Origin of the sequence: Thermomonas mangrovi (genome assembly GCF_028201335.1) — a bacterium.
In the GTDB taxonomy this organism is placed as follows: Bacteria; Pseudomonadota; Gammaproteobacteria; order Xanthomonadales; family Xanthomonadaceae; genus Thermomonas; species Thermomonas mangrovi.
Genome location: NZ_JAPEVV010000001.1, coordinates 564,041 through 674,095, shown reverse-complemented (window position 1 = coordinate 674,095; position 110,055 = coordinate 564,041). Strand labels below are relative to the sequence as shown.

Genomic DNA, 110,055 nt, shown 5'->3' with positions numbered 1-110,055 from the left:
GGCCGTTGCGGGTGGAGCAGGGCGGCGAAGTGCTGGTGCCCGGCGACGGCCAGGACCCGATCCAGGTGATCGATGGCCGCGACCTCGGCGAGTGGATGATCCGCCTTGCGGAAGCCGGCACCACCGGGACCTTCAATGCGGTGGGCCCCGGCTATCCGCTGCTGATGGACGCGATGCTCTACGGTTGCCAGGCGGTCAGCGGCAAGGCGATCCAGCCGGTGCATGTCACGCCCGCGTTCCTCGAACAGGAAAAAGTGGACCTGCCGATCTGGGTCCCGCGCACCGGCAGCCCGTACTCCGGCTACGGGCAGGTGAGCAGCGCCCGTGCGGTGGCCGCAGGCCTGACCTACCGGCCGCTGGCCACCACCATCGAGGACCTGCTGGCCTGGTTCCATGGGCTGCCCGCGGATCGCCAGGCCAAGCCGCGCGCCGGCATCGACCGTGCGCGCGAAACCGAACTGCTGGCGAAGTGGAAGGCCCGCGCCACCGGTTGACGCCGTGGCGACGCGGGCCTGCTAGGCTCGCAGGCCGCTGATCGGAGGACGCGCGATGGCGACCGGATGGGCCGGCGATGGCGCCGTGCAGGACCAGATCGATGCCACCGTGAAGGACGGCATCCAGCGTGCGCGCAGCCGGCTGCCGAGCGGCCCCGGCCTGTCGCATTGCGAGGAATGCGAGGCGGCGATCCCCGAAGCGCGCCGCCGCGCGATTCCCGGCGTGCGGGTGTGCGTGGCTTGCCAGGAAGCGCGTGACCGCGACGCGGCCTTCTGCGGCTACAACCGCCGCGGCAGCAAGGACAGCCAACTGCGCTGAACCCCGCAACGCAAGACGCCCGGCACTGGGCCGGGCGTCGCGTGGGTGCTGCTTCGAATCGACTCAGTGCAGGCTGAAGCCGAGGATCGCGCCGATCACCGCCGGCAGGATCACGCCGATGTCGCTGCGGCGGTCGTAGTAGCCGTACTGGTAGCGGCCGTAGTACGCGTCGCGATACCCGCGCTCGAAGCCCTGGCGGAAGTAGTAGCGGTAGGTGTCGCGGTTGACGTAGTAGCCGCCGTACCCGTAGCTGCCGTCGATCCACGCGTAGCTGCCGCGATAGTCGAAGCGCCAGCCGTCCATGCTGTCGGCGCGACCGGCCCGGAAGCCTTCCTGGTATCCGTCGCGCACGGCCTGCTGCAGCAGGTTCGCCCCGTAGCGATTGGTGTAGTACCAGCTGCCGCCGTAGCCGTAGCGGATGTTCGCCGGGGTGTAGTAGTACGGATCGTTGTAGTAGTCGCTGCGATAGTTGTTCCAGCGCGCCTGTTGCGCCAGCCAGCGGCGGTAGTAGTCCTGCTGGTAGCGGTACTGCGCATTGCGGCGCTGGCGCTCGAGTTCGCGCGAACGCTGTTCGTAGGCGGCGCGACGCGAGGCCTCCTGGCGCTGCCAGTCGTGGGCGCGCTGGCGATCCTGCTCGTAGCGGCGGCGTTGGTCGTCGCGGTCGACGCGGCCGGGTTCGCCCGGTCGTGCGCCGTGGCGATCACCGCGATCGGCCTGCCAGTCGCCACGACGCTCGTCGCGGACGGCATCGCGCGCCTCCTCGCGGGCGCGGGCTTCGCGGATCGCGCGTTCGGAGGCGCTTGCCTGCTCGCGTTCGCGGCGCTCCAGCGCCTGGCGCTCGCCGGCATCGCGACGGCGCTGTTCCTCGACGCGCGCGCCCATGTCGTCGCGCCTGCGGGCCTGCTCCGCGTCTTGCGCGCGGCGTGCCTCGATGCGCTCAGGCGCGGCATCGCGAGACTGCCATTCCCGCCCCCGTTGCGCGTCGCGTTGGGCCGAATCGCGCGCTGCAGCGCCTTCGCGTTGCCGAGCCTGCGCCTGCAAGTCCATGGCATCACGGCGCTGGGCGTGGCGTTGTTGGGCTGCATCGCCCCAGTGTTCGTGGCGGGGCGCGTCGGCCCGAGACCTGGCTTCCTGCTGGCGCGGGCCTTCGTTGCGCGCCTGCGGCTTCGGTTGTCCGTCCTCGTCGCGCTGCTGCCGGCGCGCATCGCGGCGTTCGTGGCGATCCTGCTCGTCCTGCTGCTGCGCGAAAGCCGGGGCGATGCTGCCCAATGCGAGCAGGCCGCCGAGCAGGGCCGTGGTCAAGGTGCGGGTGGCGGGAAGGCGGGTCATGCGTTTGTCTCCAATCGGCGCGAACCCTTCGCACCGGACGGGCGCAGTTAGCGGCTGCCGGGATGAATCGATGCTGAGGTTTCCCGCGCCGGGACCGCAAGGTGAAATTCCTGCTAGCGGCCATTCAGATTCCCGCCGGGGATGCAAGGGCTGGCTGACCGGTGGCCAAACCACGCGCCTCCAGGCGTCAACGCATGGATCAGCCGCGGGTTGTTGCGAGGGCGCAATCCGCGCGCAAGGAGCCCCGCTGATGAAGACCACCGCTTTGCTGCTTGGCACCCTCCTGGCCATCGGTGCCGCAGGCGCCAGCCAGGCCCGCGATGTCCGCCACGACCGCGACCACAACCCGCCCGGCAGGGCAGGCGGACCCGGTACCAACTGGGAAAACCCGCCGGGTTGGCGCGGTGGGCCGGGTGCGTCGCCCGACTATCGCTACTGGCGCCACAAGGGCGAGCGCCATCGCTTCGACCGCGTCGCCGGCGGCTACTACTTCAGCCGCGGCTATGGCTATTGGCATCCCGCGCATGGCTTCTGGAACCAGGCGCGCCGTTGCTGGCTGGACAACGACAACAATCCGCCGGGTCGTCCCGGCGGCCGCGGGACCAACTGGGAGAATCCGCCAGGCTGGCGGGGCGGGCCGGGCGCTTCGCCGGATCGCTACGGGCGCTGCCGCTAAGCCACGATCGTCGAAGCCCGGCCTCGCCGGGCTTCGCGTGCAGCGTGGGCGCTGCCTTCAGGGCGAGGCTGGCCCCGGGTTGCGGGTCCACACCTTGTTGGCGATCTTCCATTCGCCATCGACCTTCAGCAGCACGAAGTAGTCGGTGAAGCTGCCGCTCGGATAGGCAAGGGTGACGCGGGCCATCGCCGCATCGCCGTTGACATCGACCTGGTCGATCGAACGCCGCCGCTGCGCCTCGTCCGGCGCCGGCGAGCCCTTGAAGCCGGCGATGTACTCGTCCGCGGTCCGCGACAGGAACCTGCCGTCGCGGATGCCCTCGACATGCGCGGTCGGCAGGAAAGCTTGTCGCATGTAACCGGCGTCGCCGGTGGCGTGGCCTTGCAGGTAGGCCTCCAGCGGCTTGCGCACCGCGGCTTCTTCGGTGGCCTGTTGCGCGGAGGCGGGGGGCGCCGGGCCAAGCCAGGCCAAGCCCAGCAGTGCGGCAATCGCGAACCCTTGCATGGCGGGATCCTCATGGATGGTTCGCCGAGGCTACGCGACGATGGCGGCGTCTTGATGTGACCAAAGACAGGGTCGACCGACGGACCTGCGTGCGACAGTGCGCGCCTGCCCACCCGGGATCCACGGCATGCCTTTCCTCCGCCATTCGCTTTTCCTCGTGCTTGCCGCAGCCAGCGGGGCCGCGACGGCAGGCCAGCCGGCCCTGACCCCCACCACGGCCGCCAGTGGCCTGCCGCTTGCCCCGGAGCAGGCGGCGGTGACGTTCGACCGGGCCGAGTTGTCCTTCCGCGTCGACCCGTCGCGCAAGTCGCTGGAAGGCGATGCCACGCTGAGGTTCATCGCGCGCGACGTGCTGCAGCGGCTGGTGGTGGACCTCGATCGCAATTACCGCATCGACCTGGTCGAGATCGATGGCCGGGCCATCGACGCGGGCCACTGGCGCAATCCGGAGGGGCGGATGAGCGTGGACCTGCCGGCGCCGCTGCCCGCGGGCGGCGGCGCCACGCTGCGCATCCGCTATACCGGCAGCCCGCACGTGGCGACCCGCGCGCCCTGGGATGGCGGCTTCGTCTGGGCCACCGCGCCGACCGGGGAACCGTGGATCGCGACGGCGGTGCAGGGCGAGGGCTGCGACCTGCTGTGGCCCTGCATCGACCACCCCCGCGGCGAACCGCGCGAGGTGGTCCAGCACGTGACTGTCCCGAGCCCACTGGTCGCGCCCGGCAATGGCGTCGCCGAGGGTATGGAGGAGCACACGGACGCGTCCGGCAAGCGCTGGCGCACCTACCACTGGCGGGCGAAGCAACCGAACACCTACGCGATCGCGCTGGACGTCGGGCCGTATGCCCTGCTGCAGGCCGACTACCGTTCGCGCCATGGCAACACCATCCCGCTGCGCTTCTGGCACCTCGCCGGCAACGCCGACAAGGCGCGCGGCCTGTTCGCCGAGTTCGCCCCGATGCTGGACTTCTTCGAGGAGGTGATCGGCCCGTATCCGTTCGCCGACGAGAAGATGGGCGTGGTCGAGACCCCGCACCTGGGCATGGAGCACCAGACCATCAATGCCTACGGCAACGACTACCGGAAGTCGGAGGCCGGCTACGACTGGCTGCTGCAGCACGAGTTCGCGCACGAATGGTTCGGCAACCAGCTCACCAACGTGGACTGGGACGACATGTGGCTGCACGAGGGCTTCGGCACTTACATGCAGCCGTTGTACCTGCAGTGGCTGCGCGGCGACATGGAGTACATGGCGGCGTTGATGAAGATGCGCGCGTCGCTGCTCAACAAGTACCCGATCGTCTCCGGTCGCAGCATGACCGAGGAGGCCGTCTACGACGCGGCGCACGGCCCCGGCAACGACATCTACTACAAGGCCGCCCTGATGCTGCATACGCTGCGCGGGCTGGTCGGGGACGAGGCTTTCTTCCGCAGCATCCGCGAGCTGGTGTACGGCACCGACGCGCCGCGCCCCGGCGGTTTCAAGCCGCGCCATGCCTCCACCGCGGACTACGTCGCCATCGTCGACCGCGTGGCCGGCCGCGACCTCGGCTGGTTCTTCGACGTCTACCTGCGCTCCGCCGCGTTGCCGGAACTGGTCGCCCGCCGCGAGGGCGACAGCCTCGCCCTGCGCTGGCAGACCGAGGGCGGCAAGCCGTTCCCGATGCCGGTGCAGGTGCGCGTGGGCGCGACGGTGGTGGACGTGTCGATGACCGGCGGAAGCGGGCGCATCGCGCTGCCCGCGGGCGCCAGCTACACCTTGGACCCGCATTCGCGCGTGCTGCGCGCGTTGCCGCACATCGTCGAGTTCCAGCAGGACACCGCGGCGCGCGCCAAGGCCGCCGCCGACAAGGCCAAGGCCGAGGCGGCGAAGCAGTGATGGCCTAGCGCGCGCCCTGCAGCCATCGCACCGCGCCGCGGCCGGCGCGCAGGCCGCTGGCGAAGCAGGCGGTGAGCAGGTAGCCGCCGGTCGGCGCTTCCCAGTCGAGCATCTCGCCCGCGCAGAAGATGCCCTGCTGGGGCAGGCCGGGGCGTGGGCGCAGCATCAGCGCATCGTCCAGTGCCTCCAGGCGCACGCCGCCGGCGGTGGAGATCGCTTCGGCCAGCGGACGCGGGCGCAGCAGGCGCAGTGGCAGGCGCTTGAGCGTGCTCGCCACCCGGTCCATGTCCTGCAGCGCGGGCTTGTCCAGCACCTCGTGCAGCAGCGCGACCTTGGCGGCGTCCAGGCCGGCCTGCCGACGCAGGTGCTCGCCCAGGCTGCGTCCGCCGCGTGGCTTGGCCAGGTCGCGGCCCAGGCGTTCGAGGTCGCGGCCCGGCACCAGGTCGAGTTGCAGCGGCGCCTCGCCGTCGCGGGCGATGCCGTCGCGCAGGTCGGCGGCGATGGCGTACACCAGGCTGCCCTCGATGCCGGTCGCGGTCAGCACGCACTCGCCCTGCAGCGTGCGCAGGTTGCCGTCGAGGTCACGCCAGTGCGCGACCACCGGCTTCAGCGGTGCGCCGGCATGCCGCGTGGCGAGGAAGTCGCTCCAGCCGATGTCGAAGCCGCAGTTCGCCGGTCGCAGGGGGGCGACCTCGATGCCCTGCGCCGAGAGGGTGTCGACCCATGCGCCATCCGAGCCCAGCTCCGGCCAGCTGCCACCGCCGAGCGCCAGCACCACGGCATCGGTCTTGCACGTGGCCTCGCCATCGGGCGTGGCGAAACGCAGCGCGCCGTCGCCCTCCCAACCCAGCCAGCAGTGGTGGACGTGGAAGCGGACGCCAGCATCGCGCAATCGCCGGACCCAGCCGCGCAGCAGCGGCGCCGCCTTGCGATCCAGCGGGAACACCCGGCCGGAACTGCCGACGTAGGTCTCGACGCCAAGCCCGCGCGCCCACGCGCGCAGGGCATCGGCATCGAAGTCGTCCAGCCACCCGCCGACGGCGGCCCCGCGCTCGCGGTAGCGCGCATCGAAGCCGGGGCGCGGCTCGGAATGGGTCAGGTTGAGGCCGCCCTTGCCGGCGATCAGGAACTTGCGCCCCAACGAGCCCTTGGCTTCGAACAGGTCCACCTCCAGCCCGGCCGCGCGCGCGACCTCCGCGGCCATCAGGCCGGCGGGGCCGCCGCCGACGATGGCCAGGCGCGGGGTAGCGGAGACGTGGGGCGCGTGCATCGCACCATGATCCCATGCGCGGCCCACGCGGTCGGTGGACCGTACAATGCGGCGATGACGTGGACCGCCATCACCCGCGAGGTCAGCCCGGCGCTGGCCGACGGCGAGCGCAGCTTCGTGCCGCGCGTGCCGATCGACCTTGGCCGTGCGCGCGACCAGCATGCGACCTACTGCGCCGCGCTGGAGTCCCTCGGTTGCGAGGTGATCCGGCTGCCGGCGGAACCGGGGTTGCCGGACTCGGTGTTCGTGGAGGACGTGGCCCTGGCCTTCGATGAGCTCGCGGTGGCCACCAGGCCGGGCGCGGTGTCGCGCCGCGACGAGGGCGCGGCCGTGGTCGGCGCATTGGCGCGATACCGCCCGATGGCGCGGATCGACGCCCCGGGCACCCTCGACGGCGGGGACGTGTTGCGGATCGGCAAGCGCGTGCTGGTCGGCGATTCCGCGCGCAGCAACGCGGCCGGGCGGGAGCAGTTGCGCGCCTTGCTGGCGCCTTTCGGCTACACCGTGGAAGGCGTCGCCCTGCGCGATTGCCTGCACTTGAAGTCCGCCGCGACCGAGGTCGCCGATGGCGCCGTGCTGGTCAATCCCGACTGGGTGGACGTGGCCTGCTTCGCCGGCTGCACGGTGATCGAGGTCGACCCGCACGAGCCCCATGCGGCCAACGCGCTGCGGATCGGCGACGCGCTGCTGTTCCCGGACCAGTTCCCAGGCACCCAGGGGCGGCTTGCCGCGCACGGGATCCGCGGCCTCGCGCTCGACCTGTACGAGCTGCAGAAGGCCGAGGGTGCGGTCACCTGCTGCAGCATCGTGTTCCGCACCCGCCCGTGATCCTCAACATCGCCGCCTACCTGTTCGTCGCCATCGACGATGCCGATGCGCTCGCGGATCGCCTGCGCGTGCGCGCCGAGGGCGATGGGCTGCGCGGCAGCATGCTGGTCACGCCGGAGGGGCTGAACCTGTTCCTGGCCGGGACGGAAGCGTCGTTGCGCGGCTTCCTCGACTGGCTGCGCGAAGACCCGCGCTTCGCGGCGCTGCATGCCAAGGAAAGCTGGAGCGAGGCGATCCCGTTCGCGAAGCTGAAGGTGAAGCGCAAGCACGAGATCATCGCGTTCCGGCGCGAACACGCATCGCCGCTGGAAGCCGGGCAGCGCGCACCCGCGGTGGATCCGCCGACGCTGGCGCGCTGGATCGCGCAGGGCCATGACGATGCCGGCCGCCGCCTGGTCCTGCTGGACACCCGCAACCGCGAGGAAGTCGGCTTCGGCACGTTCCAGGACGCGCTCACCCTGCCGATCGACAATTTCACCGAGCTGCCGGCCGCGCTGGCGCCGCATCGCGATGCGCTCCGCGATGCCACCGTGGTCAGCTTCTGCACCGGTGGCATCCGCTGCGAGAAGGCTGCGCTGTGGCTGCGCCACGACGGCATGGACAACCTGCTGCAACTGGAGGGCGGCATCCTCGGCTACTTCGAGCAGGTGGGCGGTCTCGGTTACGACGGTCGTTGCTTCGTGTTCGACGCGCGCGTCGCGCTCGATCCGCGACTGGCGCCGCTGGCCGACGGCGCGGCGGTCGCCTAAGCTGCGCGGCCCTGCAATGGACGTGGCGGCATGAGCTGGATCGGGATCGTGGTGCTGGTGATCGCGGTGTATGCCGCGTTCAAGGTGGTCGGCGCCCTGTTCAAGATGGCCTTGTGGATCGGCATCCTGCTGTTCGCCTGGTGGTACTTCGGACCGCGCCTGGGCGTGCCGTTCCCGTTCTGAGCGGTGTCAGGCCGCCATCGCGCTGCCTGCCGCGTGGCCGCTCGCCCAGGCCCACTGGAAGTTGTAGCCGCCCAGCCAGCCGGTGACATCGACCACCTCGCCGACGAAATACAGCCCGGGCACGTGCCGGGACATCATCGTGGCCGAGGACAGGCCATCGGTCTCCACGCCGCCCAGGGTGACCTCCGCGGTCCGGTAACCCTCGGTACCGCTGGCGACGAGCGGCCAGTCCTGCAGCTGGCCGCAGATCGCCTGCAGCTCGCGCGGGGTGTACTGCCGCATCGGTTTGCTCGCGATCCAGTGCTCGCACAGGCGCTGGGCGAAGCGCTTGGGCATCACCTCGGCCAGCAGCGTCTTCAGCTCCGCATCGCGGCGGCCGGCCTGCCACTCGCGCAGCTGTGCCTCGACGTCGATGCCGGGCAGCAGGTCCAGGCGCAGGTCGTCCCCGGGTTGCCAGAAGTTCGAGATCTGCAGGATCGACGGCCCGCTGATCCCGCGGTGGGTGACCAGCATGAAATTGCGGAAGCGGACGCCATTGCAGCGTGCTTCCACCCGCAGCGAGACCCCGGCGAGGTCCTGCAGGCGTTCGGCATGCGTGCCGGTGAGGGTCAGCGGCACCAGGCCGGCGCGCGTGGGCAGCACCGCGTGGCCGAACTGCCGGGCCAGCGCGTAGCCGAAGCCGCTGGCGCCCATGCTCGGGATCGACAGCCCGCCGCTGGCGACCACCAGCGCCGGCGCGACGAAGCGTCCCTGCGACGCGTGCAGGCGGAAACGCCCGTCGTCGAGGTGCTCAGCGCGTTCGATGCTGCAATGCGTGCGCACCTCCACGCCGGCGGCCGCGCATTCGGCCAGCAGCATCGCCACCACCTGCTTGCTGGAGTCGTCGCAGAACAACTGCCCGAGTTCCTTCTCGTGGTAGGCGATGCGGTGGCGTTCGACCAGTTCGATGAAATGCCAAGGCGTGTAGCGCGCCAGCGCCGACTTGCAGAAGTGCGGGTTCGCCGACAGGTAGTGGGCTGGCGTGGTGCCGGTATTGGTGAAGTTGCAGCGCCCTCCGCCGGACATCAGGATCTTCTTGCCGACCTTGTTGGCATGGTCGACCACCAGCACGCGCAGTCCGCGCTGGCCGGCCGTGATCGCCGCCATCAGGCCCGCGGCGCCGGCGCCGATGACGATGGCGTCGTGGGTGGGTCCGCTCATGCCCACTCGCGCGAGGGCAGGGTATGGCGGCGTTCGGGTCGCCCGACCAGGTCGAGGAAGTTGTTGAACACCGCCTCCGCGTGACCTTGCATGGTCGCGATGTGCCGGCGGGTCAGCGTGCGGATCGCCTCTTCGTCCTGCGCGAGGCCGGAGTTCGCCAGTTCCTCGCGGTAGAGCGGGTTCGCCAGCCAGCGTTCGACCAGCCGCTGGTCCATCTCGAGGTGGAACTGGAAGCCGTAGGCGTTGTCGCCGTGGCGGAACGCCTGCTGCGGGCAGTCCGGGCTGCTGGCGAGGTGGACGGCGTCGCGCGGGATGTCGAAGCGGCAGCCATGCCACTGGAACACCGGCGTCTCGGCGGGCAAGGGCGCGAGCACGGGGTCGGCCTCGCCCTGCGCGGTCTTGCGCAGCGGGTACCAGCCGATCTCCGGCACCGGGTTGCGCGACACCGGCGCGCCCAGCACGTGCGCCAGCAGTTGCGCGCCGAGGCAGATCCCGAGCACCGGCTTGCCCTGGCCCAGCATGCGTTCGATCGCACGCATCTCGTTCGCCAGGTGCGGGCGGCGCGGATGGTCCTCGACGTTCATCGGGCCGCCCAGCACCACCAGCCCGGGGTAGCGGTCCACGTTGAGCTGCGCATCCGGGTGCCGCTCGAAGTTCTTGAAGCGGATCCGGTGCCCGCGCCGCCGGATCAGCGGATCCAGCGTGCCCAGGGGCTCGGCGGCGACATGCTGGAAGACGAGGAGGCGCGGCATCGCCGGATCATGCCAAAGGCGCGCCTGGCGCCGCCAATGGCCGCGGGGAATGCGCTTATCGCGGGCCGCGCGGCTTGAACCCGCCGGGCTTGAAACCGCCCGGCTTGCGCGGGCCGCCTGGCTTGTCGCCGCGCGGCGGGCCGAAGCTGCGCTTGCGCTTCGGCGCGTCGATGTCCTCGGCGCTCGCTTCCTTCATCCGCAGCGGCTTGCTCGCCACGCGCACGTTCTGCATGTGCTGCAGCAGCTCCGGCGGCATGCCGTCCGGCAGGTCCACCAGGGTGTAGTCGTCGCGGATGTCGATGCGGCCGATGAAGCGGCTCTCGAGGTCGGCCTCGTTGGCGATCGCACCGACGATGTGGCCGGGCTGCGCGCCATGGTGGTAGCCCACCTCGATGCGGAAGGTCTTCATCGGCACGCTGGGCGCATCCGGGTCGCGCGGGGTGCGCTCGCGCTTCGGGCGCTCGGCGCGCTCCGGGCGCGGCGCTTGCTCGCGCGGCTCGAACGCGCGTTCGGGGACCGCGGGCTGCGGCAGCAGCAACGGGGTCTTGCCTTGCACCAGCTTGGCCAGCGCGGCGGCGATCTCCACCGCCGGCACGTTCTTCTCGCGCTCGTAGCGCTCGACCAGGTCGCGGAACACCGAGAGGTCGTCGCTGGCCAGCGCGGCCTCGATCTTGTCCAGGAACTTGGCGACCCGGCGTTCGTTCACCGCGTCGACGCTGGGCAGGTTCATCTGCTCGATCTTCTGGCGCGTGGCGCGCTCGATCGCACCGAGCATGCCGCGCTCGCGCGGCGCCACGAACAGGATCGCCTCACCCTTGCGCCCGGCGCGGCCGGTGCGGCCGATGCGGTGCACGTAGCTCTCGGTGTCGTAGGGGATGTCGTAGTTCAGCACGTGGCTGATCCGCTCCACGTCCAGCCCGCGGGCGGCCACGTCGGTGGCCACCAGTACGTCCAGTTGGCCTTCCTTGAGGCGCTGGATGGTGCGCTCGCGGGTCTTCTGCTCGACGTCGCCGTTGATCGCCGCCGCGCTGAAGCCGCGCGCGGCCAGTTTCTCGGCCAGTTCGTCGGTGCCCAGCTTGGTGCGCGCGAAGATGATCATCGCGTCGAACGGCTCGGCTTCCATGATCCGGGTCAGGGCGTCGAGCTTGTTCACCCCGCTGACCATCCAGAAGCGCTGGCGGATGTTCTCGGCGGTGGTGGTCTGCGCCTTGATCGCGATCTCGACCGGGTCCTTCAGGTAGGTCTGGGCGATGCGCTTGATCTGCGCCGGCATCGTCGCCGAGAACAGCGCGACCTGGCGGGTCTCGGGGGTCTTCTTCAGCACCGCCTCGACGTCGTCGATGAAGCCCATCCGCAGCATCTCGTCGGCTTCGTCCAGCACCAGCATGCGCAGGTGCGAGAGGTCCAGCGAGCCGCGCTCGAGGTGGTCGATCACCCGGCCTGGGGTGCCGACCACGACGTGCACGCCGCGCTTGAGCGCGCCCAGCTGCGGCATGTAGCTCTGGCCGCCGTAGATCGGCAGCACGTGGAAGCCGGGGATGTGGTGGGCGTACTTCTGGAAGGCCTCGGCGACCTGGATCGCCAGTTCGCGGGTCGGCGCCAGCACCAGCACCTGCGGCTTGCCCGGGGCGGGGTCCAGCCGCGCCAGCGCGGGCAGGGCGAACGCCGCGGTCTTGCCGGTGCCGGTCTGCGCCTGGCCGAGCAGGTCGCGGCCGCCGAGCAGCGGCGGGATGGTCTGCGCCTGGATCGGGCTGGGCGATTCGTAGCCGACTTCGCGCAGCGCTTGCAGCAGCGTCTCGGGCAGGCCGAGGTCGGAGAACAGGACGGACGGGGTGTCGGCGCTCATGGGGCCAGTGGCGTGATCGCCGGCGGGAACAGGGCACACAGTGTACGCGCCGGCCGTGGAGCACGGGCTCCACGCGGCCCGGCGGCTACCATGGCCGCATGCATGCCCCGGTTTTCGACAACGCCTTCCTGCGCGCGCTCCCGGGCGATCCGGAGCCGCGCAACTTCGTCCGCCAGGTGGAGGGCGCCGCATGGTCCGCGGTCGCGCCGACCCCGGTGGCCGCGCCGCGGCTGCTGGCGCATTCGCGCGAGGTGGCGGCGGAGCTGGGCTTCGGCGAGGACGACCTGGCCTCGCCGGCGTTCGCCGCGGTGTTCGGCGGCAACGCGCTGCTGCCGGGCATGCAGCCGTACGCCACCAACTACGGCGGGCACCAGTTCGGCCACTGGGCGCGCCAGCTCGGCGACGGGCGGGCCATCAGCCTCGGCGAGGCGGTGCTGGCCGACGGCCGGCGTCGCGAGCTGCAGCTCAAGGGCGCCGGGCCGACGCCGTATTCTCGCGGGGCCGATGGCCGCGCGGTGCTGCGCTCCTCGATCCGCGAATTCCTGTGCAGCGAGGCCATGCACCACCTCGGCATCCCGACCACGCGGGCACTGAGCCTGGTCGGCACCGGCGAGGGCGTGCTGCGCGACGTGCTCTACGATGGACGTCCGGAACTGGAGTCGGGGGCGATCGTGTGCCGCGTCGCGCCCTCGTTCCTGCGCTTCGGCCACTTCGAGCTGCCGGCGATGCGCGGCGACGCCGGCCTGCTGCGCCAGCTGGCCGACTTCTGCATCGCCCGCGACTTCCCGTCCTTGGCGGGGCAGGGCGAGGCGCTGTACGCCGACTGGTTCGCCGAGGTCTGCACGCGCACCGCGCGGCTGGTGGCGGCATGGATGCGGGTGGGCTTCGTGCATGGCGTGCTCAACACCGACAACATGTCGATCCTCGGGTTGACCATCGACTACGGCCCGTACGGCTGGATCGAACCCTACGATCCCGACTGGACGCCGAACACCACCGATGCCGCGGGTCGCCGCTACCGCTTCGGCTGGCAGCCGCGCGTCGCCTACTGGAACCTCGGCCAGCTCGCGCGCGCGCTGTCGCCGCTGTTCGCCGACCCGGCGCCGCTGCAGGACGGGCTGGCGAGGTTCGCCGAGGCCTATACGGACGCCGACCGCGACACCACCGCGCGCAAGCTGGGCCTGGCGGAATGCCGCGACGACGACGTTGCCCGCATGCGCGAGCTGCATGCGTTGCTGCAGGCGCACGAGGTGGACATGACCCGGTTCTTCCGCGCCCTGGCCGAGGTCGATGCCGACGCCCCTTCGCTGCAGCCGCTCGAATCCGCGTTCTACGACCCTGCCAAGCGGGCCGCCGGCGCGGCGGCATTCGCAGATTGGCTGTCGCGCCATGCGGTGCGGCTGCGCGACGATCCGCTGCCGGCCCCGGCGCGCCGCGCGCGCATGGACGCGGCCAATCCACGTTACGTGCTGCGCAACTGGCTGGCCCAGGAGGCGATCGACCGCGCGCATGCCGGCGACCTCGGCGGCGTCGAGACCCTGCTCGAGGTGATGCGCCGCCCGTACGAGGACCAGCCCGGGCGCGCGCACTACGCCGGCCTGCGGCCGGAGTGGGCGAGGGACAAGGTGGGGTGTTCGATGCTGTCCTGCAGTTCGTAGCACCCGGGACCGAACCTGCCGTGCCCCGCATCGTGGATGCGAAGTGCCCGAACTGGGTTCCGCGGGGCGCCCGCCTTACAATCCGCGGATGCCGCTCATTTCCCTGCAGGGCGTCGACTTCAGCGTCGGCGGCCCCTTGTTGCTCGACCATGTCGACCTTGCCATCGAACCCGGCGAACGCATCGCCCTGATCGGCCGCAACGGCGCCGGCAAGTCGACCCTGCTCAAGCTGCTGTCCGGCGAACTCAAGGCCGACGACGGCGAGGTGCGGGTGGAAGGCGGCCGGCGCATCGCCCGGCTGGAGCAGGAAGTCCCGCAGGACGCGGTGGGCAGCGTGTTCGACGTGGTTGCCGCGGGGCTGGGCGACCTCGGCGCGTTGCTTGCCGACTACCACCACCTGATCCATGCCGAGGCCATCGACGCGGATGCGCTGGCCGCGGTGCAGGCGCGCATCGAGGTGGTCGACGGCTGGGCGCTGGACCGGCGCGTGCTGGACACGCTGGAGCGCCTGCAGCTGGATGGCGATGCCGACTTCGCGCGCCTGTCGGGCGGGATGAAGCGGCGGGTGCTGCTGGCGCGCGCGCTGGTGTCGCAGCCCGACCTGCTGCTGCTGGACGAGCCGACCAACCACCTTGACATCGCCGCGATCGACTGGCTGGAAGGCTTCCTCAAGCAGTGGACGTCGGTCGGCGGTACGGCGCTGGTGTTCATCACCCACGACCGCCGCTTCCTGCGCGCCCTCGCCACCCGCATCGTGGAAATCGATCGCGGCCGGGTCACCAGCTGGCCCGGCGACTGGGAGAACTACCTGCGCCGCAAGGAAGAACGGGCCAACGCCGAGGCGCAGGAGAACGCCCGCTTCGACAAACTGCTGGCGCAGGAGGAAGCCTGGATCCGGCAGGGGATCAAGGCCCGGCGCACCCGCGACGAAGGCCGCGTGCGCCGGCTGAAGGCGATGCGGGTGGCGCGCGCGGAGCGCCGCGAGCAGGCCGGCAACGTGAAGATGGCCACGGCGCAGGCCGGCGAATCCGGCAAGAAGGTGATCGAAGCGCGCCACGTCGACTTCGCCCATGGCGACAACCGCCTCGTCCGCGATTTCAGCATCACGATCCTGCGCGGCGACCGCATCGGCCTGGTCGGGCCGAATGGCAGCGGCAAGACCACCCTGCTGAAGCTGCTGCTGGGCGAGCTGGCGCCGCAGGGCGGCGAGGTGAGGCAGGGCACCCAGCTGCAGGTGGCCTACTTCGACCAGTACCGGGCGACCCTGCGCGAGGACTGGAACGCCATCGAGAACGTCGCCGAGGGCCGCGAGAGCGTGACCGTGGGGGGCAAGCAGAAGCACGTCATCGGTTACCTGCAGGACTTCCTGTTCACCCCGGAACGCGCCCGCGCGCCGATCACCCGCCTGTCCGGCGGCGAGCGCAACCGCCTCCTGCTGGCGCGGCTGTTCGCCCAGCCGTCCAACCTGCTGGTGATGGACGAGCCGACCAACGACCTCGACGTCGAGACCCTGGAATTGCTTGAAGAGCTGCTGGCCGACTACCCGGGCACGCTGCTGCTGGTCAGCCACGACCGCGATTTCCTCGACAACGTGGTGACGTCCACCCTGGTGATGGAGGGCGACGGGCGCATCGGCGAATACGTCGGGGGGTACAGCGACTGGCTGCGGCAGCGGCCGGCGACCCCGGTTCCGACGCCGAAGCCGGAGGCGCCGGAGCCACCCAAGGCCCATGCGGTGGCCGCGCCGCCTGCCCGGGTGAAATTGAGCTACAAGGAGGCCCGGGAACTGGAGCAGTTGCCGCAGCGGATCGAGGCGCTGGAGGCGCAGGTCGCCGGCTTCACCGCGCGCATGGGCGAGGCCGGCTATTTCCAGCGCGAGGCCGCCGCGATCGCCGCCGACAACGCCGCGCTGGCGTCCGCGCAGGCGGAACTGGACGCGGCCTACGGGCGCTGGGAGCAGCTCGAAGGCGGTTGAGCCGGCCCCGGATGGCCGCGATTCCGCCCGGGCGATGCCGCCGGGTATGGCCGCGAAACGCCCGGGCCGGCTACACTATTGCGGATAAGAAGAGCGAGGCACACGCGTGCTGGCCGAATACCTGCCCACCCTCCTGTTTCTGGTCGTCGCGACCGGCATCGGCATCGCCCTCATCATCGTGGGCAACCTGCTGGGCACCAAGCGGCCGGACGCCGAAAAGCTGTCGCCCTACGAGTGCGGCTTCAACGCGTTCGAGGACGCACGCATGCAGTTCGACGTGCGCTACTACCTGGTCGCGATCCTGTTCATCGTGTTCGACCTCGAGATCGCGTTCGTCTTCCCGTGGGCGCTGGTGTTCCGCGAGCTCGGGGTGTTCGGCCTGGTCGAGATGGGCGTGTTCCTCGCCCTGCTGCTGATCGGGTTCATCTACGTCTGGAAGCGCGGCGCGCTGGAGTGGGAATGAGCAACATCGTCCAGAACATCCTGGAAGCCGCCAGCAACCCGCTGCCCGAGGGGCGGCTGGACGACATCCTGCGCCCGGACGGCGACAACCCGCTGCTGCAGCACGGCTTCGTGACCACCAGCCTGGACGCGCTGTGGAACTGGGCGCGCACCGGCTCGATGTGGCCGATGACCTTCGGCCTGGCCTGTTGCGCGGTGGAGATGATGCAGGCCGGCGCGGCGCGCCTGGACCTGGACCGCTACGGCGTGGTGTTCCGCCCGTCGCCGCGCCAGTCCGACGTGATGATCGTGGCCGGCACCCTGTGCAACAAGATGGCGCCGGCGCTGCGCAAGGTCTACGACCAGATGCCCGACCCCAAGTGGGTGATCTCGATGGGCAGCTGCGCCAACGGCGGCGGCTACTACCACTATTCGTACTCGGTGGTCCGCGGTTGCGACCGGGTGGTGCCGGTGGACGTGTACGTCCCGGGCTGCCCGCCGACCGCGGAAGCGCTGGTCTACGGCATCCTGCAGCTGCAGAAGAAGATCCGCCGCATGGAACAGAACCCGTTCACCGGCGGCCCCCGCGTGGAGGGCGCCCGCGCATGACCGCGTTCCCGGCAGAGCTGGCCGCCCGCTTCGGCGAGGCCGCCGTGCACGTCGCGCAGCCGCGCGGCGAGGTGACCCTGGTCGTGCCGGCCGCCGACTGGCTGGCCGCGTGCCAGGCGGTCCGCGACGAGTTCGGCTTCGACACCTTCATCGACCTGTGCGGGGTGGACTACCTCGGCTACGGCACCGATGAGTGGGATACCGACGGCGTCTCCGCCGAAGGCTTCAGCCGCGGCGTCGAGGGCAAGGGCCCGGGCCGCTTCAAGTGGGGCGAGCAACCCAGCCACCAGGTCGCGCAGCCGGGCACCGATGCGCCGGACACGGCCAGCGGGCGCCGCTACGGCGTGGTCCTGCACCTGCTGTCGATCGCCCGCAACCTGCGCCTGCGCGTGCGCTGCATGGCGGCGGACGACGGGATGCCGATGGTCGCCTCGGTGACCGGCCTGTGGGCCGGCGCCAACTGGTTCGAGCGCGAGGCGTTCGACCTGTTCGGCATCGTGTTCGAGGGGCATCCCGACCTGCGCCGGATCCTCACCGACTACGGCTTCGTCGGGCATCCGTTCCGCAAGGACTTCCCGCTGATCGGCAATGTCGAGGTCCGCTACGACGCCGACCGCAAGCGCGTGGTGTACGAACCCGTGACCAGCGTCGAGCCGCGCGTCGGCGTGCCGCGCGTGGTCCGCGACGACGCCCGCTACGCGACCGCCGAGGGCGAACGCGGCGGCAAGATCCTCGACCGGGAGGCGCGTCGATGAGCGTCGTGCAAGGCAGCGAGGGCTTCGCCAGCAATGGCGCCGAGGCCGCGCAGGAAATCCGCAACTACACGCTGAACTTCGGTCCCCAGCACCCGGCCGCGCACGGCGTGCTGCGCCTGATCCTGGAGATGGACGGCGAGATCGTGCGCCGCGCCGACCCGCACATCGGCCTGCTGCACCGCGGGACCGAGAAGCTGGCCGAGTCCAAGCCGTTCAACCAGTCGATCGGCTACATGGATCGCCTGGACTACGTGTCGATGATGTGCAACGAGCACGCCTACGTGCGCGCCATCGAGACGCTGATGGGGATCGAGGCGCCGGAACGGGCGCAGTGGATCCGCACCATGTTCGACGAGGTCACCCGCATCCTGAACCATCTCATGTGGGTGGGCTCGAACGCGCTCGACCTCGGCGCGATGGCGGTGTTCCTGTACGCCTTCCGCGAGCGCGAGGAGCTGATGGACTGCTACGAGGCGGTCAGCGGCGCGCGCATGCACGCGGCCTACTACCGCCCGGGCGGCGTCTACCGCGACCTCCCGTCGCGGATGCCGATGTACAAGGAATCGCCGTGGCGCAAGGGCGCCAAGCTGAAGCGCTTCAACGAATGGCGCGAAGGCTCGCTGCTCGACTACCTGGAGCACTTCTGCGAGGACTTCCCGAAGCGTGTCGACGAGTACGAGACCCTGCTCACCGACAACCGCATCTGGAAGCAGCGCACGGTCGGCATCGGCGTGGTCAGCCCGGAGCAGGCCATGGCCTGGGGCATGAGCGGCCCGATGCTGCGCGGCTCCGGCATCGCCTGGGACCTGCGCAAGAAGCAGCCCTACGCGAAGTACGCGGAGGTCGACTTCGACATCCCGCTGGGCAGCCACGGCGACTGCTACGACCGCTACCTGGTGCGAATCGCGGAGATGCGCGAATCCACCCGGATCATCAAGCAGTGCGTGGCGTGGCTGAAGGCCAACCCCGGCCCGGTGATGCTGGACAACTACAAGGTGGCGCCGCCTTCGCGCGAAGCGATGAAGGACGACATGGAAGCCCTCATCCACCACTTCAAGCTGTTTTCCGAGGGGTACTGCGTGCCCGCCGGCGAGACCTACGCCGCGGTCGAGGCGCCCAAGGGCGAGTTCGGCTGCTACCTGGTCAGCGACGGCGCCAACAAGCCGTTCCGCGTGCACCTGCGCGCGCCCGGCTTCGCCCACCTGTCCTCGATGGACGAAATCGTCAAGGGCCACATGCTGGCCGACGTCGTCGCGATGATCGGCACCTACGACATCGTGTTCGGCGAAGTGGACCGATAAGAGAACCAGATGAAAGCGACCGGCAATTTCGAGGCGTGCCGCAACGTGGACCCGATGGTGGCGCTGTCGGACGCGACCCGCGCGCACATCGACCACTGGCTGTCCAAGTTCCCGCCCGACCGCAAGCGCTCGGCGGTGCTGCAGGGCCTGCACGCGGCGCAGGAGCAGAACGGCGGCTGGCTCAGCGACGAGCTGATCTCCGCGGTGGCGAAGTACCTGGACCTGCCGCCGGTGTGGGCCTACGAGGTCGCGACGTTCTATTCGATGTTCGAGACCGAGCAAGTCGGCCGCAACAACGTGGCGTTCTGCACCAACATCAGCTGCTGGCTCAACGGCGCCGAGGACCTGGTCGCCCATGCCGAGCGCAAGCTGGGCTGCAAGCTCGGCGAATCCACCGCCGACGGCCGCATCTACCTCAAGCGCGAGGAGGAGTGCGTCGCCGCGTGCTGCGGCGCGCCGGTGGTCGTGGTCAACGGGCACTACCACGAGAAGCTCGACGCGGCGAAGGTCGACGCACTGCTGGACGGGCTCAAGTAATGGGCGGGCACAGCCACTACGCGGAGGGCTACGGCCCGGTGGGCCCGGCGCCGAAGGAGCACCAGGCGGTCTACACGACGCTGCACTTCGACAAGCCGTGGTCGTACGAGAACTACCTGAAGACCGGCGGCTACCAGGCGCTGCGCCGGATCCTCGCCGAGAAGATCCCGCCCGCCGACGTGATCGAGATGGTCAAGCAGTCGGGCCTGCGCGGCCGCGGCGGCGCGGGCTTCCCGACCGGCCTGAAGTGGAGCTTCATGCCCAAGGGTCCGGGCCAGAAGTACATCCTGTGCAACTCGGACGAGTCCGAGCCGGGCACCGCCAAGGACCGCGACATCCTGCGCTACAACCCGCACGCGGTGATCGAGGGCATGGCGATCGCCTGCTACGCCACCGGCAGCACCGTGGCCTACAACTACCTGCGCGGCGAGTTCCACCACGAACCGTTCGAGCACCTCGAGGAGGCCACCGCCGAGGCCTACAAGCACGGCTGGCTGGGCAAGGACATCCTCGGCTCGGGCGTCGACATCGACCTGTATAACGCGCTGGGCGCGGGCGCCTACATCTGCGGCGAGGAAACCGCGCTGATGGAGTCGCTGGAGGGCAAGAAGGGCCAGCCGCGCTACAAGCCGCCGTTCCCGGCCAACTTCGGCCTGTACGGCAAGCCGACCACGATCAACAACACCGAGACCTACGCCTCGGTGCCGGCCATCGTGCGCAACGGGCCCGAGTGGTTCATGGAACTGGGCAAGCCCAACAACGGCGGCTGCAAGATCTTTTCGGTCTCCGGCCACGTCGCCAACCCGGGCAACCACGAGATCCGCCTCGGCACGCCGTTCGCGGAGTTGCTGGAGCTGTGCGGCGGCATGCGCAACGGCCACCGGATCAAGGGCGTCATCCCGGGCGGTTCGTCGATGCCGGTGCTGCCGGGCGACGTGATGATGGGCCTCACCATGGACTACGACGCGATCCAGAAGGCCGGTTCCGGCCTCGGCTCGGGCGCGGTCATCGTGATGGACGAGACCACCTGCATGGTCCGCGCCTGCCGCCGCATCTCGCGCTTCTACTGGAAGGAAAGCTGCGGCCAGTGCACCCCGTGCCGCGAAGGCACCGGCTGGATGCACCGCATGCTCGACCGCATCTGCAACTTCGAGGCCACCTTGGACGACCTGCAGATGCTGCGCGCCGCCGCCGGGCAGATCGAGGGCCACACCATCTGCGCCTTCGGCGAGGCCGCCGCATGGCCGGTGCAGGGCTTCCTGCGCCATTTCTGGCACGAATTCGAATACGCCATCGTGAACAAGCGCTTCTACGTCGACGACGAGCGCGCCGGCACGCTGGCCAAGGCCGACAAGGTGGCCGCGTGAGCGCACAGCCCGTCAACCCGAACCTGCCGCCCGACCACGTCACCGTCTTCATCGACGGGCAGGAGCTCGCCGCGCCGAAGGGCGCGATGATCATCCATGCCGCGGACAAGGCCGGCATCCCGATCCCGCGCTTCTGCTACCACGAGAAGCTGCCGATCGCGGCGAACTGCCGCATGTGCCTGGTCGACACCGAAGTCGGCGGGCGTGCGGCGCCGAAGCCGTCGCCGGCCTGCGCCACCCCGGTGATGGACGGCATGAAGGTCTTCACCCGCAACGACAAGGCGCTGAAGGCCCAGCGCAACGTCATGGAATTCCTGCTGATCAACCATCCGCTGGACTGCCCGATCTGCGATCAGGGCGGCGAGTGCGAGTTGCAGGACCTGTCGCTGGGCTACGGCCGTTCGGTCAGCCGCTTCGTCGAGCGCAAGCGCGTGGTGGCCGACGAGGACCTCGGTCCGCTGGTCGCCACCGAGATGACCCGCTGCATCCAGTGCACGCGCTGCGTGCGCTTCACCGCGGACATCGCCGGCACCTACGAGCTGGGCGGCATGCAGCGCGGCGAGAACCTGCAGATCGGCACCTACGACGGCAAGCCACTGACCACCGAGCTGTCCGGCAACGTGATCGACGTGTGCCCGGTCGGCGCGCTGACCAACAAGGTATTCCGTTTCCGTGCCCGCCCGTGGGAGCTCACCGCGCGGCCGTCGCTGGGCTACCACGACGCGCTGGGCAGCAACCTGTTCCACCACGTGCGCCGCGGCGAGATCCTGCGCAGCGTGCCGCGCGACAACGAAGCGGTGAACGAGTGCTGGCTCTCGGACCGCGACCGCTACGCGCATGAAGGCCTGTACGCCGCCGACCGCGCGGGCGTGCCGCTGCTGCGCGACGGCGACCCGGCGGTCGACGACGGCTGGCGCGAGGCGAGCTGGGAAGAAGCGCTGGCGAAGGCCGCGAAGATCCTGCGCGACAACGCCGCCGACGCGCTCGGCGTGCTGGTCCATCCGGCCACCTCGAACGAGGAGGGCGCGCTGCTCGCACGCATCGCCGGTGCGCTCGGCAGCGGCAACCTCGACCATCGCATCGCCCAGGCCGACCTGTCCGACGGCGCGATCGCCGAGGCCTTCGCGATGCCGGTCGCCGAGATCGAGCAGGCCGACGCCATCGTCATCGTCGGCTCCAACCTGCGCCACGAAGTCCCGTTGCTGCACCAGCGCGTGCGCAAGGCGGCCAAGCGCGGCGCGCGCGTGTACATCGTCAACCCGGTCGATTTCGACGTCGCCTTCGCGGTGGCCGGCAAGCGCATCGCGCCGCCGTCGCGTCTGGCCGACGCGCTCGCCGGGCTGGACATCGGCGAGGCCGCGCATGCCGCGGTGATCGTCGGCGCGGTCGCGGAGAGCGGCCCGCATGCGGCGGCGATCCGCAAGGCTGCGGCCGAGTTCGCCACCGCGCGCAATGCCCGCCTGTGCCGCATCCCGCAGGGCGCCAATGCCCTCGGCCTGGCGCGCCACGGCGTGTTGCCGGCCTCGCGGGATGCGCAGGCGATGCTGCGCGACCCGCGCAGCGCGTACGTCCTGTACGGCATCGAACCCGGCCTCGACTTCGCCGACCAGCGGCTGGCGCTGAAGGCGCTGGGCGATGCGCAGGTGGTGGCGTTCAGCCAGTTCGCCTGCGCGTCCACCCGCCGGGTCGCCGACGTGATCCTGCCGATCGGCGCGCTGCCCGAGGTCGACGCCACCCTGACCAACCTCGAGGGCCGCGACCAGGTCGCATCCGCCGCCGGCAAGTTGCCGGGCCAGGCGCGTCCCGGTTGGCGCGTGCTGCGTGCGCTTGCCGGCGAGCTTGCGCTGCCGGGCTTCGACTTCGTCGACCTCGACGGCCTGCGCGCGGGCATCGCGCCGGTCGCCGTGGACGTCGCGCGTGGCGCTGCGGTCGCCACCGCCGGCACCGGCCTCGACCTCGTGGTCTCGCAGGCGATCTACCGCGGCGATGCGGTGGTGCGTCGCGCGGCCGCGCTGCAGGCGCACCCGCTGTCGACCGGGCCGCGATTGATGCTGCACCCGGCCGATGCGGCTGCGGCCGGGCTGGCCGCCGGCGACATGGCGAAGGTGGGCAACGGCATCGGCCACGCGACCCTGCCGGTCGAACTCGACGACCGCGTCGCCACCGGCAGCGCATGGGTCGAGGCCGGCCACGGCGCCACCGCGCCGCTGGCGGCGTCGGCCAAGGTGGAGGTCGCCCGCGCATGAACGCCCCGAATGCATTGACGTCGTTCTGGCTGGAGCTGGTCGCGCCCCTGCGCGATGGCCTGCTGGGCTTCGGCGAGATCGGCCTGCTGGTATGGATCGTGCTGAAGATCCTGGCCATCGCGGTGCCGGTGATCCTGGCCGTGGCCTTCTACGTGGTCTGGGAACGCAAGCTGATCGGCTGGATGCACGTCCGCCACGGGCCGATGTACGTGGGCAAGGGCCTGTTCCAGGCTTTCGCGGACGTGTTCAAGCTGCTGTTCAAGGAAGTCGTGCAGCCGAGTTCGGCGCATCCGTTCCTGTACCGGCTCGCCCCGTTGATCACCCTGGTGCCGGCGTTCGCGGCCTGGGCGGTGGTGCCCTTCGATGCGCAGCTGGTGCTGTCCAATGCCAACGCCGGCCTGCTGTACCTGCTGGCGATGACCTCGCTGGGCGTGTACGGGATCATCCTCGCGGGCTGGGCCTCGAACTCGAAGTACGCCTTCCTTGGCGCGATGCGCGCCGCGGCGCAGGTGGTGAGCTACGAGATCGCGATGGGCTTCGCCCTGGTCGGCGTGCTGATCGCCTCGGGGAGCCTGAACCTGACCCAGATCGTGCAGGCCCAGGCCGGCGACGCCGGCGTGTTCGAATGGTTCTGGCTGCCGCTGCTGCCGCTGTTCCTCGTGTATTTCATCTCCGGCGTGGCCGAGACCAACCGCGCGCCGTTCGACGTGGTCGAGGGCGAATCCGAGATCGTGGCCGGGCACATGGTCGAGTACTCGGGTTCGCAGTTCGCGCTGTTCTTCCTCGCCGAATACGCCAACATGATCCTGGTCAGCTTCCTGACCGCGATCTTCTTCGTCGGCGGCTGGCTGTCGCCGATCCCGGCCGCATGGATTCCGGACGTGCCGGTGCTGTCGACGCTCCTCGGCGACGGCTGGTGGTGGCTGTTCGCCAAGGTGTTCTTCTTCGCCAGCTGCTTCATCTGGTTCCGCGCCAGCTTCCCGCGCTACCGCTACGACCAGATCATGCGGCTGGGCTGGAAGGTCTTCATCCCGATCACCATCGCCTGGATCTGCGCGACCGCGCTGCTGGTCTATTTCGGCGTCTTCCAGGCGGGGCAGTGAGGCCATGAGCAAGATCACGTCCTATTTCAAGAGCCTGCTGCTGCTCGAGCTGATGGGCGGCCTGTGGCTGACCCTGAAGTACCTGTTCCGCCCGAAGTACACCCTGATGTACCCGATGGAGAAGACCCCGCAGTCGCCGCGCTTCCGCGGCGTGCATGCGCTGCGTCGCTATCCGAACGGCGAGGAGCGCTGCATCGCATGCAAGCTGTGCGAGGCGGTGTGCCCGGCGCTGGCGATCACCATCGATTCCGAACCGCGCGCGGACGGCACCCGCCGCACCACGCGCTACGACATCGACCTGTTCAAGTGCATCTTCTGCGGCTTCTGCGAGGAGTCCTGCCCGGTGGACTCGATCGTCGAGACCCACGTGCACGAGTACCACTTCGACCGGCGCGGGCAGAACGTGCTGACCAAGCCGCAACTGCTGGCCATCGGCGACCGCCTCGAGGCGGAGATCGCCGAGCGCCGCGCCGCCGACGCACCGTTCCGGTGAGCCGGGCTGGCTGAGGACGACCCACGCATGACACTCGATTTCCCGACCCTTGCCTTCCTCGCCTTCGCCGCCACCGCGGCGGCTTCGGCGCTGGCGACGATCACCGCGCGCAACCCGGTGCACGCCGCGCTGTGGCTGGTGCTCACGTTCTTCTCGGTGGCCTGCACCTGGATCGTGGGCGGCGCCGAATTCCTCGGCATCGCGCTGGTGCTGGTCTACGTCGGCGCGGTGATGGTGCTGTTCCTGTTCGTGGTGATGATGCTGGACGTGGACCTGGCGCCGTTGCGCGAGGGCTACGTGCGCTACCTGCCGGTCGGGCTGGTGGTCGCGGTAGTCATGCTGGTGCAGATCCTCGTCCTGATCGGCGTGCGCGCCGCCGCCGAGGTGCCGCTGGCCGACAACGCCGCCGTGGCGGCCGACGTGCCGAACACGACCTGGCTGGCGCGGGCGCTGTTCACCGACTTCATGCTGCCGTTCGAAGTGGCCGCGGTGATCCTGACCGTGGCGGTGATCGCCGCGGTGATGCTGACCCTGCGCCGGCGCCCGGGTGCCCGCCACCAGGATCCGTCTGCCCAGGCGCGCGTGCGCGCCGCCGACCGCCTGCGCATGGTGCGCATGCCGGCCGAGGTGCCGCCGGCCAAGCCCGCGGGCGAAGGGGAGGGCGCGTGATGGGCAACCTGTTCTCGGCGCTGACCCTGGGTCATTACCTCGCGCTGGGCGCGCTGCTGTTCTGCATCAGCGTCGCCGGCATCTTCCTGAACCGGAAGAACGTGATCATGCTGCTGATGTCGCTGGAGCTGATGCTGCTCTCGGTGAACATCAACTTCGTCGCGTTCTCGCGCTCGCTGGGCGACGCGGCCGGCCAGGTGTTCGTGTTCTTCATCCTGACCGTGGCCGCCGCGGAGGCCGCCATCGGCCTCGCGATCCTGGTCACCCTGTTCCGCAACCGCCGCACCATCGACGTGGCGGACATCGACACCCTGAAGGGCTGAGGCATGGTGATTTCCAAGACCCACCTGCTGCTGGTCGTGTTGCTGCCCCTGCTGGGCAGCATCATCGCCGGCCTGTTCGGGCGCAAGGTCGGCCGGGCCGGCGCGCACACCGCCACCATCCTCGGCGTGGCGGCGAGCTTCGCTCTGTCGGCGCATGTCATGTGGCAGCTGCTGCAAGGCGCGGCGCCGTTCAACGAGAACGTCTACACCTTCTTCCAGGTGGGCGGGATCGACGCGCACGTCGGCTTCATGGTCGACAAGCTGACCGCGATGATGATGGTCGTGGTGACCTTCGTGTCGCTGCTGGTGCACGTCTACACCATCGGCTACATGGCCGAGGACGGCGGCTACCAGCGCTTCTTCAGCTACATCTCGCTGTTCACCTTCTCGATGCTCATGCTGGTCATGAGCAACAACTTCCTGCAGCTGTTCTTCGGCTGGGAAGCGGTGGGCCTGGTGTCGTACCTGCTGATCGGCTTCTGGTTCAAGCGGCCCAGCGCGATCTTCGCCAACCTCAAGGCCTTCCTGGTCAACCGCGTGGGCGACTTCGGCTTCCTGCTCGGCATCGCCGGCGTGCTGTACTGGATCGGCACGCTGGACTACGCCACCGCCTTCGCCAACGCGCCGACCATCCGCGACGCCACCGTCTCGCCATGGGCTGGGCTGGAGTGGTCGGTGCCGACGGTGATCTGCATCAGCCTGTTCATCGGCGCGATGGGCAAGTCCGCGCAAGTGCCGCTGCACGTCTGGCTGCCCGACTCGATGGAAGGCCCGACCCCGATCTCAGCGCTGATCCACGCGGCGACGATGGTGACCGCGGGCATCTTCATGGTGGCGCGGATGTCGCCGCTGTTCGAGATGTCGCCGGCCGCGCTGAACTTCATCCTGTTCATCGGCGCGACCACGGCGTTCTGGACCGGCCTGATCGGCATGGTGCAGAACGACATCAAGCGCGTGGTGGCGTATTCCACGCTGTCGCAGCTGGGCTACATGACGGTGGCGCTGGGCGTGTCGGCTTACTCGGCGGCCGTGTTCCACCTGATGACCCACGCGTTCTTCAAGGCCCTGCTGTTCCTTGGCGCGGGCTCAGTGATCATGGGCATGCACCACGAGCAGGACATGCGCCGGATGGGCGGGCTGCGCAAGTACATGCCGATCACCCACCTCACAATGTGGGTCGGCACGCTTGCCCTGGTCGGCACGCCGTTCTTCAGCGGCTTCTACTCGAAGGACACCATCATCGAAGCCGCAGCCCACCACGCCGGCGAACACGCGGGCAGCCTGGTGGCGCAGTATGCGAATTTCGCGGTCCTGCTCGGGGCGTTCGTCACCAGCTTCTACAGCTTCCGCCTGCTCTACCTCACGTTCTTCGGCGAGGAGCGCTTCCGCGACACGCATGCCCACGGGCACGACGCGCATACGCATGACGACCACCACCACGACGACCACGGCCATCACGGCGCGCACGAGCCGCACGAGTCCCCGTGGGTCGTGACCCTGCCGCTGGTGCTGCTGGCGATCCCGTCGATCGCGATCGGTTTCCTCACCGTCGGCCCGATGCTGTTCGGCACCGACATGCTTGGTCACGAGAAGCAGCTGCCGTTCTTCCTTGGCGCCATCGAGGTCCTGAAGCAGCACGACGTCGTCGCGGCGATTGCCGCCGAGTTCCACGGCCCGGTGGCGTTCGCGCTGCATGGCTTCAAGGCGCCGGCGTTCTGGCTAGCGCTGATGGGCTTCCTGCTGGCGACCCTGCTCTACCTGGTCATGCCGGAATGGCGGGTGCGCATCAAGCGCGCGATGGCGCTGCCGATCCGCGTGCTGGAGAAGAAGTACTGGATGGACGACCTGTGGATCGGCGGCCTGGCCGGCGGCGGCGTCGGCCTCGGCAAGCTGTTCCGCAAGGTCGACACGGGCCTGATCGACGGCGTCGCGGTCAACGGCAGCGCCGGCGCGGTAGGGCTGGTCGCCGCGCTGGTCCGCAAGCTGCAGTCCGGCTACCTGTACCACTACGCCTTCGCCATGATCCTGGGCCTGGTCGCGCTGCTCGCGCTGGCCAACCACTACTGGCTGTGAGCCCGACGATTTCAGGATGGAAACCGCAAGCGTGACCCACTGGCCCCTGCTCAGCCTGCTCGTCTGGCTGCCGATCCTCGGCGGCGTGTTCACCCTGATGGCGGGCAACGCGCGCCCGCAGGCCGCGCGCTGGATCGCGCTGGCCTTCGCGCTGGCGACCTTCGCCTGCAGCATCCCGCTGTTCACCGGCTTCGAGCTGGCGAACCCGGCGATGCAGTTCGTCGAACAACGCGCCTGGCTGCCGGCCTACGACATCCAGTACCACCTCGGCGCGGACGGCATCTCGCTGGCGTTGATCGGCCTGACCACGCTGACCACGGTGCTCGTGCTCATCGGCGCGTGGGGTTCCGTCGACAAGCGGGTCAGCCAGTACTACGCGGCCTTCATGATCCTCGAAGGCCTGATGATCGGCGTGTTCTCTGCGCTCGACGCGATCCTGTTCTACGTGTTCTTCGAGGGCATGCTGATCCCGATGTTCATCATCATCGGCGTCTGGGGCGGCCCCCGCCGGGTGTACGCATCGGTCAAGTTCTTCCTGTACACCTTCCTCGGCTCCGTGTTCATGCTGGTCGGGCTGATCTACCTGTACCTCAAGGGCGGCAGCTGGCAGTTGGCCGACATGGCCGCGCAGCCGCTGACCCTGGTCGAGCAGACCTGGCTGTTCTTCGCCTTCCTGGTCGCGTTCGCGGTCAAGGTGCCGATGTTCCCGGTGCACACCTGGCTGCCTGACGCGCACGTCGAGGCGCCGACCGGCGGCTCGGTGATCCTGGCGGCGATCATGCTCAAGATCGGCGGCTACGGCTTCCTGCGCTTCGTCCTGCCGATCGTCCCTGACGCCGGCCACGAATACGCCTGGCTGGTGATCGCGCTGTCGCTGGTCGCCGTGGTGTACGTCGGCCTGGTGGCGCTGGTGCAGGAGGACATGAAGAAGCTGATCGCCTATTCCTCCGTCTCGCACATGGGCTTCGTGACCCTCGGCACCTTCATCGCCTTCGCGCTGGTGCGCGATGCCGGCAACGTCGATGGCGCGCGCCTCGGCCTGCAGGGCGCGATGGTGCAGATGGTCAGCCACGGCTTCATCTCCGGCGCGATGTTCTCCAGCGTCGGCGTGCTCTACGACCGCATGCACAGCCGCATGATCAAGGACTACGGCGGCGTCGCCAACGCGATGCCGTGGTTCGCGATGTTCTGGGTGCTGTTCGCGATGGCCAATTCCGGCCTGCCCGGTACGAGCGGCTTCGTCGGCGAGTTCATGGTGATCCTGGCCGCCTTCCAGCAGAACCCGCTGGTCGCGTTCGCCGCGGCGTTCACCCTGATCATCGGCGCCGGCTACACCCTGTGGCTGACCAAGCGGGTGATCTGGGGCGAGACCGGCAACGCCCACGTGGCGGAGCTGGAGGACATCAACCTGCGCGAATGGATCGTGCTCGGCGTGTTCGCCATCGGCGTGCTGCTGTTGGGCGTGTGGCCGAAGCCGCTGACCGACCTGATGGAGCCCTCCATCGCGCAACTGGCGGGCCAGCTCGCCGCGACCAAGCTGTAAGGTGCCGCCCGCCATGACGCAGACCATGCCCACCCTTGCCGACCTGCTGCCGCTGCTGCCCGAGCTGGTGCTGGCAGGCGCCGCGTTCGCGCTGCTGTTGCTGGACCTGTTCCTCAACGACCGGCAGCGCGTGCTCACCCACGTGCTCGCGGTGGCCACGCTGGCGCTGGTCGGCGTCCTGGTCGCCACCGGCTGGGGCGGGCAGGGCACGGTGCTCTCCGGCATGTTCGTGCGCGACAACATGGCCGACGTGCTGAAGACCGGGATCTGCCTGGTGTCGGCGGTGGCGCTGGTCTATGGCTGGCCGTTCCTGCGCGAGCGCGGGCTGTACAAGGGCGAAGTCTCGGTGCTGGTGATGTTCGCGGTGCTGGGCATGATGCTGCTGGTCTCCGCGGGCAGCCTGGTCATGGTCTACCTTGGCCTGGAGATGCTGGCGCTGTGCTCGTACGCGCTGGTCGCGATCGATCGCGACAGCCCGCGGGCCTCCGAGGCGGCGATGAAGTACTTCGTGCTCGGCGCGCTGGCCTCCGGCATGCTGCTGTACGGCATGTCGCTGGTGTACGGCGCCACCGGCAGCATCGACCTCGCGACCATCGCCGCCAACGCCACCACCGTGGCCCAGCCGGCGATGCTGCTGACCGGCGTCGCCTTCATGGTCGCCGGCATCGCGTTCAAGTTCGGCGCGGCGCCGTTCCACATGTGGCTGCCCGACGTCTACCAGGGCGCGCCCACGCCGATCACGCTGTTCATCGGCTCGGCCCCCAAGCTCGCCGCCTTCGCGATGGCGATCCGCCTGCTCGAGGTCGGCGCGGGTCCGCTCGGCGACCAATGGCGTCCGCTGCTCGCCGGCCTCGCCGCGCTGTCGCTGGCGATCGGCAACCTGGCCGCGCTGGTGCAGACCAACCTCAAGCGCATGCTGGCGTATTCCACCGTGTCGCACGTCGGTTTCCTGTTCCTCGGCCTGGCCGCGGGCGGGCAGTCGGGCTATGCCGCCGCGATGTTCTACGCGCTGAGCTACGCGATCATGTCGGCCGCCGCGTTCGGCGCGATCGTGGTGCTGTCGCGCCGCGGCTTCGAAGCCGAGCGCATCGAGGACTTCAAGGGCCTCAACGCGCGCGACCCCTGGACCGCCGGGCTGGTGCTGTGCGTGATGGCCTCGCTGGCCGGCGTGCCGCCGTTCCTCGGCTTCTGGTCCAAGCTCGCGGTACTGCGTGCCGCGGTCGAGGCGGGCCAGCTGTGGCTCGCGATCGTCGCCATCGTGTTCGCCGTGGTCGGCGCGTTCTACTACCTGCGGGTGATCAAGGCGATGTACTTTGACGAGCCGTCGGGCGAGCCGGTAACCCCGCGCGAGGACCACGTGGTGCGCGTCGTGTTCGGCGTCAACGCGCTCGGGCTGCTCGCGCTGGGCCTGCTGTGGAGCCCGCTGATGGCATGGTGCCAGCGCGCCTTCGCCTGATCGCGGGCTGAAGTACGCGCGCATCGGGAGGCTTGCAAAAAACCGCGGGCCTCTCCATAATTCCGCTTCTGCTGCGGGGTGGAGCAGTCTGGCAGCTCGTCGGGCTCATAACCCGAAGGTCGCAGGTTCAAATCCTGCCCCCGCTACCATCGATAGATGCGATCCGGCGATCTCGGCAACGAGGTCGCCGTTTTCGTTTCTGAGGGTCGCCTCGCCGATCAAGGCGCGCAGCGCCTCGCGTGCCGCTGGCACCTGCCGCGCACGGTCCGCCAGTGTGTCGGCGATGCGGCGCAACCTGTCGCGCACGTCCGGCATGATCCTGGCCGGCTGCTGGGTCGCACGCTGCGCGGCGATCACGTCGGCCTCAGCGGCCTCCAGTGCAGCCTTCGTGCTGGGCGTGATGATGCCGGCCCGGATCGCGTTCAGCAGGTTGTCGCGCTCGGACTGCGCCTTCGCCAGCTTCCGGCGCGCGTCGTCACCTGAGCCCGCCTGCGCCTTCATGTGCCTGGCGATGGCCTGCTGCCACGCCTTCATCGCCTCGTCGGTCAGCAGCGCATCACGCACGCCGGCAACCATCGCCGCATCGGCATCGCGCGCCTTGACCCGGATCCGGTTCGTGCAGGTGCCGCGGTTCTTCGCCGTGCTGCATCCGTAGCTGTGGGCGTCGACCATGGTGATGGGGCCGCCGCACTGTCCGCAGCGCAGCAGGCCGGCCAGCAGCGAGCGTGGCGCCCGGCCACGGTTGCCAGCCGCATGTCCGCGGCGCTTCATCGCGGCCTGCACAGCGTCCCAGGTACGCGCGTCCACGATGGCCAGATCTGGGTGCTCGACGGTCACCCATTCCGACGACGGCCGCTCCCGGCGAATCCTGCGCCCTGTGTCCGGGTGCTTGATCCACTGGCTGCGGTTCCATACCTGCCGGCCGACGTAGATCGGGTTGGCGAGGATGCCGATGCCTCGCTTCGTGTCGCCGTAGATGGCCGACACCGCCCATGTGCTGCCGCGTGGTGACGGCACGCCCTCCGCATTCAGCGCGACCGCAATCGCCCGGGCCGACTGCCCGGAGAGGTAGTCGGCGAACACCCGCCGCACCACGGCCGCCTGTTCGTCGCGGATGGCCCGCTGGCCGCGCTCGGTGACGCGGTAGCCGTAGGGCAGGCCGCCGGCCGATGCGCCGGCCAGAGCGCGCCCAGCAAGCCCGCGGTGGGTCTTGTCCCGCAGGTCGTCGAGGTAGAGCTCTCCCATCAGGCCGCGCAAGCCGACCTCTGCCTTGTGCCCCTTCCGGCCCGTGTCCAGGCCATCGCTAACCCCGATCACGCGCACGCCGGCGAACCGCAGTCGCTTCACCGCCTGCTGCGCCTCCACGCTGTCGCGGCTCAGGCGGGACAGGTCATCCACGACGATCACGTCGAAGCGGGTGGCATCCGACAGCAGCCGCAGGTAGCCCGGGCGATCGTTCCGCGCGCCGGACATGGCGGCATCGGTGTAGGCGACAGGCTCCGGCCAGCCAGCGCGCACGCAGTAGGCGCGGCAGTTCCGCAGCTGGTCGTCCAGCGACGCATCGCGCTGCTGGTCGGAGCTGTAGCGGGCGTAGGCGGCGACACGCATGGCGCGGACTATGCGGCCTTCGCCGGCTGGTCGGTAGCGGGGTGATCCGAACGCTCGTCGCCGGGATCATTGGCCGCAGCGGTCTGCACGCTCAGATAGTCCGCGACCTCGGCGCAGGCCAGTGCGTCGATCAGGGCCAGCAGACCGGCGTTCACGGCGACACCATGAACACCCGGCGCCACCACCGGCGGCCGTTCGTCTTCGCCCACAGCGCGGCATAGGCCTCGCGCATGCTCTGCAGCTGGGCGTCCATGTGCTCGATCGCCATCCGCTGGTCGGCGATGGTGGTCGCTGCCTTTGCCAGCGCATCGCGCAGCAGATCCTTGCGCGGCTGTTTCATCCGGCGCGGCTCTCTGGGGAATAGCTGCTGGGCGGTCACGCGGCGGCCTTCAGCGGCTCTGCCTCAGCGTCGAGGTTCGCTTCCGCCAGTGCGCGCAGCGGCGGCGGGCTCACGCTGTTGCCCACCATGGCCACGCTGCGGCTCACGCTGATGGCGCGGCCGTCGGCGGTGCGGTCGATGATGTAGTCGGGGGGGAAGCCCTGGGCCGCGTAGAGTTCGTGCGGCTTCAGCATCCGCAGGCCGATGTCGACGATGACATGCGGCACGCCGCGCACGTGGACGGTCACCAGCGCGAGGCGGTCGCGGGTGGTGATGGTGTCCAGCGGCTCGCGCGGGTCGATGGCCTGGCCGGTGCCGTAATACTTGATCAGGAACGCAGCGACGCGCAGGGCGCCGGCTTCGTGCTCGGGCGACAGCGTGGCCAGTTCGCCGGTGACCAGCCGTTGCTGGGCGGCGCTTGTGGTGATTGTCGACAGCGGGTCGGTTGCCGCACGCGCCGGCGCCGGATTCCCGTTAGGACCGCCGCCGTAGGCCTGTTCGAGGAACGCCGTCACCACGCCCAGCGCATGCGGCGCGCCTGCCGGCCTTGCCGCGCCTGCGCCGCTGGTGATCGTCGGCAGCGGATCGGTGATAGCGGCGCCGTCGCTGTTGCCGCGGAACTTGACCAGGCTGGCGGTGGCCAGTGCGTGCTTCACGCCGCCGGCGACCACGGTGCCCAGCGGCTGGCCGATGTCGAGCGAGCGCGGTTCCTGCCCATCGCGCTCGCCGTAGCCGGTCTGCACCAGCGTGGCGGCAGCCAGCGCGAAGTGGCCGCCCTTCACCCCGGCGCATTGGGTGCGCAGCGGTTCGTCTGCGCGCCAGCTGCGGGCATTGCTGCTGTTGGCGTGCTCGGTGATCACCGGGGCGGCGTCGCCCACGATGAACGGCTCCGCGGCATCCAGCACGTAACGCTTCAACCCGCGCGCGATGCGGCGCAGCGTGGCGTCCGCCAGTGGGCGCTTGCGGTCGAAGATGGACGGGCTGGGGATGCGCCAGTCGATGCAGTCGGCGGCCGGCACGTGCGGACACGCAGCGCCCGGGCCGTGGGTTGGCGCGGGCCACTGGATGGGCTGGCCATCGCAGCGGGCGACCAGGAACAGGCGCTCGCGGCTGGTGCCGGCGCCGTAGTCGCAGGCCTTTAGGCGACGCCATTCCACGGCGTAGCCAAGGCGGTGCAGTGCGCCGACGAAGTGGCGCCACGTGCGCCCGGCGTGGCGCTTGTCGGGGATGAGGAACTGCTGGTCGATGGCGACGCGCTCGCCCGGCGCGGCCACGCTGCCGTCCAGCTTGACCACGCGGCTGGTGGCCCTGTCGCGCTTGGCGACCAGCGGGCCCCACTTCAGGATTTCCTTGACGTTCTCCAGGCTGATGATGCGCGGGCGGACGGTGCCGGCCCAGCGCAGCACGACCCACGACAGCGAGCGGGTGGCGCGGCTGCGCGGCTGGCCGCCCTTGGCCTGGCTGAAATGCGTGCAGTCGGGGCTGGCATGCAGCCAGCCGACCGGCTTGCCGCCGCACTCGATGCGCGGGTCCGCTTCCCAGACGTCCTGGCACAGGTGCGTGGTCAGCGGGTGGTTGGCGGCGTGCATGCTGACCGCCCACGGGTTGTGGTTGACCGCGATGTCGACGGGCCGGCCGAGCGCCTGCTCCAGCCCGGTGCTGGCACCGCCGCCGCCGGCGAACAGGTCCACCACGATCTCGCCCGGGCGCAGCTGCGAACGCTGCGGCATCGGGAAATTGAACGAACAATTGCCATCAGCCATTACGCAGCCCTCGCCTGATTCCACACTGCAGGCAGCACCTGCGGGCGCTTACCGGTGCGGGCCATCCATTCCTCGACCGTCTCGACGCGAGGCGCCGGAGGCTTCAGCGGCGCGTCGAGCAACTTGGCCGGCTCTGCCAACGCATGCGAGTGCGCCATGATGCGTTGCGCTTGCGTTCGCTTCGCGGCGGCCGGCGTCACTTTCCTGACCTTCGGCAGTGCCGATTTGGCTTCGAGCGCCCTGCGTGCTGCGGCCTGCACGTTCCTGGCCTCCTCGCGTTCCCTGCGGCGCTGCGCTTCCTCGGCGATGCGCTGTTCGCGCATGGCGGCTCGTTCCGCCCGATATTCCGCAACTGGCCTCGCGCCTCGCCGGCGGCGCTTGCGTTCTTCGCATGCCCGCTTCGTCTGCAGCTTCTCCTCCTGCGTCTTGCGCGGGCCGGTTGTCGCCTCGCGCGCCAGCGAGTAGTGGAAGCTGTGCCCGGATCCGGTTCGGCTCAACATGCCGGCGCGCAGCATGTTGCCGATGGTGTGGCAGACCGGCAGGGCATCGAGCCCCAGCGCCTCGGCAATCTCGCCGGGCGCATAGCCGCGGTCTTTCCCGCGCAGGAAGTCTCGGATTCGCTGCCCTCTGCTGATCGGCTTCACTTCCCCGCCTCCCGCTTCGCCTCGTCCTGCATCTCGCGCAGGCAGGGCAGCACGCTCAGTCCTACCAGCGGATCGTCCTTCGCCTTCTCGGCCTGGCTCACAGCCCATTGCATGGCGGCCAGCTTGTCGTTCGGATGCATCACATCGCCTCCAGCAGCTCGCGCGATGCCTGGTCGAGATCCATGTCCGCCAGCCACTCGATCACCTTCGAGTCATGGACACGGAAGTGCAGGGCGAGCACGTCGATGATTTCCCGATCCATCGGCCTCGAAGCCGTGGGCGCCTTGTGCGTCCGTGCCGGTGCCGCGGATACAGGCGTATTCGCAGCAGGCTGCGCAACGACAGGGGCGGGTGCCGGTGCCGGTGCTGGCGCAGGCGGTGGGGCTTCCGCGCGCTCGCTTTCGCGCCGCTCGCGCTCGAGTCGGTCGGCTTCTTCCATCCGGATCCGCTCGCGTTCGGCTTCCAGCCGTTCGGCCTCGCGCCGCTGGTGTTCGGCGATGCGACCCTTCACCACGCCGTCGACAACGTCGGGCGTCAGCCTGGCGCACAGCTGCACCGCGTCGGCGAACAGGTGCCGATGCTCGGCATGCTGGTCGAGCACGGAAATGCAGGCCCGGATGCGCTCGGCGCTCTGACTGGCCTCGATCTTCTCGGCAGCGACCGCGGCATCCACCGCGTCGCGCATGGCCTTGATCGAGCGCATGCCCTTGATGGCGGCGCCGATGGTCAGCTGCAGGGTCTGCGGCGGCTGGAATGCGTGCGCGCCCAGCGTGGCATTGATCGCGTCGTAATGCGCCCGGACCGCCGCACAGCCCGCGGCCACGATCTCGGCCTTGATCGATTCCTTGCGGGCCTTCACCAGCTTGTCCAGCGCGAGCCGCGCCTGTCGGATGGATTCGCTCACGCTATCGGCGGTTCGCATGACCGCCTCGACGTCGGCCATCTGCGCGAGGGCGGCGTCCTTGGCGGCCTTGATCCGCGACTCGGCCTCGGCGCAGGCCTTGACCGCGGTGTCGGCATCGGCGAAGTCCTGGTCGGTCTGCAGGCTGTCCGGCTTCGGCAGGCGGGCGAGGAACGCCTCGGCACCGGCGCGGAACGAGTCCAGGTTCGACGCCAGCACCCGACCCTCGACTCGCAGGGTCAGCAGCCCGAACCCTTCCACGTGGGCACCGGTGGCCGGCGGCAACACTTCCGGCTCGGGCTGGTATGCGGCCACGTCATCGTCGAACTGCGCCCAGCCAGCCCTCAGCCGGTGGATGGCGTCGAACAACTCGTCGCGGTGCACGTGCAGGATGGCCGTGCCTTCCTCGGTGCCATCGCCGCACAGGTATAGGCACATGTCTGCTGAGGTGCAGACGGCGAATTGCTGCACCACCTGCCATTGATCGGCCTCAGGAAGGATGCCAGCGCGCACCTGCGCCATCTTCTCGGCGTTCGGTTGCTTCGCCTCGATGAAGGTGTCCTCGGACATCGTGACGCCGTCGAAGCTGGCGCCGAGATAGCCGTCGTCGCTGACCGCCGTCACCGGATACAGGTCTTCGCCGATGATCTTCTCAGCCAGCGCACGCAGCGCCGGCTCGACCTGGTGACCCTTGTCGAACACTCGCTGCGTCGCCGCGTCGATCTCGCGCTCGATGCCGGTGGCCTTGCGGCGGATCAGTTCGGCGCGGGTGACGTAGGGCGAGGCGCCCATCATCGCCGGCGCTTCGCTGGCGTTGCGGACGGTGCGGCGGTGGGCCAGCCATTCGGGGCTGCCCTGCTGGAGGTTGAGGATCTTCATTCTGCGGACTCCTTCTTTGCCTCGGCACCGGCCACGAGCGAAGCGAACTGCGTCATCACGGGGACGGCCTTGACGAAAGCGTCATAGCCTTCTTTCATCTGTAGCGAGGCAGCGAGGATGGCTGACCTGAAATCGAAGCCCTCATCGATGGGAAAGTCGGTGCCGGCCTTCAGCTTTTCGAGTTCGTCACCATCGCGATAGCCGGCCTTGTCCATGACCTTGCGAAGCTCGCTGACACTGATTTCGCAGATGTAGGTCTTCCCCTTCGGATAGGGGCCTTCAGACACTCCAAGGATCCTCACGGCTGCGCCTCCTGGCCGGCGGCGCCAGCCTCGTCCGCATCATCCCGCGGCGGGTTGCGGATCTCGTCCAGCTGCTCGGCCGTGAACGTCGCCTTCGACTGCAGCATCGCGATCAGTTCGTCGGCGGACTTCTTGCCGGAGGCGATCAAGTCCCACCACTTCGGCAGGTTTCGCGCGAACTCGTCGGCCCGGTAAGCGGGCAGCTCGGGACGCGCGGCCGACTGCGCCACGACGGTGGCCTCGCCGTCGATGATCGCCTTGCCCTCCATTTCCTCGGCCGTCGGCTGCGATCCGATCTCGGGGAATGCCATGCGCAGCGCCTGGGCCTGCGCGCACTTCGCGATCTGGCCGCGCACGCGCTTCATCCACATGGCGTTCGGCGACTGGTCCTTGTCCTTGCCGCCCTTGATGGCGTAGTTCTCGACCCAGTATTCCTTCGCCGTGAACTCGGCGATGTGCCCGTTCGGCAGCTGGCGGTACACGGTGACCTTGCACCACTCGGGGAAGGTGACCTGCACCGCGCCCACCTGTTCGGTGACCATCGGGCCGAACTCGGGCTCGCTCATGCCGGCGAACTGGCCGCTGCGCGACGCCTGCACGCGGTACAGGCCAATGCCCGGCATCACCACGTCGCGCATGCTGCGGCTGTTGCTGTCCCACATCGGCACGATGTGCACAGGCTTCTGCATCGGGTCGAGACCGGCGGCGGCGCAGTAGTCCAGCACCAGGCTGATGCTGGCGTCAGACGCGCCCGGGTAGATGCTCGACTTCAGCGCCGACCACACTGCCGCCTGATGCTCGGCCGTGGACAACGCATTGCCGGTGCGCGGGATGGTGGCGACATTGGATCCGGACATGACGTTTCCTCGAATTGCGGACGCACCTCGGTCAAAGAGGGGCGCGGGTTGGTGTGATTGCCGGCTTTGGTGAACCCGGCCGGCGCGGGCGGTAGCGGGCGAGGGGAGGCGCCCGCGGGGGTAGGTCAGACCGGCTTCAACTTGGACGCGACCGGCCAGTAGATCGTCGGCTTCGCGCGCCCGGACTTGCCGTTCGCGACCTCGACGAGGTAACTCGTTTCAGCGCGATCCCAGCCGCCACCGAAGGCCGACCGATGCGTCCCAGCGCGCACGCGCTTCTTGATCTCAGATGCAGCGGTCTCGCCGCTCTTGTGGCCGCCATCGATCACGGCGATGACCTTGCCGGTCTTGATGCGCGTATGGCCGCCAGCCTGACTGGTCCAGGTAACCAAATCGCCCGCCTTGAACGTGCTCATGCCGCAGCCCCCTGCGCGCCGTCCGCATCGTTCGCGGCATCGCCGGTCACGTCCTCGCCGGCTTCCGGCCGCGACGGCGGCGTCAGCGACAGCACCACGTCCTCGCGCACGTACAGGCGCGTCAGCTCGGCGGCTTCTTCCTCGTCGATCACCGCCGACAGAGTGAACACCAGCTCGGCGCTGCCGCCCTCGATGGACTTCGCCGTGATCTTCTTCAGCTCGGCATCGGCCAGCACCAGCGGCTCGGTCTCGCCGTCGCCGATCTCGAACTCGTACCCCGGGAACTTCTGCGCCAGGCGCACCGGTTCCATCAGGGGGAACTTGACCGCGGTCAGCAGCGCCGGGTCGATCAGGTCGGGCTGTTCGCCGCTGCCCGGCTGGCGGAACAGCGCCTCGTGCAATCCGCGCTCGATGTCGTTCAGGGTCAGACCGGCCACGTTGGCGGTCAGCTTCAGGTCGGCGGCGAGCTCGCGTTCGTCGCCGTGGCGCTCGATCCGCAGGTTGACGTTCGACAGGGACGCATTGTGCTGGTGCAGGGAAAGCATGCTGGGCTCCGGGATTAGGGAAGGGCGGACGACACCACCATCACGATGCCGATCAGGCCCATGACGGCGAACAGGAAGGCGCGGAGCATCCGGCGGGTATGCCTGGACTCACGCATGCGCTGGGACGGCTTCAGCTCGCGCGATCGCGTCGGGTCGCAACGGTCGAATGAGTCGATCAGGAACGGCACGATGGCCGGGGCCGGCTTGCGGCGGAGGATGTCGCGGAACAGGGCGGCGTTCATGGCTGCGGCATCCGCAGGCAGTAGACGAACACCAGCCAGAAGGCGGTCATCACGGCATAGCCGGCGACGCTGCGGAGGCGGTTCACGAGAACACCCCCATGCGAGACAGCGTCAGCGCAGCCAGCGCGATGCCAAGGGCCAGCCACAGGGCCGGGTGCGCGTTGAGCGGGCGGTAGGCGCTCATGCGGCCTCCGGCGGGGTGTGGTCGCCACCGCGGCGCTGCGAACGCGCACGCTCCCGGGCCTCGCGCTCGCGCTTCATGCGCGCAGCCTCCAGGCTGGTCACGTTCGCGGTGTCGGCGCCGGCCAGACCCATGCGTTCCATGTCGGATTGCAGGCGGCTGAAGATCGGGCAGATGACGGCGTTCATGCGGAACCCTCCGCGAACGCGCTGATCGCCGCGTTCGCATCTGACCTACTGCGTCCGCGGCTGATCCACCAGGACTTCCATTCCGCGGGCGTCCTCTTGAGCTCGAACACCCACCATCCGAGCGACGTTTCTGCATCGTTGAGCGTGTCGTTCACGGCCTTGAACGCTTCGCTCCACTTCGTGTCCTCGAACTTCTTCCTGTCGCCATCGAGCTCAGGAAGCTGGAGCGGGAAGTCAGACGGTGCGCGGAAGCAATTCAGGTCGGCAGACCAGCGCATGCGGGTCTGCAGGGGTGCGGCGGAGATGGCACTCATGCCGCCACCCCCATCGCCGCCGCGATCTCGCTCTGGTTGCCGGCCAGCAGGCCGTTCGTGAACCGCACCATGTCGAATCCGCGCGCCGGCATGCGGGCCGCAGCGATCCGCCGCTCGGCAGCCGCCAGCGACTTCAGCGGACGCGGATCACGCGGGGCAGGGAAGCGCCAGGCGTTCGCCAGCAGCAGGATGCCGCCATCCGACAGGTATCCCAGCGCATCGCGCCAGTCGAGGTTCACCGGCGCGTAGACCGGCCACCGGCCGCTGCGGCTCAGGCTGCTCTGGCGATCCCACCGGGCGTTCGGGCCGATGCTGCGGCGGTACGCACCCCATGCGCGGCGGTAGGCGGTGCGGGCGTTCTGCTGTTCCATCCGTCTTCCCCTTCGGGGCCCCGGAGTGGGGCGACGGATAGAAGTATCCCGAACGGGATTGAAGTATGCAATACGGAACGGGATAGAAAAATCCAGTTCCCGACGAACGGTCAGGCACTGGACACGAAAAAGCCCGCCGAAGCGGGCTTGCGCATTCGCGCCATCAGCGCGGCATCTCGTCCAGAGCGATCAACCTGAGAGAGTCATTTCCGACAGGCTCAACAACGCACCTGAACGTGGATAGTCGCATAGCGCCGAAGCCGTTCTTGGCCCGAACGCGGGCCAATACGGTCACTCTGCCGTCATCCGCCGTCGTCGTCGGCCATTCGCTTGTCAGGCCAAACTCGGCACTGCCTGGGTCATGGAGCATTCGCTTCAGTGCAATGAGGCAGCCGCCGCGTGCAGACGGCAGGAAGTCACTCCGGCGCTTCAGCTCGGCCTCTTTCGCTGCCGCTACAGCTGCTTTCATGGCCTCCACACGGCGCGCTTCCTTCTGCGTCGGCGTAAGAGTGGCCTCGCGCCGAGCATTTGCATCCGCGATGATTCGCTCGTTTTCGGCGAACTTCTCCTCTGCGGACTGCCCGCATGCGGTAAGCATCGCCAGTATGAGGATTTGAAGTGTGTTTCGAATTCGCATGCCGATGTCACCTTAAGCGATCCAGTTGCAGACCATCCCGCGTACAAGTCCGCGCTCAACAAATGGAACCCCTTCAAGCACGCACTCAACTCCAGACTCGACCGTGGCCAGCAGGGCAGTCAGTTGTTCATCAGCAAGGCATTCCATGATGCCGTTGACAGGCATCGTCTCTTGCCGAATAAGCCACCAGAGCCCGTGCATCGCAGCCATGTCCCTGATTCGGGCATAGATCGCATCGCGCTGCAACGCGCTCATGCCTTCTGAAGCTTCATCCCCTACCACCACCAGCCTGCGCTTGCGACTGGTCTTGATCCCCATGGACGCCGCAATCTGCTCTGCTAGCGCCAGCGCCTCGCTTTGACTTACTGCCATGTCTACCTCCGCTGCCGAATAGCTGCGGTCACCTCCCGTAGGCCATCCGCGACGCCAATTTCTTCGCCTGGCTTACGGCTTCCGACCCACTGGATCGCTTCCGACAGAACCTGCACGAATGTTTCGTCGTCCATCGGGTCGATGGAGGCATCACGCGCAAGCTGCGCGATCCTGACCGCGGTCGAAAGCATGTCCGGGGCTAGTGTCACCGGTTGAGACTGCCCGGTGCCTGCGTGAGCAGATAGATCCACGCCAGTGAGACGGTCGACCGTCTCACTGAAGTACTTCGCGAGCTTCCTCACCTTTTCGGCGTTGGCCTTCTGAATGCCGCTGGCCTTGTCCGGGTTCATGTACCGCTGCAGCCAAGACTGGCCGACGCCGGATTCCTCGCCGACCTGCTTCACTGATCGCCGGCCACGGAGGTGGTCAATGTTCGCGCGCGTGTAATCCATGCCCGGATCGTGCCGGGTACCGTTCGTCGGAGCGAATCCCGAAACGGATTGCATGTAAATCCCGAACGGGATAGCCTCCACGGCCATGACTCCTTCAGAAGCCATTGTTGCCCTCATCGCTAAGGGCATGTCCGAGACCGCCATTGGCCAGGCCGTCGGTGCTCGCCAGTCCACGATCAACCGGATCAAGCGCGGGGACATGGTCCCGAATTGGGAGACCGGCAAGGCGCTGGTCGACCTCGCGACCCAGCCCGCAGCCAACGACGACACCGTCGAGGCGGCCTGAGATGGACGGCTTCTGGGCTAGGTATTTCGCTGCGACTGCTTCGCAAGAACGCGTGTTAACAGAGCGGCGTATGCGGAAAGCTGCTGCCCGACGTGCGGTGGCGCAGCTTCTGACGCGCCTCGGAGTTCCCCAATGAAATCGCCCAAGTCGAGCACTTCGGCGCGATGCAATGCGGTGGCCAGCGCAGTGATTGCCGCCATCGAAAACTGGTCTGCCATGTCGGTTCTCCGGGTAGGTGAGGGTGGTCAGCTCCCCCAAGCCTACTCGGAGGCCGGCTCCATTTCGCACTGAATCCACGGCTCGCTGCCTTCTGGGTGGCGGCCTTCTTTATGGCCCTCGCTCGAAAGGAAACGCGAGGAAACATCGGGAAACGTTAGGGGACACTTTTTCATGCGGCAGCGATCATTCCCGTGGATGCAAAGCCTGCAGGCGCCTGTGAACGCGCCGCAGCATGTCGTCGCGCAGTGCGCCAGCTATGCCCAGGCGGCCCGCGTGGCACTGGCCATGAAACCGGGCGGCCCGTGGACGGACGCATGGCTGGCGGAGCGCCTGAACGTCAGCAAGGGCTACCTGTCGCGCGTCCTGAGCGGCCAGCAGCCGTTCCCGCGGTGGATGCTGCAGCCGGTCAGCTTCGCCACCGGCACGCGCCTGTTGCAGCAGTACGACGACCTGCAGCGTGCCCTGCGCATCACTGACGCACCGACCGAGCGCGACATCGTGCATCGGCTCGCTGCAATGGCGAGGGCAGCATGAGCACCGATGCCCGTCTCAGCACCGGCCTGCCGGCGCACCCCAAGACGAAGAAGCTGATCCGCAGGGTAGGTGAGGGCGGGGCGTGGGCACTCGTCTGCCTGATCCTGTGGGCGCGTGCAAATCGCCCAGATGGTGACTTCGAGGGCATGACCTCTGAGGACATCGAGCTCGCCGTCGACTGGCGTGGCGAGGCCGATGCGCTGGTCTCCGCGCTGGTCTCCGTCGGGTTTCTTGACGGCGAGGAAGGCGCCTATCGGCTGCACGACTGGACCGATCACCAGCCCTGGTCGAACGGATCAGAACTGCGCTCCCTGAAGGCGAAATGGAACGCCGTGAAGCGGCATCACGGCCCGGCTGAGGCAGACCGGCAGGTTCCGGAATATGCGGCGATTCGTGCTACTAGCATCGAAAACGGTGCTACTAGCATGAAATCCGATGCTAGTAGCAGTGCTACAGCAATGCTCAGCAGCAATGCTGATAGCACGAAAATCGATGCTCCGTCTCCGTCTCCGTCTCCGTCTCCGTCTCCAAAAGCAAAAGCGGAAGAACTCTTGTCCCCGCCAAAGGCCGGGGACTCGCCATCACCCCCTGCTGACCTGCCTTCCCGCAAGGCCGCCAGGATGGGGCAGATCGCGGCTGAGGCTCAGGAGGCCTACAACCGGATCCTCGCCAAGCCGAACGGCCTGCTGACCGCCTGCACGGTCCTGAACAAGCCGCGGCTGAAGGCGGTCGAGAAGTGCATCCCCACGGCGAAGCTGCTGTGCAAGGCGATGTACGGCAGCGAGCGCGTCGTCCCGCAGTTCTGGGAGGACTACTTCACCGAGGCCGCCGGAGACGACTTCCACGCCGGCCGCGGGCCGTACCGCCCGCCGCACGAGAACTGGCGCCCCGACTTCGAGTTCCTGCTGCGCGAGGACGTGATGGCGAAGCTGTTCGACCGCGCGCAGTCTGCTGACGCCGGCGGGGTGGCAGCGTGAACGCGCCGCTTCGTGTCGCTCCGCAGTCGATCGAGGCCGAGCAGGCGGTGCTGGGCGGGCTGATGCTGGCGGCTTGTGGCGGCCTGCACCCGCAGGCGCGGGCATGGTCGGACGTCGCCGACATCGTGGTCGAGGGCGACTTCTACCGCCGGGATCACCAGCTGATCTTCCGCGCGATCAAGGAACGCCAGGCGCAGCAGAAGCCGTGCGACCCGATCGTGCTGGGCGAATGGTTCGAGGCGAACGGGATGGCCGAGCAGATCGCCGGCGCGGCGTACCTCGGTGACCTGTGCAACAACACCGCCAGCGCGGCGAACATCCGGGCCTACGCCGAGATCGTGGCCGATAAGGCGCGACTGCGGAAGCTGATCGACATCGGCACCGTCCTGGTGAACGACGGCTTCGACCCGAAGGGCCGAGACACCATCGAGCTGATCGGCCAGGCGCAATCGCGGGTCGCGGGTCTGCTGGATTCAGAGCCGTGCGAGCTGGAGCCCGTGGCGCCGATCATGGATCGGGTGTTTGAACACCTGTCCGAACGCAGTCGATTCGACGGCGGCATCGATGGGCTGACCACGGGCCTCGACGACTTCGACCAGCTGACCAACGGTCTGCACGGCGGCCAGCTGATCGTGGTCGCGGCGCGGCCGAAGATGGGCAAGACCACGCTCGCTCAGAATATCGCCGAGCATGTGGCGATCCAGAAGCAGAAGGCCGTCGCCGTCTTCAGTTTCGAGATGCGGCCCGAGGAATTGGGCGACCGCATGCTGGCGAGTCAGGGCGACATTGACGCGGATCGCATCCGTCGCGGCAACCTGGACGACCACGATTGGGCGAACGCCAGCGCGGCGATCAAGCGCATGCGGACGGCGCGGATATTTGTCAGTCGGCCGAAGCGGGCGCGGGTGGAGCATGTGTGCGCGCAGGCGCGTCGCCAGAATGCGAAGGCGCGGCTCGGCCTGGTGGTGATCGACTACCTGCAGCTGATGGAGACCGGAAGCGACAACCGCGCGCAGGGGATCGGCGACATCACGAGGGCGCTGAAGCTGCTGGCGGTCGAGCTGGACGTGCCCGTGGTGCTGCTGTCGCAGCTGAACCGCGATCTCGAGAAGCGCGACAACAAGCGCCCACTGCCGTCCGACCTGCGCGACTCGGGGTCGATCGAGCAGGACGCCGACGTGGTGGTGTTCGTCTACCGCGACGAGGTCTACAACCGCGACAGCCGCTATGCCGGCACCGCCGAGTTGATCGTCGCGCTGCAACGCAATGGCCCGCCGGGAGACTGCCGGGTGCTGTACCGCGGCGACCGCTTCCGCTTCGAGAACCTGCCGGTCGGATGGGAACCGCGCGATCCGCCTCATAAGACCGAAGGCCCGGGCAAGTCGCGCGGCATGCGGAAGAAGGCTGGCGGGCAGGACGCCGCCGCGGGTGGTGACGCATGACCGCGCAGACGAAGGCTCAGAAGGCCCGCGCGAAGCTGCGCAGCCGCGACATCCGCATGACCGTGATGCGGGTGGTGATGCCGGATACCGGCGAGATGATCGGCGCGCTGGTGCCGGATCACCCCATCGACCGTCGCTCGATGAAGGAACGCCGGCTGCACGTCGGCAAGTCCGTGCGGGCGACGCTGCGGGAGGATCGGAACCCGGGCTTCTGGCGTAAGGCGCACGTGCTGGGCGGATGGCTGGCCGACAACGTCGAGGAGTTCGCGGGCCTGGACATGCACACCGCGCTGAAGCGGCTGCAGGAACGCAGCGGCATCGGTTGCGAGTCCGTCGAATACGACCTGCCAGGCATCGGCAAGCTGACCCGCACCGAGGCGCAGTCCCTGAACTTCAGCGACATGGACGAGGGCGAGTTCGCCGCGCTGTGGGATGGCGGGAATGGTGAAGGCGGATGGATCGGATGGCTGCGCGCCAATGTGTTCGGCGGGCTATCCGAGGAAGCGCGGCTGGACGTCGAGGCGATCGTCCAGAAGCCGGAGCAGGGCGCATGAGCGCGCTCGACGATCAGGTCGGCGGCGACCACTACCGGACGTGCGCTATCCAGCCAGTGCAGTTCATCGAGGCAAACCGCCTGCAATTCCTGGAGGGCTGCGTGGTGAAGCGCGTCGCCCGCCACGATAAGCCAACCGGCAAGGGGCGGCAGGACATCGAGAAGGCCATCCACGAGCTGCGGTTGCTGCTGGAGCTGCGATACGGGGTGCAGGCATGAAGCGCGGCCGTTCCACGGGGAACCAGACCGTCGAGGAGGCGGCGTGGATCCGCGACGTCAAGAAGATCGGCTGCCTGTGCTGCATGGCGAAGGGGTATCGCTGGGACGAGGACGGTCCGCTGGCGGAAGCGCACCACCTGCTGTCCGGCGGCATCCGCCGCGGCCACCTGTTCACCGTGGGCCTGTGCGCCTGGCACCACCGCGGCGTGAAGGCTGTCGACGGATGGAGCATCCCGATGCACCGCCGGAAGCTGGGGCCGTCGCTGATGGATGGAAGCGTGACGTTCCGCGCGGCGTTCGGCGACGACGAATCGCTGCTGGGGTGGCAGCGCGAACTGGTGAAGGCACATCGGAGGGCTGCGGCATGAGCGCGCTGCGCGTGACATTCGGCGTCGATCCCGGCCTGTCCGGGGCCATCGCGACGCTGCTGGACGGCGATCCCGGCCCGATGCTGGACATGCCGATCTTCCACAACGGCACGGCGAACGAGGTCGATGCAGTGGCGCTTGCGCGGTTCGTGCGAGAGGTTCGCGGCGCCCACCCTGGCGCCCACGTGTCGGCCTGCATCGAGCGGGTACGGGCGATGCCGAGCACCGGTCCGAACCGCCGCACGATGGGCGCACAGTCGTCGTTCAACTTCGGCGACGGATTCGGCGCGGTGAAGACTGTGTTCCGGGTGCTGGGCCTGCAGCCTGTGCTGGTCGAGGCGCAGACGTGGAAGCGCCGCATGGGCCTGACCGGTGGCGAGAAGGACGACGCACGCCAGCTGGCCATCGCGCGGTTCCCGTGCGTGGCCGAACAGCTGAAGCGGAAGAAGGACATCGGCCGCGCCGACGCGCTGCTGATCGCCCTGCACCACGACAGCGAAACGATGGGGCGGGTGGCCGCGTGACGCTGAACCCGGACAACCTGAGCCGGCCCGAGGCATCGGTCGACGCGCTGCTGAAGGCGCGATACCGCGCCGCGCTGCTGAAGGCGCGATACCGCGCCGCGCTGCGCAAGCGCGGCCTGTGCGCGTTCTGCACATGTCGGGAGGTCACGCTCGGGATCTCGCACTGCCGGCAGCAGCCAGACCGCCAGCGAGGCATGTGCAGCAGCGACGGGAAGCTGCCCGCGTTCCGCCTGGACGATTCGACACTGGAGGAGTTCCGCGATGCAACGTGAAGACGTGAAGGAGGCACTGCGTGCATGGGGCCACGCCACGGCCAACCGGTTCGCGCTTACCCGCGCGGATCGGACGCGGCACGTGCTGTCGAACCTGCGCGACCTTCCTGCGTCGAAGCACAAGCCCGCCGAGGAACGCGATCTTGTCCGACGTGATGGTCGGAGCCGTCGCATGTACATGGCTGGCAAGCTGAAGCTGGGCATGCGCGAGGTCCCGCTGTGGGCGTGCGATCCCATCCGCGCGGCGAACGATGCTGATCGGCCACATGACAACCCGGAGGCCGCGGTCGACCAGGGCATCCCCGACGACCTTCGGTGGATCGACGACGCCGTGCGCCGGATCGAACGCCAGAGCCCGCTGCGCGGCCTTGTCGTCCGCACCGAGTTCACCATCAGCGCAAGCCAAAAGCGCAAGGCCGACATGGTCGAGGAGACCTACGGCGGGAAGTTCACGAAGGACATGTACCGGCGCGAGCTGGACAAGGCGATCGAGCTGATCGCATGGGAAAGCTCGCGCGCGGCTTGACCGCGAAGCGGGCTCGGCTTGAACGAATCGTTAGACCTCATTCAATGAAGCCAATAGAGACATTGCCACCGATGGGCCAGCACATCCGGAAATATCGGAAGGCGAACCGATGGTCGTTGAGCTTGTTTGCCGCGACCTTCGGCTTGTCTAAGTCGTACCTGTGGGAGTTGGAGAACGGCTCACTCACGAACCCGACACTGGAGGTGATGGTGAAGGTGGCGAAGGCGACAGACACCACGCTTGCGCGGGTTGCAACTCTTGCGGCGGCGGGATTGGTTGGGAGTGAGGTCTAACGACCAAGTTCAGCCGTGACGCGAAGCGGCATCGGCTGCAACGCGTTGTTAGGCGGCAACCACAAACAAGAGAGGAAGCTATGACCACGATGTACCGGGTTCGCTGGGCGCGGATCGAGGCCTTTGAAGTGCTGCGAACCACTGAAAAGCAGGTTGTTCTTCCAAACCCGCACAGGAAGGGCGGCGAGGAACGCGAGGCAAAAGAAACGGAGTGGTACACCTGGCACGAAACATGGGAAGCCGCCCACGCTCGAATTGTTGCCGATGCACAAAAGAAGGTGGACAACCTTCGGCAGCAGCTTGAGCGCGCGAACGGCGAACTCAGCAGCGCGAAGGGCATGAAGCCGCCTAACGCCAAGTGAAGCCGCCGCGCCGGCACAGCACGATTTCACCGCAAGACCGAAGCGCGGTCGGCTTGCACGTCACGTTAGGTGGGCACAATGATCGAGATTACCGTCAAGCTGGACGAGAAGGACGTTGAGGCGGCATGCGCGAAAGCATGGGCCGAAGCATTTGCAGGCCCGGGCTACAACAGCCGCAGCGGCGGCCCTGGCTATGAGCGCGTCCGCCAGCAAGTAATCGACCACGCGCTGGGACTTGACTTGTCCGTGCAGATCGCACGAGTCGCGGAGCGCAAGCTGGCACTGGTAGTCGAAGAAGTTGTATCCGACATGTTGCGCGAGAGCGTGCGGAAGCGCGCCAAGCAGATGCGCGCCGAGGGGCAGTTGGCACTGCCCACCTAACGACAAGTTAAGCCGGGCCGGAACGGCCTCGGCTTGAACGCAATGTTATACGGCCAACTGGAGAAACAATGGCTGAGAAAGTGACAATCGGTAATGCGGAACTCTGGCACGGCGACTGCTCAGAAGTGCTGCCGCTATTGCCCCGCTTTGACCTGATCCTTACTGACCCGCCGTATGGGATTGGCGAGGCTGCCGGAAAGAACAAAAGCCGGGGCAAGATCGCAACCGCGAAAGACTACGGCAACGACGATTGGGACAGCGCGCCGCCGCCCAGGTGGGTTATTGAGATGATGCGGGCACGGGCTGATTGGCACATTTTCTTTGGCGGGAATTACTACGAACTTCCCCCGGCGAAGTGCTGGCTTGTTTGGGACAAAGACAACGGAGATTCCGATTTTGCGGATTGCGAACTTGCCTGGACAAACCTGCCGAAAGCGGTACGCCGGAAAAAATGGAGGTGGGCCGGGATGCTGCAAGAAAACATGGCCCGCAAAGAAGAGCGCGAGCATCCGACACAGAAGCCCGTGCCGGTTATGGAGTGGGCAATCACTCAGGCGCCGCCAAGCGTTATGACGATCTGCGACCCATTCATGGGTAGCGGCACAACCGGCGTGGCTTGCGTGCGGATGGGAAAGCAGTTTGTCGGGATTGAACGCGAGCGCAAGTATTTCGACATTGCGTGCGAGCGCATCGAGAACGAGCAGCGGCAATGCCGCATGGCCGTATAACACCTGAGTTAAGCCGCGCCGCAACGTGATGTAGCCGAAGCGGACAGCAGCGAATGCGGGAAAGCTACCACGACGCCGCGAAGCGGCGTCGGCTTGAACGAATTGTTAGCTGGGAGGCCAGCCGTTGATCGCTCTTCGTCCGGTTGCAACCAAGGCCAATTCTGGTGGCGCTTGGTCCGGGCCGGCAAGCCGCTCTAGCGAGAGAAAATGGCGTCTGCTCTTGGCATAAATGCACAGCGCAGGAAATGCCCGTGATCCTGGGCATTGTCACTGAACTCAAAGTGCTGAACCCAACTCTGGCCCCAGCTAACTACCTTTAGACCTCGCAAATCCAGAATATGCCGCCGCTGTTCAGGCAATCGCTAGCAGCGACGCGCGGATCACGGGACGCAGGCTGTTTTATTCCGCACATTTGCGAGTGTGTGGTTATTCAACGAGATAGGCGATTGAGTGGAGCGGCGGCTGATCATCACGGGGTATTGACATGTGGGCCAAGAAGACCCCATGATTCCGGCATCGTGTGATACATGCCTCTGAAGCCCTGGCCAAAAGCCGGGGTTTCTTGCGTCTGGAGTCCGGTAAATGGGTCGGAAAGTCCACATCGTCACGAATGTGGATAGAGATTCTCAGGTCGGAGACTGCGCTCACTGCGGCCCGTCGGTGCCGCTAAAACGCATGACACCAGGAACGCCAGGGAAGTGGCGTTGTCGAAAGGCATATCGCGAGAACAACCGCGAGAACAGGAATAGACGGGCCCGAAAGCATCGCGGGACGTATCTGGTGGACAAGGCGAGCAAATGTCCCCGATGCGGTTTCGAGGCAAGTCACCCTGCGCAGATGGATGTTCACCACAAGAATCGAGACCACAGCGACAACCGACCGGAAAACCTCGAAATCATTTGCGCCAATTGCCACCGGCTGGAGCATGCCGAAGGTAACTGAAACGCTAAACGCTTGCACATTGCCCGCCCGCAGACCGCCACTCCGGCTCCTCGTCAGCGCCTAACCGTCTGGACGGAGGCGGGCACCCTACAACCGAACCCTGCTGGTAGCCGTCTCCCCACGCGCTGCCCACGGTTGCCCCTGTGCCGTCAGTCGCAGGGGCGTTATCTCTGGAGCCGCTATGTCCATGCAAACGAGGCTGGCTGGCGTCTCGCTTCGTCGCCTACAGGGCGTACATCCCGAGCTGGTGAAGGTGGTCCACGCAGCATCGCTGCTGTCACCGATGCCGTTCCTGGTCGTCGAGGGTGTACGCACCGAAGCGCGCCAGCGCGAGTTGTACGCGCAGGGCCGCACCGCCCCGGGCCGCATCGTGACCTGGACGATGAAGAGCAAGCACATCCCGGGTGCCGATGGACTTGGCCACGCCGTGGATCTCTGCCCGATCGGCGCCGGCGGAAAGCCCGACTGGAACAACGTCAACGGGTTCCTCGAGATCGGCAAGGCGATGATGAACAGCGCGATGCGCCTCGGCGTTCCGCTGCGCTGGGGCTGGGACTGGGACGGTGACCGCAAGCTGCGCGAGAAGGGCGAGACCGACGGCCCCCACTTCGAGTTGGCCGCGCCGTGATCGGATCGACCACTGTGGCAAAGGGCGCCGGCGCCGTGGCCACCGCCGCTACGGTTCTGCCGGCCGCGACCATCATCGGTGCCCCGGAGCCGGTCATCGTGGTGGCGATGCTGGGATCGCTGCTCGGCCTGAAGTTCGCCAACCCGACCAAGCTGGGACCCCTACGCAAGCGCCCCGCCGGCAAGACCGCCCGGGCGCAGGCGTTGTGGCTCCTGCGCTGCGCGGTGTTCATCGCAGCGACGTGCGCCAGCGTGACGTTCATCGCGTCCCTGGCCGCCATGTTCCTGAACCAGACCACGTTCATGGGCGTCGATATCCGTGCCGCGGACCCGCGGTTGGTGGCAGGACTGCTCGCGGCTGGCGGCGTCAAGGCGATCGACATCGCCTTCGCCCGCTTCCGCTCGGGCGATGTCGGCGGCGCAGGGGGTCCGACGTGGAACTGACGATCAACGTCGTGTGCGCCATGGTGATCCTCACCCAGATGGCGCTCGAGCTCGGATTCTCGCGCCCGCGCCGGTGGGACTTGCCGGCCGTCGCAAGGCTGGCCATCCGCTTGACGCTCGCCGCCGGCGCGCTCGGCGTGATCGCCAACCTGCTGTACGGGACGGGTGGCGCCGCATTGGAAGAGGTACTCATCAACGCGGCAGTGGCGTTGGTGTGCGTGGCGCGCTTCGTCAGGATGTCCCACCTGTTCGCAGCGTCATGCCCACACGACTGGCTCCCTGGCGGCATTTCATGCCACGACGAGGATCGACATGGTCATTGACCCCATCCGCGCCGCCGTCGCGCCGTATGCCGCGCTGATCAAGGCCATCGCCGTGGTGCTGGTGCTGATGCTGGTGTTCGCGTTGGGCTGGAACCGTGGAGCGGACCGCTGGCAGGGCAAGTTCGACGGCGAGGTGGCCGCGCACAAGGCCACGAAGGCCGAGTTCAAGCGCATGACCCGAGACCTGGCCGATCGCACGAAGGCGCTGGCCGAACAGGCGAAGGCCGCGAGCACGGCAGCCAAGGCAGCCCGCAAGACCAACGACCAACGATTCGAGGATGCCGAACGTGAAGCCGACCGTGCGAAGCGCAACCTGCGCGATGCTCTGCGCCGTGGCACTGGCCCTGTGCGCCTGCGCGACGAATGGACCTGTGGTCGCCCCGGAGCCGGCGAGGGTGACGCTGCCGCCCCTGCCGGCGGACAAGATGCAGCCGCCGACCTTCGAGCAGCAGGCGCGGCGGATCTTGTTGCAGCCGGCAAGCGCGCCGACAACTGGATCACCTGGCTCCAGTCCGAACTGATCTCCACCCGGACGGCCTGCGGGATTCCGTGATGACCCGAGACCTGTACATCGTCCTGCCGGCCAAGGCGGGCGACGAGAAGCCCTGGAAGCTGACCCGCAACGGCGAGCCGATGGGCTTCCACAACACCCAGCAGGGTGCGATCGACTGCGCCGTCCTGCTGTGCCGCAACCGCCTGAAGCTGCTGGGCAAGCTGGCCGAGCTGCAGATCCACGGGCGGGACGGCCAGATCAAGGACAAGCGCACCTACGGCGACGACCCGCCGGAAACGAAGGGCTGACCGATGAAGCGCAACACGCTGACGCTGGCCATCTGGGCGGCGCTGTACGGCCGCGGCCGGTGACCGGGCTGATGTACTGGACCGGGGTGGCAGTGCTGGGCATCGCGCTGTGCGCGTTCGCCATCGGTCTCTACCGCCTGGGGTTCGCGCTGAACGAGTGGAGGAAGGGCAATGGCCTGCGATGGATGTGAGCGCCGCCGCCAGATCATGAAGGCGGTGAAGGAGAAGGCGATGGCCCACGCGGCCCGCCTGCTGCACCTGCGCCGCGGAGGGAGCCCCGATGGCACGACTCAGGACGCTACCCCCACGGGTGGCGAAGGCACCGATGCGGCTGGCACCAGCCCCCGAGCAGAACAGGCAGGCGACACGCGCCCTGCACACGGGAAGCGCGGCATGGGCAAGGCTGCGCCACGCAGTGCTGGCAAGGGACGCGCACCGGTGCAAGGCGTGCGGAAGGCTCGTGGCGGGGCGTAGCGCCCACGTCGACCACATCGACGGCAACAGCCACAACAACACCATGACCAACATGCAGACCCTGTGTCATGAGGGACACAGCAGGAAGACCACCGCTGAGCAGGCTGGCAAGGCCTGGGACGGCCGGTGTAGCTGAACAGGGTAGGGGGAGGGCAAAAGTTCGGCGAACGTCGCCGATCCGGCACGCCCGCCCTCTCATTCGCAGGTTTTTTTCCCGCGGTTCGTGAAATCGCGGCAATGGCATCGACAGGGGAACAACGATGGCAAGGCCAGACCACAAGCCGACGGCTGCTCAGCGGCGTCGCGTGGAGATCGCAGCGGGCGGCGGCATGTCGCACGAGGGCATTGCCCAGGCGCTGAAGATCGACCCGAAGACGTTGCGGAAGCACTACGCCGTCGAGCTGGCGTCTGGCGCGAACCTGAAGCGGATGCAGGTGCTGGAGTCTCTGTTCTCGCAGGCAAGGAAGGGCAGCACCAGCGCGGCGCGGGCCTATCTGGCGCACGCGCCTGAGTTCGAGCCGATCGCGGAGCCGGCGAAGGACGAGGAAGCGAAACCGGAGCCGAAGCTGGGCAAGAAAGAGCAGGCGAACCGAGACGCGGTCGGCGCTGAGGCCGGCACGGGCTGGGATGACCTGCTGCCGAAGGGTGTCACGCCGATCCGCAAGACGGCCTGATGCTCGACCTGTCCTGCCCGGACTGGCGCGATCGCCTTCGCGCTGGTCGGTCTTTGGTGCCTGATCTGGCGCTTCCGGATGCCGATGCTGGCGACCGGGCCGTGTCGGTGTTCAATCGTCTGCGCCTTGCTGACGTGGTCGGGACGCCGACGATGGGCGAGGCCGGCGGCGAGTGGTTCCGCGACATCGTGAGGGCGCTGTTCGGCGCCGTGGATCCGGTCACGAAGGCCAGGGCAATCCGCGAGCTGTTCCTGCTGGTGCCGAAGAAGAACAGCAAGACCACGAACGGCGCGCTGCTGATGCTGACGGCGCTGCTGCTGAACCAGCGTCCGAATGCACCATTCCTGCTGACAGCGCCGGTGCAGAAGACGGCGGAGGAGGCGTTCTCGGCCATCGCAGGCGCGATCGCGCTTGACCCGGTGCTCGAGGCGAAGCTCCACGTCCGCGACCACCTGAAGCAAGTGGTGCACCGCGAGACGAAGGCGCGGCTCGAGGTGATGACGTTCGACCCGGCGATCATCACCGGACGCAAGGTGGTAGGGGCGCTGATCGATGAATTGCACGTCCTGGGCAAGATGCCACGGGCGGCGAAGGCGATGGTGCAGCTGCGGGGCGGCATGGTGCCGTTCCCCGAGGCGTTCCTCGCCACGATCACGACGCAGTCGGACGAGCCACCGGTCGGGGTGTTCGCGGACGACCTCGAGCGCGCCCGCGCGGTTCGTGATGGCACCCGACAGTCGCCGGTGCTGCCGGTGCTGTACGAGTTCCCGATGGAGGAGCAGACCGCGGCGGATAAGCCGTGGCGCGATCCGGCCAATTGGCCGATGGTCACGCCGAACGCAGGCAGGTCCATCGAGATCGAGCGGCTGGTCGCTGAAGCTGCGGACGAGGAGGCGAAGGGGGAGGCGACGTTCCGCATCTGGGCGTCGCAGCACCTGAACATCCAGATCGGCCAGGCGCTGGCCATGCACGGCTGGGCCGGCGCCGAGTTCTGGGAAGTGCAGGCCGAGCGGGTCGAGTTCGAAGACCTGCTGACGAGGTGCGAGGTCATCACCGGCGGCGTTGACGGTGGCGGTCTGGACGACCTGCTGGGCGCCGCGCTGGTGGGCCGGGAGATCGGCACCGGCCGCTGGCTGCTGTGGACGCGGGCATGGGCGCATCCGTCCGTGCTGGAGCGCCGCAAGTCGGAGGCCGAGCGCCTGCGCGGGTTCGAGAAGGACGGACACCTGGTGCTGGTCGACCACATCGGCGACGACGTCGAGGAGCTGGCCGACATCATCGGGCGGGTCGAGAAGGCGGGGCTGCTGAATCTGGTGGGCGTCGACCCGGCCGGCATCGGGCAGGTGCTGGATGCGCTGGCTACTGCCGGCGTTCCGGCCGAGAAGGTGGTGGCGGTATCACAGGGGTGGCGCCTGTCTGGCGCGATCAAGACGGCCGAGCGCAGGCTCGCCGAAGGTGCGCTGGTGCATGGCGGGCAGCCGCTGATGGCCTGGTGCGTGTCGAACGCGAAGGTCGAACCGAAAGGGAACGCCATGCTGATCACGAAACAGGCCAGCGGCACGGCGAAGATCGACCCGCTGATGGCGGCGTTCAACGCGATCGAGCTGATGTCGCGGAACCCGGCATCGAACAGCGGCCGCATCGAGCAGGGGTTTGTGTCGCTATGAGCCGAACGACTGGAACCGCCATCGCTGCGCGCGAACGACTGTCTGCAGCGGTCGCGATGGATCGCGCCATCGCCGTGCACAACCAGCTCGAATACGCCGACGTCCCGTCCTCGGATGCCGTCCGCATGGGCGAGATCTTCGGCGAATACCCCAGCGTATCCGGTGCGGTGGTGAACGAATCGACCGCGATGCGGGTGTCTGCGGTCTATGCCGGCGTCCGCCTTCTGGCGGGCGCGGTGGCGACGACGCCGTGCAGCTTCTACCGGCGCACTGATGACGGTCGCGAAAGCGCGAACGGGCACGACTACTGGTGGCTGTTCAACGAACAGCCGTGCGGTCGATTCAGTGCGGCGACGTTCTGGGAATTCATCACCATGCAGTCGCTGCTGCGTGGTGACGGCATCGCGTACATGGTGCGGGCGAACCGCTACTCGGCACGGGTGACCGATGTCATCCCGGTGCCGCGTAGCAATGTCGACATCATCCGCGTCGGCGATCGCCTGCTGTATCGGATCTACGACCAGCTGGCCGATGGGACGTGGGGATACTTCACCGCGACCCAGGACGATGTCCTGCATTTCTCCGGCTTCGGGTTCAACGGTGTGCACGGCATGTCGGTGATCCAGTGGGGCGCGAAGCAGGCAATCGGCATCGCGATCAAGGCGGACGAACACGCAGGCGCGACGTTCGCAGGCGGCGCGTCGGTGCAGTACGCGGTGAAGGTGCCTGCGGGCAAGACGATGACGCGGGACATGCAGGATGAATTCCGCCATGCATGGGTCGCGAAGTACGGAAGCGGCGTCGGACACAGCAAGATTCCGCTGATCCTGACCGAAGGACTGGACGTCTCCGAACTGTCGATGACCTCGGTCGACGCGCAGCTGCTGGAATCGCGCCGCTACGGGGTCGAGGACATCGCACGAGCGTTCGGCATTCCGCCGCACATGATCGGCTCCGCGAACGTGACGGCATGGGGAACCGGCATCGAGCAGATGGGACTCGGCTTCCTGAAGTACGCGGTTCGACCGCACCTGACGCGCTGGCAGCAGGAAATGAATCGGAAGCTGTTCCCGATCCGCGATGCGGTGTTCCTCGAGTTCAACGTCGACGGTCACATGGAAGGCGACAGCAAGGCCCAGGCCGAATACTTCGGCAAGGCGCTGGGCGGACCGGGCGCGCTTGGCTGGATGACCGTCAACGAAGTGCGACGCCTGAAGAACCTGCCGGCGCTGCCCGGCGGCGACGTCCTGTTCGATCCGGGCAAGGCCGCGAAGCCCGACAACCCGAAGCCGGCCGCGCCGGATGAACATCTGGAGCCAGACGCATGACCCGCCCGCATACCCGCCTGCTCGCGCTGCAGGCACAGAACAAGGCCGCTCCGCGCGCCTACCGGATCGAGAATGCCGAGAACGAGGCGACGATCTACCTGTACGACGTCATCGGCTACGACTGGTGGACTGATGGCGGCATCACCGCGCTGCAGTTCGCCGCTGACCTCAACGCGCTGCGCGGCGTCGGGACGATCCACTTCCGGTTCAATTCGCCGGGTGGCGACGTGTTCGACGGTCGAGCGATCTGCGCCGCGATGGACGCGCATCCGGCGAAGAAGATCGGCCACGTCGACGGCTGGGCCGCATCGGCGGCCAGCTTCATCCTGATGCACTGCGACGAGGTCGAGATCACGCAGGGCGCGATGATCATGATCCACAACGGCTGGACCCTGGCCGCTGGCGACAACCGTGTGATGACCGACACCGCATCGCTGCTGATGAAGATCGACGGCGCGATCCAGGATGACTACGCGCGCCGCGTGTCAGCCGACCGCGAGCAGGTGGTCGACTGGATGAACGCCGAGACGTGGTTCACCGCCGACGAAGCTGTCGCGCACGGATTCGCCGACCGCATTGCCGATGGCGACGCTGCGAAGGCCCGAGCAGCGTGGAACGTCGCGGCATACGCGAACGCGCCGAAAGCCGGCGCCGAACCCGAGCCCGAACTCGAGCCGGTGGCCGAGACGGACGACACGGACACCACGAACGCGGAGGCCGACCACGCGCACCGACTGCGCCAGGTCGAAGTCGCCGCACTGAATCCCGCGTAGGAATCGCTCCCGCGCTGGCCCCCGAACCCCGCATCCGCTGGGTTTTTCATTTCCAAACGAGGAAACAACCATGAGCAAGTCGATCCAGGCTCTGCGGGAGCGTCATGACGCACTGGCCCGCGAAGTGAAGAACATCGTCGACCAGAACCCGGGCGCGACGTGGAACGCCGAACACCAGGCCACCTACGAGGACAAGATGGGCGAGATCGAGAACGTCCGCGCGGAGATCCGCCGGATGGAATCGGTCGCAGCCCTGGACGTCGAGAACGCAGCCCGCGACGCCGGCGTGACCGTCGGCGATGCGCCGGCTGCCGCTGCCGCGCGCAGCCCGATGTTCGCGAAGTGGATGCGTGGCGGCGACCAGGCGCTGACCGCTGCGGAGTGGACGGCCGTCCGGAACACCATGTCGACCGGCACCGGTTCCGAGGGTGGCTACACCGTCGAGACCAGCGTCGCTTCGGAGCTGATCAAGGCGATGAAGCAGTTCGGCGGCATGCGTGACGCGGCCACCGTGTTCGCCACCGGCCAGGGCAATCCCATGAGCTGGCCGTCGATGGACGATACCGGCAACACCGGCGAACTGATCGCCGAGAACACCACGGCCACCGCCCAGGATGCAGCGTTCGGCACCGTGTCGCTGAACACGTACAAGTTCAGCTCGAAGGTGGTCACGGTTCCGATCGAGCTGCTGCAGGACTCGCAGGTCGACATCGAGGCCGTGGTGATCGCGCTGCTGGCCGAGCGCCTGGGCCGCGTGCAGAACACCTACTTCACCACCGGCACCGGCACCTCGCAGCCGCGCGGCATCGTGACCGGCGCCGCATCGGGCAAGGTCGGCACCACCGGCCAGACCACGACCGTGATCTACGACGATCTGGTCGACCTGGAACATTCGGTCGATCCGGCCTACCGCAACGCGCCGGGCGTCGGCTTCATGATGAACGACGCCAGCCTGAAGGTGATCCGCAAGCTGAAGGACACCCAGGGCCGTCCGATCTTCGTGCCGGGCTACGAGACCGGCTCCCCGGGATCTGCACCGTCGACCCTGCTGGGCCGTCCGATCTACATCAACCAGGACATCGCCACGATGGCGGCGAACGCGAAGTCGATCCTGTTCGGTCGCCTGAACAACTACCGCATCCGCGACGTCATGGCGGCCCAGGTGTTCCGGTTCACCGATTCGGTCTACACGAAGCTCGGCCAGGTCGGCTTCCTCGCGTGGCAGCGCGCGGGCGGCAACCTGCTCGACGTGTCCGGCGCGACGGTGAAGTACTACCAGAACAGCGCGACCTGATCAGCAGCGCAACCTGATGCAGCAACCCGAATGGGCGGCCTCGTGCCGCCCATTCTTTCGAGGGCACGAAGATGGCGAACACGAAGAAGCCGGCAGCGAAGTCCGCGGCGAAGAACGGCGACATCGAGGCGCTGGTTCTGGTCGACTGCGAGCACGGCAAGTGCGGCGAGGTGAAGACGTTCGACGCCGATCTGGCCGCCACCCTGGTGCGGACTGGCGTCATCGATCCGCATCCGAACGCGGTCGCGGCGCACCGGAAGGCCTGAGCCCATGCTGATCGCAACCGCGGCTGCAACCGGTGAACCGGTCTCCGTCGCCGACGTGAAGGCCCAGCTGCGCGTCACCCATTCGTCGGACGATGCACTGCTGTCCAGCCTGATCACCTCGGCGCGCGAGTTCATCGAGCAGTTCACCGGTCGCGCGCTGGCGGCTGCCTCCTATCGCTACAGCGGCAAGCTGAAGCTGCTGCCGCTGTGGCCTGCCACGCTGGACTCCATCGCCGGGCTTGAATCGGACGGGATCACCTGGACGACGCTGGCCGAGGGCGACGACTTCACCTACGACGCGGACACGAACCGGATCGTCGGCAGCGACTACTGCACGCACCTGGTCGAGTTCACCACCGCGCCAGGTGACGCGATCCCCCAGCCGCTGAAGGACGCGATCATCCTGCGGGTGCAAGCGGACTACGAGGGCGAGAACGGATCGGCGGAACGCTACCGCGATGCTGCGGCGACGCTGGCATGGCCCTACCGGATGAACCTCGGCGTATGAACCCGCAGGCGCTGCGCCACCGGATCACCGTTCAGCGGAAGACCGCCACGGTTGACACCGGCACGGGCTACCCCACGGAAGGCTGGACGAACCGGATCGCGAACGAGCCCGCGGACTGGAAGGCCGGGCCGGGGCGCGAGTACCTGGCGAGCGAGGCCACACGCGCGACTGTGACCGGACGGTTCACCGTTCGCCTGCACGCTGGCACCGCGGCGATCACCGCCGGCGACCGCGTGCTGTGGGATGGGCGTGCATTCGAGATCAAGGCGAGGCCAATGCCAGACGAGACAGCACGCCGGTGGCTGATCCTGCTCGTGGCGGAGGAGGACGACTTCAATGTCGAGTGATACCGTCACCATCCAAGGCCTCGACGACGTGGTGCGCCGCCTGAAGGCGCTGGGTGCCGAGGCGTCGAAGCGCGGCGGTCCGGTCGGTGCTGGCGTTCGTGCTGGCGCGAACGTCATCCGCAAGGAAATGCAGGCGAACGTGGGCAGGATCGTGGCCACCCCGAACAAGGGCGGCGGCGACGAGTCCACCGGCCTGCTGGAGAAGTCGATCAAGTCGCTACGGGCGAAGGCGCGCCGCGACGGGATGAAGGGCGAGACCTACATCGTGACCGTGCCCAAGCGGGCGCGGTATCCGGTCACCGAGAAGACCCCAAGCGGGATCGGCGTGGCCACGGTCGGCAAGATGCTGGAATACGGCACCTCGAAGCGCAAGGCGATGCCCTGGGCGCGCCCGGCGTTCCATGCGAAGAAGGGCGAGGCGCTGAAGGTGATGACCGACACCACCCTGAAGGCAATCGAGCGCCTGGAGCGCAAGGTGGCGGCGAAGTGATCGCGGACATCGTCTATCCGGCGCTGTCCGGCCATGCTCCGCTGGCAGCGATCGCCGGCACCCGGATCCATCGCGACTATGCGGGCGACGCCCCTGTGGCGCCCTACGTCGTGTGGACGCTGCTGGCGACCGTTCCGGCGAACCACCTGGCCAGCACGCCTCCGGCCGACCGCTACAGCGTCGCGGTCGACGTGTTCAGCGCAGACCGCGCGCAGTCCGATGCGCTGCTGGTCGCCGCCCGCGATGCGATGGAGGCGATCGGCAGGATGACCAGCGGCCCGCAGTCGCTGGGGCGCGACCCTGATTCGAAGCTCTACCGGTACACCTTCACCGTGGACGTGTTCCGGAACCGATAGCCGCCGCAAGGCAGCGCCACAAGCCCGCCTCGCGCGGGCTTTTTCATGCCTGCCCGGCAGGCTCCTACCCTCAGAGGAAACCCAAATGGCTGATGACATCTTCGATAGCGAGGGCAGTGAGCTGTACCTGTCCCTCGACGGTTCCACCGTGCTCGCGTTCGACTGCCCGACCGGCATGTCCGGCTTCGGCTTCTCGGCCGGCGAGCGCGACAGTTCGTGCCTGAACGAGACCGTCGGCAAGTCCAAGCCCGGCAAGCGCAAGCTGAACAACCCGACGATCCAGTTCCGCGTCACGAAGGGTTCCGAGGCGCACCAGTTCCTGCTGGCGCTGTCGGAGGAGGGCGAACCGAACCCCGAGATCCTGTACGCGGTCGGCTGGTCGGACGGCACCGCCGATCCGACGATCAGCGGCGGCGCGTTCGTCGCCCCTGGCACCGGCCCGTCCTGGACCCGCACCTGCACCGTGGGCAGCTGCTACGTGTCCGCCGTGTCCTTCGACTTCGCCGAGGGCCAGGACGTCATGGGCAGCTTCACCTTCATGCCGCAGTCGCAGCAGACGATCTGGAAGCCGTAACGGCTTAGGCGATCACCGATCTTCGGGCGGTCTGTGGGCGGCCTCGCCTCCGTTCCCGCGCCCACCCCCAAGGCGAGAACACCATGATCGACTTCAAGAAGTACAAGGCCACCCCCAAGGTGCAGCGCAAGGACATCACCGTGCGCGGCGAGAAGGACGAGGTGTGGGTCAAGCGCCTTCCGGCGCTGGACCTGCGTCACTTCCACGCGGAGCAGATGTCCGACGACATCGCCGTCCGTGCACAGGCCGGCTTCACCGCGCTGGCGAAGTCCATCTGCGATGCGGATGGCAAGCCGGCGACGACCTACGACGAGCTGAAGACCCTCGACGCGGACCTGCTGCGCGAGCTGATCCGGGTCTTCCAGGAAGTGAACACGGGCGAGGCTGACCCCGAGCTGGGAAACGCCTAGCCGCGCAAGGCGAGGAGTGGCTGTGGGGAATCCTCGCCCTGCGCTTCGGTCGGACCATCGGCGAGCTGTCCGAGGTCCTGATGCCGGACGAGCTCGAGTTCTGGCGGCAGTGGAACCTGATCTACCCGCTGGACGACCTGCACCGCATCTACAAGCCGGCCGCCCTGATCGCCAGCGTCCACGGCGGCAAGGACGCCTATTCGGCCGCGCTCGACTTCCTGTCGCCTGACCCGAAGAAGTCCCTGAAACCCCGCCGCCTGCGCCCTGCGCGCGTGATCCGGAGCAAACCCGCATGAGCCTCGGCAGCATCATCGTCCGCCTGCAGATGCAGACGGGCACCTTCGAGACCGACGTCGGGCGGGCGGCGAAGGTCGCGGAGCGTCGCGCGAAAGAGATCGATGCCGCGTTCCGGAAGGCTGGCAACGCCATCGGCGCCGCATTGGGTGCCGGCCTGCTGGCGGCTGGTGTCGCGCTGAAGTCCACCGTGGACCGGATGGACGAGGTGTCGAAGGCTGCCCAGAAGGTCCAGATGCCCACCGAGGCATTCAGCCGGCTGGTGTACGCCGGCAGCCTGGCGGACGTGCAGATGGAGACGCTGGTCTCCTCGATGGGCAAGCTCACGAAGGCTCAGGCCGCATCGCTGAAGGACACCAGCGAGCAGGCCCGGGTCTTCGATGCGCTGGGCATCAGCGCGAAGAACGTCGACGGTTCGCTGCGCCCTGCCAGCGACGTGCTGCTGGAGTTCGCCGACCGGTTCAAGGCGCTGGACGGATCGCCCGAGGCGATGGCGGCAGGCTTCGCCCTGTTCGGCCGGTCGTTCCAGGAGATGATCCCGCTGATCAAGGACGGCTCTGGCGCGATGCGCGAGCTGTTCGCGGAATCGGACAAGCTGGGCGCGACGCTGTCGACCGACACCGGCAAGGCTGCCGAGGAGTTCAACGACAACATCACCCGGATGCAGACCAGCGTCAGCGGCGCGGCGATGGAGATCGCCAGCGGGATGCTGCCGCAGTTGAACCAGATGACCGGCGACATGGTGGCCGCGTCTAAGGAAACCGACAACCTTCGCAGTTTTGGCGAGGGACTTGCGACTGTGATGTCTGCGGTCGGAAGCGTCATGACTGTCACTGCAAACGCTGCCAGGACCCTCGGAATCACGGCCGCAGCCGCGATCGAACAGGGCTCTGCCATGTATGAGCTTTACCGGAACATCGGAACGCTCGGATTGGCAGATGGTTCGGTAAGCGGTGCCTTCAATCGTGGCAAGGCCAATTCCGCGCTCTTTCTCCAGTCGATGAAGGAGACGTGGGGTAGTGCGCCTGCGCCTTCCAAGTCCGCTCCGAAGGTATTGTTTGCTGGCATCGATCCAGAGCCGACCGGAATGTTCCGCACGTCGCAGGATGCGGCTGCAGCGAGTCGTGAATCTGACGCGATGCGTCGTCGCCTGCAGGCCGCGCTCGGCGGTGCTGCCACTTCGAAGAAGTCCGGAGCCAAGCCGAAGAAGGACGAGCTGACCGAGGAGCAGAAGGCCGCCAAGGCGCTGAACGACGAATACCTGCGCACGCTGGACACCATGCGCGAGCGGGTCGGCCTGATGGGGCTGGAAACCGAGGCCGCGCGGACGCAATGGGAGGTCGAAAACGGCCGCTTCCGTGACCTCGATCCGAAGCTGAAGGCCGCGCTGGTCGCCGAGGCCGCGCTGTACGACGCGAAGGAGAAGGCGATCGAGCAGGCGGAAGCCGAGAAGCGCGCACGCGATGACGCGCAGCGCGGCTACCAGGATGCGATCGATGCCATCCGTGCCGAGGCCGAGACCCTCGGCATGACGAATGAGCAGCTCGAGATCTACAACCGGCTGAAGCAGGCCGGCGCCGGCATCACGGACTCGATGCGCCAGTCGATCATCGCCGAGACCGAGATGCTGCAGCAGCAGAGCCAGTTGATGGGCGACCAGATCTTCGCGATGGACGCGGCGCGCGATTCCGCCCGCGGATTCCTGCAGGACCTGGCGCACGGCGCGAGCCTCTGGGACGCGATGACCGATGCGGTGCTGAACTTCACGGACGCACTGATCGACCTCGCCAGCCGGCGCCTGATCGAGCAGATCCTCGGGCAGTCTGGAAGCTCCAGCGGCGGCATGTTCGGCGGCGGATTCTTCAGCTTCCTCGGCAGCCTGTTCGGTGGCGGTGCAGGCGGTTGGAGCGGATCGCTCATGGGCGCCGGTGCTGGCGGGTCCACGCTCGGCAGCGGCCTGCTGGCCGCCTTCCCGGGCGGCTTCAAGCCGTTCGCCTTGGGCGGCTACACCGGCCCTGGCGGCATGAACGAGGTGGCGGGCGTCGCCCACCGCGGCGAGGTGATCTGGTCGAAGGGTGACGTGGCCCGCGCCGGCGGCCCCGGCGTGGTGGATGCCATGCGCCGCGGTGCTCCGGCCAAGGCCAACAACCGCCGGCAGCGAATCATCCTCGTGGACAACATGCGCGACGCGCGCGCTCTGCTGAGTGGTCCGGAAGGGCGCGACGCGATGATCAAGCACGTCGGCGAGAACCCCGGCATGTTCAAGGAGCTGATCCTTGGCTGACGAGGCGACCCTGCCTGTGTTCAGCGTCTGCCCGAACGATGGCGACGGCGCGCTGATGGAACGGCTGATCTTCCGCACCGACGTGCTGGATGCCCAGGACGCCAGCGAGCAGCTGCGCGGGACGCGCTACACCCCGCGCCGGCTGTTCGAGTATGAAATGTTCCTCGAGGATGACGTGCGCCGGTTCATGGCGTCGCGGGCCTTCGGGAACGGCGGTGGCCGCTGGCAGCTCCCCGTATGGGTGGATGGCGTCGCGCTTGGCGCCAGCCTGCCGTCCGGCAGCACGGCGGTGGCGATCGACACCAGCGACCGGGAGTTCGTGCCCGGGTTCGCGGTGATCGTCGGCGACGACGCGACCGAGTCCGAGCTGCTGGAAGTGACCGCGGTGGACGGCAGCGGCCTGACGGTCGAACCGACCACGCGGACGTGGCCAGCCGGCAGCATGGTCTATCCGGCGGTGGTGGCGCGCTTCGACGGCCCGTGGACAACGCAGGCATTCACCACCGGCGATGCGTTCGGCACCGCGCGGCTGGTGTGCGCACAGGCCAATCCGTTCGCGTCGGTCGCCCCGTCGACCACCTACCGCGGACTCCCGGTGTTCAGCCTGTGCCCGCGTGCGAACGAGCCTGAATCTGGCGTCGGCCGCGTGCTGGACAGCTTCGACGACGACCTCGGTATCCCCGCAGTGTTCGACATCGCCGAGCTGGCCATCCCCACGCAGTCGGTCATGGTCACCGCCGAGGGGCGCGAGGAAGCCGCCGAGCTTCGGTCGCTGATCTACTGGCTGGACGGAATGCGCGGCGTGCTCTGGTTTCCGACCTACCAGCAGGACCTGCGGGTGGTGGCGAACATCGGCAGCAGTGCCACGCAGATCACCGTGGCGGCCTGCAACTACACCCTCGACGTTGCGATGGCGCTGAACCGCCGCGACATCCGCATCGAGACGTGGGGCGGGGCGGTCTACCACCGCCGCATCACCGCCTGCGCCGCGCCCGGCGACGGCACCGAACTGCTGACCATCGACAGCGCGCTGGGTGCCGCGGTGGCCGTGGCCGACATCAAGCGCATCAGCTTCCTGCAGCTGGTCCGCAGCGACAGCGACATCTTCGAACTGGCGTGGTGGACGGGCGAGACCGTCGACTGCGCGATGACCTTCAAGGCGGTGCGTCGTGACGTTTGACGGGCGAGAGCAGAGCTTCAACGAAGGCCGGCCGTTCAATGCGGCCCTGTTCGCCTGCGGCAGCTATGCGCTGCGGGTGTGCGCGGCCGACACCGCGCAGACCGCCGGCGGGCACACGTGGGACCCGTGGCCGATCACCTTTCCGGCCATCGTCCAGGCCAGCGAGATCAACCGCAACGACCTGCGGCTGACCGTGCCGGCCACGTTCCCCATCGCCCAGCTCTGGCTGCAGGCGCCGCCGGCCGCGACGATGCTCTGCATCCTGTATGACGCGCACTTCGGTGAATCGGAGATGCGCGAGTCCTGGACCGGGCACGTCGGCAACGTCTCCTTCAGCGGCGGCGCCACCGCCGAGATCATGCTGGCCAGCGGCATCAACGCCATGAAGGGCGTGGGTTTGCACCGCGTCGTGCAGCGCCATTGCGGGCACAGCATCTACTCCGCGGATTGCGGCATCCCGCTGGACCCGGAAGGCCCGTTCGCCACCGCAGGAACCGTCGACGACAGCGGCGGCAACTGGATCGAGGCCAGCGAGTTCGCGGCGCTGGATGACGGCTGGCTGGATGGCGGCGTCCTGCAGTGGACGCACGCCAGCGGCATCCCGGACTGGCGGCGGATCAAGTCGCACGTCGGCAACCGCCTGACCCTGGCGTGGCCGGCGCGCATCCCGGACGGCACCGCGGTGGTCGCGCACGCGGGCTGCAACAACACGCCGGACCACTGCGGTCCGAAGTTCGACAACCTGCCGAATTACGGCGGGCTCTGGCACTTCAAGACGAAGAACCCCTTCGAAGGCCTGCAGGGGCCGCTCTACTGACATGCGCAGCCTGACCAATACCCTCCGCGCGCTCGCGCTGTCCGCCGCCATCGGCATCGCCATGCTGGCATGGCAGGCCGGGCACGCGCCGCCGCGCTTTGTGCTGAACGCCGACGGCAGCGTGATGACGTTCAACGGCAAGCCGGTGGCGCGTCATGGTGCCTTCTGGGTGGACCTGGCGATCCTCGTGATCAGCTCGCTGATCCAGTACGCGCTGGCGCCCAAGCCGCCGAAGCCGAAGCCCGCCGCACTGGAGGACTTCGACATCCCGCAGGCGCAGATGGGGCCGCCGTTCGCCATGATCTTCGGCGAGGTGCTGGACGAAGCGCCGACGGTGGGCTGGTACGGCGCGCTCACGAACAAGCCGATCAAGAAGGGCAAGAAGTGACAGGCCTGCGCGTCTACATGCGGCACGCGCGGCAGGCGTCCGTGCCAGGCGCAGGGATCACCTGCGCGAACGGGATCCGTGGATGGTGCGCAATGCACAGGATCGACCTACGTGAGCTTTCGCGTAGCGGTATCCCGGAAGAGCGAGTGGCGCTCATCAACGACGCATTCGCGCAGAAGGCGCTGGCGATCGCACGCAAGGAGGCAGGCTGTGGGGAGTAAGTCGCAGACCGTCGGCTTCAAGTACTACATGCCGATGCACATCGTGTCCGGCCTGTCGCGCGGCCCCACTGCGGCCGGCATCACCGTGCGCGATTGCATGTTCGAGTTCCGCGCCGGCGACCGCACGGCGTGGACCGGCGCGATCTACGAGAACGGCACCATCAGCGTGAACGCGCCTGACCTGTTCGGCGGCGACGAGAAGGAAGGCGGCGTCGTCGGATCGATGGATGTCATGTTCGGCGCGCCGGACCAGGGCGTGAATGCCTACCTGACCGCGCAGCAGGGCGACCCGCAATCCGCGCACCGCGGCCTGTTCTCGCTGGTGTGGAAGGGCGGGCAGGTGTGCAGCAACAACCCCTACCTGAAGCCGTGGGCGGTGGCGCGCCGGCGCATCACCGGCGGCTGGTACGGCGAGTGCTGGTATCCGGAGAAGGCGCCGATTCCGTTGGAGGATGGCGGCGCGACTGGCGGCGGCGTTGGCGTGCCTGCCGAGTTTGGCTACAACCTCGGCCAGCGGGCGTTGGTCACATCCCCGCCGCTCGGCCCGTCCTCGACCTTCACCGTCGAGATTGCGGAGGCCTATGGCTGGTCCTACACCGCGCTCGACGAGGCGTTCTGGTTCTGGCGTCCGAACGAATCCGGCCTGTTCTACGTCAAGGTATCCGGCGTAAGCAATGAAGTCGCTGTGCTGGCTCTTGTCGATGATGGGTGGCAGGTTGGCGAAACCGCACTGATGCGGTTTAACTCCGACGACCTTTACGTCGTGCTGCTCACGCTCGACGAAACCGAGCCGTATGCTCCGGACGGATATGGCTGGACGTTGGACCCGGTGCCGATCTCGACCTCGCTTGGCACCGTGCGCTTGTGGCAGGCGCCGATGGATGTCGTTGGCGAGAACAACCCATCCGTGGGCACTGACACCGGCGCCCGCTACTGCATGAACCCGGCGCACATCGTCTACCAGTGCCTGACCGATCCGAATTGCCTGGGCTACCCCACGGCCGTGATCGACGATGCCAGCTTCACCGCGGCCGCCGACCAGCTCTATGCCGAAGGCCTTGGCCTGAACCTGAAGTGGTCTAACCGCGAGACCATCGAGAACTTCATCGGCATCGTCTGCGACCACGCCGGCATGATCCTGCTGAAGGACCGCCGCACCGGCCTGTACAAGCTGCGCCTGCTGCGCGACGACTACGATGTCGAGGACCTGCGCGTCTTCACCCCGAGCAACAGCCGGATCGTGTCGCTGCAGCGCCCCTCGCCGGCCGACATCGTGAACGAGCTGCAGGTCACCTACACCGACTACAAGACCTTCAAGGAAGCGACCATCCCGGTGCGCGATGCCGCGGCGGTGCAGGCGATGGGCCGCATCGTGTCCAAGTCGCACAGTCTGACCGGTCTGCCCACAGAATCGCTGGCCGTGCGCTGCGGAGACCGCGACCTGGCCGCCATGACGCAGCCGCTGTGGCGGATCGACATGGCCTTCCTGCGCGACGCCGACGACCTGGAGCCGGGCGAGCCCTTCGTGCTGGACTACCCGGCCAGCGAGATCTTCCCCGATGGCCTGTACGTGGTCCTGCGGGTGGCCGACGAGATCAACTACGGCAACGCCGCGAACGGCAGCATCACCGCGAAGTGCGTGCAGGACGTCTTCAGCCTTCCGCTGGTCGGCAGCACCGGCAGCCTGCCGGATATCGACGACGGCAGCCCGGGAGATCCGGTGGCTGCGACGGCGCTGGTGTTCGAGGCCACCTATCGCGACCTGGCCGGCACCCTGACCGCGAGCGACCTTGCGGCACTGCCGGTGGATGCGGGCTACATCGCCGGCGTAGCCGTGCGCCCGAACGACGATCACCGCGGCTTTACCCTGGCCACCCGCATCGATCCGGCCGCCTACGCAGACGCCGCCGAGGGGCTGTTCAGCCCGTCGTGCACGCTGTCCGCCGACATCGCACCAGGGCAGACCGTGCTGCCTGTCACCGGGTGGACCGACATGGCTGGGCTGGACGTCGGCGAGCCGCTGATCATCGGCAGCGACGAGAACGCGGAATGGGTGCGCGTGGATGCGATCGCCGGCGACGGCAGCACCATCACCGTCGGCCGCGGCTGCGTGGACACCGTGCCGAAGCCGTGGCCGTCCGGCACCCGCCTGTGGGCATACGATGCCTTCGCCGCCGCCGACACCACGCAGTACATCGACGGCGAGACCGTCGACGCCAAGGTGCTGCCGCGGACGTCGTCCGCGCGCCTGCCGCTGGCCGATGCCGCCCTGATCCAGACCACGATGGCGCACCGCGCCGCGCGGCCGCTTCCGCCTGGCGGGCTGCTGCTCAACGATGCGCCGTTCTACGATGTCGGCGGCCCGGTGATCCCGTCGCCGCCTGGTGGCGGTGGCGGCGGCACCACGACCCCGAGCACGCCCCCGCCGTTGACGCCAGACGGCACCCCTGCCGACACCACGACGGGGCCGAACGGCGGATACGCAGACGATGCGCCGTACCCGATCCCTCCGCCGACCACGCTGGGCACCGACGTGCTGCCAGGCGGCGACTTCGGCGACCCGGCTGACCTTGGCCAGTGGCGCAACCGCGACGGCAGTGCGCTGGGCGCCGGATGGTCGCTGGTGGACGGCAAGCTGACCCACCTCGGCGGCGGCGTGGCGGCGGCCTACTGCTACGGCGCACGCCTGAGCCTGCCGATCTCGCCGATCCCGCGCTACACCGTGTCCGTCGAGATGGACGTGCAGTGCGACCCAAGCGTTGTGACCCGCGTCGGCATCGCCTGGGGCGTGTCGACCAACGGCGGCGCCCCCAACTACGTGGAGGCGAGCGAGGCCGCGACCTACCCGGCGGAGGTCACCGTCTCGCACGAGTGGACGCGCGTGGTCGAGCGCATTTCCATGCTGGGCGCCGGGACCATCCCGGTGGTCACGTTCATGCCCTACGTCGAACACACCGGCGTGCTGGGCGGATCGCTGGCCACCGTCGACAACGCGCACCTGGTCATCACCGAGGTGCCAACGCCGTCGACCCCGGAGACCCCGGACCACATCGACTTCGACGCAGGCCTGACCGGCTGGACGCTGTGGCCGGACCCGACGAGCGCCAGCCCGTATGCGCCGACGATGGCGGTGTCTGGCGGCGAGCTGTCGATGACCGTCACCAGCGAGTACTTCACCTACCGCTGGGTGATCTGCGACGACCCGCTGGTCGGCGCCGATGCGATCGGGAAGTACATCGGTGCGATGTTCGCTGCGTGGTGCAACGACGACAGCACCATCACCGATGCCACTGGAACGTACACCTTCGGAGGCGCCGCGTTCGGCGTGGCCACGAAGCTGCCAGGGCAGGATTACGTGCCATTCACCGGCTCGCTGCCGCAACGCGGTGACTGGACCGAGCGCGAGGCCTGGGTGCGGCAGATCCTTGACGAGACGAATGCGCCTGGGGTGACCACCCACGTCGCCATGCTGCTGCGTTGCAGCGTTGGCAAGATGGTCAAGGTGCGCAACATCCAGCCGCGCGTGACTGACGGGGTGATCGACTGATGGCGCTCACGCTCAAATGGGACAACCACCACCGCGTGCTGCAGGCCGACCAGCTGGTCGCCTACGACGACGGCGACACCGGACGCGAGGCTGGCCAGCAGACCGTGGTGGAGTGGCGCTGGCGCGCGGATCCAGGCGACGCATGGGGCGCTCCGGCAACGCAGATCATCGATGCGCCGCCGATCGCCACCTACGATCCGCCCGCCGATGGATGGGTGCAGGTCACGGTCTACAGCCAGCGCAACGGGCTGGCCAGCTGGCAGGCGCACCAAGGCGAGTTCTACGTCGTCGGCGGGGCGCCGGTTGCGCCTGGGCCACGCATCACCGACAGCGGCGACCGCCGCATCACTGACGCGGGCGATGTCCGCGTGACGGAGTAAACGATGGCCGATTACAAGATCAGCGACCTGAGCGCCAACGGCACCCTGACCGATGCCGACCTGCTGGAGCTCGAGCAGCCCGGCGAGACCGCAGGCACGCGCAGCCGTAAGATGACGCTGGCTTCGCTGCTCGCGTGGATCCTCGGCAAGACCCACGCGATGACCGCCGCGATCAACGAAGCCCGCGCGACCGCCATCGCATCCGCCAGTACCTGCGACATCGGCGCGGTCGCCGGCAACTTCGTGCACATCACCGGCACCACCCCGATCACCGCATTCGGCACGGTGCAGGCCGGAACGCGGCGCGTGGTGTGTTTCGACGGTGTGCTGACCCTGACCCACAACGGGACCAGCCTGATCCTGCCGACCGGCTCGAACATCACCACGGCCGCGGGCGACACCGCCGTGATGGTCTCCGAGGGCTCTGGCAACTGGCGCTGCGTCGGTTACCAGCGCGCCAGCGGAGCGGCATTGGTGGGGAGCAGCGCCGCGCCCAAGATCACCAGCACCGTCACCTCGAACACCATCACCCCGGACGGCGACACCGACCTGGTGCGGCCGTCGGCCTCGCTTGCTGCTGGGCTGACCATCGCCAACCCCGCGACCACGCCGGCGGATGGCGCTGGCTTCGTGGTCGACCTGATCGACAACGGCACCTCGCGCGCGCTCACGTGGGGCAGCAAATACGCCACCCGCATGGCCGCGCTGCCGACCGCGACCACTGCCGGCAAGCGCCACCGCATCGGCTTCGAGTACAACTCGGCCGACGACAAGCTCTATTGCATGTATGCGGCGGTCGCGCCGTGAAGCCCTGGGCCATGATGCGGCGCTTCGGCCAACCAGCTGCGGCTTCGAGTTCGCATCGCTACTGGCGAATCCTGATCACGGCGACCGACTCCAGTACGGCCTATGCTGGCTTCACCGAGATCGAACTGCGCGGCTCGGTTGGGGGCGCTAACCTGCTGAGCGTGCAGACAGTCGGCGGTGCCGCGTCAGCTAGCCGCGAGGTCAATCCCAGCAACGCGGCATGGCGCGCGACAGACCTATCGAACACGAGCGGCTTCCTTGCGGACCTTCCGGCCACTCCATTCCCGCAGTGGTGGAAGTACGACTTCGGCCACGCATCCCACGTCGGCAGCCCAACCGCAGACGTTCGGCAGGTGCTGATCCGCGGCAGCTACAACGTCCCGGGTGCGTCGCCTGAGGATTTCCAGCTGCAGTGGTCCGACGACAACACCACCTGGACTACGGTGATGACCGTAACCGGGCAAACCGGGTGGACCGGAGCCAGCGACGCCAGGACGTTCAACGTGCCGTGATCTAAACAGGGCGCCCGGCCGCTGGCGGCAACCTACATCGTCGCGGCCTCATGCCGCGCTTCGGTATCGTTCCGCCATCGCCCGCAGCCTGGACTCGTCCCGCCGCAGCCGATCCGCGGTCTGCGCGATCCGCTGGCGCTCGCGCCAATCCGTCGCCCGTGGCAGGGCATCGATCCGCGCCTTCACGGCGTCCGCCTTCTTCACCGCCCATGCGGCCATGCGCTCGTTCTTCATGCCGGCAGGGTAGGGGTCGGAAATCTCCTACGCTGCGACATGGCGTCGCCTGACTGACCGGCGGCTGTCTGGGTGGCACTCTGCTGCCACGCCGCCCCGGAAGCTGCTGGAACGCCTGACGCAAGACGGGCAACGCACCCCGGGGCGGCGTCCTGTTCAGCTTCAGGTTGCCGGCAGCCCGCAAAGGGTCTAGGATGCGCGCCCTGCGAGGGGGATTCTGAGCGGCTCTGCCGTCAGATAGTAATCGAATCCTGCCCCCGCTACCAAGTTGCAGTGATGGATGCCGGCATGGGTGCATCACGGGCTCGGGCTCGCGGAACCCGTTGTTCCCGGGTTTCGCAATCCAGCGTCATCGGACAAAGGGCCCAATGGGCCCTTTGTCGTTTCCGGGTTCCGGGACTCCACGAACAGGTTCAACGTGACTGACAAGGCCGACGAAATCGCCGCGTTGCTCGCACCCACGGTCGCCGCCATGGGGCTGGAGCTGCTCGGCATCGAATACCTCCCTGCGCCGGGTGGCGCGGTGGTGCGCCTGTACATCGACGTGCCGCAGGCGGAGGCCGACGAACGCAGCGTCGGCATCGAGGATTGCGAGGCGGTCAGCCGCGAAGTCTCGGCCCAGCTCGACGTCGAGGACCCGATCAGCGGGAACTACACGCTGGAGGTGTCGTCGCCGGGGCTGGATCGCCCGCTGTTCGGCGCCGCGCAGTTCGCGCGCTTCGTCGGCGAGTCCGCCAAGGTCGCGCTGAAGTTGCCGCAGGACGGCCGCCGCCGCCTGCAGGGCAGAATCCTCCGCGTGGAGGGCGACGCCGTCGCCTTCGACGTGGACGGCAGCGAGCTGGTGGTCGACGCCAACAACGTCGACAAGGCCCGGCTGGTGCCGGACTGGGTGGCGCTGGGGCTCGCCCCGGCGAGGGACAAGTCGGGGCGCGATGCGCGCCCGGGCAAGCAGAAGAAGCCGACGCGCTAGGCGGAGGCGGCCGGGCGGCAGCCCGGCGGGGGTTGCGGGGCAGGTCCCGCGCAGCCGTGACCATGGACAACCAAGTGCCTGAGGTTCAACCGAAATGAGTAAGGAACTGCTGCTCGTCGTGGATGCCGTCGCCGCCGAGAAGGGTGTGCCGGAGTCGGTCATCCTCGAGGCGATCGAAGCCGCGCTGGCGTCCGCCGCCAAGAAGCGCTACGTCGACCAGGACGTGCTGGTGCGCGTGCAGATCGACCCGAAGGACGGCAGCTACGAGACCTTCCGCCGCTGGGAAGTCGTGGCCGACGACGTGGTGATGGAGTCGCCCGACCGCCAGGTGCGCCTGATGGACGCGCTCGACGAGAGCGAGGACGCCGAGGTCGGCGACTACATCGAGGAGCAGATCGAGAACCCGGACTTCGGGCGCATCGCCGCGCAGGCCGCCAAGCAGGTGATCGTGCAGCGCGTCCGCGAGGCCGAGCGCGCGCAGGTCGTCGATGCGTGGAAGGACCGCGTGGGCGAGCTGGTCACCGGCGTGGTCAAGCGCGTCGAGCGCGGCAGCATCTACGTCGACCTGGGCGGCAACGCCGAGGCGATCATTGCCAAGGACAAGGGCATCCCGCGTGACGTCCTGCGCACCGGCGACCGCGTCCGCGGCTACCTGTTCGACGTGCGTTCCGAGCCGCGCGGCCCGCAGCTGTTCATCAGCCGCGCCGCCCCGGAATTCATGATGGAGCTGTTCAAGCTGGAGGTGCCGGAAGTCGGCCAGGGCCTGGTCTCGATCATGGCCTGCGCGCGCGACCCCGGCGACCGCGCCAAGATCGCGGTGCTCGCGCACGACAACCGCACCGATCCGATCGGCGCCTGCATCGGCATGCGCGGTTCTCGCGTGCAGGCGGTGACCAACGAGCTGAACGGCGAGCGCGTCGACATCATCCTGTGGAGCGACAACCCGGCGCAGTACGTGATCAACGCGATGGCGCCGGCGGAGGTGCAGTCGATCATCGTCGACGAGGACAAGCACTCGATGGACCTCGCGGTCGCCGAGGACAAGCTGGCGCAGGCGATCGGCCGCGGCGGCCAGAACGTCCGCCTGGCCAGTCGCCTGACCGGCTGGCAGCTCAACGTGATGACCGCCGACCAGGTGCAGGCGAAGTCGGAGGCCGAGCAGGCAGCGGCGCGCCAGCTGTTCATGGACAAGCTGGAGGTCGACGAGGAGATCGCCGGCATCCTGGTGGCGGAGGGCTTCAGCACGGTCGAGGAAGTCGCCTACGTGCCGGTCGGCGAGCTGCTGGCGGTCGAGGGCTTCGACGAGGACATCGTCGAGGAGCTGCGTTCGCGCGCCCGCGACGCCTTGCTGAACGACGCGCTGGCGGTGGAGGAGGGCCTGGAGGAACACCAGCCCGCCGAGGACCTGCTGGCGCTGGACGGCATGGACGAGGCCACCGCCTACGCCCTGGCCGAGCGCGGCATCCGCACCCGCGAGGAACTGGCCGAGGCCGCCACCGACGAGATCGACGACATCGAGGGCATCGATGCCGGGCGCGCCGCGGCGCTGATCATGGAAGCGCGGAAGCACTGGTTCGAGTGACCGCCGGCGCGCCGACGCGCGCCAACGCGATAAACTCGCCCACCCATGCCCGGGCTTGCCCCGGGCCAGCAACGGAATCCGAATGTCGCAACAAACCACCATCCGCAAGCTGGCCGAACTGGTGAACACGCCGGTCGAGAAACTGCTGGAGCAACTGGCCGAGGCCGGCATGAGCTTCAGCGGTCCCGACCAGGTCGTGACCAGCATGGAGAAAGTGAAGCTGCTCGGCTTCCTCAAGCGTTCGCACGGCAAGGCCGAGGCGGCCGCCGAGGACGTCGTCGCGCCGAGCAAGATCACCCTCAACCGCAGCCGCAAGCAGGAAATCACGGTCGGCGGCGGCAAGGCCGGCCGTGGCGCCGCCAGCACCATCGACGTCGTGGTGCGCAAGAAGATCACCCTCAAGCCCGGCCAGGGCGAGGCGCGCGGCGCGCAGGCGGGCGGCGACGACGAGCGTGCCGAGATCCTGCGCAAGCTGGAGGAATCCCGCCAGCGCAACCTCGCCGAACAGCAGGAGCTGGCGGCCAAGGATCGCCAGCGCTTCCAGGAACTCGAGGAGCAGAAGCGCCAGGCCGAGGCCGAGGCGGCGCGCGTCGCCGCGGAAGCCGCGGCCAGCGCCGAGCTCGCGCTCGAGGAAGCCGGCAAGCACAAGGGCCACCATGGACAGGCGCCGAAGCCGGCCGCCCCGCGCGAAGCCGACAAGGCCGCCGCGCACAAGGGCAAGGCGCATCGCGGCTCGCACGTGATGGTCACCAGCGTCGAGGACGACGACAACACCGCGCGCTTCGCCGGCCAGTTGCACCTGTCCGCGTCCGAGCGCGCCCGCCGCAGCACCAATGCCCGCGGCAAGGCCGGTCGCCCGCAGCGCCGCGCGCCCGACCAGTCGCGCACCGGCACCGGCTTCAACAAGCCGACCGCGCCGATCGTGCGCGAGGTGTCCATCGGCGAGGCGATCACCGTGGCCGACCTTGCGCAGAAGCTGGCGCTGAAGGGCGGCGACGTGGTCAAGGCGCTGTTCAAGATGGGCGTGATGGCCACCATCACCCAGACCATCGACCACGACACTGCCGTGCTGGTGACCGAGGAACTCGGCCACAAGGCGGTCGCCGCGGCCAGCGACGACGCCGAGTCGGAACTGCTGGCGCAGGCCGGGCAGGCGCAGGGCGACAAGACCTCGCGTCCGCCGGTGGTGACCATCATGGGCCACGTCGACCATGGCAAGACCTCGCTGCTCGACTACATCCGCCGGACCAAGGTGGCGTCGGGCGAGGCGGGCGGCATCACCCAGCACATCGGCGCCTACCACGTGGAGACGCCGAAGGGCACGATCAGCTTCCTCGACACCCCTGGCCACGCGGCATTCACCCACATGCGCCAGCGCGGCGCGAAGCTGACCGACATCGTGGTGCTGGTGGTCGCGGCCGACGATGGCGTGATGCCGCAGACGGTCGAGGCGATCCAGCACGCGAAGGCGGCCAAGGTGCCGCTGATCGTCGCGATCAACAAGATCGACAAGTCCGACGCCGATCCGTCGCGGGTCAAGAACGACCTGCTGGCGCACGACGTCGTCGCCGAGGACTTCGGCGGCGATACCCAGATGGTCGAGCTGTCGGCCAAGACCGGCCTGGGCGTGGACGACCTGCTGGACGCGATCAACCTGCAGGCCGAGGTCCTCGACCTCCAGGCCGTGCACGAGGGCCGCGCCGCCGGCGTGGTGATCGAGTCGGCGCTGGACAAGGGCCGCGGCCCGGTGGCCACGGTGCTGGTGCAGCAGGGCACGCTGGCCAAGGGCGACTACCTGGTCTGCGGCATCCAGTACGGCCGCGTGCGCGCCCTGTTCGACGAGACCGGCGGGCAGGTGCAGCAGGCCGGCCCGTCGATCCCGGTGCAGATCCTCGGCCTGTCCGGCGTGCCGGATGCGGGCGACGACTTCGTGGTCGTGGCCGACGAGCGCCTGGCCAAGGACGTGGCCCAGCAGCGCGACGCCAAGCGCCGCGAACTGCGCCTGGTCGCCTCCGCGGGCAACCGCATGGAGGACATCATGGCGCAGATGGGCGACGGCGCCAGCCAGCAGACCCTGAACCTGGTGGTCAAGGCCGACGTGCATGGCTCCATGCAGGCGCTGCGCGAGGCCCTGACCGGCCTGTCCAACGAGCAGATCCGCATCAACGTGATCGGTTCCGGCGTCGGCGGCATCACCGAGTCCGACGCCCAGCTGGCGGCGACCTCGAAGGCCACGGTCATCGGCTTCAACGTGCGCGCGGACGCCTCGGCGCGCCGGGTGATCGAGGGCAACGGCGTCGACCTGCGCTACTTCTCGATCATCTACGACGTCATCGACCAGGTGAAGCAGGTCGCGTCGAACGTGCTGGGCAAGGAAGTGCGCGAGGAGATCATCGGCATCGCCGAGGTCCGCGACGTGTTCCGCAGCTCGAAGTTCGGCGCGGTCGCCGGCTGCATGGTGGTCGAGGGCGTGGTCAAGAAGTCCAAGCCGATCCGCGTGCTGCGCGACAACACGGTGATCTTCGAGGGCGAGCTGGAATCGCTTCGCCGCTTCAAGGAGAACGTGGACGAAGTCCGCGTCAACACCGAGTGCGGCATCGGCGTGAAGGCCTACAACGACGTCCAGCCGGGCGACCAGATCGAGTGCTTCGAGCGCATCGAGGTGCAGCGCACGCTGTAAGGCGTGCGCCCCGCCATGGCGCAGAAATCCTTCCATCGCACCGACCGGGTCTCGGCGCAGTTGCGCCGCGAACTCGGCACCCTGGTCCACGAAGCCGTGCGCGAGCACGGCCTGGCCTCGGCCAGCGTCTCCGACGTCGAGGTCACCCGCGACATGGCGCACGCCAAGGTGTTCGTCACCGTGCTGCTGGCCGATCGCGCGGCTGAGACGGTGAAGGCGTTGAAGGCGCTGGCGCCGGAGATCCGCTACCAGCTCGCGCGCGCGGTCAAGCTGCGCCACGTGCCCGAGTTGCACTTCCATTACGACGAATCGGTGGATCGCGGCGAGCGCATCGATTCCCTGCTGCGCGACCTCCGCGCCAGTGACGACGCCGAATAGGCCCGCGCCCCCGCGGGAGCGCCGCCCGCGCACCGTGTTCCGCCGGCTGGACGGCATCCTGCTGCTGGACAAGCCGCAGGGGCTGTCGTCGAACCAGGCCCTGCAGCGCGTGCGCCACCTGTTCCGCGCCGAGAAGGGCGGCCATACCGGCAGCCTGGACCCGCTCGCCACCGGCCTGTTGCCGGTCTGTTTCGGCGAGGCCACCAAGATCGCCGGCGGCCTGCTGGGCGCGCGCAAGGCCTACGAGACCGTGGCCCGGCTCGGCATCGTCACCGATACCGACGACGCCGAGGGCCAGCCGCTGCGCGAACGCCCGGTGCCGGCGCTGACCATCGACGCCATCGATGCCGCGTTGAAACGACTGACCGGCCGCATCCGCCAGCGCCCGCCGATCTATTCGGCGCTCAAGCGCGGCGGCGAGCCGCTGTATGCCAAGGCGCGGCGCGGCGAAGCCATCGAGGTCGAGGAGCGCGAGGTCGACGTCCACGCCTTCGACCTGCTCAATGCCGACGACCTGCTCGACCGCGGCGAGCCGCAGCTGCGCCTGCACGTCGAATGCGGCTCCGGCACCTACGTGCGCAGCCTGGTCCGGGACCTCGGCGAGGCGCTGGGCTGCGGCGCGCATGTCGCCGAGCTGCGCCGGCTGTGGGTGGACCCGTTCCGCGAGCCGCGGATGTGGACGCTGGACGCGCTGGAAAACCTGCTGGCGCAGGCGGGCGAACGCGTGCTGGATGCCTGCCTGCTGCCGATCGAAGCCGGCATGGCTTCGTGGCCGCAGGTGCGGGTGAGCGAGGCGCAGGCGCATCGGCTGGGGCGTGGCCAGGGCTTGCGCGGGCCGTACAAGCCGGCGGGGCAGGTCGCGATCGTGGACGAGGGCGGCCGCGGCCTGGGCCTGGGCGACGTGGATGCCGAGGGCGCTTTGCGGCCGACCCGCCTGTTCCGCTGGGCCGCGGCGACCCAGGGCGGCGAACCACCCGCCGGCTGACCGGTTTGCTGCGCTGCAGCGCGTTGCCGCGGAAGCCCTGCACGGGCTATACTCCCGCTGCTCTCCGGAGCGCTTTTCATTTCCCATCCCGACGAACCGCGCGGTGCGCGGGCCCTCGTGCCCCTGTTCCTGCCGGTTTCGCGACTACGAGGCCACCATGTCCATCGATTCCCAGAAAGTCATCAACGAACACAAGCGCGGCGACAACGACACCGGTTCGCCGGAAGTGCAGGTCGCCCTGCTGACCGCCCGCATCGAGCAGCTGACCGAGCACTTCAAGGTGCACAAGCAGGACCACCACAGCCGGCGCGGCCTGCTGATGATGGTGAACCGCCGTCGCAGCCTGCTCGACTACCTGCACCGCAAGGATGCGGAGCGTTACAAGGCGCTGATCCAGAAGCTGGGCCTGCGTCGCTAAGCGATACCCGACCGCGGCGCAGCGATGCGCCGCGGTCTTTTTTGCGGCACGCCTTCGCGGCGGGCCGGCACCACACCAACGCGGCGCTGCCGCATTCCCGCACCGCACCGGCGGTGCAGCGCACGGGGCGGGGCCCCGCGGCGTAGACGAGACAGACGAACCAAGGATTCCCACGTGGCGAAAATCACCAAGACCTTCCAGTACGGCAAGCAGACCGTCACCCTCGAAACCGGCGAGATCGCGCGCCAGGCCGGTGGCGCCGTCATGGTGTCGTGCGACGGCACCATGGTGCTGTGCACCGCGGTGGCGGCGAAGACCCAGCGCGAAGGCCAGGACTTCTTCCCGCTCACCGTGGACTACCAGGAGAAGTTCTACGCCGGTGGCCGCATCCCGGGCGGCTTCTTCAAGCGCGAAGGCCGCGCCACCGAGAAGGAAACGCTGACCAGCCGCCTGATCGACCGCCCGATCCGCCCGCTGTTCCCGGAAGAGTTCAAGAACGAAGTCCAGGTGATCGCGACGGTGATGTCGCTGAACCCGGAAGTCGACGGCGACATCCTCGCCCTGATCGGTTCCTCGGCGGCCGTCGCCCTGACTGGTGCCCCGTTCCAGGGCCCGATCGGTGCCGCCAAGGTCGGCTACAAGAACGGCCAGTACCTGCTGAACCCGACCACCAGCGAACTGGTCGATTCCGACCTCGAGCTGGTCGTCGCCGGCACCAAGGACGCCGTGCTGATGGTGGAGTCCGAGGCCCGCGAGCTGTCCGAGGACGTGATGCTGGGCGCGGTGGTGTTCGGCCACCAGCAGATGCAGGTCGCGATCGACGCGATCAACGCCCTGGTCGCCGAAGCCGGCAGGCCGAAGTGGGACTGGCAGGCCCCGGCCAAGAACGAGGCGCTGATCGGCGCGCTCAAGGCCGCGATCGGCGACAAGCTGGCCGCCGCCTTCCAGGTGCGCGACAAGCTCGAGCGCAAGGACGCGATCTCCGCGCTGAAGAAGGCCGTGCTGGCCGAGATCGCGCCGCAGGTCGAGGCCAACGGCTGGAACCCGGCCGAGGCGTCGAAGGAATTCGGCGAGCTGGAGTACCAGACCATGCGTGGCGCGGTGCTCGACACCAAGGTCCGCATCGACGGCCGCGCGCTCGACACCGTGCGCCCGATCACCTCGAAGGTCGGCGTGCTGCCGCGCGTCCACGGTTCCTCGCTGTTCACCCGCGGCGAGACCCAGGCGATCGTCGCCGTGACCCTCGGCACCGCCCGCGACGGGCAGGTGATCGACGCGGTCGCCGGCGAGTACAAGGAACACTTCCTGTTCCACTACAACTTCCCGCCGTACTCGGTCGGTGAAGCCGGCCGCATGATGGGCCCGAAGCGCCGCGAGATCGGCCATGGCCGCCTCGCCAAGCGCGGCGTGCTGGCGGTCATGCCGACGATGGAAGCCTTCCCGTACACCATCCGCGTGGTCTCGGAGATCACCGAGTCGAACGGTTCGTCCTCGATGGCCTCGGTCTGCGGTTCCTCGCTGGCGCTGATGGACGCGGGCGTGCCGGTCAAGGCGCCGGTCGCGGGCATCGCGATGGGCCTGGTCAAGGAAGGCGACGACTTCGTCGTGCTGTCCGACATCCTCGGCGACGAGGACCACCTCGGCGACATGGACTTCAAGGTCGCCGGCACCGCGAACGGCATCTCCGCGCTGCAGATGGACATCAAGATCCAGGGCATCACCGAGGAGATCATGAAGGTCGCGCTGGCGCAGGCCAAGGCCGGCCGCCTGCACATCCTCGGCGAGATGGCCAACGCGCTGACCGCGCCGCGCGGCGAGCTGTCCGAGTTCGCGCCGCGCCTGCTGACCATCAAGATCCATCCGGACAAGATCCGCGAGGTGATCGGCAAGGGCGGTTCGGTGATCCAGGCGATCACCAAGGAAACCGGCACCCAGATCGACATCCAGGACGACGGCACCATCACCATCGCCTCGGTCAACGCCGCCGCCGGCCAGGCCGCGAAGGCGCGCATCGAGCAGATCACCAGCGACGTCGAGCCGGGCCGCATCTACGAAGGCAAGGTCGCCAAGATCATGGACTTCGGTGCGTTCGTGACCATCGCCCCCGGCAAGGATGGCCTGGTCCACGTCTCGCAGATCTCCAACGAGCGCGTCGAGAAGGTCTCGGACAAGCTCAAGGAAGGCGACGTGGTCAAGGTCAAGGTGCTCGAGGTCGACAAGCAGGGCCGCATCCGCCTGTCGATGAAGGCCGTGGAAGAAGGCGAGGGGACGGGCGAGTAATCCCGCCGCGCCATCGCTGCACCCCTCGGAAAGCGGGCTTCGGCCCGCTTTTCGTTTGTGCGCCATACTCCCCGCACGACCCCCGTGGAGCGGAATGCGATGCGCAGGCAGCGACGCTGGTTCCGATGGCTGTTGGCCGTGGCAGGCGCGGTCGTGCTGGCGCTCGCAGGCATCTGGTGGTGGTCGATGCCGTCCGCCGGCGACCCCTTCTACACGGCGCCCACGCCGCTTCCGCCCGCGGCCGGAACGCTGCTGCGCAGCGAGCCCTATACGCACGATATCCCGAGCGGGGCGCGCGCGTGGCGCATCCTCTACACGACCCGCGATGCGCATGGCGCATCCGCGTTGGCGAGTGCGTTGGTGGTCGCGCCGGCCGCCGGGCAAGCGCCTTATCCGGTGGTCGCCTGGACGCATGGCACGACCGGTGCGGTCCCGGGCTGCGGTCCGCTGCCGCTGGGCTTGCCGTTCGCCAACGTGCCCGCGTTCCCGCAGGCGATCCAGGCCGGCTGGGCCTTCGTCGCCACCGACTACGCGGGGATGGCCGCGCCCGGCGTCGCGCCCTACCTGGTCGGGCTCGGCGAGGCGCGCTCCACCCTCGATGCCTTGCGCGCGGCGCGCCAGGTGCGCGGCCTGGCACTGGCGGATGCCACCGTGGTCTGGGGGCATTCGCAGGGCGGGCACGCAGCGCTGTGGACCGGGGTGGAGTGGCCGCGCCATGCGCCGGAGCTGCGCCTGCTTGGGATCGCGGCCGCGGCGCCGGCGACGGACCTGCCGGTGCTGCTGTCGCGCATCGCCGACGAACCGGTCGGCCGGATCATGGGCGCCTTCGTCCTGCGCGCCTATGCCGACACCTACGACGACGTCGATTTCGCCGCCGAAACGCATGCAGCCAGCCGCTGGCTGGCGCGGGACATGTCTGCGCGTTGCCTGGCCGGCAAGCAGGCGTTGGTGTCGGTGGGCGAAGCGATGCTCGCCGGCGGCTCCATCTTCGCCGGTGCCCCGGCCGATGGCGCCTTCGGTGCGCGCCTGCGGGAGAACATCCCGCCGCCGCTGACCGACCTCCCGGCGTGGATCGCGCAAGGCGATCGCGACACCCTGGTCCTGCCCGATGTCCAGCGCGGGTACGTGCAGCGTGCCTGCGCCGCCGGGGCGACGCTCGAGTATCGCGAGTATCCCGGCGAGGACCACCTCTCGCTGGTCAAGGCCGATGGGGCCTATGCGCGCGACCTGCTGGCATGGACGCAGGCCCGGTTTGCGGGCGCGCCGGCGCGGGGATGCCGCTAGCGGGCGATCACGACTGCGCCTCGGGATGCCGCGCCATCCACTCGGCCAGCGCGGTGCGATAGGCCGCCAGTTCCTCGGCGTACAGGTCGAACACGCAGACCGCGCAGCCGCTCTCGCAGCAGTCCGAGGGCAGCGGCGATTCCGGCGGCAGGGGACGCGGGTCGGTGGCGGGTGCGTTGGGCTGCGGCATGGCGTCGGGGTGGGCGGTCGCGGAACGGGCGGTCGCGAAGTGGGCGGTCGCGGAGCGGCGATTATCGAATGCGACGCCTGCCTTGCCCATGCCGCCACAAGCGGTTCCAATGCGGCATGTCCCGCGATCCGATGCCGAGCTTGACCCGCCGCCGCCTGTTGTCGGCTGCCGTGGCGGCGGCCGCAACGACGACGTTGCCCCTGCGCGCCGCTGCGTCCTTGCCCACGACATGGATCCCGCCCGACTGGCTGCTCGACGACCTGCCGCGGCAGATGCGCGCGCTCGGGGTGCCGGGGATCGGCATCGCGGTGGTCGAGGACGGCGCGCTGGCGTGGTCGCGCAGCGTCGGCATCGCCGACGCGACGCGTGGTACCCCGGTGGACGACGCCTCGTTGTGGGAGGCGGCCTCGCTCAGCAAGCCGGTGTTCGCCTACGCCGTCCTGCAACTGGTCGATCGCGGTGAACTCGCGCTCGACGCACCGCTGGTGCGCTATGCGCGGCCGGCCTACCTCGGGAAGTCCCCTTGGCTCGCGCGCATCACCGTTCGCGACGTGCTGCGGCATACCACCGGGCTGCCGAACTGGCGCAAGGAACCCGCCCGCGAGCCCCTGGAGCCGGCGGTCGCGCCGGGCACGCGCATCGACTATTCCGGCGAGGCCTTCACCTGGTTGCAGCTCGCGGTGGAGGCGGTGACCGGCGAAAGCCTCGACCAGAGCCTGCACCGCCTCCTGTTCGATCCGGCGGGCATGCGCGACAGCAGCTACGGTTGGGATGCGGCGCTGGCGGCGCGCTCGGTCTTCGGGCATGGCGGACCGGACGACGTGCAACCGGGATTGCCGCCGCAGGGCCTGCGCGATGCCTGGGAGGCGGCGGAGCCGGTCGCGCTGCGCTGGGGCAAGGCGTTGTCGGACTGGCGCTATGCCGACGCCGAGCGCGCCTTGCCGTTGGTGCAGGCGGGCGCCAGGGCCGGGGTGGCGCACTGGCCCGGGGACATCCTCGCCAATGCGGCCGCCAGCCTGCGTTGCACGGTGCGTGACTACGCGCGCCACATGGCGTTGGTGGTGCATCCCCCGCGCGCGCCATGGGCGCTGCGGGAGGCCACCCGCAACGCGATGCTCAGCGCGCAGATCGCCCTGCCGGGGCGCTACACCGGGAAGACCCTGGGCTGGAACCTCGAGGCCACCCGCATCGGCCCGGTGCTGTACCACTCGGGCAGCAATGCCGGGGTGTTCAAGACCTTCGCGCTGGGCGATGCGGCGCGCGGCCGGGCGCTGGTGGTGATGACCAACGCCGCCTCCGGCAACCTGCTGTACCGCCGCGTGGTCCGTGCGGCGACCGGGCTCGACCTGCTCGCGTTCGACCTGTGAGGCGCCGCCTCAGCCGCGCTTCAAGCCCTTCAACGCATCCGCCATCGCACTGTTGAACGGTGCCGCGGCCGGTTGTGCTGCGCGCGGTGCCGGGCCGCGCCCGCGCTCGTGGCCCGGGTTGCCGGCGCGGCGCGCATCGCGCGCGCCATCAGTCGGGCGCGCGGCGGGCGGGGCCGGGCTGTCGTCGAGGCGGCGGGTGAGGGCGATGCGCTTGCGCGCGACATCGACCTCCAGCACCTTCACCTTGACGATGTCGCCGGCCTTCACCACGTCGCGAGGATCCTTCACGTAGCGGTCGGACAATGCCGAGATGTGGACCAGCCCGTCCTGGTGCACGCCGATGTCGACGAAGGCCCCGAATGCGGCAACGTTGCTGACCACGCCTTCCAGCACCATGCCGGGGCGCAGGTCCTTGATGTCCTCGATGCCGTCGGCGAACTGCGCCGCCTTGAACTCGGGGCGCGGGTCGCGGCCCGGCTTCTCGAGTTCCTTCAGGATGTCGCGCACGGTCGGCTCGCCGAAGCGCGCATCGGTGAACTGCGCCGGCTTCAACGCGCGCAGGAAGGCGGTATCGCCGATCACCTGCTTCACCGTGCGCCCGCCACCGGCAAGGATGCGCTCGACCACCGGATAGGCTTCCGGGTGCACCGCCGACGCATCCAGCGGTTCGTCGCCATCGGCGATGCGCAGGAAGCCGGCGCATTGCTCGAAGGTCTTCTCGCCCAGCCGCGGCACCTTCAGCAGCGCCTTGCGCGAGGCGAACGCGCCATGCTGGTCGCGGTACACCACGATGTTCTCGGCGACGCCGGCGGTCAGGCCGGAGACCCGCGCCAGCAGAGGCGCGGACGCGGTATTGAGGTCCACGCCGACCGCGTTCACGCAGTCCTCGACGCGCGCGTCCAGCGCACGCGCCAGCTGGTACTGGTCGACGTCGTGCTGGTACTGGCCCACGCCGATCGCCTTCGGCTCGATCTTCACCAGCTCGGCCAGCGGATCCTGCAGGCGCCGCGCGATCGAGACCGCGCCGCGCAAGGACACGTCGAGCCCGGGGAATTCGCGTGCGGCGAGTTCGGAGGCGGAATACACCGATGCCCCGGCCTCGCTCACCACCATCTTCTGCATGCCCAGCCCGGGGGCGCGCTTGAGCAGGTCGCCGGCGAGCTTGTCGGTCTCGCGGCTGGCGGTGCCATTGCCGATCGCCACCAGCTGCACGCCATGCGCGGTGCACAGCCGCTCCAGCGTGGCCAGCGACGCGTCCCATTGCCGCCGCGGCTCGTGCGGGTAGATGGTCTCGGTGGCGACCAGCTTGCCGGTGGCGTCCACGACCGCGACCTTGACCCCGGTGCGCAGGCCCGGGTCCAGCCCGAGCACCGCCTTGCGCCCCGCCGGGGCGGCCAGCAGCAGGTCGCGCAGGTTGTCGCCGAACACCGCGATGGCCTCGGCTTCCGCCTTCTCGCGGGCCTGGTTGAACAGGTCGAGCAGCAGGTGCATGTGCAGTCGTGCGCGCCAGGCGAGCCGGCAGGCGCCGCGCAGCCAGGCGTCGGCCGGTCGGCCGCGGTCGGCGATGCCGGCATGCACGGCGATCCGGCCTTCGGCGAGCGCGTGCCCGGCTTCGGCATCGCTGCCGGGGTCGAGGTCGAGCTGCAGGAATTCCTCGCGGCGCCCGCGGAACAGCGCGAGCAGGCGATGCGAGGGAATCCGCGCCAGCGGCTCGGCATGGTCGAAGTAGTCGCGGTACTTCTCGCCGGCGGCCTGCTTGCCTTCGACCACCCGCGCGCGTATCACGCCTTCGCGCGCCAGCCAGTCGCGCAGCTCGCCGAGCAAGGCCGCATCCTCGCTCCAGCGCTCGATCAGGATGGCGCGCGCGCCGTCCAGCGCGGCCTTGGCATCGGCGACGCCCTTGCCGGCGTCGACATAGGCGGCAGCGGCAGCCTCCGGTAGCAGGCCCGGATCGGCGAGCAGCGTATCGGCCAGCGGCTCGAGGCCTGCTTCGCGTGCGATCTGCGCCTTGGTCCGGCGCTTCGGCTTGTAGGGGAGATAGAGGTCCTCCAGCCGCGACTTGCTGTCGGCGGCGAGGATCTCGGCGCGCAGGGCATCGTCCAGCTTGCCCTGTTCGTCGATGCTGGCGAGGATCGTCGCGCGGCGCTCCTCCATCTCGCGCAGGTAAGCGAGGCGCTGGTCCAGCGTGCGCAACTGGGTGTCGTCGAGGCCGCCGGTCGCTTCCTTGCGGTAGCGCGCGATGAACGGGACGGTGGCGCCTTCGTCCAGCAGGCCGACCGCGGCTTCCACCTGCGCGGGTTGCGCACCGATCTCGGTGGCGATGGACAGGGCGATCTTGCGCGCGGTGGCGGCGGGCAGTGCAGGCATGCGGGGCGGTGTCGGCGAACGAGGGACCACGATTGTCGCCGTCCGCCGGCGGCGGCGACAGCTTGACAGCCGCGGCTCAGTCGGGGACGCGCGGGTGGCGACGCGCTACGTACAGGCCCAACCCGACACCCAGCGCCGACATCGCGAGCATGTAGTGGATCGGCGCGGCCGGGTGGTCCTTGATCGCCATGCTCAACAGCACGGGGGTGAGGCCGCCGGCGATCGCATAGGCCATGTTGTAGGCGAAAGACAGGCCGGAGAAGCGCACCGGTGCGGGGAAGCCACCCACTGCGATCGCGGGCACCAGCGCGGTCAGCCCGACCGCGAAACCGGCCAGTGCGTACAGCCCGTGCGAGTAGGCGCCGGCCATCGCGTTCGAATAGAAGGCGAAGAAGACGGCACCGAGCATCACGCTCCACAACGCCAGCACGCGCCCGGCGCCGAAGCGGTCGGCGAGCACGCCGGCGGCGAGGTTGGCGACCACGCAGGCGAGGATCGCCCAGGTGTTGCCTGCCAGGGCCTCGCCGCGCGGCACGCCTAGGCCCTGCAGCAGGGTCGGCATCATCAGCAGGGTCACCACCACGGCGGCAGTGAGCAGCCAGGTCAGCAGCATCGCCAGCAGCACCGCGCCGCCATGCGCGCGCAGCACGGTCTTCAGCGGCAGTTCGGCGGCCAGCGCGCGCCGCGCCTGCAGTTCGGCGAACACGGGGGTCTCGTGCAACTGCCGGCGCAGCACCATCGCGAGCAGGCCGAACACGCCGCCAACCACGAACGGCACGCGCCAGCCCCAGGCGAGCAGGGTGGCCTCGTCGAACGCGGCGTTGACCGCACGCGCAACCAGCGAACCGAGCAGGATGCCGGCGCACAAGCCGGCAGAGAGCGCGCCGCAGGCCAGCGTGCGGTGGCGCGGCGACACGTGCTCGCTCACGAACACCCAGGCGCCCGGTGCCTCGCCGCCGATCGCCGCGCCCTGCAGGAGGCGCAGCAGCAGCAACAGCAACGGCGCGAGCACCCCGGCCTGCGCGTAGGTCGGCAGCAGGCCCATCAGCAGGGTGGGCACGGCCATCATCAGGATGCTCAGCATGAACATCCGCTTGCGCCCGAGCAGGTCGCCGAAATGCGCCATCACCACGCCGCCCAGCGGGCGCGCCAGGTAGCCGGCGGCGAAGATCCCGAAGGTCTGCACCATCCGCATCCAGCCCGGCATGTCGGCGGGGAAGAACAGCGCGCCCATCGTGGTCGCGAAGAACACGAAGATCACGAAGTCGTAGAACTCGAGCGCGCCGCCCAGCGCGGACAGGGTGAGGGTCTTGGCCTGTTGCCGGGTCAGGCCGGCGGGTGCGGTCGGGGCGGGCGCATGCATCCCGCCAAGCGTATGCGATGCGCGGCCCGCGGCGAAGTGCCCACGGGCAGGCTGCCCGGCGCGGGGGCCGCGTGCCACACTCGAGAGGGTCCTTTGCAACGGCGGAGCATGGCGATGCGCGAGCGGCGATCGGGTTGGGCACTGGCATTGGCGGTGGCTGCCGCCGTTGGCAGTGGCGTGGCGACGGCGCAGGTCGCGCCGATGACGCCGGACATCACCGGCAAGAAGTTCGTCGCCCCCGAGGTGCCGCGCGATTTCACCAAGCGGGTGGTGATGATCCCGATGCGCGACGGGGTCAAGCTGTACACCGTGATCGTGATGCCGAAGGGCGCCACCAATGCCCCGATCCTGCTGACCCGTACGCCGTACAACGCCGCCAAACGCGCCGAACGGGTGCCGAACGCGACCCGCATCGTCGATGCATTGCCGCAGGGCGACACCGTGTTCGCCGAGGACGGCTACATCCGCGTGTTCCAGGACGTGCGCGGCAAGTACGGTTCTGAGGGCGAGTACGTGATGACGCGGCCCCCGCGCGGACCGCTGAACACCACCGGCGTGGACCACGCCACCGATGCCTGGGACACCATCGACTGGCTGGTCAAGCACGTGCCGGAGGGCAACGGCCGGGTCGGCATGCTGGGTTCGTCGTACGAGGGGCTGACCGTGGTGATGGCGCTGCTGGACCCGCATCCGGCATTGAAGGTCGCGGCGCCCGAGAGCCCGATGGTGGATGGTTGGATCGGCGACGACTGGTTCCAGAATGGCGCGTACCGGCAGGTCAACCTCGGCTACTTCACCGGGCAGATGACCGCGCGCGGGGCGGGCAGCGAGATCGCGCGCGCCACCAACGACGACTACACCAATTTCCTGCGTGCCGGGTCGGTGGGTGCGTACGCCCGCGCGGCCGGCCTCGACCAGGTCCCGGCCTGGCACAAGGTCAGCCAGCACCCCGCCTACGACGCGTTCTGGCAGGGGCAGGCGCTCGACAAGCTGCTGGCGAAGCTGCCCGCCATCCAGGTGCCGACCATGTGGGAGCAGGGCCTGTGGGACCAGGAGGACATCTACGGCGGGCACACGGCCTGGGCCGCGCTGGAAGCCAAGGACACCGACAACACCCGCAACTTCCTGGTGATGGGGCCATGGCGGCATAGCCAGGCGAACTACGACGGCAGCAGCCTCGGCGACCTGCGCTTCACCGGCGACACCGCGCTGGAGTGGCGCCGCGACGTGCTGAAGCCGTTCTTCGACCAGTACCTGAAGCCGGGCGCGCCGGTGGCCAATACGCCCCCGGTGTGGATCTACGACGCCGGGCGCAACCGCTGGAACACCTACCAACGCTGGCCGCAGGCCTGCGCGCAGGGCTGCGCGAACACGTCGCTGCCGGTGTACCTGCACGCCGACGAAACCCTGCGCGCGAACGCCCCGGGCGCAGACGGACCGCAATACGCGGAATACGTGTCCGACCCCGCCAAGCCGGTGCCGTTCGTGCCGCGCCCGGTGGACATGGGCGACCGCGCGACCTGGACCACCTGGCTGGTCAAGGACCAGCGCTTCGTGGATGGTCGCACCGACGTGCTGACTTACTCGAGTGCGCCGCTGACGGCGCCGCTGGTGCTGGCCGGCATCCCGCAGGTGCGGTTGGAGGCCTCGACCTCGGGCACCGACAGCGACTGGGTGGTCAAGCTGATCGACGTCTATCCCGACCTCAATCCGGACGATCCGAAGATGGCCGGGTTCCAGCTGCCGCTGGCGATCACCATCTTCCGCGGCCGCTACCGCGAAGGCTTCGACCGCCCGGCGCCGTTGCAGGCGGATGCGCCGCTTGCTTACGCCTTCGACCTGCCGAACGTGAACCACGTGCTCAAGCCCGGGCATCGGCTGATGGTGCAGGTCCAGTCCACCCTGTTCCCGCTCTACGACCGCAACCCGCAGGCCTACGTCGACAACATCTTCTTCGCCAGGCCGGGCGACTACCGCAAGGCGGTGCAGCGGGTGTGGGCGACACCGGCGCATGCCAGCCGCATCGACCTGCCGGTGGTATCGGGCCGCCTGCCCTGAGCGCATGTTGGACTAGAGTGGCGAAGAAATAGGAAGGAGTCGACGCATGCCATCGACCAGTCCCGAGCTGGAACTCTTCGTCCGCGAGGCGCTGGCCCGCGGGCAGTCGCGGGCCGCGATCCGCGAAGCCTTGGCGGCCGCGGGATGGCGCGATGAGCAGACCCGCGGCGTGCTGGACGGCTACGCGGACGTTGCGTTCCCGGTGCCGGTCCCGAAGCCGCGCGCCTCGCTCTCCGCCAAGGAGGCATTCCAGTACCTGGTGCTGTTCGCCACGCTGTATTTCAGCGCCTACCACCTCGGCAGCCTGCTGTTCGACCTGGTCAACCGCGCCCTGCCGGATCCGGCGGACCAGGCGCGATTCCCGATGTTCGGCGATTCGATGCGCTTCTCGGTCGCCGCGCTGGTCATCGCGTTCCCCGTATTCGCATGGATGTCGCACCGGGTTGGCGTGGATGTCGCGCGGCATCCGATCAAGCGGCTGTCGCCGGTGCGGCGCTGGCTGACCTACCTGACCCTGTTCGTGGCGGCGGGCATCCTGATCGGCGACATGACCTCGCTGGTCTACAACCTGCTCGGGGGCGAGGCCACGCCGCGCTTCCTGTGCAAGGTCGCGGTCGTGGCGATGATCGCCGGCGGGGTCTTCCACTATTACCTGCACGACCTGCGGCGCGAGGAGGCGGAGGCATGAGCACCAGCAGCCTCGGGCGCAGGTTGATGCTGGTGGCGACGGCGGTCGTGGTCGCGACCCTGGGCGCGGCGTTGTGGGTCATGGAGTCCCCGTCGAAGCAGCGCGACCGACGGATCGACGAGCGGCGGACCGGCGAACTCACCGCCATCGCCAATGCGGTCGACGCGTGGCGCGCAAGCAAGGCCAGCCTGCCGCCTTCGCTCGCCATCCTCGCGGCCGAACCGGGGGCCTCCCTGGCGGTGGTGGATCCGGTGGATGGCACGCCCTACGAATACCGCATCGTGTCGACGTCGCGCTACAGGCTGTGCGCGCGCTTCGCGACCACGACCTCGAGTGGCGATGCGGATGGCGCACCGATGTTCCGGGCAACGACGGAATGGCAGCATCCCGCCGGGCGGCACTGCTTCGAGCGCAAGGCGGGCCGTTCGGACGATGACGCGCCCGCCGGGGCCGTCGTCCGCTAGCCGGAAAACAGGTCGTCCTGCGCCGGGCTGCCATCCGGCGCGGCGAAGCCCGCCAGGCCCACGCCGGCCAGGCGGTAGCGTGTCCCGGGCGGCAACGCGACCCGGTCGCGCAACGCGCAGGCGATGTCGGCGCAGGCGGCTTCGCTGGTGGGGGGCTCCGCCGCGGTCAGGCTGCGGGTGAGCACGCGGAAATCGGCGGTCTTCAGCTTGAGCACCACGGTGCGCGCGATGCGCTCGGGATGCCGTTCGCGCTCGCGCAGGTAGCCGGCCCAGGCCTTGGCTGCCAGTCGGCGGACATGCGGCTCGAGTTCGGATAGCAGGAGATCCTGCTCGAAGGTGTCTTCCGCCGACACCTGCAGGGTGGGCCGTTCGGGTTGCACCGCCCGCGCGTCGATGCCCCACGCCAGTTCATGCAGGCGTGCGCCCCAGCGGCCGAAGCGGCGCTCCAGCACGTCGCTGCCGCAGCTGCGCAGGTCCGCGCAGGTGGCGATGCCGAGCGCGACGAGCTTCGCTTCCATCACCTTGCCGACGCCGGGCAGCTTGCCCACCGGCAGCGGGGCGAGGAAGGCCTCCACCATCGCCGGCTTGAGCACGAACTGGCCATCGGGCTTGTTCCAGTCGCTGGCGATCTTGGCGAGGAACTTGTTGGGCGCGATCCCGGCCGAGGCGGTGAGGTGGGTCTCCTCGCGGATCGCGTCGCGGATGCGGGTGGCGATGGCGGTGGCGCTGCCGAGGTCCTGCTTCGGCACTGTGACGTCGAGGTAGGCCTCGTCCAACGACAGGGGCTCGATGAGGTCGGTGTGGCGCTCGAAGATGCCGCGGACCTGCCGCGACACCGCCTTGTAGCGCACGAAGTCCGGCGGCACGAAGACCGCGTCCGGGCACAGGCGCTCCGCGCGCACCGCCGGCATCGCCGAGCGCACGCCGAACACGCGGGCCTCGTAGCTGGCTGCGCACACCACCGAACGCGCGCCGCGCCAGGCGACCACCACCGGCTTGCCGCGCAGCGCGGGATCGTCGCGTTGCTCGACCGAGGCGTAGAACGCATCCATGTCGACATGGATGATCTTGCGCTGCGGGGATTCGCTCACGCCGCGATTCCAGGACGGGCGTGTCGCAGGATCAGCGCCAGAACACGATGCGGTCATGCCCGGGGTCGGGGCGGTTCTTGCGCGCGCGGCGGTCGCTGTAGGGCGGTCGCGCGATGCGCAGTTCGTGGCGACCAGGTGGCAAATCGCGCACATCGATCATCGCCAGCAGGGCGGGGCGGTCGGTGCGCGGGTCGTTGCTGGCTTCGTAACGGAGATCGGCCAGCGGCCTGCCGTCCAGCGACACCGCATGCAACCTGCCGAGGCAGACGAGCAGTGCCGCCGCGCGGGCCTCGTCGGTCGCGGAACCGTCGACCGCGCACTGGCGCATCGGTGCCTCCACCCGGCGCGGCACGTAGGGCACCACCAGCTTGAGGTACGGCCCGCGCACCACCATGCCCGGGATGTAGGGTTGCGCGCGCGCCTTGAGCGGATCGCGCTGGTCGTCGTAGGCGTCGGTCTCCACTTCCAGCGCATCGCTGGACGGGAACAGGCCGTAGTTGCCGATCCATTCCGGCCGCTGCAGGCCGATCAGGCTGCTGGTCGCGGTCGCCATCGCCAGGACGACGGCGCCGTTGAACAGCAGCATCGCCTGCCGCTGGCCACCGTTGCTGGACAGGATTGAGAGGATCGGGCTCTTGCTGACGCCCATGCCGAGCCGCGATCCGATCCGCAGCACCGCGCGGATCGCCCGGTGGGCCAGGCCATCCGCCGGCAGGCGGGCGCCGAACTGGCGGTCGAGCAGAATGGCGGCCAGCACCGGCAGGAACAGCGCGGCGAAGATCGCCGCGAACAGGTACATCACGTTGATCCGCCAGCCGAGGCCCGCGGCGACCAGGTTGAGCAGCGCCATGCCGCCGCAGAACACCACGCAGATCACCGCCAGCATGCTGGCGATCAGCACCCCCACGGCGAAGGCCACGCTGGCGCGGTTGTCCGCGCGTTCGACCGTCTCTTCCATGCTGGATGCGCGCTCGCGCTCCACCTCGGACTGGATCGGCCCCATGTTCAGCTTGTCGAAGCGGATCCCTTCGGGATACACCGACTGCATGCCGACCAGGGCAATCCACATCGCGCGCAGCATCAAGTGGATGACGAAGGTCGCGGCCAGCACCACGGCGGCGCTCTTGGCGTAGACGTAGGACATCACCACGACCATCCGCCAGTCGCCGTTGACGCGCGGTTCCAGCGCCATCAGCACGCCGTCCAGCCAGCCCGGCAACTGCAACATGGCGAACACCGCCACGCCGGAAATCAGCAACTCGACTTCCCAGGTGGGCGTGGTGCGGCTCGGCAGCGGCGTGTTCGATTCGGGTTCGCTCATGGCCCGGCATGGTGCGGGCCATGCGCGGGGCTGGCAAGCCTCAGGTCAGGCCGAACGCGTAGTACAGGCCGATCACCACGAACACCGCCGCGGTCTTGACCAGGGTCACCGCGAAGATGTCCTTGTAGGCCTGCCGATGGGTCAGCCCAGTCACCGCCAGCAGGGTGATCACCGCGCCGTTGTGCGGCAGCGTGTCCATGCCGCCGGAGGCCATCGCCGCCACCCGGTGCAGCACGTCCATCGGGATGCCAGCGGCATTCGCGTTGGCGATGAAGGTGTCGGCCATCGCCGCCAGCGCGATGCTCATGCCGCCCGACGCCGAACCTGTGATGCCGGCCAGCGCGGTGACCGTCACCGCTTCGTTGACCAGCGGATTCGGGATCGCGCCCAGCGCATTGGCGACCACCAGGAAGCCGGGCAGGGCCGCGATCACCGCGCCGAAGCCGTATTCCGAGGCGGTGTTCATGCCGGCCAGCAGGGCGCCGCCGATCGCCGACTTGCTGCCCTCGGCGAAGCCGGCGACCACCGGCTTCCAGGCGAACAGCAGTACGCAGGCGATGCCGGCGAGCAACGCGCCCTCGACCGCCCAGATCGCGGCGACCTTGGAGATTTCCTGCACCACCGGGGTCGGGTTGCCGATCACCGCCGGCACGAAGCTGGCGCTCTCGCCGTAGTGCGCCGGGATCCACAGGGTCAGCAGCTTGTTGGCGATGCCGACCACCAGCAGCGGCAGCAGCGCGACCAGCGGATTGGCCAGCTTGCCGCCGGCGAAGGCCGCCGGTTCGTTGACCAGCTTGGCCGGGTCGCCGTAGCCCTCGCCGGCACGGGCAGCGACGCGCCGGCGCCAGTCCAGGTACGCCAGGCCGACGACCAGGATGAAGACGCCGCCCAGCGTGCCGAGCACCGGCGCGGCCCAGGTATCGGTGCCGAAGAACGTGGTCGGGATGATGTTCTGGATCTGCGGGGTCCCCGGCAGCGCATCCATGGTGAAGGTGAACGCGCCCAGCGCGATGGTGCCCGGGATCAGCCGCTTGGGGATGTCGCCCTGGCGGAACAGCTCTGCGGCGAACGGGTAGACCGCGAACACCACCACGAACAGCGAGACGCCGCCGTAGGTCAGCAGGGCGCAGACCACCACGATCGACAGCATCGCCCGCTGCGCGCCGACGACGCGGATGGTCGCGGCGACGATGGCCTTGGAGAAGCCGGACAGCTCGATCACCTTGCCGAACAGCGCGCCGAGCAGGAACACCGGGAAGTACAGCTTGAGGAAGCCGACCATCTTCTCCATGAACAGGCCGGTGAACATCGGCGCGACCTGCGACGGATCGGTCAGCAGCACCGCGCCGAGGGCGGCGACCGGCGCGAACAGGATGACGCTGTAGCCGCGGTAGGCCACGAACATCAGGAAGCACAGCGCGGCCAGCACGATCAGAAACGACATCGCCATCCCCGGCGGAGGAACTCGGGCTGGGAGTGTGGCCCGCCCGCCGGGGCGGCCCCATTGTCCGAACGTCCAATGCCGCCGCGGCCGCGACCGGCCTACCGTGCGTCCATCGGCGGCGAGCGTGCCGACCGCGTGCATGCACCCGTGAGGAGGGGACAGATGAAGCGCAAGCAATTGAGCATGGCGATCCAGGGCCTGCTGGCCGTGTCGCTGCTGGCGACCACGCCGGCGATGGCGCAGGACGCCGCGCCGCAGGGCGGCGAGAAGAAGACGACCACGCTGGAGGCCGTCAAGGTCACCGCCCGCAAGCGCGAGGAGACCCTGCAGGAAGTGCCGGTGGCGGTCACCGCGTTCACCGCGGAGACGCTCGACAAGCTCAACGTCAAGGATCTTGCCGACCTCGATGCGCAGGTGCCGAACCTGACGATCTACGCCGCCCGCGGCTCCAACACCACGCTGACCGCGTACATCCGCGGCGTCGGCCAGTCGGATCCGCTGTGGGGCGTGGACCCGGGCGTGGGCCTGTACATGGACGACGTCTACATCGCCCGTCCGCAGGGCGCGTTGCTGGACGTGTTCGACGTCGCCCGGGTCGAGGTCCTGCGCGGGCCGCAGGGCACGCTGTACGGCAAGAACACCATCGGCGGCGCCATCAAGTACGTCTCCAAGGGCCTGTCGCCTGAGTTCAACGGCTACGGCTCGGTGACCGTGGGCAGCTTCGGCCAGCGCGATTTCAAGGCGGCGGTCGGCGGCGGCCTGGGCGGCAGCGAGTACCTGCGCGGCCGAATCTCGGTGGCCAGCCTCAACAACGACGGCTACGGCGAGAACATCGTCACCGGCGACCCGGTGAGCAACAAGGACACGCTGGCCTATCGCCTCGCGCTGGGCGCCTACGTCACCGACGCGGTCGACCTGCAGTTCGCGCTGGACCACGTGAAGGACAACTCCGGCGTGCGCGGCGCGCAGATGCTGGAGGCCAACCGCTTCGTGCCCAACACGCCGCCGCTGGACAGCCGCTACGACGTGCGCAACGGCATGCCGAACGTCAACGAGACCACGATGAGCGGCGCGTCGATCACCGCCAACGTGCGCGCCAGCGACGACTGGACCTTCAAGTACGTGCTGGCCAAGCGCGAGTCCGACACCGAGACCAACATCGACTTCGATACCACCCAGTCCAAGATCGCCGACGTCAAGGCGTTCTACAACGACGAGCAGGTGACCCACGAGCTGCAGGCCAACTACGACGGCGGCGGCCGTTCGCGCGGCGTGCTCGGCGTGTACCGGTTCGACGGCTATGCCGGTGGCCGCGTCCTGAACAACTTCTTCAACCTGCTGTTCGGCGATACCCAGGGCAAGGTCTACACCGAGAGCTACGCGCTGTACGCAGACTGGACCTTCGACGTCAGCGAGCAATTCAGCATCGACGTTGGCGCGCGCTACACCAACGAGGACAAGCACGCGATCGTGCTCAACCGCGGCTACGCGGACGGCAACTTCACCAAGCCGATCTCGGTGGCGGCGAACTTCGACAAGACCATCACCTTCAAGAACTTCTCGCCGAAGATCTCGATGGACTACCAGCTCACCCCGGACGTGCTGCTGTACGGCGTGGCCAGCCGCGGCTTCAAGTCCGGCGGCTACAACATCCGCGCGCAGGCGGTGGCGGTGCCGCGCTCGGCCGAGCCGTTCGACGACGAGCAGGTCGACAGCTACGAGATCGGCACCAAGATGGGCCTGTTGGACCAGCGCCTGTTCCTGAACCTCGCGGCGTTCCACAACAAGTACAAGGACATCCAGCTGTCGGTGTTCACCGCCTACGACAGCAACGGCGACGGCACCGACGACGCGTTCTTCGGCGACTTCACCAACGCCGGCGCGGGCACCGTGCAGGGCCTGGAGGTCGAGTACCAGTGGCTGCCGACCAGCCACTGGGCCATCACCGGCAACCTCGCCTGGCTGGATGCGAAGTACGACCGCTTCATGTACGCCGGCGTGAACATCGCCGACGAGCAGCAGTTCACAAATGCGCCGGAGTTCTCCGGGGCGCTGAACGTCGAGTACCGCACCCAGGTCGGCAACGGCGACCTGTCCGCGCGGATCGGCTACAGCTACCAGTCGTCGGTCATCGCCACCACCGAGATCATCCGCGCGGAGATCCCGCCGAACGGGCGCCCGCCGATCTCGCAGGATGGCTACGGCCTGCTCAGCGCCGGCATCATCTGGAACATCAACCCGGCATGGACGGTGTCGCTGCAGGGCACCAACCTGGCGGACGAGGAATACCTGACCACCGGTTACAACCTCAACCGCGCGCTCGGCGTGTACACCGGCTTCTACGGTCCGCCGCGCCAGTACAGCCTCAGCGTGCGCTACAACTTCTGATCCCGGCAGATACCGGCCGGTTCGGACGGGGGCGGGCTTCGGCCCGCCCTCGCGTTATGCTCGCCCGCGCATGCAACGCGCCCATTCCAACCCATTCCCGCGCCCGGGCGTCACCAGATGCTGAGCATCGCGGTCGTCGTCGGCGCGGCGTTGCTGTGGCTGGGCCTGTTGTTCGGCATCGCGCTGTACGCCGAACGCCGGCCCGGCGTGCTGGCCCGCCACTGGCGCCACGTCTACGCGCTGTCGCTGGCGGTCTACTGCACCTCGTGGACCTTCTTCGGTACCGTCACCCAGGCAGCGCGCTACGACTGGCCGTTGCCGCCGACCTTCGTCGGTACGCTCTTGCTCTACGTGCTGGCTGCCGGGGCGATGCTGCAACTGGTGCGGCTGGCGCGCTCGACCAACGCCACCTCGATCGCCGACCTGATCGCGACCCGGCTCGGCAAGGATGCGTGGCTCGCGGCCGCGGTCACCCTGGTCGCCGCGCTCGGCCTGATCCCCTACATCGCGCTGCAGCTGAAGGCGGTGTCGATGAGCTTTGCGCTGCTCACCGGCTCGCGCGCCGGACTGGACCTGCCGGCCTGGCGCGACAGCGCGTTGTACGTCGCGCTGGTCATGGCCCTGTTCGCGATGCTGTTCGGCACCCGCCGCGCGAGCGTGGCCGAGCACAACCGCGGTCTGGTGCTGGCGATGGCCTTCGAATCGCTGTTCAAGCTGGCGGCGATGCTGGCGCTCGGCGTGTTCGTCTGGCTCGGGCTCGGCCTGCCGCAGGGCGTGCCCGCGCCGCAGGCGGCCGACAGCGGGGGCTTCTATCCGCTGGTCGCGCTGGGCGTGCTGGCGATGTTCACCCTGCCGCACCAGTTCCACGTGGGCGTGGTCGAGTGTCGCGACGAGCGCCACGTGCTGACCGCGCGCTGGCTGTTCCCGCTGTACCTGGTGCTGATCGCGCTGCCGGTGCTGCCGCTGGCGCGCGCCGGCGATGCCTTGCTCGCGGGGCAGGGCGTGCCTTCCGACCTGTACGTACTGGCGCTGCCGATGGCGCAGTCGCACCAGGGCCTCGCGCTGTTCGCCTTCCTCGGCGGCCTCAGCGCGGCGACCGGCATGGTGGTGGTGAGCACGCTCACCCTCAGCCTGATGATCGGCAACCACTGGCTGGCGCCGGGCCTGCTGCGCGGCGCGTGGTCGCGTGGCGATGCCGGCGACCTGCGCGGCAACGTGCTGCTGCTGCGCCGGCTCGGCATCGTCGCGATCATGCTGCTGGCCTGGGGCTACAGCCGCGGCATCGCCGGCAACGCGGCGCTGGCGGATGTCGGTGCGCTGTCGTTCTCGGCGCTGGCGACCCTGGCGCCCGCGCTGGCGTTCGCGGTGTGGCGCCCGCAGACGCCGCCGCGCGCGGCGATCCTCGGCCTGTTCGCCGCCTTCGCCACCTGGCTGTGGTGCCTGCCCTTGCCCTTGCTGCTGCAGGGCAATGCGCCTGCATGGGTCGCGTCCGGACCGGCGGGCATCGCCTGGCTGTCGCCGGCCGGCTTCCTCGGCCTGTCGGATTGGTCGCCGCTCGGCAGGGCGGTGGTCGCCAGCCTGGTGGTCGGTGCGCTCGCCACCCTCGCCAGTGCCTCGTGGTTGCGCCCGGCGTTGCGCGCGGGCCTGCGCCGCCTCGACCTGCGCCGGCTGGACAACGTGGCCCGGCGCTTCCTGCCGGCCAACCAGGTGCGCGACCTGCTGGCCCATCGCGATGCCGAGGCGGAAGTCGAGCGCGCGCTGTCGGCGGTGCTCGGCTCGGCGTCCGCGCGCGTGTTGCTGGATGCCGCGCGCCGCGAGGCTGGCGCCGACCTGCGGCCCGGCGCGGACCTGGAGACGGTGGCGGCGATCGTCGGCGAGGCCTCGCAGGACCTGCGCTTCAACCAGCGCCTGCTCGAGGCCGCGCTGGAGAACATGAGCCAGGGCATCAGCGTGGTCGACCGCGACCTGCGGCTGGTGGCGTGGAACCGTCGCTACCAGGAACTGTTCGGCTATCCCGCCGGCCTGCTGCGGGTGGGGATGCCGATCGCCGAGGCCTCGGCCTGGGCCTTGCGCCATGTCGCGGCGGTTGCCGACGCCGGCAGCGACGCCGCCCTGCAGCGGCGCCTCGCGCACATGCGCGCCGGCAGTTCGCACCTGTCGGAGCGCGTGTTCCCCGATGGCAGCATCATCGAGATCCGCGGCAACCCGATGCCCGGCGGCGGCTTCGTGGCCACTTTCACCGACGTCACCGCGTTCCGCCAGGCCGAGGCACAGCTCAAGCGCAGCAACGAGACCCTGGAGCAGCGCGTGGTCGAGCGGACCGCCTTGCTGGAATCCGCCAAGCGCGAAGCCGAACATGCCAACGATGCCAAGAGCCGCTTCCTCGCGGCGATCGGGCACGACCTGCTGCAACCGTTGCATGCCGCGCACCTGTTCGCCGATGCATTGGCGCAACGCGGCGCGGGTGAGCAGCGCGAGCTGGCGCGGCAAATCGGCGGCGCCCTCGACGACACCACCGACCTGCTGACCACCTTGCTCGACATGTCGCGGCTCGAGGCCGGCGGCCTGCTGCCCGAATCGCGCGACGTCCCGCTGGCGGACGTCCTGGACCCGCTGGTGGCGCAGTTCGGGGTGATCGCCGCCGAACGCGGCCTGCGCCTGCGCCACGTGCCGACCCGCGCCTGGGTGCGCACCGACCCGCAATTGCTGCGCCGCGTGCTGCAGAACTTCCTCGCCAACGCCTTGCGCTACACCGAGCGGGGTTCGGTGCTGCTCGGCGTCCGCCGTGTCGGCGTGGGCCTGCGCATCGAAGTGCACGACACCGGTCCCGGCATCGAGGCCGACCAGCGCGAGCGCATCTTCGAGGAGTTCCGGCGCGGCGAGGATGCGCCGGGGCAGGGGCTGGGCCTCGGCCTGGCCATCGCGGAGCGCATCGCGCGCCTGCTCGGTTCCCAGGTGGCGCTGCGGAGCACGCCGGGCGCCGGCAGCCGGTTCTCGGTGGAGGTGCCGCGCGCCCGCGCGTCGGCGTTGCCGCTGCCAGCCTCGCAGGGGCTGGAAGGGCTGCATGTGCTGGTGGTGGACAACGAGCCGGAGGCGCTAGCCGCGCTGGCCGCCGTGCTGCGCGGCTGGGGCTGCATCGTGTCCGCGGTGGCCGATGGCGCTGCCGCCGAAGCGGTGCTGGCCCGCGGCGACTGCGCGCTGTGGATCTTCGACTACCACCTCGACCATGGCGACGATGGCGTGGCGCTGCATGCGCGCCTGGCGGCGCGTGGCGATGCCGCACCCTGCCTGATCCTCAGCGCCGACCAGACCGGGGCGGTGCGGGTCGCCGCGCAGGAGGCCGGGTTGCCGCTGCTGGTCAAGCCCCTGCGCCCGCTGGCGCTCAAGTCGGTGCTCGACCGCATGCTCGCCGCGCGTGCGGCGCGTCCGGTGGAACGCAGCATCCGCCCTGCCTGATTCCGCCGGCAACGCCCGGCGCGCATACTCGGCAGCCGCCCATTCCGAGGATCGCCCGATGACCGTCAAAGCCTATGGCGCCCACGCCGCCGACCAGCCCGTCGTCGCCATGGACATCGCCCGCCGCGATCCCGGGCCACGGGACGTGCAGATCGAGATCGCGTACTGCGGCGTCTGCCATTCCGACCTGCACACGGTGCGCTCCGAATGGCCGGGCACGCTGTATCCGTGCGTGCCGGGGCACGAGATCGTCGGCCGGGTCGGCGCGGTCGGCGCCGAGGTCACCGGCTTCAAGCCCGGCGACCTGGTCGGCGTCGGCTGCCTGGTCGACAGCTGCCGGCATTGCGCGTCCTGCGACGAAGGCCTGGAGCAGTACTGCACCAACGGCTTCGTCGGCACCTACAACGGGCCGACCGCGGACGCGCCGGGGCACACGCTCGGCGGCTACGCGCAGCGCATCGTGGTCGACCAGCGCTTCGTCCTGCACATCCGCCATCCCGCATCGCAGCTCGCCGCGGTGGCGCCGCTGCTGTGCGCCGGGATCACCACCTACTCGCCGCTGCGGCACTGGGGCGCGGGCCCCGGCAAGAAGGTCGGCATCGTCGGCATCGGCGGCCTCGGCCACATGGGCATCAAGATCGCGCATGCGTTGGGCGCCCGCGTGGTGGCCTTCACCACCAGCGAATCCAAGCGCGCGGAAGCGCACGCGCTGGGCGCCGACGAGGTGGTGAACTCGAAGGACCCGGCGCAGATGCAGGCGCACGCCGGCAGCTTCGACTTCATCCTCAACACGGTGGCCGCGCCGCACGTGCTGGACGCCTACACCGCCTTGCTGAAGCGCGACGGCACCCTGTGCCTGGTCGGCGCGCCGGCCTCGCCGCATCCCAGTCCGAGCGTGATGGGCCTGATCTTCGGGCGCAAGGCGATCGCCGGTTCGCTGATCGGTGGCCTGCCGGAGACCCAGGAGATGCTCGACTTCTGCGCCGAGCACGGCATCGTCGCCGACATCGAGCTGATCCGCGCCGACGACATCGAATCCGCGTACGAGCGGATGCTGCGCAGCGACGTGAAGTACCGCTTCGTGATCGACACCGCGTCGATGGGCTGAGCGCGGCGCCGGCGGCGTCAGCCTTCGAGCTGGCGCGCCGGATCGGAGAGCTCGAGTTCGCGCAGGACCACGCCGGCCTGGGTCCGGTTGCGCACGCCGAGGCGTTCGAAGATCGCGGTGAGGTGCGCCTTCACCGTGCGCTCCTGCACGTCGAGGCGGTCGGCGATCTGCTTGTTGAGTAGGCCTTCGGCGACCAGCGCGAGCACGCGGAACTGTTGCGGCGACAGGCTGGCGAGGCGGGCGGCGAGGGCCGCATCGTGCGGCGAGCTCTGCGCACGCGCCACGCTGGCGCGCAGGGTCGGCGGCAGCCAGGTTTCGCAGGCCAGCACGCTGCGGATGGCGTCGCGCAGCTCGTCCAGCCCGGCGCTCTTCGGCAGGTAGCCGGCGGCGCCGTGGTCGAGCGCGCGGCGCACCACGCGCGGGTCGTCGTTGGCGGAGACCACCACCACCGCCACCCCGGGATGCTGCGCGCGCACCGCGGCCAGCCCGGCCAACCCGTGGTTGCCCGGCATGTGCAGGTCCAGCAGCACCAGGTCGATCGCCGGGTGCGCGTCGAGTTGCGCGAGGACCGCATCCAGGCTGCCGGCCTCGCACAGGTCGACCTCGCCCAGCGCGTCGCGCGCAGCCTGCCGCAAGGCGGCACGGAACAGCGGGTGGTCGTCGGCGATCAGCAAGGACGGCATGGCGTGCGCGTTACAAAGCGAGGGTCATGTACGTGCTGTGCGGATCGTCGACGTAGTCGGCGAACGGCCCGCAGGGCAGGAACCCGGCCGCGGCATACAGGGTCCGCGCCGGCGCGAAATAGGCCATCGACCCGGTCTCCAGGCTCGCCCGCGCATAGCCCGCCGCGCGGGCCTCGGCCAGCAGGTGGGCGAGGATCGCCTTGGCGACGCCGCGTCGCTGGTGGTCGCGCGCCGTGCGCATCGCCTTGATCTCGACATGCGCGGGATCGAGGCGTTGCAGCGCCCCGCAGCCGAGCAGCGCATCGCCCTCGCGCAGCACCCACGCGCGCACCGACGGTTGGCGCAGCCCATGCAGGTCGAGCGCATGCTGGCTCTCGGCCGGCGCGGTGGCCCGCATCGCGGCCCGGTGTTCGGCGAGCAGGGCCGCGAACGCCGGGCTGTCGAGGTCGGCGGGTTCGATCGGCATCGTTACTGCGAGGTCCAGCCGCCGTCGACCGGCATCGCGGTGCCGGTGATGTTGTGCGCCTCGCGGCGGCACAGGAACACCGCGAGCGCGGCGATCTCGTCGGGCAGGGTCATGCGCAGGCTGGGCTGCTTCTCCGCGAGCAGGGCGCGCACGCCGTCGTCGCGGCTGCCGCCGCCCATGCGTGCCTCGATCTGCGGCTCGATCAGCGGCGTTTCCACCCAGCCCGGGCAGATGCAGTTGACGGTGATCCCGCCGGAGTCGCGCGAACCCTGCGCCGCGTATTCGAGCGCGGCGACTTTGCTCAGGCCGACGATGCCGAACTTGCTGGCGACGTAGGGCGCCTTGTCCTTCGAGGCCACCAGGCCATGCACCGAGGCGATGTTGACCACCCGCCCGTAGCCGCGGGCGGCCATCGCCGGCATCGCCGCGCGCATGGTGTGGAAGGCCGAGGACAGGTTGATCGCGAGGATGTCGTTCCACTTCTGCACCGGCATCTCGTGCAGCGGCACCGCGTGCTGGATCCCGGCGTTGTTGACCAGGATGTCGATGCCGCCGCCCGACCAGTCCGCGAGTTCGGCCATCATCGCCTCGATCGCGGCGGGGTCGCGCAGGTCGGCGCCGAAGTGCCGGGTTCCGCCGCTGCCCGCGGCATCCACCTCGGCGATGGCGGCGGCAATCTGCCCCGGGGTGCCGAGGCCGTTGATCGCCACCTTGGCCCCGGCCTGCGCGAGCCCGCGGGCGATCGCCAGCCCGATGCCCGAGGTGCTGCCGGTGACCAGGGCGGTGCGGCCGGAAAGGAAGGTGTCGGCCATGCGCGGCTCCATGCTGCAATGCGTCAGCTGCATACGCTAACAGCCCGCGCGCATCGTGGGGGCGCCGCGCGCGTGGTACGAAGGTACGATGCGCCGCCACGCGCCACTGGCTATGTTCGGCGGATGGAGATGATTCCGCATCGTGCCTTCGCCGCGGCTGTCGCCGTGGCCGTCCTGGCCGGCTGTGCCGGCATGCCCGCTTCGAAGGGAGCCTCGCCCATGTTCAGCCAGCCGCGTGCCACCGAACACCGCGACGGCGACGACCTGCTGACCGGCGGGTTGGGCCTGGCCGGCTTGCGCGCGATGACGCCGCCCCCGTTCGTCGACGCCGCGCGGCCGACGCCGTCGGAACTGCGCCGGCGGGCGCTGTGGGCGAACTGGCGCGGGATCGCCGACCTCGCCCCCGGCGGCGGCTATGGCGAGCTCTACGGCAGCACGGCGCAGGTGCCGGGCCGCGAGTTCAGCGCGTTCGCGTCGATCCCCGGCGCGCGCCAGCCGCATCGCGTGCTGGTGCAGTTGCCCGATGCCTTCGATGCCGACAAGCGCTGCGTGGTGGTTGCGGCCTCGTCCGGCTCCCGCGGCATCTATGGTGCCATCGCGGTGGCGGGCGCCTGGGGTCTGCCGCGTGGCTGCGCGGTGGCGTACACCGACAAGGGCGCCGGCACGGATTACTTCGACCTCGATGCGGGGCAGGGCATCACCGCCGATGGCACGGTCGCGGGCGCTCAGCAGGCGCTGGCGTTCCAGCCGGCGCCGACGACGGGCAGCGGCGTGGCCTTCAAGCACGCGCATTCGCAGGACAACCCCGAGGCCGACTGGGGTCGCCACGTGAAGCAGGCCGCGCAATTCGCGCTGGCCACGCTGGATGCGCAACTGCCGCAACAGGCGCCCTTCACCTTTGCCAACACGCGGGTGATCGCGGTCGGCATTTCCAACGGCGGCGGCGCGGTCCTGCGCGCGGCCGAGGATGGCGAGCCCTGGCTGGACGCGGTGGTCGCCGGCGAACCCAACGTGCTGGCGGCCGGCCACGGCGCGCGCAGCCTCTACGACTACACCACCGAAGCGGCGTTGCTGATGCCCTGCGCGTTGCCCGCGCTGGGCCTGCCGGCGGCACCCGGTGCCGACGCGAAGTGCAGCGCGCTGGCCGCGCAAGGCCTGCTGGCGGGTGCCGACCTCAAGGCGCAACAGGCGGATGCACTGGCGCGGTTGCGTGCCGCCGGTTGGACCGATGCCGCCCTGCGCGCAGGCGCGATCAGCGTCGCCTTCGACCTGTGGCGCGCGGTCGGGGTCGGCTATGCATCGGCCTACGGGCGCTATCCGCACGACGGGCATCCCTGCGGCTATCGCTACGCGGCGCAGGCGGCCGACCTGTCGCCGCGCGCCGCCACCGACGCCGAACGCGCGGCATGGTGGGCGGATGCCAGCGGCATCCCGCCGGGTGCCGGCGTCGGCATCGTCGATCCGCATCCGCCCGGCGACCTCGGGCTGGCCGGCCTGCGCTGCCTGCGCGCGCTGTGGACGGACGACGGCGCGGACGGCAAGCGGGTGCAGGCGGGCATCGAGGCGACGCGTGCCGCGCCGCCGCGGGCCGGCCTGCCGGTGGTGGTGATCCACGGCACCGACGACGGCCTGGTGCCGCAGGTGTTCTCCAGCGCGCCCTACGCGGCGATGGCGCGCGCCGCGGGACGCGACGTGCGCTACTGGCAGGTGCGCCATGCCCAGCATTTCGACGCCTTCCTTGGCTTCCCGCAGTACGCCGCGACCTACCTGCCGTTGCTGCCCTACGTCTACGAGGCGCTGGATCGCGTCGACGCGCACCTCGACGGCCGCGGCGCGCTGCCGGCCGATGCGGAGATCGCGACCGTGCCGCGCGCGGGCCAGCCCTTGGCTCCCCTGCACCTGGCGATGCCGCGCTGACCTGCTTGCCGGCTTCACGCCGGCTTTGGCACCCTGCATGGGCCATCCCGGGAGCGGCCCATGACGCAACGCCATTTCTCCATGCTGCGGGACTTCCACCTCGCCGACTGGTTTACGTTGGCGAACGCGGTCTGCGGCACCGGCGCGATCTTCGCGTCGATGCGCTTCCTGCAGGACGGCAACGTGCGCGACCTGCTGGTCGGCATGGCGCTGATCCCGCTGGCCTTCGTGTTCGATGCCCTCGACGGGCGCATCGCCCGCTGGCGCAAAGTCGCCAGCACCTTGGGCCGCGAGCTGGACTCGCTGGCCGACGTGATCAGCTTCGGCGTTGCGCCCGCCGCGCTGGGCTATGCCTGCGGCCTGCAGGGCGGTTGGGACTGGATGGTGTTGAGCTATTTCGTCGGCTGCGGCGTGAGCCGCCTGGCTCGCTACAACGTCACCGCCGAAACGCTGTCGGATGGCGGCGACAAGGTGAAGTACTTCGAAGGCACGCCGATCCCCACCAGCGTCGCCATCGTCGGCTTGCTGGCGTGGCTCGCATGGAGCGACCGCATCGGCGCCGCGCTGCCGTTCGGCGTGCTGCAGCTCGGCCCGTGGCAGTTGCATCCGCTGGTGCTGGCGTACGCGCTTTCGGGCTCGCTGATGATCAGCAAGACCCTGCGCATCCCCAAGCCCTGAGCGTTGCCGGTCTCTCGCCGCGCTGCCGGCGCGTCGCCACCCACTGATCGCCATTGCTGCGGCCGATTCCGGGCGGCGCGCGCCGCGATGGCGGTCGCATGCCGCCGTTGCTAGCATTCGGGCAACCGCGGAGGACGCATGGCACAGGCTACGGACGACTTCTCGGCGCTCGCGCGCCGCTACTGGGGCATGTGGGGCGATGCCTTGCGCGATGCCGGCGCGGCCGCCGGGCTGGATGCCGGCACGCAGGGCTTCCGCGATGCGCTCGATGCCTGGCGCACGCAGGCCGGCGGCCAGCCGGGCCTCGGCTCGCTGCTGGACCATGTCGCGCGGCAGGGCAAGGACTGGTACGCGCAGATGCAGCAGGTCGCGCTGCAGTTCGCCGGCCGCGACCACTCCGCGCGCGATGTCGCCGAGGCCTGGCGCAATGCGCTCGGCCTGCACGGCGACCCCTTCCGCGACCTGCTGCGCGGCATGCGCGGCCCGGGCCTGCAGGACTTCCAGCAGTGGAGCGAAGCCGCCGCGCCGTGGCTGCATGGCCTGCGTGGCGAGGCCGGTGCGCTGCTGGGGATGCCGGCGTTCGGATTCGCGCGCGAGCACCAGGAACGTGCGCAGGCCCTGGCGCAGTCCCAATTGCGTTGGCAGGACGCGCTGTCGGCCTGGCAGGCATTGATGGGCAAGGCCTCGCAGGACGCGTTCGATCGCTTCGAGTCGAAGCTCGCCGAGCGCGAGGAGCCCGGTCGCCAGCTCGGCAGCGTGCGCGCCCTGTTCGACCTATGGGTCGATGCCGCCGAGGACGCCTACGCGCAGCTCGCGCTGTCGCCGGAATTCCGCCGCGTCTACGGCGAGCTGGCGAACGCGCAGATGCGCCTGCGCGCGGATGCGCAGGCGATCGCCGAACAGGCGGCGACGCTGATGGGATTGCCCGGCCGCACCGAACTCGACAGCGCGCATCGCAAGATCGCCGAACTGGAACGGCAGTTGCGCCGGATCCAGCGCGCAGCGGATGACACGCCGCCCGCGCCAATGCCGCCCAAGGCCGTGCGGACACCCATCGCCAAGCCGGCGGCGCGGAAAACCGCGAAGAAGCCCGCCAACAAGGTCGCGAAAAAGGCCGTCACGCCCGCGAAGTCGGCGGCCAGGGCAAAGGCCGCGCCGGTGAAGAAGCAGGCCGCCAAGCCCGTCCGCCCGGCGCGCACGCCGGCCTCGTCCACCGCCCGCAGGAAGCGCTGACATGCACGGTCCGCTCAACCTCACGCCCGAGAGCCTGGCCGACGAAGCCGCGCGCCTGCGACAGAAGCTGGAAGCCGGGCTCGGCACGCTGCGTGACCTCGGCGAGGTCCACGTGGGCACCACGCCGCGCGAGGAAGTCTGGCGCGACGGCAAGGTGGTGCTGTATCGCTTCCGCGGCGAGCGCCCGCCGACGGCCAAGGTGCCGATCCTGGTCGCGTATGCGCTGGTCAACCGCCCCTACATGGTGGACCTGCAGGCCGATCGTTCGCTGGTGAAGGGGCTGCTCGCGCGCGGCGAGGACGTGTACGTGATCGATTGGGGCTATCCCGACCGCTCCGACCGCTTCCTCACCCTCGAGGACTACATCGAGCGCTTCATCGGCGGCGCCATCGACCACCTGCGCAAGGCGCACGGGCTGCCGGCGGTGAACCTGCTCGGCATCTGCCAGGGCGGGGTGTTCTCGCTGTGCTACGCGGCGCTCAACCCGGGCAAGGTCCGCAACCTCATCACCATGGTCACCCCGGTCGACTTCCACACGCCGGACAACATGCTCTCGAACTGGAACCGGGAGATCGACGTCGACCTGCTGGTGGACACGCTGGGCAACGTGCCCGCGGACATGATGAACCTGACCTACCTGATGCTGAAGCCGTGGCGGCTGTTCGCGCAGAAGTACGTGGGCATGGTCGACATCCTCGACGACCGCAAGGCCATGCAGGACTTCCTGCGCATGGAGAAGTGGATCTTCGATTCGCCCGACCAGGCCGGCGAGGCCTTCCGCGAATTCAATACCCGGTTCTTCCAGGGCAACGGCTTCGTCAAGGGCGGGGCGCGGGTCGGCGACCGCGAGGTGCACTTGGGCCTGGTCGAGATGCCGGTGCTCAACGTCTACGCCGAACAGGACCACCTGGTCCCGCCGGATGCCTCGCGCGCGCTGCGCGGGCTGGTCGGCAGCGACGACTACACCGAGCTGTCGTTCAAGGGCGGCCACATCGGCATCTACGTGTCCGGCCGCGCGCAGCAGGAAGTGCCGCAGACCATCCACGACTGGCTGGCCAAGCGCACGCGTTGAGCACGCTCTCGCCCTGGCTGCTGCGGCCGCTGCAGGTGCTGGGGCTGGCCTGGACGCTGCCCAACACCGCGCTCGGACTGCTGGCAGGCGCCGTCGCGCTCGCGGGTGGCGCGCGGGTGCGGGCCAGCGCGCGCGACCTGGCGCTGGTGTTCGATGGCGTGCCGTGGGGGCCGGGTGGGGCGCTGACCCTGGGCAACGTGATCCTCAACACGGGGCACGACCTGTGCACGCGTTGCGTGACCTATGCGAGACATGCCGGCCTCAGCGACGACGCCCCGATCCTGCTGGCCGACCACGAACGCGCGCACGTGTTCCAGTACATGGTGCTGGGCCCGCTGTTCCTGCCGCTGTACTTCGCGTTCGGCGGGATCGGCGTGCGCAACCGCTTCGAACGCGCGGCCGATCGCTACGCGCTGAGCGGGCAGGGATGGTGGCCGTGGCCGCGTCCCTGAAGGCGGTCCGACGAGCGGTCGGATGAATGCGCGTGCCTTAGCTCTTTCCTAACGACGCCCGGCGTAGGCTGCCCGCGTCGGAGAAAAATTCCCGCATCGCAGGATGCGCAGGACAATCGCTCCGGCGACCAGACCCGGTCCCCTCCAGGCCACGTGCCCGCGAGACCGGGTCTTCTTTTTCCGGCCTCCGGAAACGACGAAGGGGCCTTGCGGCCCCCTCGGTCGGCGGATGCCTGCGGCAGGCCTCAGTCGAGGTTGTGCAGGTCGCGCAGCTTGCCCTGCACGCCACCGAAGTAGGCGGCGATGTCGGCGATCTGCTGGTCGGTCAGGGGCTTGGCCTGCGAGGCCATGATGTCGGCGTTGCCGCCGGCGCGGGTGCCGCCGCGATAGGCCTGCAGCGAATGCGCGATGTAGTCCGCGTACTGGCCGCCGATCTTCGGGTACGTCTCGATGATCGGCGCGTTGCCGTCTGCGCCATGGCAGGACACGCAGCTGGCGCCGCCGTTGATGCCTTCGTTGGCGAGCTTGCGGCCGTTCTCGGCGTTGCCTGCCGGCAGGCCGGCGGAGGACGAGGCGGCATGCGCG

122 protein-coding genes and 1 tRNA gene (2 of these 123 only partly in view) are annotated in these 110,055 nt (G+C 69.0%); 87 read left to right on the top strand and 36 right to left on the bottom strand.

The annotated features are described in order from the left end of the window. Positions 1-494, top strand: partial view of an SDR family oxidoreductase gene (locus ON759_RS03295; protein WP_271678914.1) — the 3' portion only. Its footprint begins 655 nt before the window's first position; only the last 494 of its 1,149 coding nucleotides appear in the window; its start codon lies beyond the left edge, outside the window; its stop codon occupies positions 492-494. 55 nt (positions 495-549) lie between these two features. Then, entirely contained in the window at positions 550-813 is a 264-nt protein-coding gene (locus ON759_RS03290; RefSeq protein WP_271678913.1) for a DksA/TraR family C4-type zinc finger protein, read from the top strand. A 63-nt stretch (positions 814-876) separates the two neighbouring features. On the opposite strand, the gene ON759_RS03285 is transcribed toward ON759_RS03290, so the two are convergent. Further along, positions 877-2,142, bottom strand: a complete 1,266-nt coding sequence (locus tag ON759_RS03285) for a hypothetical protein (RefSeq protein ID WP_271678912.1) — start codon at positions 2,140-2,142, stop codon at positions 877-879. Between the two features lie 250 nt (positions 2,143-2,392). Here ON759_RS03285 and ON759_RS03280 point away from each other — a divergent pair, with 250 nt between their 5' ends. Further along, positions 2,393-2,818, top strand: coding sequence for a hypothetical protein (locus ON759_RS03280; RefSeq protein ID WP_271678911.1), 426 nt, complete (start codon positions 2,393-2,395; stop codon positions 2,816-2,818). 57 nt (positions 2,819-2,875) lie between these two features. Here ON759_RS03280 and ON759_RS03275 read toward each other — a convergent pair whose 3' ends face one another. Then, positions 2,876-3,322, bottom strand: a complete 447-nt coding sequence (locus tag ON759_RS03275; protein WP_271678910.1) for a nuclear transport factor 2 family protein — start codon at positions 3,320-3,322, stop codon at positions 2,876-2,878. Between the two features lie 127 nt (positions 3,323-3,449). Here ON759_RS03275 and ON759_RS03270 point away from each other — a divergent pair, with 127 nt between their 5' ends. Then, positions 3,450-5,201: a M1 family metallopeptidase gene (locus ON759_RS03270; RefSeq protein ID WP_271678909.1), complete on the top strand. Its 1,752-nt coding sequence runs from the start codon at positions 3,450-3,452 to the stop codon at positions 5,199-5,201. Positions 5,202-5,205: 4 nt separating this feature from the next. On the opposite strand, the gene ON759_RS03265 is transcribed toward ON759_RS03270, so the two are convergent. After that, entirely contained in the window at positions 5,206-6,471 is a 1,266-nt protein-coding gene (locus ON759_RS03265) for a TIGR03862 family flavoprotein (RefSeq protein WP_271678908.1), read from the bottom strand. Between the two features lie 54 nt (positions 6,472-6,525). Between ON759_RS03265 and ON759_RS03260 the strand changes: the two genes are divergently transcribed. The 3 genes from ON759_RS03260 to ON759_RS03250 are packed head-to-tail and all read left to right on the top strand — an operon-like array spanning position 6,526 to position 8,231. Next, positions 6,526-7,299, top strand: coding sequence for a dimethylarginine dimethylaminohydrolase family protein (locus tag ON759_RS03260; protein WP_271678907.1), 774 nt, complete (start codon positions 6,526-6,528; stop codon positions 7,297-7,299). After that, on the top strand, positions 7,296-8,048 hold the full coding sequence (locus tag ON759_RS03255; RefSeq protein ID WP_271678906.1) for a sulfurtransferase: 753 nt from the start codon (positions 7,296-7,298) through the stop codon (positions 8,046-8,048). The genes ON759_RS03260 and ON759_RS03255 overlap by 4 nt, the downstream gene beginning before the upstream one ends. 30 nt (positions 8,049-8,078) lie before the next feature. Next, positions 8,079-8,231, top strand: a complete 153-nt coding sequence (locus tag ON759_RS03250) for a hypothetical protein (RefSeq protein ID WP_271678905.1) — start codon at positions 8,079-8,081, stop codon at positions 8,229-8,231. 6 nt (positions 8,232-8,237) lie between these two features. Here the strand turns inward: ON759_RS03250 and ON759_RS03245 are convergent, their stop codons facing one another. Genes ON759_RS03245 through ON759_RS03235 form a run of 3 tightly spaced genes read right to left on the bottom strand, consistent with a single transcriptional unit; the run spans position 8,238 to position 12,029 of the window. Then, positions 8,238-9,431 (bottom strand): BaiN/RdsA family NAD(P)/FAD-dependent oxidoreductase, encoded by a 1,194-nt coding sequence (locus ON759_RS03245; protein WP_271678904.1) that lies wholly within the window; start codon positions 9,429-9,431, stop codon positions 8,238-8,240. Further along, positions 9,428-10,183, bottom strand: coding sequence for a type 1 glutamine amidotransferase (locus ON759_RS03240; RefSeq protein WP_271678903.1), 756 nt, complete (start codon positions 10,181-10,183; stop codon positions 9,428-9,430). Before ON759_RS03240 ends, ON759_RS03245 begins: the two co-directional genes overlap by 4 nt. Positions 10,184-10,238: 55 nt before the next feature. Continuing rightward, complete coding sequence (locus tag ON759_RS03235) at positions 10,239-12,029, bottom strand: DEAD/DEAH box helicase (protein ID WP_271678902.1); 1,791 nt, start codon at positions 12,027-12,029, stop codon at positions 10,239-10,241. A 98-nt stretch (positions 12,030-12,127) separates the two neighbouring features. On the opposite strand from ON759_RS03235, the gene ON759_RS03230 reads away from it, so the two are divergent. The 17 genes from ON759_RS03230 to ON759_RS03150 all read left to right on the top strand — a co-directional run bounded on the left by ON759_RS03230 (position 12,128) and on the right by ON759_RS03150 (position 30,727). Further along, positions 12,128-13,687 carry a protein adenylyltransferase SelO gene (locus ON759_RS03230; RefSeq protein WP_271678901.1) on the top strand — a complete coding sequence of 520 codons (1,560 nt, stop codon included), beginning with the start codon at positions 12,128-12,130 and terminating at the stop codon, positions 13,685-13,687. Between the two features lie 88 nt (positions 13,688-13,775). Beyond that, entirely contained in the window at positions 13,776-15,662 is a 1,887-nt protein-coding gene (locus ON759_RS03225; RefSeq protein WP_271678900.1) for an ATP-binding cassette domain-containing protein, read from the top strand. Between the two features lie 106 nt (positions 15,663-15,768). Continuing rightward, entirely contained in the window at positions 15,769-16,125 is a 357-nt protein-coding gene (locus ON759_RS03220; RefSeq protein ID WP_271678899.1) for an NADH-quinone oxidoreductase subunit A, read from the top strand. Further along, positions 16,122-16,712, top strand: coding sequence for a NuoB/complex I 20 kDa subunit family protein (locus tag ON759_RS03215; protein ID WP_271678898.1), 591 nt, complete (start codon positions 16,122-16,124; stop codon positions 16,710-16,712). Before ON759_RS03220 ends, ON759_RS03215 begins: the two co-directional genes overlap by 4 nt. After that, complete coding sequence (locus ON759_RS03210; protein ID WP_271678897.1) at positions 16,709-17,467, top strand: NADH-quinone oxidoreductase subunit C; 759 nt, start codon at positions 16,709-16,711, stop codon at positions 17,465-17,467. Before ON759_RS03215 ends, ON759_RS03210 begins: the two co-directional genes overlap by 4 nt. Next, entirely contained in the window at positions 17,464-18,768 is a 1,305-nt protein-coding gene (locus ON759_RS03205) for an NADH-quinone oxidoreductase subunit D (RefSeq protein ID WP_271678896.1), read from the top strand. The genes ON759_RS03210 and ON759_RS03205 overlap by 4 nt, the downstream gene beginning before the upstream one ends. A gap of 9 nt (positions 18,769-18,777) precedes the next feature. Beyond that, positions 18,778-19,305 (top strand): NADH-quinone oxidoreductase subunit NuoE, encoded by a 528-nt coding sequence (gene nuoE, locus ON759_RS03200; protein ID WP_271678895.1) that lies wholly within the window; start codon positions 18,778-18,780, stop codon positions 19,303-19,305. Further along, positions 19,305-20,672, top strand: coding sequence for an NADH-quinone oxidoreductase subunit NuoF (gene nuoF / locus ON759_RS03195; protein WP_271678894.1), 1,368 nt, complete (start codon positions 19,305-19,307; stop codon positions 20,670-20,672). Before nuoE ends, nuoF begins: the two co-directional genes overlap by 1 nt. Further along, positions 20,669-22,918 (top strand): NADH-quinone oxidoreductase subunit NuoG, encoded by a 2,250-nt coding sequence (gene nuoG / locus ON759_RS03190; protein WP_271678893.1) that lies wholly within the window; start codon positions 20,669-20,671, stop codon positions 22,916-22,918. The genes nuoF and nuoG overlap by 4 nt, the downstream gene beginning before the upstream one ends. 14 nt (positions 22,919-22,932) lie before the next feature. Then, positions 22,933-24,021, top strand: a complete 1,089-nt coding sequence (gene nuoH, locus ON759_RS03185) for an NADH-quinone oxidoreductase subunit NuoH (RefSeq protein WP_271679021.1) — start codon at positions 22,933-22,935, stop codon at positions 24,019-24,021. Positions 24,022-24,025: 4 nt separating this feature from the next. Further along, complete coding sequence (nuoI, locus tag ON759_RS03180) at positions 24,026-24,514, top strand: NADH-quinone oxidoreductase subunit NuoI (RefSeq protein ID WP_271678892.1); 489 nt, start codon at positions 24,026-24,028, stop codon at positions 24,512-24,514. Between the two features lie 27 nt (positions 24,515-24,541). Further along, complete coding sequence (locus ON759_RS03175; protein ID WP_271678891.1) at positions 24,542-25,183, top strand: NADH-quinone oxidoreductase subunit J; 642 nt, start codon at positions 24,542-24,544, stop codon at positions 25,181-25,183. Further along, positions 25,183-25,506, top strand: coding sequence for an NADH-quinone oxidoreductase subunit NuoK (gene nuoK / locus ON759_RS03170; RefSeq protein ID WP_271678890.1), 324 nt, complete (start codon positions 25,183-25,185; stop codon positions 25,504-25,506). Before ON759_RS03175 ends, nuoK begins: the two co-directional genes overlap by 1 nt. Before the next feature lie 3 nt (positions 25,507-25,509). Beyond that, positions 25,510-27,579: an NADH-quinone oxidoreductase subunit L gene (gene nuoL, locus ON759_RS03165; RefSeq protein ID WP_271678889.1), complete on the top strand. Its 2,070-nt coding sequence runs from the start codon at positions 25,510-25,512 to the stop codon at positions 27,577-27,579. 31 nt (positions 27,580-27,610) lie between these two features. Next, positions 27,611-29,122, top strand: a complete 1,512-nt coding sequence (locus ON759_RS03160) for an NADH-quinone oxidoreductase subunit M (RefSeq protein ID WP_271679020.1) — start codon at positions 27,611-27,613, stop codon at positions 29,120-29,122. Between the two features lie 13 nt (positions 29,123-29,135). Continuing rightward, a complete protein-coding gene (nuoN, locus tag ON759_RS03155) occupies positions 29,136-30,578 on the top strand; it encodes an NADH-quinone oxidoreductase subunit NuoN (RefSeq protein ID WP_271678888.1) in 1,443 nt (480 codons plus the stop codon). 72 nt (positions 30,579-30,650) lie between these two features. Beyond that, a tRNA-Met gene (locus tag ON759_RS03150) sits at positions 30,651-30,727 on the top strand. Here the strand turns inward: ON759_RS03150 and ON759_RS13990 are convergent. From ON759_RS13990 to ON759_RS03060, 18 genes are all read right to left on the bottom strand, one after another. Then, positions 30,684-32,186: a recombinase family protein gene (locus ON759_RS13990; protein WP_425608438.1), complete on the bottom strand. Its 1,503-nt coding sequence runs from the start codon at positions 32,184-32,186 to the stop codon at positions 30,684-30,686. The genes ON759_RS03150 and ON759_RS13990 overlap by 44 nt on opposite strands. Before the next feature lie 8 nt (positions 32,187-32,194). Further along, the gene (locus tag ON759_RS03140; protein WP_271678886.1) at positions 32,195-32,341 is read right to left on the bottom strand and encodes a hypothetical protein; all 147 of its coding nucleotides are present in this window, start codon (positions 32,339-32,341) and stop codon (positions 32,195-32,197) included. Beyond that, positions 32,338-32,565, bottom strand: coding sequence for a hypothetical protein (locus ON759_RS03135; protein ID WP_271678885.1), 228 nt, complete (start codon positions 32,563-32,565; stop codon positions 32,338-32,340). Before ON759_RS03135 ends, ON759_RS03140 begins: the two co-directional genes overlap by 4 nt. Continuing rightward, entirely contained in the window at positions 32,562-34,295 is a 1,734-nt protein-coding gene (locus tag ON759_RS03130; RefSeq protein WP_345780540.1) for a DNA cytosine methyltransferase, read from the bottom strand. The genes ON759_RS03135 and ON759_RS03130 overlap by 4 nt, the downstream gene beginning before the upstream one ends. 32 nt (positions 34,296-34,327) lie before the next feature. Continuing rightward, on the bottom strand, positions 34,328-34,972 hold the full coding sequence (locus ON759_RS03125) for a hypothetical protein (protein ID WP_271678883.1): 645 nt from the start codon (positions 34,970-34,972) through the stop codon (positions 34,328-34,330). Then, the gene (locus ON759_RS03120) at positions 34,969-35,112 is read right to left on the bottom strand and encodes a hypothetical protein (protein WP_271678882.1); all 144 of its coding nucleotides are present in this window, start codon (positions 35,110-35,112) and stop codon (positions 34,969-34,971) included. The genes ON759_RS03125 and ON759_RS03120 overlap by 4 nt, the downstream gene beginning before the upstream one ends. Continuing rightward, positions 35,112-36,752, bottom strand: coding sequence for a lambda-exonuclease family protein (locus ON759_RS03115; protein WP_271678881.1), 1,641 nt, complete (start codon positions 36,750-36,752; stop codon positions 35,112-35,114). The genes ON759_RS03120 and ON759_RS03115 overlap by 1 nt, the downstream gene beginning before the upstream one ends. Beyond that, positions 36,749-37,039 (bottom strand): hypothetical protein, encoded by a 291-nt coding sequence (locus tag ON759_RS03110; protein ID WP_271678880.1) that lies wholly within the window; start codon positions 37,037-37,039, stop codon positions 36,749-36,751. The genes ON759_RS03115 and ON759_RS03110 overlap by 4 nt, the downstream gene beginning before the upstream one ends. Positions 37,040-37,050: 11 nt before the next feature. Beyond that, entirely contained in the window at positions 37,051-37,911 is an 861-nt protein-coding gene (gene bet / locus ON759_RS03105) for a phage recombination protein Bet (RefSeq protein WP_271678879.1), read from the bottom strand. A 125-nt stretch (positions 37,912-38,036) separates the two neighbouring features. Continuing rightward, on the bottom strand, positions 38,037-38,327 hold the full coding sequence (locus ON759_RS03100; RefSeq protein ID WP_271678878.1) for a hypothetical protein: 291 nt from the start codon (positions 38,325-38,327) through the stop codon (positions 38,037-38,039). Next, positions 38,324-38,872: a hypothetical protein gene (locus tag ON759_RS03095; protein WP_271678877.1), complete on the bottom strand. Its 549-nt coding sequence runs from the start codon at positions 38,870-38,872 to the stop codon at positions 38,324-38,326. The genes ON759_RS03100 and ON759_RS03095 overlap by 4 nt, the downstream gene beginning before the upstream one ends. 14 nt (positions 38,873-38,886) lie before the next feature. Then, positions 38,887-39,114, bottom strand: coding sequence for a hypothetical protein (locus tag ON759_RS03090; RefSeq protein WP_271678876.1), 228 nt, complete (start codon positions 39,112-39,114; stop codon positions 38,887-38,889). 180 nt (positions 39,115-39,294) lie between these two features. Further along, positions 39,295-39,483 (bottom strand): hypothetical protein, encoded by a 189-nt coding sequence (locus ON759_RS03085; protein WP_271678875.1) that lies wholly within the window; start codon positions 39,481-39,483, stop codon positions 39,295-39,297. Next, positions 39,480-39,797, bottom strand: coding sequence for a hypothetical protein (locus ON759_RS03080; protein WP_271678874.1), 318 nt, complete (start codon positions 39,795-39,797; stop codon positions 39,480-39,482). The genes ON759_RS03085 and ON759_RS03080 overlap by 4 nt, the downstream gene beginning before the upstream one ends. Further along, entirely contained in the window at positions 39,794-40,168 is a 375-nt protein-coding gene (locus ON759_RS03075) for a hypothetical protein (protein WP_271678873.1), read from the bottom strand. The genes ON759_RS03080 and ON759_RS03075 overlap by 4 nt, the downstream gene beginning before the upstream one ends. Positions 40,169-40,331: 163 nt before the next feature. Next, positions 40,332-40,805 carry a hypothetical protein gene (locus ON759_RS03070; RefSeq protein WP_271678872.1) on the bottom strand — a complete coding sequence of 158 codons (474 nt, stop codon included), beginning with the start codon at positions 40,803-40,805 and terminating at the stop codon, positions 40,332-40,334. Positions 40,806-40,817: 12 nt separating this feature from the next. Further along, positions 40,818-41,177: a hypothetical protein gene (locus tag ON759_RS03065; protein WP_271678871.1), complete on the bottom strand. Its 360-nt coding sequence runs from the start codon at positions 41,175-41,177 to the stop codon at positions 40,818-40,820. Between the two features lie 2 nt (positions 41,178-41,179). Beyond that, complete coding sequence (locus ON759_RS03060; RefSeq protein WP_271678870.1) at positions 41,180-41,629, bottom strand: hypothetical protein; 450 nt, start codon at positions 41,627-41,629, stop codon at positions 41,180-41,182. Positions 41,630-41,756: 127 nt separating this feature from the next. Between ON759_RS03060 and ON759_RS03055 the strand changes: the two genes are divergently transcribed. Next, entirely contained in the window at positions 41,757-41,915 is a 159-nt protein-coding gene (locus ON759_RS03055) for a hypothetical protein (RefSeq protein WP_271678869.1), read from the top strand. Positions 41,916-41,932: 17 nt separating this feature from the next. Here ON759_RS03055 and ON759_RS03050 read toward each other — a convergent pair whose 3' ends face one another. Continuing rightward, the gene (locus ON759_RS03050) at positions 41,933-42,133 is read right to left on the bottom strand and encodes a hypothetical protein (RefSeq protein WP_271678868.1); all 201 of its coding nucleotides are present in this window, start codon (positions 42,131-42,133) and stop codon (positions 41,933-41,935) included. A 196-nt stretch (positions 42,134-42,329) separates the two neighbouring features. Between ON759_RS03050 and ON759_RS03045 the strand changes: the two genes are divergently transcribed. The 42 genes from ON759_RS03045 to ON759_RS02855 all read left to right on the top strand — a co-directional run bounded on the left by ON759_RS03045 (position 42,330) and on the right by ON759_RS02855 (position 72,041). Next, entirely contained in the window at positions 42,330-42,668 is a 339-nt protein-coding gene (locus tag ON759_RS03045) for a hypothetical protein (RefSeq protein WP_271678867.1), read from the top strand. Then, complete coding sequence (locus ON759_RS03040; protein ID WP_271678866.1) at positions 42,665-43,645, top strand: hypothetical protein; 981 nt, start codon at positions 42,665-42,667, stop codon at positions 43,643-43,645. The genes ON759_RS03045 and ON759_RS03040 overlap by 4 nt, the downstream gene beginning before the upstream one ends. Then, a complete protein-coding gene (dnaB, locus tag ON759_RS03035; protein WP_271678865.1) occupies positions 43,642-45,087 on the top strand; it encodes a replicative DNA helicase in 1,446 nt (481 codons plus the stop codon). Before ON759_RS03040 ends, dnaB begins: the two co-directional genes overlap by 4 nt. After that, positions 45,084-45,641 carry a hypothetical protein gene (locus ON759_RS03030; RefSeq protein WP_271678864.1) on the top strand — a complete coding sequence of 186 codons (558 nt, stop codon included), beginning with the start codon at positions 45,084-45,086 and terminating at the stop codon, positions 45,639-45,641. Before dnaB ends, ON759_RS03030 begins: the two co-directional genes overlap by 4 nt. After that, complete coding sequence (locus tag ON759_RS03025; protein WP_271678863.1) at positions 45,638-45,859, top strand: hypothetical protein; 222 nt, start codon at positions 45,638-45,640, stop codon at positions 45,857-45,859. Before ON759_RS03030 ends, ON759_RS03025 begins: the two co-directional genes overlap by 4 nt. Continuing rightward, positions 45,856-46,227: a Ref family recombination enhancement nuclease gene (locus ON759_RS03020; protein WP_271678862.1), complete on the top strand. Its 372-nt coding sequence runs from the start codon at positions 45,856-45,858 to the stop codon at positions 46,225-46,227. The genes ON759_RS03025 and ON759_RS03020 overlap by 4 nt, the downstream gene beginning before the upstream one ends. After that, the gene (locus tag ON759_RS03015) at positions 46,224-46,751 is read left to right on the top strand and encodes a RuvC family protein (protein ID WP_271678861.1); all 528 of its coding nucleotides are present in this window, start codon (positions 46,224-46,226) and stop codon (positions 46,749-46,751) included. The genes ON759_RS03020 and ON759_RS03015 overlap by 4 nt, the downstream gene beginning before the upstream one ends. Further along, positions 46,748-47,023: a hypothetical protein gene (locus tag ON759_RS03010; RefSeq protein ID WP_271678860.1), complete on the top strand. Its 276-nt coding sequence runs from the start codon at positions 46,748-46,750 to the stop codon at positions 47,021-47,023. Before ON759_RS03015 ends, ON759_RS03010 begins: the two co-directional genes overlap by 4 nt. Then, the gene (locus tag ON759_RS03005; protein WP_271678859.1) at positions 47,013-47,549 is read left to right on the top strand and encodes a hypothetical protein; all 537 of its coding nucleotides are present in this window, start codon (positions 47,013-47,015) and stop codon (positions 47,547-47,549) included. Before ON759_RS03010 ends, ON759_RS03005 begins: the two co-directional genes overlap by 11 nt. Continuing rightward, a complete protein-coding gene (locus tag ON759_RS13985) occupies positions 47,525-47,842 on the top strand; it encodes a helix-turn-helix domain-containing protein (RefSeq protein WP_425608430.1) in 318 nt (105 codons plus the stop codon). The genes ON759_RS03005 and ON759_RS13985 overlap by 25 nt, the downstream gene beginning before the upstream one ends. An 80-nt stretch (positions 47,843-47,922) precedes the next feature. After that, positions 47,923-48,204: a hypothetical protein gene (locus ON759_RS03000; RefSeq protein WP_271678858.1), complete on the top strand. Its 282-nt coding sequence runs from the start codon at positions 47,923-47,925 to the stop codon at positions 48,202-48,204. A 78-nt stretch (positions 48,205-48,282) separates the two neighbouring features. After that, the gene (locus ON759_RS02995) at positions 48,283-48,585 is read left to right on the top strand and encodes a hypothetical protein (protein WP_271678857.1); all 303 of its coding nucleotides are present in this window, start codon (positions 48,283-48,285) and stop codon (positions 48,583-48,585) included. Positions 48,586-48,653: 68 nt separating this feature from the next. Continuing rightward, entirely contained in the window at positions 48,654-49,313 is a 660-nt protein-coding gene (locus tag ON759_RS02990; RefSeq protein ID WP_271678856.1) for a DNA-methyltransferase, read from the top strand. A gap of 582 nt (positions 49,314-49,895) precedes the next feature. Further along, the gene (locus tag ON759_RS13980) at positions 49,896-50,255 is read left to right on the top strand and encodes an HNH endonuclease (protein WP_425608428.1); all 360 of its coding nucleotides are present in this window, start codon (positions 49,896-49,898) and stop codon (positions 50,253-50,255) included. Positions 50,256-50,508: 253 nt separating this feature from the next. Further along, the gene (locus ON759_RS02985) at positions 50,509-50,883 is read left to right on the top strand and encodes a M15 family metallopeptidase (protein ID WP_271678855.1); all 375 of its coding nucleotides are present in this window, start codon (positions 50,509-50,511) and stop codon (positions 50,881-50,883) included. Beyond that, a complete protein-coding gene (locus tag ON759_RS02980; protein ID WP_271678854.1) occupies positions 50,880-51,326 on the top strand; it encodes a hypothetical protein in 447 nt (148 codons plus the stop codon). The genes ON759_RS02985 and ON759_RS02980 overlap by 4 nt, the downstream gene beginning before the upstream one ends. Beyond that, positions 51,317-51,649, top strand: a complete 333-nt coding sequence (locus tag ON759_RS02975) for a hypothetical protein (protein ID WP_271678853.1) — start codon at positions 51,317-51,319, stop codon at positions 51,647-51,649. Before ON759_RS02980 ends, ON759_RS02975 begins: the two co-directional genes overlap by 10 nt. Beyond that, a complete protein-coding gene (locus tag ON759_RS02970; RefSeq protein WP_271678852.1) occupies positions 51,639-52,202 on the top strand; it encodes a hypothetical protein in 564 nt (187 codons plus the stop codon). The genes ON759_RS02975 and ON759_RS02970 overlap by 11 nt, the downstream gene beginning before the upstream one ends. Beyond that, positions 52,202-52,450: a DUF2188 domain-containing protein gene (locus ON759_RS02965; protein WP_271678851.1), complete on the top strand. Its 249-nt coding sequence runs from the start codon at positions 52,202-52,204 to the stop codon at positions 52,448-52,450. The genes ON759_RS02970 and ON759_RS02965 overlap by 1 nt, the downstream gene beginning before the upstream one ends. A gap of 59 nt (positions 52,451-52,509) precedes the next feature. After that, positions 52,510-52,641, top strand: coding sequence for a hypothetical protein (locus ON759_RS02960; protein WP_271678850.1), 132 nt, complete (start codon positions 52,510-52,512; stop codon positions 52,639-52,641). Positions 52,642-52,730: 89 nt separating this feature from the next. Then, positions 52,731-53,060 (top strand): HNH endonuclease, encoded by a 330-nt coding sequence (locus ON759_RS13975; RefSeq protein WP_425608427.1) that lies wholly within the window; start codon positions 52,731-52,733, stop codon positions 53,058-53,060. A 124-nt stretch (positions 53,061-53,184) separates the two neighbouring features. Beyond that, on the top strand, positions 53,185-53,598 hold the full coding sequence (locus ON759_RS02955) for a hypothetical protein (protein ID WP_271678849.1): 414 nt from the start codon (positions 53,185-53,187) through the stop codon (positions 53,596-53,598). Further along, entirely contained in the window at positions 53,598-55,265 is a 1,668-nt protein-coding gene (locus ON759_RS02950; RefSeq protein ID WP_271678848.1) for a terminase large subunit, read from the top strand. Before ON759_RS02955 ends, ON759_RS02950 begins: the two co-directional genes overlap by 1 nt. Before the next feature lie 56 nt (positions 55,266-55,321). After that, complete coding sequence (locus ON759_RS02945) at positions 55,322-56,593, top strand: phage portal protein (RefSeq protein WP_271678847.1); 1,272 nt, start codon at positions 55,322-55,324, stop codon at positions 56,591-56,593. Beyond that, positions 56,590-57,366 carry a head maturation protease, ClpP-related gene (locus ON759_RS02940; RefSeq protein ID WP_271678846.1) on the top strand — a complete coding sequence of 259 codons (777 nt, stop codon included), beginning with the start codon at positions 56,590-56,592 and terminating at the stop codon, positions 57,364-57,366. Before ON759_RS02945 ends, ON759_RS02940 begins: the two co-directional genes overlap by 4 nt. Before the next feature lie 70 nt (positions 57,367-57,436). Further along, the gene (locus ON759_RS02935) at positions 57,437-58,660 is read left to right on the top strand and encodes a phage major capsid protein (RefSeq protein WP_271678845.1); all 1,224 of its coding nucleotides are present in this window, start codon (positions 57,437-57,439) and stop codon (positions 58,658-58,660) included. A gap of 71 nt (positions 58,661-58,731) precedes the next feature. Next, on the top strand, positions 58,732-58,926 hold the full coding sequence (locus ON759_RS02930; RefSeq protein ID WP_271678844.1) for a hypothetical protein: 195 nt from the start codon (positions 58,732-58,734) through the stop codon (positions 58,924-58,926). A gap of 4 nt (positions 58,927-58,930) precedes the next feature. After that, complete coding sequence (locus ON759_RS02925) at positions 58,931-59,434, top strand: head-tail connector protein (RefSeq protein ID WP_271678843.1); 504 nt, start codon at positions 58,931-58,933, stop codon at positions 59,432-59,434. Continuing rightward, on the top strand, positions 59,431-59,781 hold the full coding sequence (locus ON759_RS02920; protein ID WP_271678842.1) for a head-tail adaptor protein: 351 nt from the start codon (positions 59,431-59,433) through the stop codon (positions 59,779-59,781). Before ON759_RS02925 ends, ON759_RS02920 begins: the two co-directional genes overlap by 4 nt. After that, positions 59,771-60,271, top strand: a complete 501-nt coding sequence (locus ON759_RS02915; protein WP_271678841.1) for an HK97-gp10 family putative phage morphogenesis protein — start codon at positions 59,771-59,773, stop codon at positions 60,269-60,271. The genes ON759_RS02920 and ON759_RS02915 overlap by 11 nt, the downstream gene beginning before the upstream one ends. After that, positions 60,268-60,627: a tail completion protein gp17 gene (gp17, locus tag ON759_RS02910; RefSeq protein ID WP_271678840.1), complete on the top strand. Its 360-nt coding sequence runs from the start codon at positions 60,268-60,270 to the stop codon at positions 60,625-60,627. Before ON759_RS02915 ends, gp17 begins: the two co-directional genes overlap by 4 nt. Before the next feature lie 85 nt (positions 60,628-60,712). Continuing rightward, the gene (locus ON759_RS02905) at positions 60,713-61,201 is read left to right on the top strand and encodes a phage tail tube protein (protein WP_271678839.1); all 489 of its coding nucleotides are present in this window, start codon (positions 60,713-60,715) and stop codon (positions 61,199-61,201) included. An 83-nt stretch (positions 61,202-61,284) separates the two neighbouring features. Beyond that, positions 61,285-61,611, top strand: coding sequence for a phage tail assembly chaperone family protein, TAC (locus ON759_RS02900; RefSeq protein WP_271678838.1), 327 nt, complete (start codon positions 61,285-61,287; stop codon positions 61,609-61,611). Positions 61,612-61,691: 80 nt separating this feature from the next. Beyond that, positions 61,692-61,907: a hypothetical protein gene (locus ON759_RS02895; RefSeq protein ID WP_271678837.1), complete on the top strand. Its 216-nt coding sequence runs from the start codon at positions 61,692-61,694 to the stop codon at positions 61,905-61,907. Then, positions 61,904-64,189, top strand: a complete 2,286-nt coding sequence (locus tag ON759_RS02890) for a hypothetical protein (protein WP_271678836.1) — start codon at positions 61,904-61,906, stop codon at positions 64,187-64,189. The genes ON759_RS02895 and ON759_RS02890 overlap by 4 nt, the downstream gene beginning before the upstream one ends. Continuing rightward, the gene (locus ON759_RS02885) at positions 64,182-65,369 is read left to right on the top strand and encodes a hypothetical protein (RefSeq protein ID WP_271678835.1); all 1,188 of its coding nucleotides are present in this window, start codon (positions 64,182-64,184) and stop codon (positions 65,367-65,369) included. The genes ON759_RS02890 and ON759_RS02885 overlap by 8 nt, the downstream gene beginning before the upstream one ends. Continuing rightward, positions 65,359-66,186 carry a phage BR0599 family protein gene (locus ON759_RS13930; RefSeq protein WP_271678834.1) on the top strand — a complete coding sequence of 276 codons (828 nt, stop codon included), beginning with the start codon at positions 65,359-65,361 and terminating at the stop codon, positions 66,184-66,186. The genes ON759_RS02885 and ON759_RS13930 overlap by 11 nt, the downstream gene beginning before the upstream one ends. A gap of 1 nt (position 66,187) precedes the next feature. Then, positions 66,188-66,574 carry a hypothetical protein gene (locus ON759_RS02875; protein WP_271678833.1) on the top strand — a complete coding sequence of 129 codons (387 nt, stop codon included), beginning with the start codon at positions 66,188-66,190 and terminating at the stop codon, positions 66,572-66,574. A gap of 210 nt (positions 66,575-66,784) precedes the next feature. Then, positions 66,785-70,342: a phage tail protein gene (locus ON759_RS02870; RefSeq protein ID WP_271678832.1), complete on the top strand. Its 3,558-nt coding sequence runs from the start codon at positions 66,785-66,787 to the stop codon at positions 70,340-70,342. Next, the gene (locus ON759_RS02865) at positions 70,342-70,722 is read left to right on the top strand and encodes a hypothetical protein (RefSeq protein ID WP_271678831.1); all 381 of its coding nucleotides are present in this window, start codon (positions 70,342-70,344) and stop codon (positions 70,720-70,722) included. The genes ON759_RS02870 and ON759_RS02865 overlap by 1 nt, the downstream gene beginning before the upstream one ends. A 3-nt stretch (positions 70,723-70,725) precedes the next feature. Further along, entirely contained in the window at positions 70,726-71,529 is an 804-nt protein-coding gene (locus tag ON759_RS02860; RefSeq protein WP_271678830.1) for a hypothetical protein, read from the top strand. Further along, entirely contained in the window at positions 71,526-72,041 is a 516-nt protein-coding gene (locus ON759_RS02855) for a galactose-binding domain-containing protein (RefSeq protein WP_271678829.1), read from the top strand. The genes ON759_RS02860 and ON759_RS02855 overlap by 4 nt, the downstream gene beginning before the upstream one ends. Positions 72,042-72,089: 48 nt before the next feature. On the opposite strand, the gene ON759_RS02850 is transcribed toward ON759_RS02855, so the two are convergent. Continuing rightward, the gene (locus tag ON759_RS02850) at positions 72,090-72,275 is read right to left on the bottom strand and encodes a hypothetical protein (RefSeq protein ID WP_271678828.1); all 186 of its coding nucleotides are present in this window, start codon (positions 72,273-72,275) and stop codon (positions 72,090-72,092) included. Between the two features lie 418 nt (positions 72,276-72,693). On the opposite strand from ON759_RS02850, the gene rimP reads away from it, so the two are divergent. The 8 genes from rimP (at position 72,694) to ON759_RS02810 (ending at position 82,852) form a co-directional block, all read left to right on the top strand. Continuing rightward, positions 72,694-73,245, top strand: coding sequence for a ribosome maturation factor RimP (gene rimP / locus ON759_RS02845; protein WP_271678827.1), 552 nt, complete (start codon positions 72,694-72,696; stop codon positions 73,243-73,245). A 94-nt stretch (positions 73,246-73,339) separates the two neighbouring features. Next, entirely contained in the window at positions 73,340-74,827 is a 1,488-nt protein-coding gene (gene nusA, locus ON759_RS02840; RefSeq protein WP_271678826.1) for a transcription termination factor NusA, read from the top strand. An 82-nt stretch (positions 74,828-74,909) separates the two neighbouring features. Further along, positions 74,910-77,507: a translation initiation factor IF-2 gene (gene infB, locus ON759_RS02835; protein WP_271678825.1), complete on the top strand. Its 2,598-nt coding sequence runs from the start codon at positions 74,910-74,912 to the stop codon at positions 77,505-77,507. A 15-nt stretch (positions 77,508-77,522) separates the two neighbouring features. Then, positions 77,523-77,885 carry a 30S ribosome-binding factor RbfA gene (gene rbfA, locus ON759_RS02830; RefSeq protein WP_271678824.1) on the top strand — a complete coding sequence of 121 codons (363 nt, stop codon included), beginning with the start codon at positions 77,523-77,525 and terminating at the stop codon, positions 77,883-77,885. Beyond that, on the top strand, positions 77,869-78,870 hold the full coding sequence (gene truB / locus ON759_RS02825) for a tRNA pseudouridine(55) synthase TruB (RefSeq protein ID WP_271678823.1): 1,002 nt from the start codon (positions 77,869-77,871) through the stop codon (positions 78,868-78,870). Before rbfA ends, truB begins: the two co-directional genes overlap by 17 nt. 157 nt (positions 78,871-79,027) lie before the next feature. Then, the gene (gene rpsO, locus ON759_RS02820) at positions 79,028-79,288 is read left to right on the top strand and encodes a 30S ribosomal protein S15 (protein WP_271678822.1); all 261 of its coding nucleotides are present in this window, start codon (positions 79,028-79,030) and stop codon (positions 79,286-79,288) included. Positions 79,289-79,462: 174 nt separating this feature from the next. After that, a complete protein-coding gene (gene pnp / locus ON759_RS02815; RefSeq protein WP_271678821.1) occupies positions 79,463-81,568 on the top strand; it encodes a polyribonucleotide nucleotidyltransferase in 2,106 nt (701 codons plus the stop codon). 99 nt (positions 81,569-81,667) lie between these two features. Then, positions 81,668-82,852, top strand: a complete 1,185-nt coding sequence (locus ON759_RS02810; RefSeq protein ID WP_271678820.1) for a lipase family protein — start codon at positions 81,668-81,670, stop codon at positions 82,850-82,852. Between the two features lie 7 nt (positions 82,853-82,859). Here the strand turns inward: ON759_RS02810 and ON759_RS02805 are convergent, their stop codons facing one another. Beyond that, the gene (locus ON759_RS02805) at positions 82,860-83,042 is read right to left on the bottom strand and encodes an oxidoreductase-like domain-containing protein (RefSeq protein WP_271678819.1); all 183 of its coding nucleotides are present in this window, start codon (positions 83,040-83,042) and stop codon (positions 82,860-82,862) included. A 140-nt stretch (positions 83,043-83,182) separates the two neighbouring features. On the opposite strand from ON759_RS02805, the gene ON759_RS02800 reads away from it, so the two are divergent. Continuing rightward, a complete protein-coding gene (locus tag ON759_RS02800; RefSeq protein ID WP_271678818.1) occupies positions 83,183-84,409 on the top strand; it encodes a serine hydrolase domain-containing protein in 1,227 nt (408 codons plus the stop codon). 9 nt (positions 84,410-84,418) lie between these two features. On the opposite strand, the gene ON759_RS02795 is transcribed toward ON759_RS02800, so the two are convergent. Together ON759_RS02795 and ON759_RS02790 are read right to left on the bottom strand one after the other, a co-directional pair. Then, complete coding sequence (locus ON759_RS02795) at positions 84,419-86,776, bottom strand: Tex family protein (protein ID WP_271678817.1); 2,358 nt, start codon at positions 86,774-86,776, stop codon at positions 84,419-84,421. 76 nt (positions 86,777-86,852) lie between these two features. Continuing rightward, positions 86,853-88,139: an MFS transporter gene (locus tag ON759_RS02790; RefSeq protein WP_271678816.1), complete on the bottom strand. Its 1,287-nt coding sequence runs from the start codon at positions 88,137-88,139 to the stop codon at positions 86,853-86,855. Positions 88,140-88,253: 114 nt separating this feature from the next. Here ON759_RS02790 and ON759_RS02785 point away from each other — a divergent pair, with 114 nt between their 5' ends. Genes ON759_RS02785 through ON759_RS02775 form a run of 3 tightly spaced genes read left to right on the top strand, consistent with a single transcriptional unit; the run spans position 88,254 to position 91,349 of the window. Further along, on the top strand, positions 88,254-90,197 hold the full coding sequence (locus ON759_RS02785) for a CocE/NonD family hydrolase (protein ID WP_271678815.1): 1,944 nt from the start codon (positions 88,254-88,256) through the stop codon (positions 90,195-90,197). Positions 90,198-90,243: 46 nt separating this feature from the next. Then, positions 90,244-90,885, top strand: a complete 642-nt coding sequence (locus ON759_RS02780; RefSeq protein WP_271678814.1) for a DUF5671 domain-containing protein — start codon at positions 90,244-90,246, stop codon at positions 90,883-90,885. Then, on the top strand, positions 90,882-91,349 hold the full coding sequence (locus tag ON759_RS02775) for a hypothetical protein (RefSeq protein ID WP_271678813.1): 468 nt from the start codon (positions 90,882-90,884) through the stop codon (positions 91,347-91,349). The genes ON759_RS02780 and ON759_RS02775 overlap by 4 nt, the downstream gene beginning before the upstream one ends. Here the strand turns inward: ON759_RS02775 and dinB are convergent. From dinB to ON759_RS02760, 3 genes are read right to left on the bottom strand one after another with little or no spacing between them, the layout of a single operon-like run. After that, complete coding sequence (gene dinB / locus ON759_RS02770; protein WP_271678812.1) at positions 91,346-92,440, bottom strand: DNA polymerase IV; 1,095 nt, start codon at positions 92,438-92,440, stop codon at positions 91,346-91,348. The genes ON759_RS02775 and dinB overlap by 4 nt on opposite strands. Positions 92,441-92,471: 31 nt before the next feature. Further along, a complete protein-coding gene (locus ON759_RS02765; protein WP_271678811.1) occupies positions 92,472-93,761 on the bottom strand; it encodes a hypothetical protein in 1,290 nt (429 codons plus the stop codon). 40 nt (positions 93,762-93,801) lie between these two features. Continuing rightward, positions 93,802-95,205, bottom strand: coding sequence for a GntP family permease (locus ON759_RS02760; RefSeq protein ID WP_271678810.1), 1,404 nt, complete (start codon positions 95,203-95,205; stop codon positions 93,802-93,804). A gap of 162 nt (positions 95,206-95,367) precedes the next feature. Here ON759_RS02760 and ON759_RS02755 point away from each other — a divergent pair, with 162 nt between their 5' ends. The 3 genes from ON759_RS02755 (at position 95,368) to ON759_RS02745 (ending at position 102,157) form a co-directional block, all read left to right on the top strand. Further along, positions 95,368-97,593: a TonB-dependent receptor gene (locus ON759_RS02755; RefSeq protein WP_271678809.1), complete on the top strand. Its 2,226-nt coding sequence runs from the start codon at positions 95,368-95,370 to the stop codon at positions 97,591-97,593. 117 nt (positions 97,594-97,710) lie between these two features. Next, positions 97,711-101,049 (top strand): PAS-domain containing protein, encoded by a 3,339-nt coding sequence (locus ON759_RS02750; protein ID WP_271678808.1) that lies wholly within the window; start codon positions 97,711-97,713, stop codon positions 101,047-101,049. Positions 101,050-101,107: 58 nt separating this feature from the next. Then, entirely contained in the window at positions 101,108-102,157 is a 1,050-nt protein-coding gene (locus ON759_RS02745; RefSeq protein WP_271678807.1) for an NAD(P)-dependent alcohol dehydrogenase, read from the top strand. Between the two features lie 17 nt (positions 102,158-102,174). Here the strand turns inward: ON759_RS02745 and ON759_RS02740 are convergent, their stop codons facing one another. From ON759_RS02740 to ON759_RS02730, 3 genes are read right to left on the bottom strand one after another with little or no spacing between them, the layout of a single operon-like run. Then, positions 102,175-102,840, bottom strand: coding sequence for a response regulator transcription factor (locus ON759_RS02740; protein WP_271678806.1), 666 nt, complete (start codon positions 102,838-102,840; stop codon positions 102,175-102,177). Positions 102,841-102,850: 10 nt separating this feature from the next. Next, positions 102,851-103,306: a GNAT family N-acetyltransferase gene (locus ON759_RS02735; protein WP_271678805.1), complete on the bottom strand. Its 456-nt coding sequence runs from the start codon at positions 103,304-103,306 to the stop codon at positions 102,851-102,853. Between the two features lie 2 nt (positions 103,307-103,308). Beyond that, the gene (locus tag ON759_RS02730) at positions 103,309-104,118 is read right to left on the bottom strand and encodes a 3-hydroxybutyrate dehydrogenase (protein WP_271678804.1); all 810 of its coding nucleotides are present in this window, start codon (positions 104,116-104,118) and stop codon (positions 103,309-103,311) included. Between the two features lie 219 nt (positions 104,119-104,337). On the opposite strand from ON759_RS02730, the gene ON759_RS02725 reads away from it, so the two are divergent. The 5 genes from ON759_RS02725 (at position 104,338) to ON759_RS02705 (ending at position 109,470) form a co-directional block, all read left to right on the top strand. After that, positions 104,338-106,035: a 3-hydroxybutyrate oligomer hydrolase family protein gene (locus tag ON759_RS02725; protein WP_271678803.1), complete on the top strand. Its 1,698-nt coding sequence runs from the start codon at positions 104,338-104,340 to the stop codon at positions 106,033-106,035. A 60-nt stretch (positions 106,036-106,095) separates the two neighbouring features. Then, positions 106,096-106,713, top strand: coding sequence for a CDP-alcohol phosphatidyltransferase family protein (locus tag ON759_RS02720; RefSeq protein WP_271678802.1), 618 nt, complete (start codon positions 106,096-106,098; stop codon positions 106,711-106,713). 138 nt (positions 106,714-106,851) lie between these two features. Then, positions 106,852-107,946: a class III poly(R)-hydroxyalkanoic acid synthase subunit PhaE gene (gene phaE / locus ON759_RS02715; RefSeq protein ID WP_271678801.1), complete on the top strand. Its 1,095-nt coding sequence runs from the start codon at positions 106,852-106,854 to the stop codon at positions 107,944-107,946. A gap of 1 nt (position 107,947) precedes the next feature. After that, on the top strand, positions 107,948-109,018 hold the full coding sequence (locus tag ON759_RS02710) for a class III poly(R)-hydroxyalkanoic acid synthase subunit PhaC (RefSeq protein ID WP_271678800.1): 1,071 nt from the start codon (positions 107,948-107,950) through the stop codon (positions 109,016-109,018). Beyond that, positions 109,015-109,470 (top strand): hypothetical protein, encoded by a 456-nt coding sequence (locus tag ON759_RS02705; RefSeq protein ID WP_271678799.1) that lies wholly within the window; start codon positions 109,015-109,017, stop codon positions 109,468-109,470. Before ON759_RS02710 ends, ON759_RS02705 begins: the two co-directional genes overlap by 4 nt. Positions 109,471-109,715: 245 nt before the next feature. Here the strand turns inward: ON759_RS02705 and ON759_RS02700 are convergent, their stop codons facing one another. Next, positions 109,716-110,055: the 3' portion of a c-type cytochrome gene (locus tag ON759_RS02700; RefSeq protein WP_271678798.1), read on the bottom strand. Its footprint extends 104 nt past the window's final position; only the last 340 of its 444 coding nucleotides appear in the window; its start codon lies off the right edge, out of view; it ends in the stop codon at positions 109,716-109,718.

Bases quoted from the DNA above. Each gene is read 5' to 3' on its own strand.
- ON759_RS03290 (WP_271678913.1), top strand. From the start codon at position 550: ATGGCGACCGGATGGGCCGGCGATGGCGCCGTGCAGGACCAGATCGAT.
- ON759_RS03285 (WP_271678912.1), bottom strand. From the start codon at position 2,142: ATGACCCGCCTTCCCGCCACCCGCACCTTGACCACGGCCCTGCTCGGC.
- ON759_RS03280 (WP_271678911.1), top strand. From the start codon at position 2,393: ATGAAGACCACCGCTTTGCTGCTTGGCACCCTCCTGGCCATCGGTGCC.
- ON759_RS03275 (WP_271678910.1), bottom strand. From the start codon at position 3,322: ATGCAAGGGTTCGCGATTGCCGCACTGCTGGGCTTGGCCTGGCTTGGC.
- ON759_RS03270 (WP_271678909.1), top strand. From the start codon at position 3,450: ATGCCTTTCCTCCGCCATTCGCTTTTCCTCGTGCTTGCCGCAGCCAGC.
- ON759_RS03265 (WP_271678908.1), bottom strand. From the start codon at position 6,471: ATGCACGCGCCCCACGTCTCCGCTACCCCGCGCCTGGCCATCGTCGGC.
- ON759_RS03260 (WP_271678907.1), top strand. From the start codon at position 6,526: ATGACGTGGACCGCCATCACCCGCGAGGTCAGCCCGGCGCTGGCCGAC.
- ON759_RS03250 (WP_271678905.1), top strand. From the start codon at position 8,079: ATGAGCTGGATCGGGATCGTGGTGCTGGTGATCGCGGTGTATGCCGCG.
- ON759_RS03245 (WP_271678904.1), bottom strand. From the start codon at position 9,431: ATGAGCGGACCCACCCACGACGCCATCGTCATCGGCGCCGGCGCCGCG.
- ON759_RS03240 (WP_271678903.1), bottom strand. From the start codon at position 10,183: ATGCCGCGCCTCCTCGTCTTCCAGCATGTCGCCGCCGAGCCCCTGGGC.
- ON759_RS03235 (WP_271678902.1), bottom strand. From the start codon at position 12,029: ATGAGCGCCGACACCCCGTCCGTCCTGTTCTCCGACCTCGGCCTGCCC.
- ON759_RS03230 (WP_271678901.1), top strand. From the start codon at position 12,128: ATGCATGCCCCGGTTTTCGACAACGCCTTCCTGCGCGCGCTCCCGGGC.
- ON759_RS03225 (WP_271678900.1), top strand. From the start codon at position 13,776: ATGCCGCTCATTTCCCTGCAGGGCGTCGACTTCAGCGTCGGCGGCCCC.
- ON759_RS03215 (WP_271678898.1), top strand. From the start codon at position 16,122: ATGAGCAACATCGTCCAGAACATCCTGGAAGCCGCCAGCAACCCGCTG.
- ON759_RS03210 (WP_271678897.1), top strand. From the start codon at position 16,709: ATGACCGCGTTCCCGGCAGAGCTGGCCGCCCGCTTCGGCGAGGCCGCC.
- ON759_RS03205 (WP_271678896.1), top strand. From the start codon at position 17,464: ATGAGCGTCGTGCAAGGCAGCGAGGGCTTCGCCAGCAATGGCGCCGAG.
- nuoE (WP_271678895.1), top strand. From the start codon at position 18,778: ATGAAAGCGACCGGCAATTTCGAGGCGTGCCGCAACGTGGACCCGATG.
- nuoF (WP_271678894.1), top strand. From the start codon at position 19,305: ATGGGCGGGCACAGCCACTACGCGGAGGGCTACGGCCCGGTGGGCCCG.
- nuoI (WP_271678892.1), top strand. From the start codon at position 24,026: ATGAGCAAGATCACGTCCTATTTCAAGAGCCTGCTGCTGCTCGAGCTG.
- ON759_RS03175 (WP_271678891.1), top strand. From the start codon at position 24,542: ATGACACTCGATTTCCCGACCCTTGCCTTCCTCGCCTTCGCCGCCACC.
- nuoK (WP_271678890.1), top strand. From the start codon at position 25,183: ATGGGCAACCTGTTCTCGGCGCTGACCCTGGGTCATTACCTCGCGCTG.
- nuoL (WP_271678889.1), top strand. From the start codon at position 25,510: ATGGTGATTTCCAAGACCCACCTGCTGCTGGTCGTGTTGCTGCCCCTG.
- nuoN (WP_271678888.1), top strand. From the start codon at position 29,136: ATGACGCAGACCATGCCCACCCTTGCCGACCTGCTGCCGCTGCTGCCC.
- ON759_RS13990 (WP_425608438.1), bottom strand. From the start codon at position 32,186: ATGCGTGTCGCCGCCTACGCCCGCTACAGCTCCGACCAGCAGCGCGAT.
- ON759_RS03130 (WP_345780540.1), bottom strand. From the start codon at position 34,295: ATGCCGCAGCGTTCGCAGCTGCGCCCGGGCGAGATCGTGGTGGACCTG.
- ON759_RS03120 (WP_271678882.1), bottom strand. From the start codon at position 35,112: ATGCATCCGAACGACAAGCTGGCCGCCATGCAATGGGCTGTGAGCCAG.
- ON759_RS03115 (WP_271678881.1), bottom strand. From the start codon at position 36,752: ATGAAGATCCTCAACCTCCAGCAGGGCAGCCCCGAATGGCTGGCCCAC.
- bet (WP_271678879.1), bottom strand. From the start codon at position 37,911: ATGTCCGGATCCAATGTCGCCACCATCCCGCGCACCGGCAATGCGTTG.
- ON759_RS03100 (WP_271678878.1), bottom strand. From the start codon at position 38,327: ATGAGCACGTTCAAGGCGGGCGATTTGGTTACCTGGACCAGTCAGGCT.
- ON759_RS03095 (WP_271678877.1), bottom strand. From the start codon at position 38,872: ATGCTTTCCCTGCACCAGCACAATGCGTCCCTGTCGAACGTCAACCTG.
- ON759_RS03090 (WP_271678876.1), bottom strand. From the start codon at position 39,114: ATGAACGCCGCCCTGTTCCGCGACATCCTCCGCCGCAAGCCGGCCCCG.
- ON759_RS03085 (WP_271678875.1), bottom strand. From the start codon at position 39,483: ATGAACGCCGTCATCTGCCCGATCTTCAGCCGCCTGCAATCCGACATG.
- ON759_RS03080 (WP_271678874.1), bottom strand. From the start codon at position 39,797: ATGAGTGCCATCTCCGCCGCACCCCTGCAGACCCGCATGCGCTGGTCT.
- ON759_RS03075 (WP_271678873.1), bottom strand. From the start codon at position 40,168: ATGGAACAGCAGAACGCCCGCACCGCCTACCGCCGCGCATGGGGTGCG.
- ON759_RS03070 (WP_271678872.1), bottom strand. From the start codon at position 40,805: ATGCGAATTCGAAACACACTTCAAATCCTCATACTGGCGATGCTTACC.
- ON759_RS03065 (WP_271678871.1), bottom strand. From the start codon at position 41,177: ATGGCAGTAAGTCAAAGCGAGGCGCTGGCGCTAGCAGAGCAGATTGCG.
- ON759_RS03060 (WP_271678870.1), bottom strand. From the start codon at position 41,629: ATGGATTACACGCGCGCGAACATTGACCACCTCCGTGGCCGGCGATCA.
- ON759_RS03055 (WP_271678869.1), top strand. From the start codon at position 41,757: ATGTCCGAGACCGCCATTGGCCAGGCCGTCGGTGCTCGCCAGTCCACG.
- ON759_RS03050 (WP_271678868.1), bottom strand. From the start codon at position 42,133: ATGGCAGACCAGTTTTCGATGGCGGCAATCACTGCGCTGGCCACCGCA.
- ON759_RS03045 (WP_271678867.1), top strand. From the start codon at position 42,330: ATGCAAAGCCTGCAGGCGCCTGTGAACGCGCCGCAGCATGTCGTCGCG.
- ON759_RS03040 (WP_271678866.1), top strand. From the start codon at position 42,665: ATGAGCACCGATGCCCGTCTCAGCACCGGCCTGCCGGCGCACCCCAAG.
- ON759_RS03030 (WP_271678864.1), top strand. From the start codon at position 45,084: ATGACCGCGCAGACGAAGGCTCAGAAGGCCCGCGCGAAGCTGCGCAGC.
- ON759_RS03025 (WP_271678863.1), top strand. From the start codon at position 45,638: ATGAGCGCGCTCGACGATCAGGTCGGCGGCGACCACTACCGGACGTGC.
- ON759_RS03020 (WP_271678862.1), top strand. From the start codon at position 45,856: ATGAAGCGCGGCCGTTCCACGGGGAACCAGACCGTCGAGGAGGCGGCG.
- ON759_RS03015 (WP_271678861.1), top strand. From the start codon at position 46,224: ATGAGCGCGCTGCGCGTGACATTCGGCGTCGATCCCGGCCTGTCCGGG.
- ON759_RS03005 (WP_271678859.1), top strand. From the start codon at position 47,013: ATGCAACGTGAAGACGTGAAGGAGGCACTGCGTGCATGGGGCCACGCC.
- ON759_RS13985 (WP_425608430.1), top strand. From the start codon at position 47,525: ATGGGAAAGCTCGCGCGCGGCTTGACCGCGAAGCGGGCTCGGCTTGAA.
- ON759_RS03000 (WP_271678858.1), top strand. From the start codon at position 47,923: ATGACCACGATGTACCGGGTTCGCTGGGCGCGGATCGAGGCCTTTGAA.
- ON759_RS02995 (WP_271678857.1), top strand. From the start codon at position 48,283: ATGATCGAGATTACCGTCAAGCTGGACGAGAAGGACGTTGAGGCGGCA.
- ON759_RS02990 (WP_271678856.1), top strand. From the start codon at position 48,654: ATGGCTGAGAAAGTGACAATCGGTAATGCGGAACTCTGGCACGGCGAC.
- ON759_RS13980 (WP_425608428.1), top strand. From the start codon at position 49,896: ATGGGTCGGAAAGTCCACATCGTCACGAATGTGGATAGAGATTCTCAG.
- ON759_RS02970 (WP_271678852.1), top strand. From the start codon at position 51,639: ATGGTCATTGACCCCATCCGCGCCGCCGTCGCGCCGTATGCCGCGCTG.
- ON759_RS02965 (WP_271678851.1), top strand. From the start codon at position 52,202: ATGACCCGAGACCTGTACATCGTCCTGCCGGCCAAGGCGGGCGACGAG.
- ON759_RS13975 (WP_425608427.1), top strand. From the start codon at position 52,731: ATGGCACGACTCAGGACGCTACCCCCACGGGTGGCGAAGGCACCGATG.
- ON759_RS02955 (WP_271678849.1), top strand. From the start codon at position 53,185: ATGGCAAGGCCAGACCACAAGCCGACGGCTGCTCAGCGGCGTCGCGTG.
- ON759_RS02950 (WP_271678848.1), top strand. From the start codon at position 53,598: ATGCTCGACCTGTCCTGCCCGGACTGGCGCGATCGCCTTCGCGCTGGT.
- ON759_RS02945 (WP_271678847.1), top strand. From the start codon at position 55,322: ATGGATCGCGCCATCGCCGTGCACAACCAGCTCGAATACGCCGACGTC.
- ON759_RS02940 (WP_271678846.1), top strand. From the start codon at position 56,590: ATGACCCGCCCGCATACCCGCCTGCTCGCGCTGCAGGCACAGAACAAG.
- ON759_RS02935 (WP_271678845.1), top strand. From the start codon at position 57,437: ATGAGCAAGTCGATCCAGGCTCTGCGGGAGCGTCATGACGCACTGGCC.
- ON759_RS02930 (WP_271678844.1), top strand. From the start codon at position 58,732: ATGGCGAACACGAAGAAGCCGGCAGCGAAGTCCGCGGCGAAGAACGGC.
- ON759_RS02925 (WP_271678843.1), top strand. From the start codon at position 58,931: ATGCTGATCGCAACCGCGGCTGCAACCGGTGAACCGGTCTCCGTCGCC.
- ON759_RS02920 (WP_271678842.1), top strand. From the start codon at position 59,431: ATGAACCCGCAGGCGCTGCGCCACCGGATCACCGTTCAGCGGAAGACC.
- ON759_RS02915 (WP_271678841.1), top strand. From the start codon at position 59,771: ATGTCGAGTGATACCGTCACCATCCAAGGCCTCGACGACGTGGTGCGC.
- ON759_RS02905 (WP_271678839.1), top strand. From the start codon at position 60,713: ATGGCTGATGACATCTTCGATAGCGAGGGCAGTGAGCTGTACCTGTCC.
- ON759_RS02900 (WP_271678838.1), top strand. From the start codon at position 61,285: ATGATCGACTTCAAGAAGTACAAGGCCACCCCCAAGGTGCAGCGCAAG.
- ON759_RS02895 (WP_271678837.1), top strand. From the start codon at position 61,692: ATGCCGGACGAGCTCGAGTTCTGGCGGCAGTGGAACCTGATCTACCCG.
- ON759_RS02890 (WP_271678836.1), top strand. From the start codon at position 61,904: ATGAGCCTCGGCAGCATCATCGTCCGCCTGCAGATGCAGACGGGCACC.
- ON759_RS02875 (WP_271678833.1), top strand. From the start codon at position 66,188: ATGCGCAGCCTGACCAATACCCTCCGCGCGCTCGCGCTGTCCGCCGCC.
- ON759_RS02865 (WP_271678831.1), top strand. From the start codon at position 70,342: ATGGCGCTCACGCTCAAATGGGACAACCACCACCGCGTGCTGCAGGCC.
- ON759_RS02860 (WP_271678830.1), top strand. From the start codon at position 70,726: ATGGCCGATTACAAGATCAGCGACCTGAGCGCCAACGGCACCCTGACC.
- ON759_RS02850 (WP_271678828.1), bottom strand. From the start codon at position 72,275: ATGAAGAACGAGCGCATGGCCGCATGGGCGGTGAAGAAGGCGGACGCC.
- nusA (WP_271678826.1), top strand. From the start codon at position 73,340: ATGAGTAAGGAACTGCTGCTCGTCGTGGATGCCGTCGCCGCCGAGAAG.
- infB (WP_271678825.1), top strand. From the start codon at position 74,910: ATGTCGCAACAAACCACCATCCGCAAGCTGGCCGAACTGGTGAACACG.
- rbfA (WP_271678824.1), top strand. From the start codon at position 77,523: ATGGCGCAGAAATCCTTCCATCGCACCGACCGGGTCTCGGCGCAGTTG.
- rpsO (WP_271678822.1), top strand. From the start codon at position 79,028: ATGTCCATCGATTCCCAGAAAGTCATCAACGAACACAAGCGCGGCGAC.
- ON759_RS02810 (WP_271678820.1), top strand. From the start codon at position 81,668: ATGCGCAGGCAGCGACGCTGGTTCCGATGGCTGTTGGCCGTGGCAGGC.
- ON759_RS02805 (WP_271678819.1), bottom strand. From the start codon at position 83,042: ATGCCGCAGCCCAACGCACCCGCCACCGACCCGCGTCCCCTGCCGCCG.
- ON759_RS02795 (WP_271678817.1), bottom strand. From the start codon at position 86,776: ATGCCTGCACTGCCCGCCGCCACCGCGCGCAAGATCGCCCTGTCCATC.
- ON759_RS02790 (WP_271678816.1), bottom strand. From the start codon at position 88,139: ATGCATGCGCCCGCCCCGACCGCACCCGCCGGCCTGACCCGGCAACAG.
- ON759_RS02785 (WP_271678815.1), top strand. From the start codon at position 88,254: ATGCGCGAGCGGCGATCGGGTTGGGCACTGGCATTGGCGGTGGCTGCC.
- ON759_RS02780 (WP_271678814.1), top strand. From the start codon at position 90,244: ATGCCATCGACCAGTCCCGAGCTGGAACTCTTCGTCCGCGAGGCGCTG.
- ON759_RS02775 (WP_271678813.1), top strand. From the start codon at position 90,882: ATGAGCACCAGCAGCCTCGGGCGCAGGTTGATGCTGGTGGCGACGGCG.
- ON759_RS02765 (WP_271678811.1), bottom strand. From the start codon at position 93,761: ATGAGCGAACCCGAATCGAACACGCCGCTGCCGAGCCGCACCACGCCC.
- ON759_RS02760 (WP_271678810.1), bottom strand. From the start codon at position 95,205: ATGTCGTTTCTGATCGTGCTGGCCGCGCTGTGCTTCCTGATGTTCGTG.
- ON759_RS02755 (WP_271678809.1), top strand. From the start codon at position 95,368: ATGAAGCGCAAGCAATTGAGCATGGCGATCCAGGGCCTGCTGGCCGTG.
- ON759_RS02750 (WP_271678808.1), top strand. From the start codon at position 97,711: ATGCTGAGCATCGCGGTCGTCGTCGGCGCGGCGTTGCTGTGGCTGGGC.
- ON759_RS02745 (WP_271678807.1), top strand. From the start codon at position 101,108: ATGACCGTCAAAGCCTATGGCGCCCACGCCGCCGACCAGCCCGTCGTC.
- ON759_RS02740 (WP_271678806.1), bottom strand. From the start codon at position 102,840: ATGCCGTCCTTGCTGATCGCCGACGACCACCCGCTGTTCCGTGCCGCC.
- ON759_RS02735 (WP_271678805.1), bottom strand. From the start codon at position 103,306: ATGCCGATCGAACCCGCCGACCTCGACAGCCCGGCGTTCGCGGCCCTG.
- ON759_RS02730 (WP_271678804.1), bottom strand. From the start codon at position 104,118: ATGGCCGACACCTTCCTTTCCGGCCGCACCGCCCTGGTCACCGGCAGC.
- ON759_RS02725 (WP_271678803.1), top strand. From the start codon at position 104,338: ATGTTCAGCCAGCCGCGTGCCACCGAACACCGCGACGGCGACGACCTG.
- ON759_RS02720 (WP_271678802.1), top strand. From the start codon at position 106,096: ATGACGCAACGCCATTTCTCCATGCTGCGGGACTTCCACCTCGCCGAC.
- phaE (WP_271678801.1), top strand. From the start codon at position 106,852: ATGGCACAGGCTACGGACGACTTCTCGGCGCTCGCGCGCCGCTACTGG.
- ON759_RS02710 (WP_271678800.1), top strand. From the start codon at position 107,948: ATGCACGGTCCGCTCAACCTCACGCCCGAGAGCCTGGCCGACGAAGCC.